At 48.1% G+C, this 115,343-nt stretch carries 94 protein-coding genes and 1 rRNA gene (1 of these 95 running past the window's edge); 52 read left to right on the top strand and 43 right to left on the bottom strand.

Translation table 11 applies throughout. The features are described 5' to 3' along the window. From argS to MHM94_RS07340, 3 genes are all read left to right on the top strand, one after another. Positions 1-1,222 carry the 3' portion of an arginine--tRNA ligase gene (gene argS / locus MHM94_RS07350; protein ID WP_235419371.1) on the top strand. The gene continues 521 nt to the left of window position 1, outside the view, so only the last 1,222 of its 1,743 coding nucleotides appear in the window; its start codon lies off the left edge, out of view; its stop codon occupies positions 1,220-1,222. Positions 1,223-1,411: 189 nt separating this feature from the next. Beyond that, positions 1,412-2,050 (top strand): pyridoxamine 5'-phosphate oxidase, encoded by a 639-nt coding sequence (gene pdxH / locus MHM94_RS07345; RefSeq protein WP_022944344.1) that lies wholly within the window; start codon positions 1,412-1,414, stop codon positions 2,048-2,050. After that, positions 2,051-2,818 (top strand): TatD family hydrolase, encoded by a 768-nt coding sequence (locus tag MHM94_RS07340; RefSeq protein ID WP_235419372.1) that lies wholly within the window; start codon positions 2,051-2,053, stop codon positions 2,816-2,818. On the opposite strand, the gene MHM94_RS07335 is transcribed toward MHM94_RS07340, so the two are convergent. Beyond that, complete coding sequence (locus MHM94_RS07335; RefSeq protein WP_138509918.1) at positions 2,785-3,408, bottom strand: AhpA/YtjB family protein; 624 nt, start codon at positions 3,406-3,408, stop codon at positions 2,785-2,787. The genes MHM94_RS07340 and MHM94_RS07335 overlap by 34 nt on opposite strands. A gap of 93 nt (positions 3,409-3,501) precedes the next feature. Between MHM94_RS07335 and serB the strand changes: the two genes are divergently transcribed. Continuing rightward, on the top strand, positions 3,502-4,521 hold the full coding sequence (gene serB, locus MHM94_RS07330; protein WP_235419373.1) for a phosphoserine phosphatase SerB: 1,020 nt from the start codon (positions 3,502-3,504) through the stop codon (positions 4,519-4,521). Here serB and MHM94_RS07325 read toward each other — a convergent pair. Further along, entirely contained in the window at positions 4,518-6,986 is a 2,469-nt protein-coding gene (locus tag MHM94_RS07325; protein WP_235419374.1) for a PilZ domain-containing protein, read from the bottom strand. The two genes, serB and MHM94_RS07325, sit on opposite strands and share 4 nt — an antisense overlap. A gap of 103 nt (positions 6,987-7,089) precedes the next feature. Between MHM94_RS07325 and radA the strand changes: the two genes are divergently transcribed. The 3 genes from radA (at position 7,090) to yghU (ending at position 10,404) form a co-directional block, all read left to right on the top strand. Then, positions 7,090-8,460, top strand: a complete 1,371-nt coding sequence (radA, locus tag MHM94_RS07320; protein WP_026111063.1) for a DNA repair protein RadA — start codon at positions 7,090-7,092, stop codon at positions 8,458-8,460. A 48-nt stretch (positions 8,461-8,508) separates the two neighbouring features. Then, positions 8,509-9,426, top strand: a complete 918-nt coding sequence (locus tag MHM94_RS07315; protein ID WP_152440366.1) for a hypothetical protein — start codon at positions 8,509-8,511, stop codon at positions 9,424-9,426. A gap of 135 nt (positions 9,427-9,561) precedes the next feature. After that, positions 9,562-10,404, top strand: coding sequence for a glutathione-dependent disulfide-bond oxidoreductase (yghU, locus tag MHM94_RS07310; protein ID WP_235419376.1), 843 nt, complete (start codon positions 9,562-9,564; stop codon positions 10,402-10,404). A 35-nt stretch (positions 10,405-10,439) separates the two neighbouring features. On the opposite strand, the gene MHM94_RS18425 is transcribed toward yghU, so the two are convergent. The 7 genes from MHM94_RS18425 to MHM94_RS07280 all read right to left on the bottom strand — a co-directional run bounded on the left by MHM94_RS18425 (position 10,440) and on the right by MHM94_RS07280 (position 16,351). Further along, entirely contained in the window at positions 10,440-10,565 is a 126-nt protein-coding gene (locus MHM94_RS18425; RefSeq protein WP_022944597.1) for a hypothetical protein, read from the bottom strand. 78 nt (positions 10,566-10,643) lie between these two features. Further along, a complete protein-coding gene (serA, locus tag MHM94_RS07305) occupies positions 10,644-11,873 on the bottom strand; it encodes a phosphoglycerate dehydrogenase (protein ID WP_045980488.1) in 1,230 nt (409 codons plus the stop codon). Positions 11,874-11,886: 13 nt separating this feature from the next. Beyond that, on the bottom strand, positions 11,887-12,540 hold the full coding sequence (rpiA, locus tag MHM94_RS07300) for a ribose-5-phosphate isomerase RpiA (protein WP_022944595.1): 654 nt from the start codon (positions 12,538-12,540) through the stop codon (positions 11,887-11,889). Positions 12,541-12,586: 46 nt separating this feature from the next. Further along, positions 12,587-13,198 carry a 5-formyltetrahydrofolate cyclo-ligase gene (locus MHM94_RS07295; RefSeq protein ID WP_268838159.1) on the bottom strand — a complete coding sequence of 204 codons (612 nt, stop codon included), beginning with the start codon at positions 13,196-13,198 and terminating at the stop codon, positions 12,587-12,589. Between the two features lie 3 nt (positions 13,199-13,201). Continuing rightward, the gene (locus tag MHM94_RS07290) at positions 13,202-13,753 is read right to left on the bottom strand and encodes a hypothetical protein (RefSeq protein WP_130148455.1); all 552 of its coding nucleotides are present in this window, start codon (positions 13,751-13,753) and stop codon (positions 13,202-13,204) included. Positions 13,754-13,873: 120 nt separating this feature from the next. Next, positions 13,874-15,412 carry a carboxypeptidase gene (locus MHM94_RS07285; RefSeq protein ID WP_138588445.1) on the bottom strand — a complete coding sequence of 513 codons (1,539 nt, stop codon included), beginning with the start codon at positions 15,410-15,412 and terminating at the stop codon, positions 13,874-13,876. Between the two features lie 60 nt (positions 15,413-15,472). Next, on the bottom strand, positions 15,473-16,351 hold the full coding sequence (locus MHM94_RS07280; RefSeq protein ID WP_235419378.1) for an SDR family oxidoreductase: 879 nt from the start codon (positions 16,349-16,351) through the stop codon (positions 15,473-15,475). A gap of 134 nt (positions 16,352-16,485) precedes the next feature. On the opposite strand from MHM94_RS07280, the gene MHM94_RS07275 reads away from it, so the two are divergent. The 4 genes from MHM94_RS07275 (at position 16,486) to mrcB (ending at position 21,985) form a co-directional block, all read left to right on the top strand. Then, positions 16,486-17,727 carry a response regulator gene (locus tag MHM94_RS07275; protein WP_045980492.1) on the top strand — a complete coding sequence of 414 codons (1,242 nt, stop codon included), beginning with the start codon at positions 16,486-16,488 and terminating at the stop codon, positions 17,725-17,727. A 181-nt stretch (positions 17,728-17,908) separates the two neighbouring features. After that, the gene (locus MHM94_RS07270) at positions 17,909-18,247 is read left to right on the top strand and encodes a P-II family nitrogen regulator (RefSeq protein WP_022944590.1); all 339 of its coding nucleotides are present in this window, start codon (positions 17,909-17,911) and stop codon (positions 18,245-18,247) included. 11 nt (positions 18,248-18,258) lie between these two features. Then, entirely contained in the window at positions 18,259-19,488 is a 1,230-nt protein-coding gene (locus MHM94_RS07265) for an ammonium transporter (RefSeq protein ID WP_022944589.1), read from the top strand. 286 nt (positions 19,489-19,774) lie between these two features. Further along, entirely contained in the window at positions 19,775-21,985 is a 2,211-nt protein-coding gene (mrcB, locus tag MHM94_RS07260; RefSeq protein ID WP_235419380.1) for a penicillin-binding protein 1B, read from the top strand. An 86-nt stretch (positions 21,986-22,071) separates the two neighbouring features. Here the strand turns inward: mrcB and hemL are convergent, their stop codons facing one another. The 4 genes from hemL to MHM94_RS07240 all read right to left on the bottom strand — a co-directional run bounded on the left by hemL (position 22,072) and on the right by MHM94_RS07240 (position 26,767). After that, positions 22,072-23,352 (bottom strand): glutamate-1-semialdehyde 2,1-aminomutase, encoded by a 1,281-nt coding sequence (gene hemL, locus MHM94_RS07255; RefSeq protein ID WP_151173116.1) that lies wholly within the window; start codon positions 23,350-23,352, stop codon positions 22,072-22,074. A 142-nt stretch (positions 23,353-23,494) separates the two neighbouring features. Then, on the bottom strand, positions 23,495-24,511 hold the full coding sequence (locus MHM94_RS07250; protein ID WP_053910567.1) for an aspartate carbamoyltransferase: 1,017 nt from the start codon (positions 24,509-24,511) through the stop codon (positions 23,495-23,497). 126 nt (positions 24,512-24,637) lie between these two features. After that, positions 24,638-25,072, bottom strand: a complete 435-nt coding sequence (locus MHM94_RS07245; RefSeq protein WP_022944584.1) for a CopD family protein — start codon at positions 25,070-25,072, stop codon at positions 24,638-24,640. Between the two features lie 12 nt (positions 25,073-25,084). Next, positions 25,085-26,767, bottom strand: a complete 1,683-nt coding sequence (locus MHM94_RS07240) for a chloride channel protein (RefSeq protein WP_045980496.1) — start codon at positions 26,765-26,767, stop codon at positions 25,085-25,087. 217 nt (positions 26,768-26,984) lie between these two features. On the opposite strand from MHM94_RS07240, the gene erpA reads away from it, so the two are divergent. Then, positions 26,985-27,323, top strand: coding sequence for an iron-sulfur cluster insertion protein ErpA (erpA, locus tag MHM94_RS07235; RefSeq protein WP_022944582.1), 339 nt, complete (start codon positions 26,985-26,987; stop codon positions 27,321-27,323). A gap of 63 nt (positions 27,324-27,386) precedes the next feature. On the opposite strand, the gene MHM94_RS07230 is transcribed toward erpA, so the two are convergent. Then, positions 27,387-27,569: a hypothetical protein gene (locus MHM94_RS07230; RefSeq protein WP_081604397.1), complete on the bottom strand. Its 183-nt coding sequence runs from the start codon at positions 27,567-27,569 to the stop codon at positions 27,387-27,389. A 303-nt stretch (positions 27,570-27,872) separates the two neighbouring features. Here MHM94_RS07230 and MHM94_RS07225 point away from each other — a divergent pair, with 303 nt between their 5' ends. Continuing rightward, the gene (locus MHM94_RS07225) at positions 27,873-28,115 is read left to right on the top strand and encodes a helix-turn-helix transcriptional regulator (RefSeq protein WP_022944581.1); all 243 of its coding nucleotides are present in this window, start codon (positions 27,873-27,875) and stop codon (positions 28,113-28,115) included. 57 nt (positions 28,116-28,172) lie between these two features. On the opposite strand, the gene MHM94_RS07220 is transcribed toward MHM94_RS07225, so the two are convergent. From MHM94_RS07220 to MHM94_RS07205, 4 genes are all read right to left on the bottom strand, one after another. Then, positions 28,173-29,579 (bottom strand): MFS transporter, encoded by a 1,407-nt coding sequence (locus MHM94_RS07220; RefSeq protein ID WP_235419381.1) that lies wholly within the window; start codon positions 29,577-29,579, stop codon positions 28,173-28,175. A 62-nt stretch (positions 29,580-29,641) separates the two neighbouring features. Further along, entirely contained in the window at positions 29,642-30,277 is a 636-nt protein-coding gene (locus MHM94_RS07215) for a peptidylprolyl isomerase (protein WP_022944579.1), read from the bottom strand. After that, positions 30,274-30,849 carry a YajG family lipoprotein gene (locus MHM94_RS07210; RefSeq protein ID WP_235419382.1) on the bottom strand — a complete coding sequence of 192 codons (576 nt, stop codon included), beginning with the start codon at positions 30,847-30,849 and terminating at the stop codon, positions 30,274-30,276. The genes MHM94_RS07215 and MHM94_RS07210 overlap by 4 nt, the downstream gene beginning before the upstream one ends. An 8-nt stretch (positions 30,850-30,857) precedes the next feature. Next, positions 30,858-31,982, bottom strand: coding sequence for a methyltransferase (locus MHM94_RS07205; RefSeq protein WP_235419383.1), 1,125 nt, complete (start codon positions 31,980-31,982; stop codon positions 30,858-30,860). A gap of 59 nt (positions 31,983-32,041) precedes the next feature. Between MHM94_RS07205 and MHM94_RS07200 the strand changes: the two genes are divergently transcribed. From MHM94_RS07200 to nqrM, 11 genes are all read left to right on the top strand, one after another. After that, on the top strand, positions 32,042-32,653 hold the full coding sequence (locus tag MHM94_RS07200; protein WP_235419385.1) for an alpha-ketoglutarate-dependent dioxygenase AlkB: 612 nt from the start codon (positions 32,042-32,044) through the stop codon (positions 32,651-32,653). A gap of 35 nt (positions 32,654-32,688) precedes the next feature. Next, positions 32,689-33,000 carry a BolA family protein gene (locus MHM94_RS07195; protein WP_130148443.1) on the top strand — a complete coding sequence of 104 codons (312 nt, stop codon included), beginning with the start codon at positions 32,689-32,691 and terminating at the stop codon, positions 32,998-33,000. 80 nt (positions 33,001-33,080) lie between these two features. Continuing rightward, positions 33,081-34,271 (top strand): enoyl-ACP reductase FabV, encoded by a 1,191-nt coding sequence (fabV, locus tag MHM94_RS07190; protein ID WP_235419386.1) that lies wholly within the window; start codon positions 33,081-33,083, stop codon positions 34,269-34,271. Between the two features lie 409 nt (positions 34,272-34,680). Further along, positions 34,681-36,024 (top strand): Na(+)-translocating NADH-quinone reductase subunit A, encoded by a 1,344-nt coding sequence (locus MHM94_RS07185; RefSeq protein WP_045980538.1) that lies wholly within the window; start codon positions 34,681-34,683, stop codon positions 36,022-36,024. Between the two features lies 1 nt (position 36,025). Further along, positions 36,026-37,228 (top strand): NADH:ubiquinone reductase (Na(+)-transporting) subunit B, encoded by a 1,203-nt coding sequence (locus tag MHM94_RS07180; RefSeq protein WP_022944572.1) that lies wholly within the window; start codon positions 36,026-36,028, stop codon positions 37,226-37,228. Continuing rightward, entirely contained in the window at positions 37,218-37,985 is a 768-nt protein-coding gene (locus MHM94_RS07175; protein ID WP_022944571.1) for a Na(+)-translocating NADH-quinone reductase subunit C, read from the top strand. Before MHM94_RS07180 ends, MHM94_RS07175 begins: the two co-directional genes overlap by 11 nt. Then, positions 37,985-38,614, top strand: a complete 630-nt coding sequence (locus tag MHM94_RS07170) for an NADH:ubiquinone reductase (Na(+)-transporting) subunit D (RefSeq protein WP_022944570.1) — start codon at positions 37,985-37,987, stop codon at positions 38,612-38,614. The genes MHM94_RS07175 and MHM94_RS07170 overlap by 1 nt, the downstream gene beginning before the upstream one ends. A 10-nt stretch (positions 38,615-38,624) precedes the next feature. Then, a complete protein-coding gene (nqrE, locus tag MHM94_RS07165) occupies positions 38,625-39,233 on the top strand; it encodes an NADH:ubiquinone reductase (Na(+)-transporting) subunit E (protein WP_022944569.1) in 609 nt (202 codons plus the stop codon). Positions 39,234-39,250: 17 nt separating this feature from the next. Then, positions 39,251-40,477, top strand: coding sequence for an NADH:ubiquinone reductase (Na(+)-transporting) subunit F (gene nqrF / locus MHM94_RS07160; RefSeq protein ID WP_045980502.1), 1,227 nt, complete (start codon positions 39,251-39,253; stop codon positions 40,475-40,477). Between the two features lie 95 nt (positions 40,478-40,572). Next, on the top strand, positions 40,573-41,604 hold the full coding sequence (locus tag MHM94_RS07155; RefSeq protein WP_235419387.1) for an FAD:protein FMN transferase: 1,032 nt from the start codon (positions 40,573-40,575) through the stop codon (positions 41,602-41,604). Between the two features lie 75 nt (positions 41,605-41,679). Next, the gene (gene nqrM / locus MHM94_RS07150) at positions 41,680-41,892 is read left to right on the top strand and encodes a (Na+)-NQR maturation NqrM (protein WP_022944566.1); all 213 of its coding nucleotides are present in this window, start codon (positions 41,680-41,682) and stop codon (positions 41,890-41,892) included. Positions 41,893-41,978: 86 nt separating this feature from the next. On the opposite strand, the gene MHM94_RS07145 is transcribed toward nqrM, so the two are convergent. From MHM94_RS07145 to MHM94_RS07085, 13 genes are all read right to left on the bottom strand, one after another. Next, the gene (locus MHM94_RS07145; protein ID WP_235419388.1) at positions 41,979-44,654 is read right to left on the bottom strand and encodes a TonB-dependent receptor; all 2,676 of its coding nucleotides are present in this window, start codon (positions 44,652-44,654) and stop codon (positions 41,979-41,981) included. Positions 44,655-44,727: 73 nt separating this feature from the next. After that, complete coding sequence (locus MHM94_RS07140) at positions 44,728-45,774, bottom strand: FecR domain-containing protein (protein WP_235419389.1); 1,047 nt, start codon at positions 45,772-45,774, stop codon at positions 44,728-44,730. A gap of 2 nt (positions 45,775-45,776) precedes the next feature. Further along, the gene (locus MHM94_RS07135) at positions 45,777-46,343 is read right to left on the bottom strand and encodes an RNA polymerase sigma factor (RefSeq protein ID WP_022944563.1); all 567 of its coding nucleotides are present in this window, start codon (positions 46,341-46,343) and stop codon (positions 45,777-45,779) included. Between the two features lie 69 nt (positions 46,344-46,412). Beyond that, positions 46,413-49,160, bottom strand: a complete 2,748-nt coding sequence (locus MHM94_RS07130) for a family 20 glycosylhydrolase (protein ID WP_235419391.1) — start codon at positions 49,158-49,160, stop codon at positions 46,413-46,415. A gap of 143 nt (positions 49,161-49,303) precedes the next feature. Next, complete coding sequence (locus tag MHM94_RS07125; RefSeq protein WP_235419392.1) at positions 49,304-51,589, bottom strand: family 20 glycosylhydrolase; 2,286 nt, start codon at positions 51,587-51,589, stop codon at positions 49,304-49,306. Between the two features lie 83 nt (positions 51,590-51,672). Next, positions 51,673-54,189, bottom strand: coding sequence for a TonB-dependent receptor (locus tag MHM94_RS07120; protein ID WP_235419393.1), 2,517 nt, complete (start codon positions 54,187-54,189; stop codon positions 51,673-51,675). 286 nt (positions 54,190-54,475) lie between these two features. Continuing rightward, positions 54,476-56,989, bottom strand: a complete 2,514-nt coding sequence (locus MHM94_RS07115; protein WP_235419394.1) for a hypothetical protein — start codon at positions 56,987-56,989, stop codon at positions 54,476-54,478. A 78-nt stretch (positions 56,990-57,067) separates the two neighbouring features. Next, the gene (locus MHM94_RS07110; protein WP_235419396.1) at positions 57,068-58,225 is read right to left on the bottom strand and encodes a glutathionylspermidine synthase family protein; all 1,158 of its coding nucleotides are present in this window, start codon (positions 58,223-58,225) and stop codon (positions 57,068-57,070) included. Beyond that, positions 58,226-58,813: a DUF1190 domain-containing protein gene (locus tag MHM94_RS07105; protein ID WP_022945795.1), complete on the bottom strand. Its 588-nt coding sequence runs from the start codon at positions 58,811-58,813 to the stop codon at positions 58,226-58,228. Between the two features lie 10 nt (positions 58,814-58,823). Then, positions 58,824-59,228: a DUF350 domain-containing protein gene (locus tag MHM94_RS07100; protein WP_235419397.1), complete on the bottom strand. Its 405-nt coding sequence runs from the start codon at positions 59,226-59,228 to the stop codon at positions 58,824-58,826. A gap of 25 nt (positions 59,229-59,253) precedes the next feature. Continuing rightward, on the bottom strand, positions 59,254-59,619 hold the full coding sequence (locus tag MHM94_RS07095; protein WP_022945793.1) for a PilZ domain-containing protein: 366 nt from the start codon (positions 59,617-59,619) through the stop codon (positions 59,254-59,256). Positions 59,620-59,833: 214 nt separating this feature from the next. Beyond that, entirely contained in the window at positions 59,834-61,507 is a 1,674-nt protein-coding gene (gene ettA, locus MHM94_RS07090; RefSeq protein ID WP_022945792.1) for an energy-dependent translational throttle protein EttA, read from the bottom strand. Between the two features lie 81 nt (positions 61,508-61,588). Beyond that, positions 61,589-62,476, bottom strand: coding sequence for a DMT family transporter (locus MHM94_RS07085; protein ID WP_235419399.1), 888 nt, complete (start codon positions 62,474-62,476; stop codon positions 61,589-61,591). A gap of 146 nt (positions 62,477-62,622) precedes the next feature. On the opposite strand from MHM94_RS07085, the gene metA reads away from it, so the two are divergent. Genes metA through metH form a run of 3 tightly spaced genes read left to right on the top strand, consistent with a single transcriptional unit; the run spans position 62,623 to position 67,252 of the window. Continuing rightward, a complete protein-coding gene (gene metA, locus MHM94_RS07080; RefSeq protein WP_022945790.1) occupies positions 62,623-63,570 on the top strand; it encodes a homoserine O-succinyltransferase in 948 nt (315 codons plus the stop codon). Then, on the top strand, positions 63,560-64,615 hold the full coding sequence (locus tag MHM94_RS07075; RefSeq protein WP_235419400.1) for a homocysteine S-methyltransferase family protein: 1,056 nt from the start codon (positions 63,560-63,562) through the stop codon (positions 64,613-64,615). The genes metA and MHM94_RS07075 overlap by 11 nt, the downstream gene beginning before the upstream one ends. 12 nt (positions 64,616-64,627) lie before the next feature. Beyond that, entirely contained in the window at positions 64,628-67,252 is a 2,625-nt protein-coding gene (metH, locus tag MHM94_RS07070; RefSeq protein ID WP_235419401.1) for a methionine synthase, read from the top strand. A gap of 50 nt (positions 67,253-67,302) precedes the next feature. Here metH and MHM94_RS07065 read toward each other — a convergent pair whose 3' ends face one another. Together MHM94_RS07065 and MHM94_RS07060 are read right to left on the bottom strand one after the other, a co-directional pair. Beyond that, a complete protein-coding gene (locus MHM94_RS07065; RefSeq protein ID WP_235419403.1) occupies positions 67,303-67,866 on the bottom strand; it encodes a hypothetical protein in 564 nt (187 codons plus the stop codon). Between the two features lie 4 nt (positions 67,867-67,870). Further along, positions 67,871-68,791 (bottom strand): hypothetical protein, encoded by a 921-nt coding sequence (locus tag MHM94_RS07060; RefSeq protein WP_130148415.1) that lies wholly within the window; start codon positions 68,789-68,791, stop codon positions 67,871-67,873. Between the two features lie 209 nt (positions 68,792-69,000). Here MHM94_RS07060 and MHM94_RS07055 point away from each other — a divergent pair, with 209 nt between their 5' ends. The 4 genes from MHM94_RS07055 (at position 69,001) to MHM94_RS07040 (ending at position 74,695) form a co-directional block, all read left to right on the top strand. Beyond that, entirely contained in the window at positions 69,001-70,290 is a 1,290-nt protein-coding gene (locus MHM94_RS07055) for a class I SAM-dependent methyltransferase (protein ID WP_235419404.1), read from the top strand. A gap of 38 nt (positions 70,291-70,328) precedes the next feature. After that, complete coding sequence (hrpB, locus tag MHM94_RS07050) at positions 70,329-72,746, top strand: ATP-dependent helicase HrpB (protein ID WP_235419406.1); 2,418 nt, start codon at positions 70,329-70,331, stop codon at positions 72,744-72,746. A gap of 148 nt (positions 72,747-72,894) precedes the next feature. Then, the gene (locus MHM94_RS07045) at positions 72,895-73,710 is read left to right on the top strand and encodes an ABC transporter ATP-binding protein (RefSeq protein ID WP_171041812.1); all 816 of its coding nucleotides are present in this window, start codon (positions 72,895-72,897) and stop codon (positions 73,708-73,710) included. Continuing rightward, positions 73,700-74,695, top strand: a complete 996-nt coding sequence (locus MHM94_RS07040) for an iron ABC transporter permease (RefSeq protein WP_235419408.1) — start codon at positions 73,700-73,702, stop codon at positions 74,693-74,695. The genes MHM94_RS07045 and MHM94_RS07040 overlap by 11 nt, the downstream gene beginning before the upstream one ends. Before the next feature lie 50 nt (positions 74,696-74,745). Here the strand turns inward: MHM94_RS07040 and MHM94_RS07035 are convergent, their stop codons facing one another. From MHM94_RS07035 to MHM94_RS07015, 5 genes are read right to left on the bottom strand one after another with little or no spacing between them, the layout of a single operon-like run. After that, positions 74,746-82,215 (bottom strand): Ig-like domain-containing protein, encoded by a 7,470-nt coding sequence (locus MHM94_RS07035; protein WP_235419410.1) that lies wholly within the window; start codon positions 82,213-82,215, stop codon positions 74,746-74,748. Further along, on the bottom strand, positions 82,202-83,062 hold the full coding sequence (locus MHM94_RS07030; protein ID WP_235419411.1) for a sulfotransferase: 861 nt from the start codon (positions 83,060-83,062) through the stop codon (positions 82,202-82,204). The genes MHM94_RS07035 and MHM94_RS07030 overlap by 14 nt, the downstream gene beginning before the upstream one ends. 59 nt (positions 83,063-83,121) lie before the next feature. After that, complete coding sequence (locus MHM94_RS07025; RefSeq protein WP_151173095.1) at positions 83,122-83,718, bottom strand: tail fiber protein; 597 nt, start codon at positions 83,716-83,718, stop codon at positions 83,122-83,124. Between the two features lie 11 nt (positions 83,719-83,729). Continuing rightward, a complete protein-coding gene (locus tag MHM94_RS07020) occupies positions 83,730-84,683 on the bottom strand; it encodes a formyltransferase family protein (RefSeq protein ID WP_235419413.1) in 954 nt (317 codons plus the stop codon). Next, positions 84,676-85,944, bottom strand: coding sequence for a hypothetical protein (locus MHM94_RS07015; RefSeq protein ID WP_235419415.1), 1,269 nt, complete (start codon positions 85,942-85,944; stop codon positions 84,676-84,678). Before MHM94_RS07015 ends, MHM94_RS07020 begins: the two co-directional genes overlap by 8 nt. A gap of 242 nt (positions 85,945-86,186) precedes the next feature. Here MHM94_RS07015 and cobO point away from each other — a divergent pair, with 242 nt between their 5' ends. Both cobO and MHM94_RS07005 read left to right on the top strand, forming a co-directional pair. Next, entirely contained in the window at positions 86,187-86,783 is a 597-nt protein-coding gene (gene cobO, locus MHM94_RS07010) for a cob(I)yrinic acid a,c-diamide adenosyltransferase (RefSeq protein ID WP_053910531.1), read from the top strand. Beyond that, positions 86,783-87,640: a cobalamin-binding protein gene (locus tag MHM94_RS07005; RefSeq protein WP_130144766.1), complete on the top strand. Its 858-nt coding sequence runs from the start codon at positions 86,783-86,785 to the stop codon at positions 87,638-87,640. Before cobO ends, MHM94_RS07005 begins: the two co-directional genes overlap by 1 nt. On the opposite strand, the gene MHM94_RS07000 is transcribed toward MHM94_RS07005, so the two are convergent. Further along, entirely contained in the window at positions 87,637-88,158 is a 522-nt protein-coding gene (locus MHM94_RS07000; protein WP_235419417.1) for a GNAT family N-acetyltransferase, read from the bottom strand. The genes MHM94_RS07005 and MHM94_RS07000 overlap by 4 nt on opposite strands. Before the next feature lie 198 nt (positions 88,159-88,356). Between MHM94_RS07000 and MHM94_RS06995 the strand changes: the two genes are divergently transcribed. The 13 genes from MHM94_RS06995 (at position 88,357) to MHM94_RS06935 (ending at position 104,077) form a co-directional block, all read left to right on the top strand. Further along, a complete protein-coding gene (locus tag MHM94_RS06995; protein WP_235419419.1) occupies positions 88,357-89,058 on the top strand; it encodes a hypothetical protein in 702 nt (233 codons plus the stop codon). Then, entirely contained in the window at positions 89,058-90,467 is a 1,410-nt protein-coding gene (locus MHM94_RS06990; RefSeq protein ID WP_235419421.1) for a DNA polymerase Y family protein, read from the top strand. Before MHM94_RS06995 ends, MHM94_RS06990 begins: the two co-directional genes overlap by 1 nt. Then, positions 90,467-93,553 carry an error-prone DNA polymerase gene (locus MHM94_RS06985; RefSeq protein ID WP_235419422.1) on the top strand — a complete coding sequence of 1,029 codons (3,087 nt, stop codon included), beginning with the start codon at positions 90,467-90,469 and terminating at the stop codon, positions 93,551-93,553. Before MHM94_RS06990 ends, MHM94_RS06985 begins: the two co-directional genes overlap by 1 nt. 193 nt (positions 93,554-93,746) lie before the next feature. Next, positions 93,747-95,003, top strand: coding sequence for a serine hydroxymethyltransferase (gene glyA / locus MHM94_RS06980; protein ID WP_022945772.1), 1,257 nt, complete (start codon positions 93,747-93,749; stop codon positions 95,001-95,003). Between the two features lie 92 nt (positions 95,004-95,095). Next, entirely contained in the window at positions 95,096-95,545 is a 450-nt protein-coding gene (gene nrdR, locus MHM94_RS06975; protein WP_026111229.1) for a transcriptional regulator NrdR, read from the top strand. A 1-nt stretch (position 95,546) separates the two neighbouring features. Next, complete coding sequence (gene ribD, locus MHM94_RS06970; RefSeq protein ID WP_235419424.1) at positions 95,547-96,680, top strand: bifunctional diaminohydroxyphosphoribosylaminopyrimidine deaminase/5-amino-6-(5-phosphoribosylamino)uracil reductase RibD; 1,134 nt, start codon at positions 95,547-95,549, stop codon at positions 96,678-96,680. A 2-nt stretch (positions 96,681-96,682) separates the two neighbouring features. Then, positions 96,683-97,339 carry a riboflavin synthase gene (locus MHM94_RS06965; protein WP_235419425.1) on the top strand — a complete coding sequence of 219 codons (657 nt, stop codon included), beginning with the start codon at positions 96,683-96,685 and terminating at the stop codon, positions 97,337-97,339. A 17-nt stretch (positions 97,340-97,356) separates the two neighbouring features. Further along, on the top strand, positions 97,357-98,463 hold the full coding sequence (gene ribBA / locus MHM94_RS06960; protein ID WP_138509829.1) for a bifunctional 3,4-dihydroxy-2-butanone-4-phosphate synthase/GTP cyclohydrolase II: 1,107 nt from the start codon (positions 97,357-97,359) through the stop codon (positions 98,461-98,463). A 99-nt stretch (positions 98,464-98,562) separates the two neighbouring features. Further along, a complete protein-coding gene (gene ribE, locus MHM94_RS06955; RefSeq protein ID WP_022943553.1) occupies positions 98,563-99,027 on the top strand; it encodes a 6,7-dimethyl-8-ribityllumazine synthase in 465 nt (154 codons plus the stop codon). 9 nt (positions 99,028-99,036) lie between these two features. Next, on the top strand, positions 99,037-99,450 hold the full coding sequence (gene nusB, locus MHM94_RS06950; RefSeq protein WP_022943552.1) for a transcription antitermination factor NusB: 414 nt from the start codon (positions 99,037-99,039) through the stop codon (positions 99,448-99,450). Positions 99,451-99,494: 44 nt separating this feature from the next. Next, positions 99,495-100,469 carry a thiamine-phosphate kinase gene (thiL, locus tag MHM94_RS06945; RefSeq protein WP_022943551.1) on the top strand — a complete coding sequence of 325 codons (975 nt, stop codon included), beginning with the start codon at positions 99,495-99,497 and terminating at the stop codon, positions 100,467-100,469. After that, positions 100,466-100,954 carry a phosphatidylglycerophosphatase A gene (locus MHM94_RS06940; protein ID WP_022943550.1) on the top strand — a complete coding sequence of 163 codons (489 nt, stop codon included), beginning with the start codon at positions 100,466-100,468 and terminating at the stop codon, positions 100,952-100,954. Before thiL ends, MHM94_RS06940 begins: the two co-directional genes overlap by 4 nt. Positions 100,955-101,005: 51 nt before the next feature. Next, positions 101,006-104,077: a diguanylate cyclase gene (locus tag MHM94_RS06935; RefSeq protein ID WP_235419442.1), complete on the top strand. Its 3,072-nt coding sequence runs from the start codon at positions 101,006-101,008 to the stop codon at positions 104,075-104,077. Between the two features lie 69 nt (positions 104,078-104,146). Here MHM94_RS06935 and dxs read toward each other — a convergent pair whose 3' ends face one another. The 3 genes from dxs to MHM94_RS06920 form a co-directional block, all read right to left on the bottom strand. Further along, positions 104,147-106,009: a 1-deoxy-D-xylulose-5-phosphate synthase gene (dxs, locus tag MHM94_RS06930; RefSeq protein WP_022943548.1), complete on the bottom strand. Its 1,863-nt coding sequence runs from the start codon at positions 106,007-106,009 to the stop codon at positions 104,147-104,149. Positions 106,010-106,077: 68 nt separating this feature from the next. Further along, positions 106,078-106,965, bottom strand: a complete 888-nt coding sequence (gene ispA / locus MHM94_RS06925; protein ID WP_045980528.1) for a (2E,6E)-farnesyl diphosphate synthase — start codon at positions 106,963-106,965, stop codon at positions 106,078-106,080. An 8-nt stretch (positions 106,966-106,973) separates the two neighbouring features. Continuing rightward, positions 106,974-107,213 (bottom strand): exodeoxyribonuclease VII small subunit, encoded by a 240-nt coding sequence (locus MHM94_RS06920; protein ID WP_022943546.1) that lies wholly within the window; start codon positions 107,211-107,213, stop codon positions 106,974-106,976. Positions 107,214-107,476: 263 nt separating this feature from the next. On the opposite strand from MHM94_RS06920, the gene pomA reads away from it, so the two are divergent. From pomA to MHM94_RS06900, 4 genes are all read left to right on the top strand, one after another. Further along, a complete protein-coding gene (gene pomA / locus MHM94_RS06915; RefSeq protein ID WP_022943545.1) occupies positions 107,477-108,238 on the top strand; it encodes a flagellar motor protein PomA in 762 nt (253 codons plus the stop codon). Between the two features lie 2 nt (positions 108,239-108,240). Next, complete coding sequence (locus MHM94_RS06910; RefSeq protein ID WP_026110915.1) at positions 108,241-109,167, top strand: flagellar motor protein MotB; 927 nt, start codon at positions 108,241-108,243, stop codon at positions 109,165-109,167. Between the two features lie 178 nt (positions 109,168-109,345). Beyond that, the gene (locus MHM94_RS06905; protein ID WP_045980529.1) at positions 109,346-109,843 is read left to right on the top strand and encodes a hypothetical protein; all 498 of its coding nucleotides are present in this window, start codon (positions 109,346-109,348) and stop codon (positions 109,841-109,843) included. 52 nt (positions 109,844-109,895) lie between these two features. Then, positions 109,896-111,830, top strand: a complete 1,935-nt coding sequence (locus tag MHM94_RS06900) for a DNA topoisomerase III (protein WP_235419427.1) — start codon at positions 109,896-109,898, stop codon at positions 111,828-111,830. Here MHM94_RS06900 and MHM94_RS06895 read toward each other — a convergent pair. Beyond that, positions 111,827-113,146, bottom strand: coding sequence for an amidohydrolase (locus MHM94_RS06895; protein ID WP_235419428.1), 1,320 nt, complete (start codon positions 113,144-113,146; stop codon positions 111,827-111,829). The two genes, MHM94_RS06900 and MHM94_RS06895, sit on opposite strands and share 4 nt — an antisense overlap. Positions 113,147-113,222: 76 nt before the next feature. On the opposite strand from MHM94_RS06895, the gene MHM94_RS06890 reads away from it, so the two are divergent. Further along, the gene (locus MHM94_RS06890; RefSeq protein WP_235419429.1) at positions 113,223-114,080 is read left to right on the top strand and encodes a tetratricopeptide repeat protein; all 858 of its coding nucleotides are present in this window, start codon (positions 113,223-113,225) and stop codon (positions 114,078-114,080) included. Positions 114,081-114,746: 666 nt separating this feature from the next. After that, positions 114,747-115,343, top strand: a 16S ribosomal RNA gene (locus MHM94_RS06885); the annotation flags it as partial.

Below are 115,343 nucleotides of genomic sequence, written 5' to 3'. Positions count from 1 at the left end.
GGAAGACATGCTTAATGAGGGCGTTGATCTAGAGTCCGTAGCGCTTGCTGATTTAGAGACATTCTATCGTGACGCCAAAAAGCGTTTCGACGATGAAGCCGGTTTTGCTGATAAGGCGCGCGAGTATGTTGTACGCCTACAACAAGGCGATGCGCACTGTAATAAGCTGTGGCAACTTTTCATTGATACTTCGGTCAAGCACTCCGAAGAAGTATACAAAAAGCTGAATGTCACCCTGACTCGCGATGATATTAAAGCGGAAAGTGCCTACAACAGTGAGTTGCAGCGCATGATTGAGGTGCTTAAAGAAAAAGGACTGGCGCAGGAAGACCAGGGTGCGCAAGTGGTCTTTTTAGATGAATTAGCCAACAAAGACGGTGAGCCATCGGTGTTCATCGTGCAGAAATCCGGCGGTGGCTTTTTATATTCAACCACAGACCTTGCCGCCTGTGATTATCGCTCTAATGATTTGCAAGCCGATCGTATCTTGATTTTCGTTGATGCTCGTCAAAGCCTGCACTTTAGCCAAGTTGAGCTGACAGCACGCAAGGCCGGCTTTTTACGCGAACAAACCAGCTATGAATTCTGTCCTTTTGGCACCATGATGGGCGAGGATGGTAAACCGTTTAAGACCCGTACTGGCGGTACCGTTAAACTTGCCGATTTACTCGATGAAGCGGTGACTCGCGCCAAAGCAAAGCTCGCCGATAGCGACTCTCCTCATAGTGCGCAAGAGCAAGAAGAAATCGCCCGAAAAGTGGGAATCGGCGCGGTAAAATACGCCGACCTATCGAAAAACCGTACCAGTGACTACATCTTTAACTGGGATACCATGTTGAGCTTTGAGGGAGCCACAGCGCCTTATCTGCAATATGCCTATACGCGAGTGAAAAGTATTTTCCGTAAAGCTGGCATTGATAGCACCACTCATCAGGCTCCGGTTGTGATTGCTGCGCCACAAGAAAAAGCGCTGGCTATCAAGCTGATGCAATTTGAAGAAGTGCTGGACCAAATGATCAGCGATGCCACACCACACGTATTATGTGGGTACTTGTATGAGCTGGCGAGCTTGTATATGAGCTTCTATGAAGCTTGTCCGGTACTTAAAGAGGGCGTCAGCGACGCAGATAAAAATAGCCGCTTGGTGCTGTGTTCATTGGTAGCAAAAACCTTGCACAAAGGGTTAGACCTGCTTGGCATTGAGGTGATGGAGCAAATGTAATCAGCTCAATGTTTGCTGATATCCCTCTAATCGACCGAACCGCGCGCTTTATCCAAAGTCGGCTGGTGGAGAGGTCGATTACACCATCCCCCAATAGGCTTTGCTTTGGAACAAGCTGAGTGGCTGGGTAAGGTGACATAGCTTGATTGATTGTCGGGTATTCTTGGCGCTTAGTGAGAAGGAATGAATATGAAATTGGAAGATATTCGTCGTGAGTATTTGCAAGGTGGATTAGATGAAACCATGCTCGATGCGACGCCAGTAGCACAGTTTGAAAAGTGGTTACAACAAGCCATTGATGCGCAAATCCCCGATCCGACGGCCATGGTCGTTGCCACCGTTGACGAGCAGGGTCAGCCTTCGCAGCGTATTGTGTTGCTTAAGCATGTCGATGAGCAAGGGTTTGTATTCTTCACCAACACCGGCTCACGCAAGGCGCAGGAACTTGCCCAGAATAATAAAATTAGTCTGCACTTCCCGTGGCACATGTTTGAGCGTCAAGTCATTGTTTACGGCGAGGCCAAACCGTTGCCAACATCGCGAGTGGCAAAATATTTCTTATCGCGGCCAAAAGAAAGCCAGTTAGCGGCATGGGCTTCTAGCCAAAGTCGGCCGGTGTCATCACGTCAGGCGCTTATGGAAAAGTTTGCGCAAATGAAAAGTAAGTTTGCTAAAGGTGAAATCCCGTTGCCTGATTTTTGGGGAGGATACTGTGTCGAGCCGACTAAGGTTGAGTTTTGGCAAGGAGGAGCGCATCGCCTTCATGATCGCTTTATGTATCGTCGTCAGCCAGATGGGAGCTGGCGTGTAGAGCGTCTAAACCCTTAAATGCGTTTTATCGATTCTCATTGCCACCTCGATTTTAGCGAGTTTAATGGCCAGCGAGAGGCGATAATAGCGAATGCCCAAGCATTGGGCGTGGAGCAGTTTATTGTGCCTGGCATTAGCTTGGCACAATCCCAGCAGTTGCTCGACTTCAGCCAGCACCATGGGCCCATTCATATCGGTGCTGGTTTACATCCCTACTTTCTATCGCAACACGCGAGTGAACATATAGTCGGCCTAGGCGAACTGGCAACAGCGCATAAGCACCGTTGGTGCGCCATCGGAGAGTGCGGCCTTGATCGCAGTATTGGAGAAATGGACAAGCAAGTGGCGCTCTTTGAAGCGCAGATTGCCTTAGCGAATGAACTGGCGTTGCCACTCATTGTTCATCACCGTCAGAGCCATGACTTAATCGCCGCGAGTTTTAAGCGTTGTCAGCCGCGTTATGGCGGCGTGATCCATGCGTTTTCTGGATCCGAACAAGTGGCTAAATACTATATCAAGTTAGGCTTTAAATTGGGTGTGGGCGGAACCATTACCTATGCTCGATCGGTCAAGACCCAGCAAGCACTGCGTAGTGTCGCAATAGAGCATCTGCTATTGGAAAGTGATGCACCGAGTATGCCGCTTTGCGGATACCAAGGGCAAATCAATACGCCAGAGCGTATTCCTCAAGTGTTTATAGCCCTAGCACGGCTATTGCAATGCCAAGACCTCAGCGCCTTGAGTGAGCAGCTCTATTTTAACTGCTTAGCTTTTTTACGAAAGTAACGCTTTAACTGCCAACGTTTTAATCCTCGTCCAAGCTGCCAAGTGAATACGCAGGTGATCAATAGCATAAGAAGTACTTGGCGACCGACCTCATGAAAATATCGGTGACTGTCATCAATGGCGACTTGGGGCAGGTAATTAACGCGAGCAAAACCGATGGGTTTATTGCTTTGCAATGAGGTGATGGGGATGACAATAGGTTGACTCAATTTACTCACCCCCGGGGTTGCTTGTGTGACCCCAAACTCACGTTGGTAGGGACTAAACGCCTCACTGAGCGCCATCGCAGTGCCGTGAGCATCATAAATGGCTGCACTTTGGATACTCGAGTCTGTACTCAATTGATTGGCCAAATCTCCCAAACGAGGCTTGTTGCTCTGCTCCAAAGGCTCCGCTGCGGTCAAGGCTAACTGCTCGGTGAGGCTTTTGGCATATTGATAGCTTTGCTGGTAGAGCATTTGGTGGCCTTGAAAGCTGGTATTAAAGGCCATCCAAGTCAGTAATACAAAGCAAAAAGCGGCAAACACCAAGCGCAGTAGCCGTTGCCACTGCGATGTTCGAACCGGATTTTTCACTTGTTTATTTTTCATATCATGGGTGTACTTACTGACTTTCATCGCTAAGGGTGATTAAATTAAGCATCCGTTGTCATCAGCTAACGTGTTCACCTATTTGGAGTTTTAATGTCGCACCAAAGCATGCTCTTGTCTACTTTAGCACAGCAAGACGATTTGTCTTTACAGCAAACCCTAAGTTTAAATACTTGGTATTCCTTTGACGATTCGCCTTTAGTGGCAAGTCAGCAGAGCGAACAGCCACTGGCTTATGTCAGTGTATTTGGTTTTCAACTGGGCATGCACGTTGCTCAACTGGCACAGCATCTGCGTGACTGGCAATGTCAGGTGCAGGCGGTGGTCCGGTATCACGCCGATGACGATTTACCTCCAGGGTTTGCGTTCGCGATTGCTAACCCCCAGGCTGAGCTTAACTCTCAGCTCAAGCAATATGCAGCTGAAAACGCAGTGCAGTGCGCGCTGCTGAGCAACCCGCCACGTTTACATGCACCTGGCTTATTAGTGATGGATATGGACTCGACGGCGATCACCATCGAATGTATTGATGAAATTGCGCGCTTAGCAGGGGTGTACGACGAGGTCGCTGCGGTCACCGCACAAGCGATGGGTGGGCAGTTGGAATTTAGTGACAGCCTGCGTCAGCGCGTCGCGAAACTAGCGGGCGTTGAGTTGTCTTTGCTTGCAGAGCTCAAAGAGCAGCTTCCCTTGATGCCAGGGATCGACCACCTATGCGCAACGCTAAAACGCCATAATTGGCATTTGGCCATCGCCTCGGGAGGATTTATTCCATTTGCTGAGCAGGTACAAAAACAACTCAAACTAGATCGTATTCATGCCAATCAATTAGCAGACGATGGCCACGTGCTAACCGGAGTGGTCAATGGGGATATTGTTGATGCGCAAGAAAAAGCACGCTTTTTATTAGCTTACCGCGATGAGTTGGGCGTGGGCGCAGAGCAAACGGTGGCCATCGGTGATGGTGCCAATGACCTGCTGATGATGCACGCAGCTGGGCTAGGTGTTGCTGTTCACGGTAAGCCTAAAGTGGTGGCGCAGGCTCCCACCGCCATCAATGCTGGCAGTTTGGCGCAGATACTGTATCTACTCAGTATTCCCGAGTTCAACTAACCTAAACGCTGTAGCCACAGGTTGCGGCGTTCAAGCATTTTTTGGTAATCCTGAACCTCTATATCACAGAGCTTTGGCACTAACTCATCAATAGCGAGGGCATCAATTACGCCCTCAACACGCCATAGCGCTTGCTCTAACTCCTTGGCTTTATGCAACGCATAGTGACTGATGTATTTTAGCTCACTGATCAGGTATTTCGTGTCTGGGCGGCCAGTTTTCGATAAATGCAGGCGAAACGCAAACAACAAGCCCGATTTAAGCGCCTTGTTCACAAAGGGCAGCAGTGAGCTGTAGTCCTCTTCGGTGCTAATACAGCGGCTGGTGACTGCACTACTGAGGTCGTCTTTTTTAAGGTTTAAGCGAATAAACAGGTCGAAAGTTTTGGGCTTATCTTGGCGGTTTCCATCGCGTAGGGTATCACTGAGCTGTTGGAACTCCTTGATACTCAGTAAGGGTTTTAAGTTTATTTGCGTAGAGAATTCACCAAACTGACGCCAAATATGGTGAATCGCGCTTTGATAACGTCCTTCACCTATTGCACCAAGCTCCAGGTGTGCTTCTTCTTTGGTAATATACAGCGGTGTTTGCGCTAGATTCTTGACCACAATATTGCGCAAGGCTTTGGATAGCCCCGGCACTTTCGGCTCTTCCTCACACACTTGCAGTTTGTCTTTGTTGTTCTCTACTAGTTGCGAGAAAAACTGTACGCCAACATGGGGTTGCTTACTTTTTTGGTAGGCTTTTAAGTTTAAAATGGTGCCGGTCTTACTGACAGCCATCACCTCGTAAGGCAGTTGAGTGAGCTCAAATTTTTTCGTTATTTCTTGCAGTTGCGGTAAGCGCAGATAAATAACATCGCCTTTTTTGGTCTCAGGCGCTGGTTGGCTCAGCTCTATTTGCATTCCTAGTACACTGAAATCACGAGATTGTGCTGACATCGGCGCTGCCAAACCACTTTCAACGGTCACTTCTGTTTGGTACAGATACCGCTTGTGAGCCCGTAAGTTAGCATACTCCAAGGCAACGACTTCAAGCTCTGGCTCTGCCACTTTACGATGGCCAAATACTTTGAGCTGGTTGACTAAGCTTTTATCGAGGCGGTAGCGGCGCTTGTGTGCGGTTAAATTAGCAGAGCTCACCTCCGATAAGGTACACAGGTACTTAAGACCCTTTAAATAGCTTTGCACGCGAGCGCTCGGAGGCTTATTAAGTTTAGCAATCGCCTCGCCGGCACTGTCGGGGAGCGAGAGTGGAATATGGGAGTCTTCGCTTTGCACGGGAACCAATTGCAACTTAAATACCCGCCAAGACGGCTTCCTACTGGCATAGGAAAAAAATAACGAGCGTAACTTAGGGTAGGTGGCCAGTTCGATATCGGTGGCGCTGTAAAAGAAGACCTTGCCATTTTGGGTGTGACTAAAGCTGTAAAGTAGGGTTGATTTGACTTGCCCCTTGCGTGCCAAAATGCTGCTTATGCGCTGCGTATTAAGAATACTCGGCAGCACAGAGCGGCGCTCTTCATCACTGAAATAATAGTGAATGTAGGCATTATTCTCGGTGGTAAGCAGCAGTTTAGGGGTGAGCTTTTTATCGTTTACGCAAATGAAACTGAACAGCGAACTGACCCTTGGCAAGTAATACTGCTCATAACCTTTGGTTAAAACCGCATCGAGGGTGTTATCAAGGTTGACCTTGTAGCGGCGTTTATTACCGTTAATAAAGCGCGCCAGAAACTCATCGAACCCAGGGGTTGTCTCGCTACCAGTGCGCTTCATGCGGGCGTAATAAAAGTCGATGGTGCTCGCAGGATCTATGCCGACAATTTCATATTCTAAGCCGTTTTTGAGGCCCAGTTCGAAATCTTCCTCTAGACCGGTAAAGCGAACCTGCACTTTTTGACCGCGCTCAAGCATGGCATGACTAGGCAATTTAAGCTTACATCCCCCCAAAGAAATATCGCTGCTTTTACCCTCTATGGTTTTGTCATTCACCATAACACTGACTTTGATGGTGTAATTCATGCGCTCTTGCTGACGAAAATCATAGGAGGCGAAGTGGATGACACGGGCACTTTTTTCAGTATTTTCCGGTTGTGGTGTTGCACCTTGGCGTAATTGGCGCTGATTGTTCACCTCTTCCATCACCATTTCATAGACAGCCATGGTGTAGTCGCCGAAGCGAGCGACGCCTTTTTCAAAGGTTGCGATGGCTTGAGCATCCATAAAATGCTGCTGACTCTTGTATGAGTAGCTTTGCACTTCACCGGAAGCCGTGCCGCGTAAATCAATGGTGCGACTGCACGGCTGACGAAGACGATTAAACTCCATCTTTATAATAAATTGGTCGCCCTTAGGTAGTTGTGCCGTTTTAGCGGCAAAATCGCGGCTAAAGCTCGCCTGCCCGAGGCTTTGCTTGAGTTCGTCAACTAAGGGTTGGTGTTTTAAAAGGGTGTCTTCAGCCATGCATTAAACCATTACCCAGTCGGCAAAAACCGTTATACTGGGTGTCAAATTATTGTTTATTCGTTATTTAAACGATTTATCCAGCAAAAATTATGCCCGTAATATGGTAAAAAAGAAAACAGCTTTTGTATGTAATGAGTGTGGTGCTGAGTTTGCGCGTTGGCAAGGCCAATGTAGCGAGTGCAAAGCATGGAACACAGTAACCGAATTTCGCGTGCCCTCGGTTAAATCGGCGCCACGCAATAGTGCTGCGAGCGGCTATGCCGGCATGGTTGAGGCCAAAATTCAAACTCTGGATGAGGTTAATCTTGAAAGCTTGCCGCGCTTCTCCACCGGGTTTGTTGAGTTTGACCGCGTGTTAGGGGGCGGTGTGGTGCCGGGGAGTGCCATTCTTATCGGTGGTGAGCCCGGAGCCGGTAAAAGTACTATTTTGCTGCAAACCATGTGTGGTCTCGCAGAAAATATGAAAACCCTGTATGTCACCGGGGAGGAGTCTTTGCAGCAAGTGGCTATGCGGGCAAAGCGTTTGGGGTTGCCCACCAATAAGCTACAAACCTTAGCTGAAACCAATGTCGAAACCATTTGTCAGCTGGCGCTAAGAGAAAAGCCCGGGATCATGGTTATTGATTCCATTCAAGTCATGCATATGGCCGATGTGCAATCGGCACCAGGTAGTGTTTCCCAGGTAAGAGAAAGTGCGGCGTACCTCACCCGTTTTGCTAAACAAAATCAAATAGCCATGATCATGGTGGGCCATGTGACCAAAGACGGCTCCTTAGCCGGCCCCAAAGTATTAGAACACTGCATTGATTGTTCTATTTTACTTGAAGGTAGCAGTGATAGTCGGTTTCGCACTTTGCGAGGTCACAAAAACCGCTTTGGCGCGGTAAACGAGCTTGGGGTGTTCGCCATGACTGGGCAAGGGTTGCGCGAGGTAAAAAACCCCTCGGCTATTTTCTTGAACCGCTCACAAGAGCAAACACCGGGCTCATTAGTGATGGTGGTATGGGAAGGTACCAGACCGCTGCTGGTGGAAGTGCAGGCGCTAGTCGATTATTCGCAGCTTGCAAACCCTCGTCGCGTCACGGTGGGCTTGGAACAAAATCGCCTCGCGATGTTATTGGCGGTGTTACACCGCCATGGCGGTTTACAAGTGGCCGATCAGGATGTGTTTGTTAACGTCGTCGGTGGTGTCAAGGTCACGGAAACCAGTGCTGATTTGGCTTTGATTGTGGCTTTGGTGTCCAGTTTTAAGAATTATAGCTTGGCCCGTGAGCTCGTGGTATTTGGTGAAGTTGGCCTGGGTGGGGAGATTCGTCCAGTGCCCAGTGGTCAAGAACGACTGCGTGAAGCCGCGAAACATGGCTTTAAACGTGCTATTGTACCCATTGACAATAAACCGAAAGAGGCAATCGAGGGCATGGAAGTCACAGCAGTCGCAAGCTTAAGCGATGCACTCGATGCGTTATTTTAAAGTAATGTCCAAACTAGGAGGGAGCTGGACACTCCCAAGGAAGTCAACATGAAAAAACTACTCATTGTCGGTGCCGTGGGTGCCATCGCCATTGGCGGTTACAGCTATGCCAATTATTATGTGTCGAAAGAAGCGCGCAAGGGCATTGATCAGCAGCTAATGCAAATTCAAACGCAAACAGGCCTTGATATCCGCTACGACGAGATTTCTGCCAATGTATTGGACAATGCGTTGGCGTTGGCCGACATTTCTGTCAATGACCACCTCGGCGAGCAAATTGCTCAGATTGAGCGTGTTGAAATGACCGGCTATGAGCCGAATAAGGTTTCTGAATATGCTCGTGTCGAAATCAAAGACTTAACTTTCTCAGGCGCCGCAGTGCAAGGCATGGATGAGCTTAAAGGCGAGAATATCAATGTCTTGAGTGAGTTTACTTATGATGAAAAAAGTGGTGATGCGGATATTTTTACCAAGCTCAATGCAGGTAAATTGGCCGATGTTGAGTTTAGCTTTGCCATGACCAATTCACAGGCGTTAATGGCAGTGTCGCAGCAACTTAATGAGATGCAACAGCAATCACAACAAGAGCAGGGGAACTTACAGCAACAGCTGGCGCTACAAAGCCAGATGATGAGTGCTGTGACCGAGTTGGTGCCAAAGAAAGTGAGCTTTAAATTAGCCAACAACGGTAAGCTCAAGGCTCTTCTTGAGCGCCTAATTGGCGAGCAAGGTATGACCTATGAGCAATTCCAACAAAATGCCCAGCAACAATTGAGCATGTCACCGGCGCCGGTGGTATTGCGAGAAGCGGCACTGAATTTTATCGAGGGCACGGAGCAGTTTGAAGTCTCTATGCAGGTTCCCGAAAATACCTCGGTGGCAGAGATTAATCAGCAAATGATGACACTAATGGGTAAGCCGGAAGAGTTGGCTAACTACTTTAGCTTGCATGCTGTAGGTAAATAATGATGACCCATAGCGCGCACGGATGTGGGCGGTAAAATTCAAAAAGGCACCTGAAGGTGCCTTTTTTGCTCTTGTAATTATATTATCCACCCTCGGGTCTATACTCAAAACGTTTTTACATCATCAGGAGCGACAATGAGTAAATCGACCTACACTCCACCAAAAGTTTGGCAGTTCGATAGCGAAAGTGGCGGCAAATGGGCAAGCCTAAATAAACCCACAGCAGGGGCCACGTTCGAGCAGCATTTGCCAAGCGGGCAGCATCCCTTTCAGCTGTACTCTATGGCTACTCCTAATGGCCAAAAGGCCACGATTATGTTTGAAGAGTTGCTGGAGCAGGGAATTAAAGACGCCGAATACGATGCTTTTTTAATCGATATTGGCGAAGGCGACCAGTTTGGTTCTGACTTTGTTGCCATTAACCCGAACTCAAAAATCCCGGCGTTACTGGACACTTCAAGCACCCCCGCCACACCGGTTTTTGAATCGGGAGCAATACTGCTTTATTTAGCACAGAAATTTGCCACGCTTATCCCTTCAGAGCCTTATGCAAAGGCGCAGTGTATGAATTGGCTATTTTGGCAGATGGGCAGCGCGCCTTATCTAGGTGGCGGTTTTGGTCACTTTTATGCTTATGCGCCAGAGCCGATGGAATATCCCATCAATCGCTTTACCATGGAAACTAAGCGCCAGTTGGATGTGTTAGATAAGCACTTGGCGCAAAACGAGTATATGGCCGGTGAGCAATACTCTATTGCGGATATTGCTATTTGGCCTTGGTATGGGGCCTTGGTGTTAGGGCGGTTATACGATGCCGCTGAGTTTCTCAGTGTACACGAGTATAAGCATGTGTTGGCGTGGGCCAAGAGAATTGACGCTCGGCCTGCAGTAAAGCGGGGCCAACGAGTTAATCGCGTATGGGGTGAGCCGAGCGAGCAACTCAAAGAGCGCCATGCCAGTAGCGACTTTGATACCTAAACCAACAGCCGCTTGGATTGGCAAGAGTCTGGGTATTACGCTAGAAGCTCGCCTACTTTAATGCCCAAGGCAAAAATACCCACGGCCACTAAAAAGGCAATGAGGGTGATATGGCCGCGACGTTCTTTCGCTTTGTCTTTGTTATTATTGTTAGAGTCCATAAGGTGATCCCTATTGGTTGTTGTTGATCAAAAAAGCACAGCCGAAGCTGTGCTTTTCAGTCTACCTATACAAACCATTTAGTGCAAAATTCGCGCACGTATGGTGCCGTCCACGGCGCTGAGCTCTTTCAATGCCACTTCGGAGTGGTCGCTATCCACATCAATAACGACATAACCTATGTTGTCATCAGTTTGAAGGTACTGCGCGGCAATATTAATACCATGCTGTGCAAACGCTTGGTTAATTTGTGTCAGCACACCAGGGCGGTTTTGGTGAATGTGCAACAGGCGACTGCGATTTGCTAGTTCTGGCAGGGCGACTTCAGGGAAATTGACGGCTGTCATTGTTGAGCCGTTGTCCGAGTATTTAGCGAGCTTACCGGCCACTTCCACACCAATACTTTCTTGCGCCTCTTGCGTGGAGCCGCCAACATGGGGGGTTAAAATAACGTTGTCGAATTGGCGCAGTGGCGAGACAAATTCTTCATCGTTTGATTTCGGTTCAACAGGGAACACATCAATGGCCGCGCCGGATAGGCTGCGCTCTTCAAGTGCCTCGGCAAGGGCATCAATATCGACAACGGTGCCGCGTGAGGCGTTAATCAAGATGCTGCCTTTTTTCATGACCGCCAACTCAGCGGTGCCGATGAGGTTCTTTGTTTGTGGGGTTTCCGGCACGTGTAAACTGACTACATCCGACTGCTGCAGTAGTTTAGTGAGATTTTCTACTTGCTGGGCATTGCCTAAGGATAACTTATCTTCGATATCGTAATAACGCACTTGCATGCCAATGTTCTCAGCCATAATGCCCAACTGAGTACCGATGTGGCCATAGCCTATGATACCTAATGTTTTGCCTCGAGCCTCAAAAGAGCCTTCTGCTGATTTCAGCCACTGGCCTCGGTGAGCCATCGCATTGCGTTTAGGAATACCGCGCAGTAACAATAAAATCTCACCCAGCACCAATTCGGCGACCGAGCGAGTATTGGAAAATGGTGCGTTGAAGACCGCAATCCCCCGGCGCTTCGCGGCGTCGAGGTCAACTTGGTTAGTACCAATACAGAAGCAACCGACAGCGACCAGCTTTTGCGCCGCATCTAAGACCTTTTCTGTGAGTTGCGTACGTGAGCGCAAGCCAACGAAGTGCACGTCGCTAATGCGCTCTACAAGTTCACTTTCAGGTAGCGAGGTTTTAACGTAATCGATATTGCTGTAACCGTTGCGTTTTAGCGTTTCCACCGCACTTTGGTGTACGCCCTCTAGCAAGAGAATCTTAATTTTGTCTTTTGCTAACGATACCTTACTCATGTTCCTCATTCCTCTAACGTGTAGTAGGCCCCTGCGCAGTACCAACGACAACAGCATCGGCACCACGATGGGCAAATAGGCCGTTGGTTACAACACCGACGACTTGGTTTAATGTCTGCTCAAGCGACTTGGCATCAACAATATGTAAATTATGCACGTCCAAAATGACATTGCCGTTATCGGTGGTGACACCTTGGCGATAAACCGGGTCGCCCCCGAGTTTAACAATTTCACGGGCGACATAGCTGCGCGCCATCGGGATCACTTCCACTGGCAGTGGGAACTCACCCAAGGTATCGACGATTTTGCTCTCATCAACGATACACACAAAGCGCTTGGCCACCGCCGCGACAATCTTCTCACGAGTCAATGCCGCACCGCCGCCTTTGATCATTTCATTGTTGGCGTTGATCTCATCGGCGCCATCAACATAAATATCGAGGCTACTGACATCATTGAGCTCAAATACCTCTATTCCCAACGCTTTTAACCGTTGTGTTGAGGCTTCAGAGCTGGAAACGGCGCCACGAATCGTGTCTTTTATCGACGCCAGTGCATCAATAAAGTGATTCACAGTAGAACCGGTGCCAACACCAACAATCGTGTCGCTTTTTACATAGTCTAGCGCTGCCCAAGCAGCCGCTTTTTTCATTTCATCTTGAGTCATGGTGTGCTCATTAAAGAGTTAATTGCAAAGGGTTTCGGTTAGTGTATCACTGTGCACCGGGGCGATAAATTGTCTTCGGTGTCACAATATAATCAAGTGGCACATCCCAACTCGCGATCGGTAGTTGCGCCACTTTTTGGCATTGATGGGCAATGCCTATGAGCAGAGGGCGCTGACTTCGATCGGCGGGGATTTGTGCTAATGTGCGGTCATAATATCCGCCACCCATACCCAACCGATTGCCTTGACTATCAAATGCAACCAGTGGCGTGAGAATATAATCTAACTGCGCAACCGGACACACATGACTGCAATTCAACTTGGGTTCCAAGATACCATAGCGGTTTGTGCTCATGGGTGAATTTTCTTCATACCTCTGGAAGAGCAAATGAGTCTTTGAAAAGGGGTGAATAATGGGCAGATTTGGCACTGCTTGTTTAGCCCATAAGTCTTCAAATATGGGAGATAGGCTGGGTTCTCCATCGTTCGCCAAGTACCCGCCTACTTGGGTCCCTTGAGTCACTTTTGCTACTTGAAAAAAATTAATAATGAGGTCATCGGCGGCACGTTTTTGTTCAGAAGTGGATAAGCTTTTTCTCATTTCCCGCATCTTCTTGCGGATGTCAATACGTTGCTGATTAAACTGATTCGCACTCATAGCTTAAAAAGTTAGTAATTCGGGGTAGATGAAAGCCAACGCGAGCACACCAAGCAGAAGCACAATCAGCGCGATTAAGGTAAATAAAGGCCAACGTTTGCGACTTGGCTGAGGCGCCAGCTCGAGCTCCTCGTCGAGGCTGAGATCAACGGCAAAATCATCATTCACTTCATTGCTAGAATTTTGCTGCAGCTGATCATTGAGGCGGTTATCCATATCATCAAGGCGTTCCTCAAGGCGAATAAGGCTACTGGTAATATAATCAAGCGCCGCCAAAATTTGCTCGTCTCTAGCCGCGGCCGATGCCGTATTCGCGGTCTCATTGGCCGTACTTTGCATGCTTTGCAATCGTGTACGAATGCCTAGCGAAGCTAACACCTTAGCTTGTTTTAATGCTTTGGCTTTATCACTGGGAGCAAAGATACTACGCCCAGTAAAAAACGCTTGCGCCTGCTTGGGTGACAGTTTGAGTTTCTGCTGCAACGCATGTGCGACTTCGGTTTGCTCAAGGCCCTCATCGAGGCTGGCGAATACTAACCTATATTGTTCACTCATAGATATCCTGCTGTGCTGATACAGCTACAACGATTGTGTAGTTGTGAGTATAAATCCTTTTTTTTAAAAAGAAAAAGCCCACCATTGGGTGGGCTTTAATCGATACAGTGAGTACTCGGCTTAATATTTAGCCGCTGCTCCTTGTTCTGGCAGAGCGTTCAAAATAAACTCGCGCAAATCGTTGTTTGAGCTTTCTAGATCAGCTCGACGTAAATACATCATATGGCCACTGCGGTAACCTTTAAAGCTCAAGCGCTCTTTCATTTTACCGCTTGGGTCTAGCTGCCACATCGTGTACTTGGCATCAAAATAGTTGGTCGCACCATCGTAGTAGCCTGATTGGATTAGCACATTGAGGTAGGGGTTTTGTGCCATCGCCAAGCGTAGGTTTTCACCAGTGTTGTTATTGCTACGATCCCAAGGGTGCACCGAGCCAAACATGTTGTATTTCACATCGGTTTTGTAATTTAGCTCTTCACTAAGGTAGTAGTTGATAGCCGGTGTGAACGAGTGCAACCAAGAAGTCAGTTCCGCCCAGTAATCTGGACGCTCGCCAGTATCACGCTTATCAATACCTAAATAACGAGAGTCCAAACGTCCTACTGTTTGCCCGCGCTCACGCAATAGCTCTTTCCAAAAAGACATGGTGGGCACATCGAGGTTGTTGCGCTCAATATAGGTTTCAGAGACGCCTGCATAGCGGGCCATTTGTGCAACGATGCGACGTTTTTCATCGTCAGAGATAAAGCCCCCTTTGGCCAGCGCTGGGATCAGCTCATTGACAGTGAAAGTTTCTACTTCGCTTAAAAACGGCTCGAGGTCCATGTTTTGGTACTGCTCATCTAGCGCCTTATGATACCACGCTGTGGCAGCGAAGTAGGGCAGGCGATTAGCGGCTTCCACCGGGCCTTCGCGTTTGATACCGATCTCAGTGGGCGATACCAGCACCACACCGTTGAGGTACATCCATTGACTGTTTTGTAACTCTAACGCCAAACCGGACACCCGGGTGGTGCCATAGCTTTCACCAATTAGGAATTTGGGCGAGCGCCAGCGATTATGACGGTGTACAAAGGTATTGAGCCACTCAGCTAAATATTGAATATCGGCGTTAACGCCAAAGAACATGTCCTTTTGCTTGTCGCGGCTAGGCATTTTGCCATCAGCGTCCGGCAATACACGAGAGTACCCGGTATTGACTGGGTTCACATAGACAATATCCGCTACATCTAGCACCGAGTAGGGGTTTTCTTTAACACCGTAGGGTTGGACTGGGTAACCCTCGTCATCAATTTTTAATACCTTGGGACCGGTATAAGCTAGGTGCATCCAAACCGACGCCGAGCCAGGCCCACCATTGAATGAAATAAGCAGCGGACGCTGGGTGTCATCATCAACACCATCACGCTTATAGTATGTGTAGTGCAGTGTGGCCACAGCATGGCCTTGGTCGTCCCACACCGGCTGTGTGCCCGTCTCGGCGGTGTACGATAAGCGATCGCCATTGATGCGCGCTTTGTGCTCGGTAATAACTTTACTATCGATATCAATTTGGCGGCTGTGCTGCGAGGCGTCGTGCTGATCGACCTCGGCAACAGCCAGTGGCGAAAGTGCCACTGCAAGAGTTAGGCTCAATGCCTTTAATTGTGTTGCGAACATGATTCACCCTTAGTTCCTGTAGTTTTCTCCATTAAAGGAGTTCAAAGTGACAAGTACAAGTTAATGCGACAAGTGGGGAGCAATCACTGTGGCGATACGAGCACGAAAATCACTATCAATGGCCAGCCCCATCGGCGCCAGTCGAGTATCACGCAATTGACAATCCTTGGGCCGTGGTGCAGCGCTGCTATCCACACTGGCAGCACTGAGACTGTTGGGGTCAATATGTAATAGCGGTGCCATGGCTCGGGCTATTGCCAGCTTAGTGAGCTTTTCGCTGGCACTGATATGGAATATACCGCTTAGATCGTTGTTCATCATATGCAGCGCATTACTGAGCACATCAGCAATATCGTTAACATCCGTTGGCAAGCGCTGCGCCTCATCATCAAACTGCCGTTGTCCGGCTTTTAGTTGTGCCGCAATGGTGGTCACAGCCGATTCTTTTAAGTGAGAAACTTCACCGTAAAGTACCGGGATACGAACGATGGCTGCATCGGGGGAGTTTGCTTGTAATAGTGTTTCACTGCGCGCTTTGGATTCACCATAGAGGTTCAGTGGGTTGACGGCAGCGCCTTCTTCATAGGGCGGGTGCTGACCATCAAATACGTAATCAGTACTAATAAAGATGAGTCGGCATTGGTACTCGGTGCATAACTGGGCGATATGTTCGGTAACCTCGCAGTTCAGTTGTATGCTGCGTTGCGGGTCGGTATCAAATTGGTCTGGGTTGCGCTCAGCGGCTGCATGAATAAACAGCTCGGGGCGATGCTTTGAAAAAAGCGCGGACAATGCCTCGGCATCGGTCAAGTCGACTTTAACAAGTGGTGGCTGAGCACGGGAAAAACCTAACCCAATCACTTGGTGATGTGGCGCAAGACGCTGATAAAGCGCACGGCCGAGTAACCCGGTTGCGCCGGATAGCATGATAGTAGACATAATAAAAACGCAGGTCATCTATTGGTGGAACTCACCCTAGCGACACAAGTTTATAAAGTCAAAGATGTCCTTTAATGCCAAAGTGTGGTTAAATTTGGTCCGCTTAATGAAAGATATTCACCTTGGAGTTGGCGATGGCCCGAGTATTGATTGTTGAAGATAGTAAAGTTGTGCAGCAAGTATTGCGCCATTTGCTAACGCAAAAATTTGCCCGTGAATTTATTAAGCACGTTGATTTTGCTTGGAATTATGAGCAAGCCCAAGAGCTACTTGAGCAGCACACATATGATTTGGCATTGGTTGACATGACCTTGCCAGACTGTGCCAGTGGCGATGCTGCACGCCTTACGATTGAACATAATGTCGCTTCAGTCATTCTAACCTCGAGTATGGATGAGTCTCAGCGCCAACAGATGCTGGAACTCGGCGTGGTTGATTATGTTATTAAAGATAACCGTGACTCCTACCTTTATGCCGTGCGTCTATTAACGCAGCTACTGCGTAATAAAGGTCTACCAGTGCTGGTGGCTGATGATTCGCAATTGAGTCGACAAGTACTTAAGCAGTTACTACAACGCCAGCTTTATCATGTTATTGAGGCTGAAGACGGTGAACAAGCGCTGGCGATATTGCGTGAGGACACCAGTATCAAGCTGCTGCTATGTGATTATGCTATGCCGAAAATGGACGGCTTCGAATTAGTACGAGCGGTACGTAACCACCGAGGCCGTGATGACTTGGCCATTATTGGTATTTCTGGGGCGGGCAACAATGGTTTATCGGCTAAGTTTATCAAATACGGCGCCAATGACTTTTTGACCAAGCCGTTCATGAATGAAGAATTTCATTGTCGCGTGCTGCAAACGGTAGAGCAGCTGCATTTAATCGAACAAATTAAAGCCACGGCAGAGCGTGATTACCTCACCGGCATGTTTAATCGTCGCTATTTACAAGAGCATGGTCGGCGCTTATTTGCAAAAGATAAACACGCTGTCACGGTGGCGCTTATCGACGCCGATAACTTCAAACAGATCAACGACCAGTATGGTCATCAAGCCGGAGACAGCGCGCTTCGACAGCTTGCCCAGCGACTACAGCAGCACCTTGATGAGCACATTGTTGCGCGTTTTGGTGGCGAAGAGTTCGCCGTGTTGGCACATTGTCACGACAGTGCACAATTGCAGCAGCAGCTGGAAAATGTAAATGATTCGCTGCGCGATGAGCCAATTGAACTAGCCGATAGCACGCATACACTGAGTGTCAGTATTGGCTTAGCAGCGATGAATCATCATGACTTTGATGCCTGCTTAAGTGCTGCTGATAAAGCCCTTTATCGCGCCAAGGCGCAAGGTAAATGTCAGCTGGTGTGTGAATAACATCATCGCTGTGATGAGTTAACGCACAACTTTGGCCAGAGCGACTGATAAACGCACCACAATGGTGCGTTTTTTTATGCTCTGATAAGTTAATGCGCTGTTAAATAAAGGGAATTTAAACTGGCATAAAGGTTGGATTGGTCCTTAGACAATAATAATGAATATTGCCTAAGGGGGCCGTATGAAAATGATCAGCGCCATCATCAAGCCGTTCAAACTTGATGAAGTACGCGAAGCCTTGGCGGAGCTGGGTATAGAGGGGATGACTGTGGTTGATGTTAAAGGCTTTGGCCGGCAACGCGGACACACCGAACTCTATCGCGGAGCCGAATACCAGGTGGACTTTATTCCCAAAATTAAAATCGAAATCGCAACCTTAAGCGACAACGTCGACAGAGTGGTTGAACTCATCACCCAGGTGGCCTCCACTGGCAAAATTGGCGACGGTAAGATTTTCGTTTATGACCTTGACCAAATTGTGCGCATCCGTACGGGTGAGCTCGACGAAGAAGCGATTTAAGGGGAGCCATCATGGAAAATACGGTCGTAGAATTACAGTTTTCACTCAATACCTTTTACTTTTTAATCTCCGGGGTGCTGGTGATGTGGATGGCAGCAGGCTTTGCTATGCTCGAAGCAGGGCTCGTGCGCTCTAAAAACACCACCGAGATTTTAACGAAAAACATCGCTTTGTATGCTATCGCTTGCACCATGTACTTGCTGATTGGGTATAACATCATGTACGTGGATAACGCTGAGGGCGGCTTTATACCTAGCTTTGGAGCCTTGATAGGCACCCAAGCCAGTGATGCCGATCATGCGCTAGAGTCTGACTTTTTCTTCCAAGTTGTCTTTGTTGCCACCGCCATGTCGATTGTCTCTGGCGCAGTTGCAGAGCGTATGAAGCTGTGGGCGTTCTTAATCTTCTGTGTTGCTCTCACTGGCGTGCTATACCCACTTGAAGGCTACTGGACATGGGGTGGAGGCTTTTTATCGGAAATGGGCTTTATTGATTTTGCCGGCTCAGGCATTGTGCACGGCGCGGGTGCATCAGCAGCGTTGGCCGGTGTGTTACTGCTCGGTGCGCGCCGAGGCAAGTACGGTAAAAACGGTGAAATTTACCCCATTCCTGGTTCTAACTTGCCACTGGCAACACTGGGCACCTTTATTTTGTGGATGGGCTGGTTTGGTTTCAATGGCGGTTCCCAGTTATTTATTAGCGATGCTGAGAATGCCACCGCAGTGGGTAAAATCATGCTCAACACCAACGCAGCCGCAGCAGCCGGTGCCGTGGCTTCCTTACTTGTGTGCAAAACTTATTGGGGTAAAGCCGATTTAACGATGGTGTTAAATGGTGCTCTTGCTGGGCTAGTGGTGATCACCGCCGAGCCGGCGTCCCCTTCACCCTTGTTGGCTATTTTGCTTGGCGCGATAGGGGGCATTGCCGTTGTCTTTAGCATTGTCGCTTTGGATAAGGCGCGTATTGATGACCCGGTGGGTGCTATCTCGGTGCATGGGGTGTGCGGTGCTATTGGCTTAATGTTAGTTCCCTTGTCTAATGCTGACGCCAGCTATGCTACGCAGTTAATTGGTTTATTGTGTATCTTTGGCTTCATGTTCGTAGCGTCGTTTATTGTTTGGGCGATTTTGAAGAAAACCATCGGCATCCGTGTCGGCGAGGAAGAAGAGCTCAACGGTATGGACCAGCACGATTGCGGTATTGATGCTTATCCGGAGTTCGTGTCTGTACGTTCCAGTTAAGCTCACCCATTCCCATAGAACGCCAGCCCCTAGCTGGCGTTTTTTATGCTTATTTGCTGCTGCATAAGTCAGTCACAGTTAAGTTTTACCACGCTAGAGTTCACTCGCACCCTGCTTGGCATGCTCGTGGGCGGTTAATTTCAATCACGAGTATGCTAAGCTTCTCAACAATTTCACCCTAGCTAGCATTTGCACATACATGGCGTCGAAAAAATCCCCCAGCAAAAAGAAGTCCAATTCCAAAAAAGCAGCCTCTAAGCAGCCATCATCAACCTTTAAGCGGGTTATGAAGCGGTTATTTTCCATTGCCTGGAAGCTGGCTTTAGTCACATTTATTAGTGTGGCTTTGTACATGATTTATCTCGATGCCAAGGTAACCAGGCAGTTTGAGGGCAATAAGTGGCAGTTACCTGCGCAGGTGTACGCGCGGGCAATGAACTTTTATCCTGGGCAATACCTATCTCTTGAGGAAGTAGAGTGGGAGCTGCAACGCCTAAACTACACGCAAGTGACTAAGCTTGCTCATACTGGGCAATATGAACAAAGTCGAACTCGATTACGCATTTATCGTCGTGCTTTTGAGTTTGCCGATGGCGCAGAGCAAGCACATATTATTGAGCTGCGTTTCAAAGGTGACCGCTTAGCCAGCGTACAAAATAATATTGGCCAACGCTTAGAGCGTGCGCGACTGGAGCCGGTGCAAATTGCTCGTATCGGCAATGACAAAACCCAAGACCGTGAATTTTTGCCCCTAGATAAGTTCCCACCATTATTAAAAGAGACCTTGCTGGTGGTGGAGGATCAGGACTTTTATCAGCATCACGGTGTCTCGCTTTGGTCAATTATGCGCGCTTTGTATGCCAATATTCGAGCTGGGCGCACGGTACAAGGCGGCAGTACGTTAACACAGCAGCTTGCGAAGAACTTTTATTTATCGCGAGAGCGCACTTTAGTCCGCAAGATCAACGAGGCGTTAATCGCGCTGATCTTGGATTATCGCTATTCCAAAGATGCCATACTAGAGGCCTACCTTAATGAGGTTTACCTAGGTCAGTCATACACTAAAGGCGTGCATGGTATGGGGCTGGCATCGGAGTTTTACTTTTCCAAGCCCGTTGATGAGCTGGAGTTTGACCAAATTGCGCTACTGGTCGCTTTGGTGAAGGGGCCGTCGTACTATAATCCGCGACGTTATGAAGAGCGCGCCATGGAGCGACGCGACTTAGTACTGCGGTTAATGGCCGAAAATGGTTTGCTAACAACCAACGAATATCGTCGGGCCCTAAAACGGCCTCTGGATATCGTGGCGATGCGCCGTGATATCAATAAAACCTACCCAGGCTATTTAGAGCTGGTTAATCGTGAGCTCAAAGAGTTACTTCCCAATAAAGCCACATTGGATGCTGGAGTGCGGGTATTTACGTACCTTGATTTACAAAAGCAAGAAGCGATGGAAGCGTCAATTGAAAAGTCGCTCCCCTATTTAGAACGACGTCCGAAAACACAGCAGCTGGAAGCGGCGATGCTGTCAGTTAATCGTGAAGTAGGGGGCGTATCTGCCTTGGTTGCTGGACGCGATGTCCGTTATTCCGGTTTTAACCGGGTACTGGATACTAAGCGGAATATCGGCTCTTTGGTGAAACCTGCGGTGTATTTAACAGCCTTGCAGTTACCACAATATAACTTAGGGACTTTGTTGGATGACAGACCACTGGAGGTGACTGACGAGCAGGGTGAGGTTTGGCAACCTGACAACTTCGATCATCAACACCGAGGGATGTTGCCTTTATACCGTGCCTTTAGCCAAAGTATTAATATTCCAGCGGTCAATTTGGGGCTAGACGTGGGTGTCGACAAGGTTGCCAATACTTTACAGGGGTTGGGTGTGCAGTCGCGTATCAATCAATATCCATCGCTGCTGTTGGGGGCATTGGAGCTGTCGAGCTTTGAAGTGGCGCAAATGTACACCACATTGGCGAATGATGGCGCTTATGGCCAGCTAAGTAGTATTTCGGCATTGACTGATAACAGTGGCCGGGTGCTGTATCGCCATCAGTTTGCCCCGCAGCAACGTTTTGCTAAAGATGCGATGTACATGACCAAATATGGTATGAAACGGGTGACTAAAGATGGCACGGGTAAGCGTTTAAATAAACACTTCCCAACGATTCAATTGGCTGGCAAAACAGGCACCAGTAACAACTTACGTGATAGCTGGTACGCTGGGTTTGACCAAAGTACCGTCACTGTTGCTTGGGTGGGCCGAGATGACAACCAAAGTACCGGATTAACCGGTTCGGTGGGGGCATTGGAACTCTATATTCGTTATCTGCGTCAGCTCAACCCTCAATCTATCGCTGATACTCGTCCTGAAGGTATTCGTTGGGCTTTCGTTAACGAGGCCACCGGTGAGCAAGCGCCTCCTGGTTGTGGCAAGGTTATCCAGCTCCCGGTGCGCGAGCGCGAGTTTAATCCACGCCCTCCGTGTCGCCAGTAACGGCCGTTAATAGATATGCATTAAAAAGCCGCCTCAAGGGCGGCTTTTTGTCAGCTAATGAGCCATGGGTTTATGGCTTCACCGCCTTATAGCTTTGCAAATGCACGCTCAGCGGCGGCAATCGTTGCTGCTATTTGCTCATCGCCATGAGCGGCGCATACAAACCCAGCCTCAAACGCTGATGGAGCGAGGTACACCCCCTCTTCTAGCATTAGGTGGAAAAAGCGCTTAAAACGTTCAAGGTCACATTCGGTAGCTTGCTGGTAGCTGCTTACCTGCTCGGCGTCGGTAAAGAAAAAGCCAAACATACCGCCTGCATAGTTAGTTGTTAGGGCGATCCCTGCTTTGTCAGCGGCCGCTTGGAAACCGCTACACAGCGCTTTACTCTTCGCTTCCAGCTGCTCATGTAAACCTGGCTCGCTGAGCAGCTGCAAGGCTTTTAAGCCAGCTGCCATGGCGATGGGGTTCCCAGAGAGAGTACCGGCTTGATAAACAGGCCCAACTGGCGCGATATAGTCCATGATTGCTTGTTTACCGCCAAAAGCGCCCACCGGCATGCCGCCGCCGATCACTTTACCTAAACAGGTCAGGTCAGGGGTAATGTTGTAATAAGCTTGAGCACCGCCTAGTGCAACGCGAAAGCCGGTCATTACTTCATCGAAGATCAGCACACTGCCGTGTTCATCGCAAATTTCACGCAGGCCCTCTAAAAAGCCAGGTTGTGGTGGAATGCAATTCATATTGCCAGCCACCGGCTCGATAATAATACAGGCGATGTCTTGTGGATACTCGGCAAAAATAGCCTTCACTTCGTCAAGGTTATTGAACGACACAGTGAGGGTGTGTTTGGCAAAATCTTCTGGGATCCCTGGCGAGTTTGGCACACCCATGGTTAATGCCCCAGAGCCTGCTTTAACCAGCAGAGAGTCGGCGTGGCCGTGATAGCAGCCTTCAAACTTTAGAATTTTATCGCGACCGGTGTAACCACGCGCCAAACGAATCGCGCTCATGGTGGCTTCTGTACCAGAGTTAACCATGCGCACCGAATCAATGGAAGGCACTAATTCTTTTACCTTCTCAGCCATATCAATTTCGGCTTCGGTAGGTGCGCCATAGCTCAAGCCGCGCTCTACCGCTTGATGTACTGCTTGTTTAATTTCAGGGTGGTTGTGGCCTAAAATCATCGGTCCCCAAGAGCCCACGTAGTCGATGTATTTTTTGCCATCGGCATCATAGGTGTATGCACCTTCGGCATGAGTGATAAACAATGGCGTACCACCTACACCATTGAAAGCACGTACGGGAGAATTAACGCCACCGGGAATAGAGGCTTGGGCGCGGGAATATAAGTCTTGGCTTTTGCTCATAATGCTTCCTATAAATTCGGGTCAGTTGACCTTTTAAGTGTGTAGCAGCTCACTTGGCATATTTACGAATCTGAGCCTGTGTAAGTTTAACTGCGTATCCAGGCGGGGCAGGGCCCCTTAGCGATATGCATACACGTCGGTTTTAGTCTTCACGTTTACGGCTGAACCACGGTACTGTGGTTTCATACTTTTCTACTTGGTTCTCGACCCCAAGGGTTAATGCAAATAACGCCATACGAATTAACACACCATTTTGAACTTGGCGGAAAATCGCTAAATTATCATTGGCATTTAAATCATTATCTAATTCATTGGCATCGCTGCGACTATCACGTGGCAACGGGTGCATCAGCACTGAACTGGGCTTGCAATGGGCGTTGTAGATGGACTGGGAAATACGAAAACCACCACGGTATTTATTGGCTTCTTCTTGGCTTGGAAAGCGCTCTTCTTGAATGCGAGTTTGGTAGACGATATCAGCGGCCAGATTACCTTCCATTTTATCGGCGAGGACAATGTGGTGGCCGGCATCGCTGACGCTGTCTAGAATGGTTTGTGGCATTTGCAAGCCATCCGGGGCAACCATGGTAAAGCGCACGTCTTTATAATGACATAGCAACTTGGATAACGAATGCACGGTACGACCATATTTTAGGTCGCCGACTAGAGCGATATGCATGCCATCAATTTTTTGGCCAAAGCGGTTTAACTCGCGGTCGATGGTTAACAAGTCGAGTAGTGCTTGAGTGGGATGCTCGTTGGGGCCATCACCGCCATTAAGTACAGGGACACTACAGCCGGTGGCAAACTCGGCCACGGAGCCGGCATCGGGGTGGCGCATAGCGACAGCATCGGCATAAGCAGAAATGACGCGTGCGGTATCGTAGAGGGATTCCCCTTTGGCTAAAGCGGAGCTTTGCATGCCTGTTGTCTCGCGCACTAATCCGCCTAGCAAGTTAAAGGCGGTGCCAAAGCTGACCCGTGTACGGGTGCTAGGCTCAAAAAATAGATTCGCAAGAATCGCCCCTTCGAGCACTTTTGTGCGTTTTTGTTTTTTGGCATAAGGTTCCATCCGTTTAGCCACTGCAAATATATGCTCGATACTTTCTCTATCAAGTTGATTTACAGACAGAATGTTTTCACCTAAGAAGCGTAGCATGGAGGTCTTCCCAAACAATAAAGTGAGACAGTATGAGGGTACGTTGGGGCTAACACCGCCATCGAGTGTAAGCCGCAAGTACGCCACCGCGTTTGGAGGCGCACTATAGCAGATTTTTTCTAATTTTTAGAGTGCCGGCTTTAATACTGCCAAAAAGATAATTGCCAGCAGTACTAACACGGGAAGTTCATTGAAAATTCGATAAAAACGGTCACTACGGGTGTTTTTGTCGTGTTTAAAATCACTTAATAGCTTGAAACAGTAGCCATGATAGGCGTACAAAATAAGCACTAAAGTGAGTTTGTAGTGCAGCCACATGCTAGCGCGAAACCACTCGCGGCCATACTCGACGATCATCAGTACCCCAAACACCGCAGTTAAAATCGCAAACGGGGTAACGAACAGGAGTAACCGGCGCTCCATAACTTTTAGCATAGAGCTGCATGATTTCTCTTCGTTGAGCGCGTGATAAACAAACAAGCGTGGTAAATAAAAAATACCAGCGAACCAGGCAACCATGAAAAATAGGTGTAGAGCTTTATATACCAAAATCAGTGACATTGTACTTCCCAGTTAGAGTAAGGCATTACGAATAGTGAGAATGTGGCGGATTTGATCCCAGCGCATAATTCCCAGAATTTCTTTGTGATCGTGCATATCATACACATACACGGCGCCGCTGCGCTTGTCTTTGAGCACATCGAAGGCATCCGATAGGGTGGCCTGTGAGCTCACCCCTTCGAGCGTAACGTAGCGGATATTGATATTTTCCTCAGACATTAAATTAAGATCATATTCCGCGAGCCGGTAACCATTTTCTTCATCATAAACAATCAGCGGCGTTTGTCCGTCGAGATTATCCAAAGACTCTTTGATTTGCTCTTTGTCCTCGGCGTATAGCAGCTTAAAGTCCTCATTCATCTCTGCCATGATACCGACTTTTTGTAGTGCCTCCGTGGCTGGAGATACTTGGTAGGTCAGCCCCTGAAAGTCGAGTTGCTGTAGGAAAATAGAGCGGTTGCCAAACACTTGTAAGGCGGTGACGTAAGCGGTCACAATCACTAACATTGCTGGAACAATAATTTGCGGACTGGAAGTGAGCTCCATCACCGCTGTCAGCGACGCCAGTGGCGCATGCAGAGTCGCGGCAAGTAATCCGGCCATGCCTAATACGCCATAAGTGCCAGCAACGTCGGTGCCCGGGGCAACAAGGTGGGCGAAAAATGACATTAAGGTGCCCATAATAACTCCCAAACCAATAACCGGGCCAATCAGGCCGCCTGGTATACCTAAGCCGATGGCAAACAATGTCGCCAGTAGTTTAGCGATTAATATGGTCAGCAGCAGTTGTACATTATCCGGTGAATGAGTAGCGATAGTAATGGCGCTCATTCCCGAGCCCATTGCTTGCGGCACCAGGTAACCGATGCCACCGGCAATAATGCCAGCAATAATCAATCGTGGCAGCATTGATAAGGGTTTAAAGGTGCGAATAATGAGCATCAGGTTTTTGTTAAAGGCATAGGCGATGGCGCCTAAGGTCATGCCGCAAATGACTAAGTAGGGATAATGCCAAAAGCTCAGTGGAGTAACGCTGATGAGCGCTAACTCTATGTCATCACCAAAAACAAACTGAGTGGCTAAAGCCCCGGTAACCGCAGCGAGCATAATAGGAACAAAGATATGCACTTTGTATTCACGTAGCACCACTTCCATAACGAAAATTACCGCTGCCAAAGGGGTGTTAAAGGAGGCTGCAATCCCTGCGGCTACGCCACAACCGCTGAGTGTCCGCATGGCGTTATAGGGCAGGTGGAGCTGGTTAGCAAGCATGCTTGCGCCTGTTGCGCCCATATGAACGGAGGGGCCTTCACGACCTACCGAAAAACCACTAATCAATGCTAGAGCACCGCCAAAGAACTGGTTAACTGTGTTATAAAAAGGCATTTGTCCGTAGTGCATTTTCATACGGTGAATAACAAAGGGAATACCAAGGCGGTAGTGCTTAAAGCCAGTAAGGTAGGCAAACAGTGCGATAATACAGGCTGCGCCAACAGGCAGTAAAAACCGTTCTAATGCCGATAAAGTGGTAAAGTCATCAAAATTCTCTAGAAAGATGTTTTGTACTAACACAATAGTCAAACGAAATAGAATAATTAATCCCGCTGCAATCAAACCTGCGGCAATACCGAGAAGGCAAAGCTGGATTGAGGTTTTAGGGCGAGCAAGGCGTCGTCTTAGCGCCTCTAGTTGCATACCTATTCCTTTGTTCTTAATGACTATGGAGTGCGCTTAAGTCTACCAAAGGTTTATATATAAATCCTTGTTTAACGTCACACTTTGTCAGAGCAATAATTGCAGGCTGCACTGGTGTCGCACTTAAGTCATGTTATGATGCTTTCGCGCGGCAATACTTGATTAACTTAGTCGGGTATTAGATAATTCGCAGTAAATGAGCAGTGAGAGAAATAGTATGTCCGAGCAATTACCAATTAAATTCAGTGATGCCGCTGCTGCGCGTGTAAAGCAGCTTATTGAAGAGGAAGAGAATCCTTCATTGATGCTGCGCGTTTATGTCACTGGTGGCGGCTGTTCAGGCTTTCAGTATGGCTTCACGTTTGCGGAGCAAGCCAATCCAGGCGACATGCAGATAGAAAAAAATGGTGTCACCTTAGTGGTCGACCCAATGAGTATTCAGTACCTAGTTGACGGTGAAGTCGATTATACCGAAGGGCTTGAGGGGTCACGCTTTTTTGTGAATAACCCGAATGCCACTACAACCTGTGGCTGTGGTGCTAGTTTTAGCGTGTAAGTATTAGGTTGAATCAGAAATTGAAAAAAATGCCGCATTCGCGGCATTTTTTGTGGTTGAACGTTATTCTAGTGGAGTATTGGTAACAAATAGCATCAAGGTGAAGAAACCTAAAACTAAGGTGGAGAAAGCAACAATATACACAAACCCTTTACGACCTTGTTTTAGCGGTATTCGGTTGTAATGGAGAAAAAGCCACCACAATAAACACAAAAGAATTGGCAAGATAAAGAGCAATCTGAGCATTTTTTCCCCTAAATTCCATATTTTCCTTCATATTAGCTTATAAGTACCTAACGCAAAAGGTAAAAATAAACTATCGATTTTATGAGTGAAATTAATTAATATCTTGTTAAACTCTAGTGCGTGATTCATTGCGAAAATTGCAGTGAAAATTCTCGCGCCGGAATTAGGTAAATTTTTGTATATAAACTATACCTAAAATAGGACATGTGGTTTAATACCGCGTGAATGAGACGGGCAAATTTCATTCAATCCTATTTATCAACCGTGATATGTATAGCAATTCATCTAGTAGGAGATGTAATTATGATGGGTAAAACCGTTTCTTCCGAAGAAAACGGAAGACTGACAAAGTGGCTGAAAGACAAACGCCATGAAAAAGGCCACACTATGCGCAGCTTGGCTCAAGTTTTGGGCACGCCGCACTCTTTTATCGGTAAAATAGAAAACCAAGAACGTCGTTTAGATGTTATTGAGTTCATGCGTTATTGCGACGCCCTTGAAGTTGACCCTTATGAAGGTCTATCACTACTTCAAGAACAAGCGTAATACCGATAAACCAGAGCCCAGGAAGGGCTCTAGGTTCTTCTTCCTATACCCTACCAATTATTCTTTAACCTTCGCTGAACGTGCATGATACTGTTGTTCAAGCTGGTATAACCGTTTTCTGATTAGATATAAAAATAGTAGTGATGGCAGCACCATAAGTGCAGTCAGTATAAAGAACGTGGACCAGTCGCCGTGAAGCCAATCATCAACCACCACACCACTGTATCCAGAGAGCAAAGTGCGCCCCAGGTTGCCCAATGAAGCCAGCAGCGCGTAGTGCGTAGCGCTGAAAGCGCGATCGCACAGCATGGAAATAAACGCAACCATAGCAACCAGTGACCAAGCTTGAGTAAAACCGTCTAAAATGATGGCTAACGCATATAAATGCAGCTTAGGGCCAGCAACGGCTATCCAAGAAAACATTAAATTCGATGCGGCCATTGCCACGCCACTGATAAATAGCCCTTTTACAATACCAAAGCGGGCATTGAATAAACTCCCTAGGAACGCGAAAATAATCGTTAGTACCGCCGTACCGAGTTTCGAAAAGGTGGCAATATCGGAATTGCTAAAGCCCACTTCTTTGTAGAAAACGATGGACATTCGCGCTAAAAATGCCTCACCAATTTTGAATAAGAAAATAAACGCTAGCAGAGCAATAGCGGTTTTCACGCCATTTTTAGCAAAAAAGCTGCGTAGCGGCTCGATGATGGTGACTCCTAACCAAGCCAAGGTTTTTTTCAATACTAACGGAAGAGCGTTAGAATGTTGTTGTAACTTTTGCTGATACTGATGTTCCAACTGTTCATGAATATGCTCACGGTTTGACAGTGGTTCGTTAGCAACAAACACATAGGTAATGAGAGCGGCAACTATCAGCGCCAATGCGAGGTAGACATCTGGCCAATCAATGCCGGGGATATCAGCGGCGAAAAAAGGCATGGCACCGAGTAGAGCATAACCTGTCCACCAACCACAGGTTGCCATTGCCGCCGCTGCCGACATCTTTTCACTTTCATTTTCATCCAAAATATCAATACGATAAGCATCAATTGCAATATCTTGAGTGGCAGAAGCAGTGGCAATTACCAGGGCAAGCAGCGCCACTAGATACAGCTGTGCGCCTATATCAACAAAAGCCATAGCCAGCGTGCCCAGCAATATCACGCACTGACAGCAAAGCAACCAGCTTCGGCGTTGCCCAAGCCAGGCAGTCACATAAGGAATTTTGACCCGATCAACCAAAGGTGACCACAGGAAGTTAATAGAGTAGGCACCAAACACCATGCCAAATAAGCCAATCATACTGCGGCTTAAGCCCTCATCTTTAAGCCACGCACTCATCACCGAGCCGATCAACACCCAAGGAAAGCCGCTGCTGATGCCAAAAATAAAAATAGTGAGTAAGCGGCGATCACGAAAGTAATTGAAAAAAGTCTGAAGTGATACGGGGTTATGGCTCATGATGACGGCTTACTTGAGATTTTGGGAGGATACGGGCGGTGACAACCGCCCACAGCTGAAAACTAATAAGGTTGCGCTTCGAGTACTTTAATATTGAAAATGATAACCGGTTGTTTAGGAACGTAGGAATAGCCTATTTTCTCTTGGTAGTCGGTCTCGACACGCATGATTTTATCTAAAGTTTCAAACCCCTCTACGACGGAGCCAAACACCGCAAAACCCCAATCACTGCCTGGATTTAGGTGGTCATTATTATCCATGTTGAAGAAAAACTGACGCGTTGCAGAATGCGGCTTGCGGTCTTGGTAAGCCATGGCAATGGTATACATATCGTTTTCCAGGCCGCTGCCGCTTTCATTAAAAATAGGGTCATTCTCATGCAGACCGTCATAATTCTTGTCGTAGCCACCCCCTTGGATGACAAAGTCGCGGTCGTTTTCTTCATCGCGTTCAACCCGATGAAACACCGATCCTTTATAACTGCCGTCTTGTACGTATGTCAGGAAATTATTAACCGTAATTGGTGCTCGTGAGCGGTCCAGCTCAACAACAATCTTTCCTTCACTGGTGGCGAATTCTACTCGTGGGAAGAGGTTGTCCTTTTGCACAAATTGACCTTGTACAGCCGCGAGTGTGGGCAGGCTGATAAAGAAAGTAAGGAATACGGCGGTAAGTGTGCCAAGAAAACGAGTGTTCATGGTGCTCCCTTTTGCATGTAATTGTTCAGTTCAGGGTCGTTCATTATACGAATTACCAGTTGCTCAATCTGCTTATTAAGCTGCGCTTCTACTTTGGCTTGATCATAACCAAATGGGCCGCTGAACTGGCTTTGGCCATTATACATTTTATTGAATTGACTACCATTACGCTGCACGAACACTTGTAGGGCAATCTTCGCAGTACTGTTATGATCGACGGTGTTTTGTTCAACATGAGCGTGTAAATCATGAATAGCAATACGGATATGGGTGGCTCCCATGGCGCTGACCTGAGCCCCATTGCGTTGTAAACCTTGTTCAAACACCCGTGTGAGTTTGCTATCAAGCCCTTGAGTGAGCTGCTGTTGTGAATGCTCGCCATCGCTCACTATCACAGTGGCTTTATTGGCGCGCTGGTCATTCACTTGCAGTGATACTGTTTGATTAAATTGATGATATTGACCGCCTTGGTATTGTGGGTCAAGAATAGCCTCGGCTGCGCGGTTAGCGCACCCGCTCACAGTAACCAGTGCAGCGCTCAAGAGAAAAAGACGAATAACTGTGTTGCTCATGATCCTACCTATTTTTTTGCACTTAACACGACGAACTTTTTATTCGAACCCAGCAGCTTATGACCACCGAATAAACGGTTAAGTTTCTCATGGTATTGTAAATGTCGGTTGCCTACGATACGAAGCTCGCCGCCGGGGCGCAATACTTTTTTCGCGTCATTAAACATTTGCCAAGCAATGTGGTCGGTAATCGCGTTTTGTTGATGAAACGGCGGGTTACATAAGATCAGGTCTTGGCTGGCAGCGGCAAACCCTGTTAAACAATCTGACTGCACAAATTGGCAACGGTGCAAATCATGTTCGTGGTTTTGTTCAACATTAAGTCGTGCTGAGGCCACTGCCATGCATGATTCATCAACGAAAGTGAGGTGTGCTTGTGGGCATTGAGCCAAAGTAAGCAGACCAATGACGCCATTGCCACAACCCAAATCTACAATGCGCAGTGCTTTTTTGGACTGCGGTAGGTAGTTGCTGAAAAAGCGAGCGCCAATATCCAATGAATCGCGAGAAAATACATTAGCGTGATTATGCAGGGTGTAAGGAGTGCCTTCGAACGACCAACTCTTAGGAAAAGGGCTTTGTTGCGCTTTATTGTGCATAGAGGCGGTGATAAGCCGCGCTTTTTTCACCGCCAAGGTGGTGCTTGCTGGGCCTATGTAGCGCGATACGAGATTGATTGTTGAGGTATGAACAGCTTTAGTTTTGCCCCCTAAGATCACCGGCGTGTTTGGGCTTAATGTCTGTGATAACTGGGCCAGTTGATGTTGCAGGTAGCCACTGTTTTTAGGAATTCTGCCGATGACTAAATCATAGTCGTCCAGTTTATCCATGCTGCTAAGTGCAGTGAAATTACTTTCATCTAAGGCATTTTGCGCCAGGTTATAATGCCAAGCTTGGTGGGCCACGTACGAGTCACTGAGCGCACTAATATCAAATTGATGCAAAGCGCAGGCGAGGGCACCAAAGTCGTCATTTAATATAAGCAGCTTTTTTGCACTGGGATAATGCTCTTTGACATAATCAATTAAGTACTCGTCGGCGGCATCCCACGCCTGTAGGCTACGGTTTTTTTGCTCCAGAGGAAAGCGGTGTAGGGTGTAGTGGGTGCCACCGAGTAGGGCGGATGTTATCATAACGGTCAATGTGTAACGGATAGTAGCGCTAGTTTACCACGATGGATGGGAATTCGAAGGTGTTTAACACTGATACCGGCAACCTGTTGCCCGATGAGCTACCAGCAGACATGTTTCACTATCAGCTGCAGGCGCTGAGTGCTGATAAGGCCACCCAGCTCTATCATTATTTGCGTGATAATTTGGCTTGGCAACAGCCAAGCATACACGTTTTCGGTAAATGGCACCCTATACCTCGTTTACAGGCCTATATCGGCGATCCAGACAGCGCGTATGAATACTCAAAGCAAGTGTTTTCGCCTATGCCCTGGCCTGAGCCATTGGCGCGCATGCGGGAGCGCCTTAATAATCAGCTAGGGTGCAAATTTAATGCGGTACTGGTTAATTATTATCGCAACGGTCTCGATAGTATGGGGTGGCATGCTGACGATGAACCTGAGCTTGGAGCGCAGCCGACCATTGCATCGTTATCCTTAGGAGCGCTGCGTAAGTTCAAATTACGCCATAAGCACTCGCGGGTGGTGACAGATGTGCCTTTGCGTCACGGTAGTTTGCTGATCATGAAAGGCCAAAGCCAGCAACACTTCGAGCACAGTCTACCGAAGCAGCGTAAAGTGACCCAAGGGCGCATTAACTTAACGTTTCGCCACATTGACGCTTCTTTGTTATAGTAATGCTCCAGTTTACGCTGACGAGTCAGTAATTTATGTCTATGCAAACTCAGATAGAGCAAAAACTCGCTGCTGCCATTGCGTGCAAGCATTTACATGTGGAAAACGAAAGCCATATGCACGCCCGAGGTGAAGATTCTCATTTCAAAGTCACTGTGGTCAGTGAGCAATTCAGCGGCCAACGCTTATTACAGCGCCACCGCGCGATTAATGAGGTGTTGGCCGATGAGTTGCGCGAACACATTCATGCCCTTGCGATTCATGCTTACACACCTGAAGAGTTCAGTGAGCGACAGGGGCAAGCTCCGCAGTCTCCTAATTGTTTAGGTGGCTCCAAATTCGATTAAGTAAAGTCATCAGACCTGTGTAATGGGCTTTAGTCGTTACACTAGCGCTAAATTTTTCGGCAACGATATGGAATTTTATCATGGTCATTAAGCCTAAAATTCGTGGTTTTATCTGCACTAACGCTCATCCTGCGGGCTGTGCAGCGCACGTACAACAACAAATAGATTACGTAAAACGCCAAGGTGATTTAGGGCAGGGCCCTAAAAACGTCCTGGTCATTGGCTCGTCAACCGGCTATGGCTTGGCTTCACGTATTGTTTCAGCCTTTGGTCATGGCGCCAAAACATTGGGCGTGTTTTTCGAAAAGCCAGGTACAGAAAAGAAAACAGGTTCTGCGGGATGGTACAACACCGCTGCTTTTCAAAATGCAGCCGATGAAGCGGGCTTGTGGGCAAAAAATATCAATGGTGATGCCTTTTCTGATGAAATCAAAGAAAAGACGATTGATGTTATTAAAAATGAATTAGGCAAAATTGATTTAGTTATCTATTCCCTTGCTTCGCCGCGTCGTACCGATCCAAAAACCGGTGAAACCTTCTCTTCCACACTCAAGCCTATCGGTGAAGGCGTGACCACCAAGAACCTCAATACTTCAAAGCGTATTATTGATGAGGTGAGCGTTGAGGCTGCCAGTGATGAAGAAATTGCCAATACCGTGAAAGTCATGGGTGGTGAAGATTGGCAGCTGTGGATTGATGCTTTAAATGAAGCGGACGTGCTTGCCGATAACTTTAAAACCACCGCTTACACCTACATTGGTAAAGAGCTGACCTGGCCGATTTACGGTCACGCCACAATAGGCAAAGCCAAAGAAGACTTGGACCGTGCCGTTCAGGAAATTAAAGCATCTACCGCTGATATCTCCGGTGAGGCTTATGTGAGCTCTCTTAATGCAGTGGTCACGCAAGCCAGCTCGGCAATACCGATTATGCCTTTGTATATCTCTGCGCTGTTCAAAGTGATGAAAGAAGATGGCACCTATGAGGGGACTATCGAGCAAATTACCGCGTTGTTTAAAGAGAACTTGTACGGCAAAACGCCGCGCTTTGACGAAGGCGGTCATTTATTCCAGAACTACAAAGAGCTTGAAGACGATGTGCAGCAACGAGTGCAGCATATTTGGGATCAGGTGGATACCGACAGTATTGACGAGCTAACCGATTATGTTGGTTATCATCGTGAGTTTTTACACCTGTTCGGTTTTGATTTAGACGGTGTTGACTACGAAAGTGATGTTAACCCTGAGGTTGAAATCAACAATCTCGTTTAAGTATCGCTGTTTTACATAGAAAGCCAGTCAATAGACTGGCTTTTTTGTGTTTTTACAATCTCAGGCTGTGAAATTAAGACTTTGGTCTATATTGAAGTTTATTCACTAATTTTAGCTCGGATTGCTTAGATAATTTTTACTTTTTAACTCGCATAGTCGCCGTGATTGATGTTAAAATTCGGCAGATATGTGACAAGTTCACTGCGTTGCTTTGCTCACTAACCGAAATGGGTGCTCTTTTATACCGTTTGTATTAATCGTGTGGACGACTTTTGCTTGCACAAGTGCGTAAGTGCGCACCGAGCAATAAGCGAACCGCCTTTTACGCGGCCATCACTCAACTCGGCCAACTTAGCAGCGTGGTTGGTAAGATTTTAAGTTTCTTTCCGTTAATGTAATGCAAGTGCGTATGATCAACATAAAAAAAGGTCTGGATCTACCGATAGAGGGCGCACCTCAGCAAGTTATTCACGACGGTCAACCCGTCAAACGAGTAGCCGTGCTAGGTGAAGAATATATCGGCATGCGTCCTACCATGCGAGTTCGTGTGGATGACCAAGTGAAAAAAGGCCAAGTTCTTTTTGAGGACAAAAAGAATCCTGGCGTTATCTACACTGCACCGGCCGCCGGGGTAGTTAAAGAAATCAATCGTGGTGCAAAACGTGTGCTGCAATCTGTTGTGATCGAAATCGATGGCAACGAGCAGGAAACCTTTGCAAAGTTCGACCAGGGTGAGCTCGCTAACCTTGACCGCCAAAAGGTGGTTGACCAGTTAGTTAACTCAGGTCAATGGACTGCGCTTCGCACCCGCCCATTCAGCAAAGTACCCGCTGTTGATGCCAAACCTAGCTCTATCTTTGTAACAGCGATGGACACTAATCCGCTTGCAGCTGATCCAGCTGTAATTATTGCTGAGAATGCGGAAGCATTTGAAGCTGGTTTAGCGGTTGTCTCTCGTCTTACAGAAGGCAAAGTGTTTGTGTGTAAACAAGCCGGTGCTCAAGTGCCTAGCTCTTCTGTGGCTTCTGTAGAAGTTCATGAGTTTGGTGGTAAGCACCCTGCAGGTCTTGTTGGTACTCACATTCATCACCTAGATGCAGTGTCTGCATCGAAGCAGGTATGGCACTTGGGCTACCAAGATGTGATCGCTTACGGTCATCTTTTCCTAAGTGGTGAAATTTACACTCCGCGTGTGATTTCTTTAGCCGGCCCACGTGTTAAGAACCCACGTTTGGTGAAAACACAGATCGGTGCTGCTTTGGATGAGTTAGTGTCTGGTGAACTGGAAGACGGTGACAACCGTATCATTTCAGGCTCAGTACTTTCTGGTACCAATGCAACGGGTCCACATGCGTTCCTTGGCCGTTATCACACGCAAGTGTCGGTGCTGCTAGAGGGTCGTGAGAAAGAGTTGTTCGGCTGGATCGCTCCAGGCAGCAACAAGTTCTCTGTAACGCGTACCTTCTTAGGCCACTTAGCGCCAAGCCGTTTGTTCAACATGACCACGTCAACCGGTGGTTCAAAACGTGCGATGGTACCAATCGGTAACTATGAGCGCGTGATGCCGCTTGATATTTTGCCTACCTTATTACTGCGCGATTTAATCTCGCGTGACCTAGATGGGGCAATTTCACTCGGCGCGTTGGAGCTAGACGAAGAAGATTTAGCGTTGTGTACCTTCGTTTGTCCAGGTAAATACGAATACGGTTCTATCCTTCGTGACTGCCTGACAACAATCGAGAAGGAAGGCTAAAATGGGCTTGAAGAAATTTTTAGAAGATATCGAACCGCATTTTGAAGCGGGTGGTAAGCATGAAAAGTGGTACGCACTGTATGAAGCAGTTGCGACTATTTTTTATACCCCTGGCTATGTCAACAAAGGCGGTACTCACGTTCGCGATAACATCGACCTAAAACGTATTATGATTTTAGTGTGGATGGCAACGTTCCCTGCCATGTTCTTTGGCATGTTTAACATTGGCCACCAAGCGGCAGAAGCGTTAGCAAACGGTTTTGCATTGGGTGATTCTTGGCAAGTAGGATTGTTCCAACTGTTAGGCGGTGAGCTCACTGCTGATTCAGGCTGGGGCGCGAAAATGTTCTACGGTGCCTGTTTCTTCCTGCCAATTTATGCCGTTACCTTCGGTGTCGGTGGCTTCTGGGAAGTGCTATTCGCGTCAATACGTAAGCACGAAGTAAACGAAGGTTTCTTCGTTACCTCTGTGTTATTTGCATTGATTCTGCCTGCAACCATTCCCCTTTGGCAAGTTGCCCTAGGTATTACCTTCGGTGTGGTTATCGCCAAAGAGGTATTCGGTGGTACAGGTCGTAACTTCTTGAACCCTGCGCTTGCTGGCCGTGCGTTCCTGTTCTTCGCCTATCCGGCGCAGATTTCAGGTGACACAGTGTGGACAGCCGTTGATGGTTTCTCTGGCGCGACTTACCTAGGCCAAGCGGCAACAGGTGCGCTTGATTATGCCAACATGGAGCTATGGTGGAATGCGTTTTACGGTTTCATTCAAGGTTCTATGGGTGAAACATCAACCCTAGCAATCTTATTAGGTGGTTTGTTCCTAATCTATGTGCGTATTGCTTCTTGGCGAATCGTGCTAGGTACCTTCTTGGGTATGGTAGTCACTGCAACGCTGCTGAACTTTATCGGTTCAGACACCAACACCGCGTTTGCAATGCCTTGGCACTGGCACTTAGTCCTTGGTGGCTTTGCGTTTGGTATGTTCTTTATGGCAACCGACCCGGTATCAGCGTCATTTACCGATAGAGGTAAGTGGGCCTATGGTGCACTGATTGGTTTTATGGTGGTGATGATCCGCGTGGTTAACCCGGCATACCCTGAAGGCATGATGCTCGCTATCTTGTTTGCAAACCTATTTGCACCGCTATTCGACCACTTCGTAGCGCAGTCAAACATCAAGAGGAGATTGGCACGTGTCCAGTAATAACGAATCAATCGGTAAAACGCTCGGTGTAGTTGTTTCGCTATGTTTGGTGTGTGCGGTTATCGTATCGTTCGCATCGGTGCAATTGCGCCCGCTGCAGCAAGAAAATAAATTAAAGGATATTCAAAGCAATATTCTTTCAGCCGCTGGATTTAATGATGTCAAAGACGTGCAAGCTACGTATGACGAAAACATTGAAACCATCGTTGTTGATGTTAATAACGGCCAACAAGTTGAGTTTGACTCTGAGCAAGCTCGCAGCGAGTGGATCAAATCTTACGACTTCGAAAAGAGTAAGTTTGACGCCGATATGAGCATTAAGTTGCCAAAAGAGCAAGACAAAGCGGGCATTCAACGTCGTACTACGGAAGCACCGGTTTACATTAACCGTGCCGATGACGGCTCAGTGAAGTCAATCATTCTACCAATCCAAGGTTATGGCCTTTGGGGTGTTATGTATGGCTTCTTAGCTCTTGAAAGTGATGGCGAAACTGTTAAAAACATCATCTTCTACAAGCACAACGAAACCCCAGGTCTAGGTGGTGAAATCCAAAACCCAGCTTGGACGGCTCAGTGGCAAGGCAAAGAGCTGCCGGTAGACTTAGTGAAAAGCGGTGCTGACAACGAGCACGAAGTAGACGGTCTCTCTGGCGCAACCCTGACCTCAAACGGTGTTGATAACACGGTTGATTATTGGACAGGTGAAAACGGCTTTGGTCCTTTCCTTGCGAAAGTACGTGAAGGAGCGTTGAAATAATGGCTGATACTAAAGAAATGAAGTCGGTTCTATTTGGACCAGTCTTCGCAAATAACCCTATCGCTCTGCAAGTACTCGGTATTTGTTCGGCGCTAGCAGTAACATCAAGCTTGAAAAATGCATTGATCATGTCAATTGCATTGACCCTAGTAACGGGCTTCTCAAGTTTGTTTATCTCTATGATTCGTAACCAGATCCCATCAAGTGTGCGGATCATCGTACAGATGACCATCATTGCCTCATTGGTAATCGTGGTGGACCAGGTACTGCAAGCCTTCTCGTATGCAACAGCGAAAGAACTGTCGGTATTCGTTGGTTTGATTATCACCAACTGTATCGTAATGGGTCGTGCTGAAGCGTACGCGATGAAGTCACCGCCGTTTATGTCTTTCCTAGACGGTATTGGTAATGGCTTAGGCTACTCAGTAGTACTACTGACTGTTGGTTTCATTCGTGAGCTATTCGGTAAAGGGTCGCTGTTCGACGTAGAAATCATCCCATTAGTACAAGACGGTGGCTGGTATCAGCCTATGGGTCTATTGATCCTGCCGCCTAGTGCATTCTTCATCATCGGTCTATTCATTTGGGTGCTACGCACTTATAAGAAAGACCAAGTAGAAGCGAAATAAGGGGCGAGTCGTGGAACAATATCTTAACTTATTTGTTAAAGCGGTTTTCATTGAAAACCTGGCGCTTGCCTTCTTCTTGGGGATGTGTACTTTCCTTGCGGTATCAAAGAAAGTAAAAACCTCAATTGGTCTAGGTGTAGCGGTTATCTTCGTACTGGGTATTGCCGTACCGGTGAATAACTTGGTTTATCACGCGGTATTAGCGCCGGGCGCACTGGAGTGGTTGGGTTTCCCTGACGCCGATTTAAGCTTCTTGCGCTTTTTGACGTTCATCGGTGTTATTGCTGCCCTAGTACAAATCCTAGAAATGGCATTGGATAAGTTCTTCCCACCGCTTTATAACGCGTTGGGCATCTTCCTACCATTGATCACGGTAAACTGTGCGATTTTCGGTGCGGTATCGTTCATGGTAGAGCGTAATTACAACTTCGGTGAGTCAGTGGTCTTCGGCCTGGGTTCTGGTGTAGGTTGGGCGCTGGCAATCACGTTGCTAGCGGGTATTCGCGAGAAGATGAAGTACTCAGACGTTCCTGATGGTTTACGTGGTTTAGGTATCACCTTTATCACAGTAGGCCTGATGGGTCTGGGCTTTATGTCATTCTCTGGTATTTCACTATAAGGTAGCGAGGAGAAATCATGCTTGAGGTATATTTAGGCGTAGGTGTATTCGTCGCTATCGTGGTTATGCTGGTTTTGGTCATCATTGCGGCCAAGTCAAAGCTAGTACCCACAGGTGACGTCACCATCGGGATCAATGGTGATCCTGACAAAGCAATTACAACATCACCAGGTAGCAAGCTACTGGGTGCCCTAGCAGATGCAGGTATTTTCGTATCGTCTGCATGTGGTGGCGGTGGCTCATGTGGCCAGTGTCGTGTTGATGTTAAAGAGGGCGGTGGTGATATCCTGCCGACCGAACTTGACCACATCTCTAAAGGTGAGGCACGTCAGGGCTGTCGTCTTGCGTGTCAGGTTGCTGTTAAAAGCGACATGGAGATTGAGCTAGAAGAGTCTATCTTCGGGATCAAGAAGTGGGATTGTGAAGTTATCTCTAACGATAACAAAGCAACCTTCATCAAAGAGCTTAAGCTTAAGATCCCAGACGGTGAGGTTGTACCTTTCCGCGCCGGTGGTTACATTCAAATTGAAGCACCTGCTCACCACGTTAAATACAAGGACTTTGATATTCCTGAAGAGTATCGTCCTGATTGGGAGCGTTTCGGCTTCTTTGACCTAGAGTCAAAAGTAGACGAAGAAACTATTCGTGCTTACTCAATGGCGAACTACCCAGAAGAGTTTGGCATCATCATGTTGAACGTGCGTATTGCTACGCCGCCGCCAAACAACCTAAGCCTACCTTGCGGTAAGATGTCATCGTACATCTGGTCGCTTAAAGAAGGCGATAAGGTGACAATTTCTGGTCCATTTGGTGAATTCTTCGCTAAAGAAACTGACGCAGAGATGGTCTTTGTCGGTGGTGGTGCAGGTATGGCACCGATGCGTTCACACATCTTCGACCAGCTGAAGCGTTTGAACTCAGATCGTAAGATGAGCTTCTGGTACGGTGCACGCTCTAAGCGTGAGATGTTCTACGTTGAAGACTTTGACGGTCTAGCTGCAGAAAACGATAACTTCGTGTGGCACGTAGCGCTTTCTGATCCTCAGCCAGAGGACAACTGGGAAGGCTATACTGGCTTTATCCACAACGTATTGTACGATAACTATCTTAAGGACCATGAAGCGCCTGAAGACTGTGAGTACTACATGTGTGGGCCACCGATGATGAACGCAGCCGTAATCAACATGCTAAAAGACTTAGGTGTTGAAGACGAAAATATCCTATTGGATGACTTCGGCGGCTAAACGAATGTCACGCATTCGTCATTGATTTATAAAAGGCTTCCTAACCCAGTTAGGAAGCCTTTTTTCGTTTACTGTTCACCAACTTGAGGCTAGCAATGTTACGCAGCGTAAAAGCCGTATTTGGCTTGTTATTCATCCTTTCTTTATTTGCCTTATCGGGGTGTGATAACGCCCCAGAATCTGATCAACAAGAGGTGTTGTTGCAAGGGAAAACCATGGGTACCACTTTTAATATTAAGGTGTTTGTGCCACAGCAACAGTTACCTCAACTTAATTTATACGCTGATGTTACTGAGGAGCTTAAAAAAGTGAATCAGTCGATGTCGACGTACATTGAAGACTCCGAGATTAATCAATTTAATCGCTTGCCTGCAGGTGACGTGATGCCCATCAGCAGCGATTTTCGCGCTGTGGTGAGCGAATCTATTCGCCTTGGTCAATCAACCAAGGCGCTAGATGTAACCATGGGGCCGCTTATTGATCTCTGGGGGTTCGGCCCCGATAAGCGACCCACACAGCGTCCAGAGCAAGCTGAGCTCGATGCCATGCTGGCGAATATTGGCGTTGATAAACTGGTCTTGAGCGAGCAAGGCTTGGCTAAAACCGTGGATGGTTTAGAGCTGAGCTTTTCCGCTACCGCAAAAGGCTATGGTATTGATAAAGTTGCTGAATTATTGCAAAGCCATGGACTCACCAATTACATGGTAGAGATTGGCGGTGAAATGCGTATCTCAGGGCATAAGCCCGATAACAAGCCGTGGCGCATTGCTATTGAGCAGCCCGATGCACCGCCGGGGCAGCGCAAAATTCACCGTGTAGTTGAGCCAAGTAGTATGGGCGTTGCCACTTCAGGAGATTATCGTATTTTCTATGAAATGGATGGCGAAACCTATACCCATTTAATTGACCCGCAAACGGGCATGCCAATTAAACATGATTTGGTTTCGGTAACGGTATTGCACCCTAGCGCCATGACTGCTGATGGCCTAGCAACGGCACTGACCGTTATGGGCACAGAGCAGGCCAAAGCCTATGCTGAGCAGCATAATTTACCGGTGTACCTGATCAGCAAGACTGACAGTGGTTTGCAAACCCATGCAAGCACAGCTTTTAAGCCATATTTGTAGTTAGTTTTTGCTCGGCGTATAATAGCGGGTAAGGCGTTTTGCGCCTTAACTTGTCAACTTAAAGGGGCACAGACAATGCAACTATTTCTTCTTACATTTGGCCTACTCGTCTTAGTCGTCGCGGCGATGGCCGTTGGCGTTATTGTACAACGTAAAGCCATGGCCAGTAGTTGCGGAGGTCTTGGCTCTGTCGGCATCGACAAAGCCTGTGACTGTGACGACCCGTGTGACAAACGTAAAAAACGTATGGCCAAAGAGCAAGCCTGGAAAGAGAACCAAATTATCTAAACGAGTGTTCTTTTATAATGGCCAAAAAGCGAGCTTATTAGCTCGCTTTTTTGTTGCTCTAGCAGCCTCAAGTGTCGTGGCTCACCTCAAAACTCATAACTCATAGACAGTGTGATTGTGCGGCCAAAAATGGGTCTGGCGTAAAATAGCGCTTCTTGATGGCTTAAATCATCGCGGGGATTGCCCTCGGTAAGGCCTAGCGTGTTGGTTAGGTTTTTAATCTCTAATTGCACCTTTAGGTGCTCATTCAGAGCGACTTCTGAAAACAGATCCCAAGTATGATAAGCAGGCAGAGCAAAACGGTTGGCGACATCAGAATAGCGCTCGCCGATGTACGAAAAGGTCAGTGAAGTGGTGATAGGCCCTTGACTATACTGAGGGGTTAGTCGCAGTTGTAACTCTGGCGTTCGGGTAATTTGATTGCCGTTAAATTGGCTTTGCGGCAAAGATGTAGGAATGCCGTAAAAGCCTGCATCCTGCCACACCCCAATCGCTTTTAACTGCCAGCTCCCGCTGTAGCGGTATTCATATTCAAATTCGACCCCGGTTGTTTGCGTATTGATTAAAATAGCGTGCTGCGGGTTCGTTGCACCGCGATACACGGTGAATGGCAGTGGATCAAAATGAGTAGTAAATAACGCGCCACTGAAGAGTGAGTGGGCTGTTTGGTATCGCAAACCTACCTCACTGAGCGTTAGACGAATAGGTTCGCCGTAATCAACTTCGCCGCGCTGATGAGCATTGCCAGCCCACCCTAGGGCATTGCCGAAATTAATCAGCCGAGGCATTTCAAATGCATTAGCATAACGGGCAAACACAGCCATATGCTCCGCAGCCTGATAGTTCACCCCCACACTGATGGCATTGTCACTAAAGTGCTGACGCAAAGAGGTGCTGGGTGCGTAATGCGAGTAAAAAAGTTGGCCGTTATCAGCTTGAGAGCGCTGGCCTTGGGCGCTGGTGCTGTCAAGTGTTAGGTGTTCGTGGCGTATCGCCGCATCAAGGCGTAGCTGCTCGGTGATGCGCCAGTCGATATTGGTGTATAAGGAGTGTGATTGTGACACTCCATGACCTTTTAAATAAACCGGCCCCGCATGCGATAAAAAGCCACTGTCGGTGAATTTATCTACAACCTGGTTATGCTCATCAATAAGCACTATATCTAGGCGCTGAGGCTGGTGTTGCACATCAGTTAGCAGCTCTCCAAGCCACTGATCTAAGGGTAGGGCGCCATAATCGCTATGGGCATAGAGATGACCCAGCGTCACAGCCCAGTCCGTGTCTTGGTAACTAAGGCTGAGGTGATTGATTAATTGCGTTTGTTGGTAGCGTGAGTACAGTGGAAAGGTTGCAGTAACAAGGCCATTGTTATTAAGCGTTGAAGGGTCGGCGATTAGGCTGCCATCGCTGACCCGTTGATAGGCCAAGCTTAAGGTGTCATCTGCGGCGTTGTCCTTGAACTGACTGACATCGGCCAAGGTTAAACGCTGCTCGGCATTATTAATCGTTTGGTTGCCTAAATTCATTAAGGTGTACAGGCTATTATTGAGCTTCGCATAGCGAGTGCGGTTGTCGATGGCTAGGTGTGTTGATAGCGGTGCATTAAACAGCACAGTGTAGCTGTTCATACGCGTTTGCTGGGCATCCTCTAAATCATGGGTTGTTGTCCCTTCGGGGGTATAAAAGTTCAGTAATTGCATATCCTTACTGAGTAGGGTGCCGTAGTCATGAGGCAGGCTCGATAAGGCCTCAATCCCTTGGTGATTTTGCATCACCAAGGGAGCGTAAAAACTGGTATTGTCTTGCAAGTGTTTGTAAATAACATCGAGCTCAAAGGCATCGGTCCGCAAACTCAGGCGGGCACTTAACTGCCCGCCTAAGTCACTGATAAACCCCGGTTCGCGAATGCCATCAGAGAAGCGGTAAAAGCCGCCCACAGTATAAAATAGTTGCTCGTTGATGGGGCCACTGGCAACCCCATCCAGACGCGAGTAGTCATAATTTAGACCCTGGCTGAGTTTGAGCAGTTGCAACGGCGTGTGTGAGCCGCGTCGGCCAATATAGTTAACCATTGCCGCCGGCCCATTCAGGGTGAAGATCCCACTACTGCCACCGCGCACCGCCTCGATTCGTTGATGGGTTAAGTCTGGACGTAAAAAAAAGTCACTCCATATGCCGTCGTAGGTCATGGGCAGACCATCTTCCATCAAGCTAATAAAGCGGAACCCTTCGCCGCCCCTGAGCCCTCGTGGCGAAACATTGTTATTGGTTTCGCCGCCTGAGTCCTCGACCCAAAATCCGGTGACGTTTTTGAGCACTTCAGCACTGGAGTAGGGCGTGCGTTGCCTCAGTTCTAAATTAGATAACTGGGTAATGGCGATGGATGAATTGAGTATATTGCGGCGCTGACCGCTGACGCCGGTGACAATAATGCGCTCAAAATCGCCCTCGGGTGTTGCTTCACTTGCCGCAGTAATAACAATACGGCGCTCGCTCACATCCAAGGCATAGTCATAGTGCGTGTCACGGAGACTGAGGTTTAAAACATGCTCTAGGCTGTATCGTCCATTAAGGGCCGCTAGGGGGGGCGATTGCTCAATTGCTGCAGCATTAAGCTGCCAGTTGCTCTGCGCAGCAATATCGAGCAAGCGCTGCTGTAGTGTCGCTTCAGGCAGCGCAAACGGATGTTCGCTTTGGGCATAAGTACAGCTACTAAATAATATTAACCATGGCAGAGCGATGGTTAATAACCTTAATAACATGGCGGGTTCAGCTTTATTTTTATTGTTTGAATTTTGTACCACACTTTGGCTGTGGTCACTATGCCACTTTTAGCTAATTCGCCACCAAGGTCACTTTATCACCGCTGCGCAATACCTTAATGGGGTAAAGCTGTTGCAGGCTCGTTAGCCACGCTTCGATTTCAGTCGTTAAAAAAGTGCCTGTATACACTAAGTGCTTTAACTTTTCGTCGCTGATTGTGATGTCCATTTGGCTATAGCGGGCGACATCATGGAGTACATCACCTAAGCGAGCATTATGATAAATTAAGTGACCTTGTTGCCAAGCCATTTGGGTGCCTTTTCCCTGTGCCTGGCTGCGAGTAATATTACCATCAGTGGCCACTTCTGCGGCTTGCCCTGCCGTTAATTCAATGGCGTTTTGTTGCGCCACGGCAACTCGCCCTTCTAATACATCAACACGCACTGAGTCAGGGTTGGCGCGGACGTTAAAAATAGTGCCTAACGCCTCTACCTGGCTTTGCTGATAGCGTACGATAAATGGTCGCGTCGGGTCCTTGCTGACATTGAAAAGCGCTTCCCCTTGATATAGCAATAACTCTCTCGTGCTATCGCTATAACGCACGGCGAGCTGGGTGTTGGCACCTAAGGTGACCTGCGAATTATCATCCAAGGTCACGGTTTTATGCTCGCTCACCGGGGTGTGGAAAAATTCGCTGTATACCTTACTACTGGGTATGGCGGGACTGTTAACGAGTTGTCGTGGCGCCGATGAGCTGGGCGGCCACAGCATCAGGGTGCTCACAAGCAAAAAGGACGCCGCTAAGGCTGCGTACCAAAGCGTCGCTGGCTTTTTTGGCTTGCGCTTGGTTGCGGGCTCGGTGTCAAGGTGAGCAAGCTGACTGTCAACAAACGCCGGATCGAGTTGTGCCGACAATGCCCACAGTTTACTTACCTTAGTAAAGGTTTCACGGTGGCGGGCACTTTGGGCAAGCCATAGGGTAAGCGCCTCAGGGTATTGGCTGTCGTTGTCATGATCCAGTTGCTGCTCATGGAGCGTCAGTAGCCACTGGGTGGCTTGTTGCTCGATGACAGTTTCATCATCACCGGGAAGGGTCATATCAATATCCTTTCTGCTCATGCTTAAAGCTCATGCTCAAGTTGTTGGTAGCAATGACGAACTGCACGTAGAACGTATTTTCTCACCATACTGGTCGATATTTGCAGGGTCAACGCGATCTCCTCATAGCTTTGCCCGCGCATTTTATATAACAAAAAGGCCAAGCGGCACTTGTCTGGAAGGCTCGCGAGGGCTTTTTCCATTTCTTTGAGTAATTCGTGATTATGATGGTTTTGCTCCGGCCCCGTTGGCGCACACAGCTTAGGTAATTCATCACTGTCACTAACATAGTGATCAAAGGGGCTGCGAGCCTTACGCCTTAGCTTATCAATGGCCAAGTTAGTGGCTATTTTATATAGGTAAGCGGCTATATAGCTGCTTACCTTCTCTTGCTCTAGGCCCAGCAGCTTAACAAAAGCTTCTTGGGCAATGTCTTCGGCTTCACGCTTATCCAGCCCCTTGGCCATAATGTGGCGAATGAGTTTGCGTTGCTGCTTTAAAAACAGCTGCTCTACTTGCTGGCGTCTATCTGATTCATAATTGCTTTCGCTGTTCGCCGCTTTGCGCTTAAACGATAATAAAGATGGCATGGGTACGCATCCTGCTATTCCTTTTATTTAGCGTACGGCGAGCCTTAAGTGCAGGCCCGCCGTCTTGATTTACTCAGACAACGTGGCCACTCGACTCACTCGTCCAGAGTCACTTACAGTGCGTAATTGTACTGACGCCGAGGTGGTAAGTGGAACTGGCTGTTGGTAGTGATGCCAGGTCGCACCTTGATCTAAGGAGTACTCGGTATTCATCCCTGCAAAGCGAGTATTAACCACCAGCTGACCGTTTTCGATGGCGCCACCGGGTAAGGGGATGCGGTAGTTTACGCCAGGCTGATGGGGTATTTGACCATGAATGTCGACCACTTGGTAATAGTCTAATAGTGGTAGAGCGTGCTGCCCCAAGGTGTTCGCAAAAGTGTCCCAGGCCTGCTCTGTTGCTAAGCCTTCAGCGGGCATGGTTTGTACCCAAGCGCGCTCGGCGGCTCCGAGTAACTTCGGAAAGGTCATGTAATCAAGGATCTCAGGGGATTTTTGATTTTCACCAAAAAGTTGCGCCTGAATGCCATCAATGTTTTGCTTACCCGTGGCGCTCAATGGCAGCCAATTTTCTCCCCAGGGGACCGGGTTGCCGAGCTTATCAGACTCGGCATTGGCATAGATATTAAAAGGGCGATAAGTAAAGGTTTTTTTGGTATCCGTATAGCCCGCCCAATGATAACCCACCTCGTCCGGGTGCTTATTGTAGGCTAAATCGAGATACATATTCGTGGCATGCGCGAGCACCACTTTATAACCTTGATTGGCAAATTTATAGGCTTGATGCTCATTGCCCCAGCCCCAAACGTTATTCCAGAACACCGGGTATATGTCGCCATAATCGACGTTGCCGGTGCCGTTATGAGAAAGCACATCGCCCCAGGTAGCCATATCAAAGCCATGGCTATTAATGATGTCTTTCCAGCGCGTGAAAAAGTAGTCAAATAGTTCGGCGTCGGTTTTCCCTGCTGTTGCTGGGTTCGCCTGCACGGCCGGGGATTTGGCCCACCATTCATTTGCGCCTAAATGCGGCAGCTCATCGCCACCGCCGTGTAAGCGCGTGCGCTTGGCATCGGGCACCGCATCGTACATAGCGCGAGTCTCTCTGACTACATGGTTGAGAAAAGTAAAGGTGCCCTCTAGCGCTGGGTTGACAAAATTGTCGGTGTAAAACTGCGGAGTGTAGTACTGAGACTCATCGAGTGGGTCAATCAATCGGTATTGATTGGCGGCAACCGGGTCGGTGTCTTTGTATTTGTTATATCTGTATTCCATGGCTTTGATGGCGGCGCGGGCATGGGCGGGGAAGTCATACTCAATAATGACATCAATATGGCGGTCTGCCGCGTATTGTAGAATCTCTTGAAACTCTGCAACGCTATAATAACCCCAGCCTTTACCAAGGAAGTTTTGCTGAGCGATTTCAAACCCTTGGAACTGTGGCTCGGTGCCTAAGTTAGCCGCGACTTTATCGGCTGGTTTGTTGTCGATGCCGTCACCGGGCGCAAATTCATTGGCTGCGCCCATAAAGGTATGCAACATCGTGGTTTCTTCAAGGTCGTGTCCGCGTTTGGCACCAAACTCAGTGAGCTCGGGCAGCCCAGGTATTTCTAAGCGCCATCCCTCGTCATTAGCAACATTAATCTCAAACTTATTGAGTTTATAAAACGCCATTAAATCCAATAGTTTAAAAACAGTTTCAAGTGATTGAAAGTTACGCGAGACATCGAGCATCATGCCTCGATAAGCAAAGCGAGGGGCATCTAAAATGGTGCTTGCTGGCAGCACTGCATTATCAGCCAAGGTATTTGAATTAACAGCGTTTTTATATACGGATGTAGGAATTAATTGGCGCAAAGTTTGGATAGCGTAAAACACCCCTTGAGCATCGCGACCGGTGATAGTAATACCGGAAAATGCATCTATCTCAAGGCGATAACCGCCGGCATCCGGTTGGCCATCGTTGTTGGTATCGAGCTGAGCATCTAGTTGCAAAGTGATGTGGTTCGGGCCATTTTGCGCAGCGCCATTAATGGCAAAAGAACCACTGAGAATGTCGCCGAGCGCCGTTTGTAAATAGGCCGCTTCCGTGGCCAAAGAGGAGGGCGCCGAGATACCGGTTAATTGGCTCATTAGGGTGAGAAACTCATCGTTTTTATGCTCGACGGAATAAGGCTGTGGCACTAATTGATGCTGCAAGGCTAAGGGAGTGAGCGCTGTGGTGTTCTCTGTAAATCGCAGTGCCGTGGTTTGCACTGGCATAGTGTCATTGCTGGCTTGAGTGGTTTGTTTCGGATCGCTGGGATCCATGGTGACATCCACCAGCACAGCCTGAGGCGTTTGTCCGTCATAACTGATATGAAAGCCAGAAGGCGAGTCGTTTTTAAGCATTTGCCAGTACTGAGCGATTATCTCTATCTCTCGCGACTGCCCTGGTTGTATGGGCTCAAAGCCAGGTTGCGGCTTTAACACAAAGTAATCGCCGCTTTTAGCGACATCGGCATTATCCAAACTGAGGTTTTGCGCTGCTATATGCTGACGCGCATAATCGCCATTAGCATCACCGCTTGGTAACACACTGGCTGGGGGGCGCACTGAGCTGAAATATAGTGCCCATCCAGACTCTAAAAGTGGCGCCGTGCCGTTATTAGTGATGGTTAAACTGCCAAGAAAGATATTCTCGCCAATACCGTGATCGACCACTTGCCAGTGTAAATCGAGGTTATCAGGATGGGGCTGAGCAACGGCTAACTGGCTCGCGCTCAATAAGCTCAAGCCTGCCAATGCGAGTGTGAATGTAGATAGTTTTGCAACCATGAGGGCTCCTAAGACGTTGTTATTGTGTAGTGAGAGCGAGTACCGCAAGTGGCTCTAGTGCTATAAACGTCTTAGCGTTAAGGTTTGGGAATAAAAAATAGCAATAAGCCCTAAATACGTATTTAGTACTAGGGCTTAAAAGGTTAATACACCGCTATTTCATCAATGTATAAAGGCAATTTGGGGATTTGTATATCCTGAGATTGCTTACTATTGATGGCACTCACTTTGAGGTAGCGTACACGCGTGGCCGCAAAAGAGAGAATCGACATGGGCCCGGGAGGTTGCTGAATGTGGGCCAGCGGTTGCCAGTTTTTGTTATCGTTAGAACCCCATATCTTGATGCTTGTTGGCGGATGCAGTTGTCGATGACGACCGCTGTTATAGCCTATTTCTACGCGCTCGACTAAGGTTGAGCTGTCTAAATCGATGACCGCTTCAAGGTCGCTATCATAAAAAATGGCGTAGTCATTGACGCTGTAAAATTGATCATAGGCAAACTGACCATCTTGCAGCTTAGTGGCAGAGCCTTCTGCTGGCGGATAGCTAAAGCTTATTTCTTTCCCCAGTGCGAGGTGCGGCGCTAAGGTAAGCTGTGCGTCTCCTACTAGTTGCCCGAGCGGCTTTGCAAAACTGCGCGCGCGCACGCGCGTGCGCTCGCTGATAATAATAGGTTGCTGATAACGTAACGAGGTGAGTGTCGGCTCGCTGCCATCGAGGGTGTAGTAAATCTCAGTGCCTTCGATATCAGTGCGCATGGATACCTGTAGTTGCTCGCCTTTTATAGTGCTGCTGATGGTGGGTTTGTAGGCGCTGGTGGCGGCATTTATATGCATTTTTTGGTAGCGCTGCATTAGTTTGGGTAAGCGCTGTTGGCTATATTCAGACCACGATTTATGTGCTTTTGCAGACCATAAGGTTTCGGCCAACGCACTTAAGCGCGGAAAAACCATATACTCGGCGTGGCGCGGCGTTTTTATATACTCCGTCCATAAAGCACCTTGCGCACCAATGATGAGCTCTTGCTGCTCGGGGCTCAGTTGGCTGGGCTGGGGCTCATATTGATAAACGTTTTTGAGTGTGGAAAGGCCATGAATGGCCTTGGGCTCATCGAGGTTACGCGATTGATAAGCGTCAAAGTATATATACTGATAGGGGCTCATTACCACTTGATGACCCAGTTTTGCTGCGGCTATCCCTCCTTGCGTCCCGCGCCAAGACATCACCACAGCCCCCTCTGCGACACCCCCTTCTAAAATTTCGTCCCAGCCAATCACTGTTTTGCCCTGCGCTTGAACAATATTCGCGACGCGCTTTATAAAGTAGCTTTGTACTTGCTCAGGCGTGCTGAGCTGGTGTTCACGCATGAGCTGCTTTACAAAGGGGCTGGCGAGCCATTGCTTTTTAATGACTTCATCGCCGCCAATGTGAATATATTGGCTAGGGAAAAGCTCGGCCACCTCTTTATACACTGTTCTTAAAAATGCAAATACATCCTCTCGAGGGCACAGTACGTCCTCAAAAATACCAAATTGGGGTTGTACTTTGACCGGCTGTTGATGGCAAGAAAGCTCCGGGTAAGCGGCCAGCAAGGCACTGGTGTGCCCGGGAATATCAATCTCTGGTATTACCTCAATATGGCGGGCCTGTGCATAGGCTATCACTTCTTTTATCTGAGCTTGGGTGTAAAAGCCAGAAACGGGTTGCTGATCAAACAGTGGTTGATAGTCGTAGGTATGACCCACCACAGTATGAGGGCGGGTGGCGCCAATTTCAGTTAATTTCGGATAGGCATCAATGGCTATGCGCCAGCCTTGGTCATCGGTTAAATGCCATTGAAAGACATTAAATTTATGCATAGCTAACCAATCGATGTAGCGCTTTACAAATTCGACATCGAAGAAATGGCGGCTTACATCTAAGTGCATACCACGGTATTTAAAGCGCGGCTTATCGTTAATGGTCACTTGGGGGACTGCCCAACTGGCTTGGTTTATAGGCATGCGCGATTCTATCTCTGCAGGGAGTAATTGCCGCAATGATTGCACCGCCCAAAATAGTCCCGTTGGCGTTCGCGCACTTATTTTTATGCTTTGTGCACTCACTGCTAGCTGGTATTGCTCCTCGGCAAGCGCACTATCCACAAGATGCAGCGTGATGACGTTTCCTTTGCTACGCGTTTGCTTGGTTACAGGAAGTAAATAGCCTGTGGGCGGGCGTAAAAACTCTGCCAAATACTCAGCGACTGGCTTAGCATCGGGGTGATTAAAGCTTATTTCGGTCTCCTGAGTGAGCTCAAACTGGCCTTGTGCATAGGCAATATGATGGGGTTTTGGGGTGATCTCGGCATACGCCTGTTGGCAGCTAAAAAACAACGCGAATGCCACCAAGGTGCTGGATAAGTAGTAAGAAAGGGTACTGTCATTCATAGTCAATTCCTGAGAAAAGCCCGCAATAGCGGGCTTGGGTGTACTAATTGGCACTGGGCAAAGCGCTAATTAGTAGGGGAACATTAAAAGTTAAGCGTTAATGAGGCACTCACTGTGCGCCCCAGAATAGGCCTGGCGTAGTAATAGTCATAGCCCGCTTGAACATCGTTTACGGCACGTGGATTGCCCTCGGTTAGACCTAGCTCGTCGGTGAGGTTTGTGGCTTTAACATGCAACGCAGCGGTGTCGTTAAAGCGGTAGTTAACGCCTATATCCACGGTGGTATAGTCGGGAAGAACAAACTTATTTTCGCCATCGGAATAACGCTCACCTAAGTGGTGGATGGTTAAGTACACGTCGCCATCGTCAAAATAATAGGTTGGGGTGAGTCGTAGTTGCACCTTCGGAGTGCGCTTAACCTGTTTACCCTGCCAATGTGCAAAGGCGCCCGTGAAGCCCTCCATTTTTGGATCTTGTACCACCCCGGTTAAGGTCAGCTGTACATCATCCAAGGCTTGCCATACGGCCTCGAATTCGACGCCATCGGTAATAGTGTCAATTACTTGATTAGCGACTTGGCCATCACTGCCGGTAAAGTTACGTTCAACTAAGTCATTAAACTTGGTGCGGAATAAGGTAACAGAAGCGCCCAAGTCCGCACCCGAGTAGCGGGCCCCAAGCTCGCCAAAAGTCAGGTTTACACTGTCGTTAAAGTCTGCCTCGCTTTGGGCATGAATATTCTGACCAAAGCTCATTAAGCGTGGCATTTCAAAGGCATCTGCATAACGACCAAAGGTCGATACACTCTCAGAGAGGCGGTAATTAAAGCCCAGGGTCCAGGCTGTCTCGGTTTCACTGCGGGTTTTCGAGAAGAATTGCTGCGAAGGTGTATCAACGTAGTTATTAGCTAGGTTGTTGTCGGTATCGTTGCCATTGTCGTCAAATGCACCGTCTACCGGCTTTGCAAACTCGGTGCCCGACGCAGTACTATCAAGCTCTAGCCACTCGAGGCGAAGGCCGCCGTCTATACGCAGATTATCCGTTACCTGAAACTGCTCATTGATAAAGAAAGAATGCGAGGTACTGGTGCCAAAAGCGGTCGCTTGACCCCATCCGGGTGCATACCCTGTAGAGCCTCTATCGGTGAGTTGACCTATCACCTGCTGGTTATTGTCTACGGCAACGATATCGAGCAACCGGGCGTTGTCTTTTACCTCTGTAAGGAACTGTGATTGCCACTGATCAACCGGCAGTGCATCGGCATCAACATAAGCAAATAGCCAACCCATAGTCACTGTATGTTGGTCGCCTTCATAGGTAAAGCTCAGTTTATTTACGAACTGCTCGGCTTGGTATTGTGAGTACAAAGGGTAGCTTGTGGTGACCAAACCATTACCATTGAGGTTACTGACATCTGTCAGTAGCTCACCGTTATCCACGTAACGATATCGCGCTGCAACAGCGCCCTCATCGGCGAATTGTGTCAACATTGCGGTGACATCTTGCTGGTCTAGGCGCTCGTTGGCATTGATAAGCGTTGAGTTATCAAAGTTCAGCAGGATATACATGTCATTCTCAAAGCGAGAGTAACGCCCGGCGGTGTCGAGTAGCCAGCGATCGTTGAGCTCCCAATCCAGGTTATATCCTAAAGTAGAAAACTTAGTATGTTGTCCATCTTTGAGGTCTCGGGTTTGATAGCTGCCATCTTGTTGCAAGTACTGTAACAGCCGCTGGCCATTACCTATTAAGGTGCCATGTTGCGGGTCGACACCGGGGATGCCCTCGGGATCATCTTGGTTTTGCAGGGGGATCGGCACGAAGAAAGTGGTGTGATCGTTTAAATGCTTGGCAGATAAAGTTAACTGACCTTTATCAAACTCTCGAACTAAACTCATGCGCAGCTGGCCGCCATGGTCTGCCGTAAATTCGGTATCTCTGACTCCGTTTGAGCGTCGATAAAAACCGCCCAACGACATTTTCCAATCATCGCTAATAGGGGTGCCGTAAAAGAACTCACTGCGGTACATGCCATAGTCGGCGGTGGTTAAGCGAATGGTGGCTTCTTCAACGCTATCGGGTTTGCGGGTAATAAAGTTCACCAAGGCAGCCGGACCATTGGTGGTTAGCAAGCCCGAGGTGCCACCGCGAACCGCTTCCATATGCTCGATTGTAATGTCTTGGCGCTGATAAAAATCGACCCAGACGCCGTCGTAGACCACCGGTAGCCCATCTTCTTCCACGCCTATATAGCGAAATCCTTCGCCGCCGCGAAGACCCCGTGGAGCGACGTTATTGTTGGTTTCACCACCAGAGTCTTCAACCCAAAACCCGGGAACGGTTTCCAGTAAGTCAGCCGTGCCGAGCGGCGCTTCGCGGGCGAGATCTTCGGCGCTCAAGGTGGTGATAGACACCGATGACTCAAGCTTGGTTTGCCCACGCCCGCCACTCCCTGTGACCACTATGCGCTCAAGGTCGAGCAACTGCTTTTTATCGGATTGTTGTTGTGATTCTGTAGCGGCGAACGCTTGGCTACTGAAAAGTACACTGCTTATAGCAAGCGCAATAAGGTGTTTTTTATACTGAAGTATATGCTGGTTCATTTTGGCCCCTTCGTTTTTATTATGAGCAAAACCAATGGTTTTTGGCTTTGTAAATCTATTAACGAACGAGGGCGGCGTTTTAGGAATGCGATTTACGCAGTTATCTCGATTAGTACGTGAAAGCGAAGGTCGGCTATGCTGATAAATGAGTCATTCGCTGCGCTTTAAATCGTCTGGAGAGGAGCTAAAAAACAGAGTAACGAATTGCTTGAAAGTCTATGTGGCGCTTACTAATGACTGAGCAATAGGGCTATTCGATGCTGGTGAATAGCCCTATTATTTTCACTTATTGCTGACAATCAAAATAGCCAATATATGTGTCTGGCAATGCAGCTTTAAGTGATTCCATGTCTGAGCATGATATATCATTAAAATATAAATCAAGGTTATCTAGGTGCACTAGACCCATTAAAGGTTCAACTGTGCTGAGGTTAGTTCTGCTAACATCTAAGGATTCTACATTTTCCTTTATATGCTTAAGTGCATTGAAATCGGCAATACTTGAATTACCAATATCTATTCCAACAACAGAGTTTGGCAGTGCGTTAAATACCTGAACCAAAGGCAGTGCGTTATTTGAATCTGAAAAGTCAACATGTGTTAGCTGGGTAAGTTTGGTAAGCTTGTCTAAACCGCTTAAAGAGCGGGCGAAAGTACTTGCATTAAGATGTCTTAGATTTTCAAACTGCTCTAAACCATCTAAGCTTTGCACTTCATAGTTACCATGACAATTTAAGCCAATAAATTTATTGCTATCAAGCAAATTCGGGTAATTCTGTTTGTGGTTGGCAATACATTGATATAACCCGGGATCTGAAAAAGCATCCATGTTTACTTCTTTTTCAAGACATGAGCTAGAGCGCTCTATACTGTTTATATTGTATTGCTGTTCTAAGATTTCTAATTCAGAGCACTTGAGGTTTTCACTCTCGCTTAAGTTTAGTTTTTCTAATGCACTTAATTCACTTACAGCATCAAGAAAATAAACTAACTGTGGAAGTCGAGTAAGGTGCAGTGTTTTCAACTTGGTAAGAGAAGTTAAAAATGATACGTCGTTTATATACTTGCTATTATAAATAACTAAGTTTTCTAGGTTTACCAAGCCGTCGAGTGCAGTAACATCTGCTAGCTCATAGTTATCTTGAACTGTGAAGCTCTGCAATTGCTCTAAATTATAAAGTGGAGGTATAACCTCAAGGCCTGTTCTACTTAGTTGTAAGCTTTGCAAGCTAACTAATTGGTTCAAAGCACCTGTATTTTCTAAATCAATATCAGATAAACTGAGCTCTTCAAGGTTGCTTAATTCCTTTAGAATTACTAAGTCAAATGACATTGACGAATTCCCACTTATATTGAGCTTACGCAAGTGTGTTAGTGACTCAATATAGTCGAAGTAACTTAGGCTGTATAAATTACGCAGTGTAAGCGTGGTTAAGTTCAAGCCCTCAATAGCACTAATATCATTAAGGTCACCGTTACTATCCAACGTCAGCGTCTTTAGGTTCGAGAACTCACGAATAAAGCCAATCGAGGATGTGTTTGTTTTAATCAGGGCAAGCTCTTCCAACGCGGTTAGCTGCTTGAACGAGCGTGCGCCATCAAAGCGATAGCCGCTAATCGTTAATGATGTAAGGTTATTTAGTGCAGCGATTGTTTCGATATCATCTGAGGCTAGTTGCTGCCCGTAGTTGCTTTCAATATGTAATGACTGTAACTCGGTTAGGTGAGAGAGAGCGCTAAAGCTATCTATAGCCTTACCTTCTAGCCTTAGAGTAGTTAACTTGGGCGTATGGAACAACGCCGATACATCGGTAATATAATGGTTGTTCAGTTTCAGAGTTTTAAGCTCAGGCATGTGCTGAAGGAAGCTTAGGCTTGTTAAGCCGTAAGTATCATAACTTAGGGCACCTAAAGACAGCACCTCAAGAGATGTAAAATACTTAAGCTCACTCAAGTTGGCTACCCTTATTCCAGACACATCAAGCGCTATCATGGATTCTTTGTTGAGTTGACTTAAGTCTAGCGAAGCATTGTAGCACCCTGATGTGCACCCTAAAGTGAGGCTTTTTACAGCTGAAAGGTTAACTGAGCTTAGTGACGGCTCTATTGCTGCTAAGGAGTCGAGTGATAATGAGGTAAGTTGGTTTAAAGGTACAAGATTCGCGATATTGCTAATAGGGTTGCCATTGAAGTTCACCTTTTCTAGCGCTGTCAGCGCTTGCAAATCTGGGATAGTTGTTAAGCCAGCATTAGTCAGCGTTAATGCGCTAAGCTCAGAGAGCTGCTCTAGACCAGCGATATTATTAATTGTATAGCCATCACATGAGACTGAGGTAAAAGCGGTATCAACGTTGTTATCTTCTAAGCACTGCATTAAAGCATTATCAGCGATCATTTCTGTCTGTAATGGCGCATATGCTTGTGCATTTACATCCACTTGTTGAGTGGTTGTGCTTCCTTCATCATCGGTAACGGTGATACTAAATGTGTAGGTTTGCGTCTGTGCAATATTAGGAATTTGGACACTAAGGGTTGCTGTATTGGTGGTCTCTAATTGCAGCGTATTGCCCGCAATTTGTTGCCATTCAATGTTGGCAATTTCACCATCGTCTGAGAGCGTCGCCTCAATTTCCAACATATCACGTTCTTTTACATCCACTTTTGTGACAAGGTCGATGATAGGGGCCTGGTTTTGGGGAGCCGGTGGTGTGGGAGTGTCAGGCTGTTTATCGTCGCTGCCGCCGCAGCCAAATAGGGTAAGCGCTGCAGCCGCAGCAAAAATTCCCTTTCGAGAGTACATAAGATATGTCCTTTATTAATCTGGTATTCATAAAATCGGCACCGATTGTACCGACATATGAAATAAAGTGAAGAGTAATTACCCTAAAATAGTATGAGGGACGAACCGAGAAGTATCTTTGGTGATGGGGCCGTCATCTTCGCGAATGGTGAGGCCGCAACTTTGGTGTCCGACGACCCAAGAGCCGATCAAGGTGTGATTACCGGCAAACATGGGTAAGGGTGCTAACGCTTGAGTAATAAAGCCTTCGCTACCGTAACTACCGCTTTGGTGCACACGGCCCTTGTCTGGATGCACCCAAGTGATGTTCTCGCCTTCGCGGCTAAACAGGGGTTTATTCACAAAGCCTTGCTCCAGCCCATCGCCTTCTTCACCGCTAAAGTAGGCGGCTAGGAGATTCGGGTGGCCGGGAAACATTTGCCACAGCAGCGGTAATATGGCTTTATTCGATAACACAGCCTTCCAAGGCGGCTCGACAAACAGGGTGTCGGTGCTGAGCACATGGGGAGCAAAGTCGTCATGCAGCAACTCTTCCCATGGGTAAAGTTTAAAGAGTTGCGCGATAGGAGCATGTTCTAGGTCAGTGAGCTGGCCGTGCTCATCAACGCCAATATCTTCAATAGCCATGCGCGCCGTGGGTATGCCTGCTTGATAGGCACAGTCCTGTAAATAACTGACGGTGCCTTTATCTTCAATGGAGTCGCGACTGTGGACAAAGTGCAGCAATTCGCGGTTAGAGAAGAAGTTAAAACGCTCAATGAGCGCCTCTTGAATACTATTGAATTGATCACTTTGCCGTGGCAATTTGCCTCTATCTACTTGCTGTTCCAGCCACAGCCATTGGAAAAAACCCGCTTCATAGATGGAGGTGGGGGTATCGGCGTTGTACTCCAGTAATTTGGCAGGGCCGTTGCCGTGGTAACTAAAGTCCATACGGCCATATAGGCTAGGCTCTTTGTTGTGCCAACTGGTGGCGATAAAGTCCCAATACTGCTCGGGCAAAGCGAACTTGCGCAGCCAATACTCGTCATGTACAACTTTGTCGACCAATTCCAAGCACATTTGCTCCAGTTCATTGGTCGGTTTCTCTAAGTCGTTCTCAATTTGCTCTAGAGTGAATTGGTAATAAGCGCTTTCATCCCAGTACTTTTCACCATCAATGCGGCAAAAATCAAAGCCGAAATAATCGGCCTGAGCGGCTAAATCCGGCCGCTCAGCAATAGGGTGGCGAAACATCTACCCACCAAAGCTACGTGATGAAGCACGGCGGCCAAAGCCTCCTCGGCTGCGAGTAACGCGCTTGGGCTTAGAAGCGTATTTAACTTTAGACTTTTTCACCATAGTGGTGCCACGATTGTTGACTGAGCCAATGTAATCATTGTTGGCATTGCGGAAGCTGAAAAAGTCATCGCGTGAGCGATAAAGGGGCTTCGCACCTGAGTAGTAATTTCCCCCTAAAAACGCGTATTTTTTGCGTTTTTTCTTCTTCTTCATAAGGTCTAAACCTTCATCCACCGCCTCAGCCACGGCGGCGATCATAAAGCCTGCCATAATGGGTCGCCAAATACTACCTTCTTGCTCACAGCGCTCAAACCCGAAGTCATTTTCACAGAGGTTTTCATTGGCGTACTTTGGCGCTTCAATATCGTGATTAGCCAAGGCCTGTTGGTATTGTGCTTGGCATACATCGCGTTCGACGCCAAAGTCGGTGCAATCATCTACATCGGTAAATAATAGTGCTGGTTCTTCAGGGTCGGTGCAGCCACTGAGTCCGGCACTGGCACCGAGCATAAGTGTCAGTTTAAGTTTGTTAGTACGTTTCATTGCCGCCTCCTTAGTAGGTAATACAGGCAGCGTTGAGAATACCGGTGGCCAGTGAAGCAACCCCTAAAAATGCCCCTGCGCTCATATGGCCCTCGGCAATTTTTTCAGACAACTTCGGCATGTATAAGCGCACTAAGAAGAAGGTCACTAATTGCATGATGCCAGCGATAACGCCCCAGATGGCAAAGTCTAGCAGCGAGACCGAATTCACCGCTGCACTGGCAACCGGAAGGGTAAAGCCAATGAACGCGCCACTAAACGCGGTGGCAGCGGCGGCATTGTTTTCCTTCATCAAGGTCCATTCGCAATGCGGGGTGATAAGGGTGTAGATGAATAGAAAGGCTAGGATAAGTAGGTAGCCTAAGCCAAAGTACATGATAAAAGGGACAAAGCCCTGGATGGATTCCATGATCATTATTGTGCTCTCACTGCAATCGTTATTATTGTTCGGGCGCAGCAAGCTGCGCTAACTCCCTGTGCAGTAGCTTATCATCACCCACGTTAAGTTCAATAAGGCGTTTTAAATGAGTGGCACTGTCAATATCCATTTTTACACAATGTAAGCCAATGTGTTGCGGCTCAATGTGAGCCACTTCAGCAAGCATATCAATATCAACATCACTGCCAGATAGGTGGAAAATAAGCTCTACGCTTTGACCTAACTGTGGGTTGAAGTCATCAGGATGGCTTACCAAAGCGCCATTTAAGGAAAGATCAAGTAAATGACAGCCATGATGCTGGTTATTAAATACCACTAGGGCGGGGCGTTGAAAAATAACACGAGTGAAGTTTCTGCGATTTTCCATAACAGTTCCTGTATTGGCGCGTCTCCCTCCAGTGTAGTAGCCAGCCTTGAGGTTGTCCTTGGCTGTGAGTGACTTTTTTCGCTATTTCAATAAGCTAAAAATATCACGATGGTCATCAAGTAGTGGCGCGTTAGCACAATCACAGTGCCATACATAGATGGATGCCAAGGGCACAAAAAAGCCCCATCGAGATGGGGGCTTTTTATGTGGTTAATTAACCAATCTTTTTATACTTAATGCGCTTCGGTTGTGCAGCCTCGGCACCTAAGGTTTTCTTCAGCCACTGTTCGTATTCGGTGTAGTTACCATCGAAGAAGTTAATTTGGCCTTCGTCGCGATAATCAAGAATATGAGTGGCGATACGGTCTAAGAACCAGCGGTCGTGCGAGATCACCATGACACAGCCAGGGAACTCGAGAATTGCATTCTCTAACGCCCGCAAAGTTTCAACGTCTAAGTCGTTGGTTGGCTCATCGAGAAGTAATACGTTGCCGCCTGCTTTTAGTAGTTTGGCTAAGTGCAAACGGTTGCGCTCACCGCCGGAAAGGTCTTTGACGTATTTTTGCTGATCATTACCTTTAAAGTTAAAGCGTCCCACATAGGCACGGCTTGGGAACTCAAAGTTGCCCACTTTCAACACATCTTGACCGTCTGCGATTTCATCAAATACGGTTTTACTCTCGTCCATGTTGCCACGGAATTGGTCAACGGTGGCGAGTTCAACGGTTTCACCTAGGGTGATTTCACCACTATCAGGCTTTTCCTCGCCGCTGAGCATTTTGAATAAGGTCGATTTACCAGCACCGTTGGCACCAATAATGCCGACAATCGCTCCCTTAGGAACGCTAAAATCAAGGTTATCAATAAGCACACGGTCGCCAAAGCTTTTGTTTAAGCCCTGTACATCAATGACCTGATCACCTAAGCGCGGGCCAGGAGGAATAAACAGCTCATTGGTTTCGTTACGCTTTTGATAATCGCCTTGTTGTAGTTCAGCAAATTGCGCCATACGCGCTTTTGATTTTGCTTGGCGACCTTTCGGGTTTGAACGTACCCACTCAAGCTCCTGAGCGATGGATTTTTGTCTTGCTTTCTCTGCTTTTTGCTCTTGTTGCAGACGTGCGTCTTTTTGCTCAAGCCAAGAAGAGTAGTTGCCTTCCCACGGAATACCTTCGCCACGGTCCAATTCGAGGATCCAGCCGGCCACGTTATCAAGGAAATAACGATCGTGGGTTACCGCCACTACAGTGCCTTCATAATCATGTAGGAAGCGCTCTAACCAAGCGACAGATTCGGCATCTAAGTGGTTGGTAGGCTCATCGAGAATAAGCATATCCGGCTTTTCAAGCAATAAACGGCAGATTGCTACACGGCGACGCTCACCCCCTGATAAATGCTCAATCTTGGCATCCCAAGCTGGCAGTCGTAATGCATCTGCCGCGCGCTCTAGGGCGTTATCAAGGTTGTGGCCATCGTGGGCTTGAATAATGGCTTCAAGTTCACCTTGCTCTTTGGCAAGCGCATCGAAATCGGCATCTTCCATGGCGTACTCAGCGTATACTTGGTCAAGGCGATCAAGGGCATTTTTAACTTCACTGACCGCTTCTTCTACGACTTCACGCACCGTTTTGCTTTCATCAAGCTCAGGCTCCTGAGGAAGGTAACCAATTTTAATGCCAGGTTGAGGGTGTGCCTCACCCTCAAAATCTTTATCCACGCCGGCCATAATGCGTAGTAAGGTCGATTTACCTGCGCCATTTAGGCCAAGTACACCAATTTTTGCGCCAGGGAAAAAGTGCAGAGAGATGTCTTTTAAGATGGTGCGTTTAGGTGGCACCACCTTTGACACGCGACTCATCGAGAAAATAAACTTATCAGGTAAAACCATGAAAGGAGCCTTTACAATGTGACTAATTTAAACTGCCGTTATTGTAGAGTCTCTATGGTGAAAGCGTCAACGAATGGCCCGTTAATTTGCCAATAATATGGCCACTCCAGCCAGCGCCAATAAACCGCCCACTATCATACGCCAAGTCACCGGCTCGCGTTTAAAAAAGCCAATCGTCATGACCATCAGCGGGGCAGTGGCAAAAATAGTTTGTGCAATAGCCGGGTCGGTATGCTGCACCGCCGCCAATTGCAGCCACAAGCCAACGAAGGTGCCGAAAAAAACAGCCACCAGCAGCCAGCGTTTGTTATCAATACCGTGCAGTCGAATGGCTTGGTATAGGTCGCTGCGTTTTATAATCATTACCAGTAAAGCCACGCTCAATGTGCCGGCAAGGAGGCGAATAAGGGCGGCCCATAGGCTACTCATCGACTCAGTATTCATAGCCCCTTTTGACATCACCATGCCACTGGCTTGGCACAAAGCCGCAAGTAATGCGAAAGCCACGCCTTGAAAGTAAAACTTCTTATCAACTGGGGGCAAGTGGCGTTGGGGTAATACCGCGAGGATCACCCCCACCGAAGTGATGGCGATGCCCAACCAGGCCAGTAGCGGTAAGTACACACCCAACAGCACAATATTAAGTATGCCAGTTAAGGCTGGCGCGAGAGACTCGATTATTAAGGTTCGTGCTGGGCCAATACTGCGCAGGGCGCCAAAGTAGGCGCTATCGCCAATGGCAATACCGATAACCCCACCGGCGATAAGCCAGCCCCATGAGGTGAGCTGCACAGGCATGGCGCCATCGCCAAGTAGCGCCATGGCAATTACCATCATTAAAGAAGCGAGTAAGCCTTTACTTACATTTAGTTGCAGCGGTGAAAGGTGATGACTGAAGCCTTTGTACAATAAGGTAGAAAAGGCCCAAACCACGGCTGCACTGATTGCTGCAATTTCACCTATACCCATCATCGACTCTTTGTTAGTTAATCGCGGGCATTATTGCAGTTAACTCATTCACTGCAACTTTATTTTGGACGTCTAAACATCTAGAGGTTGAAATTTCCAGTGTGGCGTTCATAATAGCCTCTTATCTTTTAATTCGGAGTACCGCCATGCCCATTACGGTTCAAGACGCTTTGCCAGCCATTATGGAACTGCGCCAAGAAAATGTATTCGTGATGCCGAAAAGTCGCGCTCGGACTCAAGAAATCCGGCCCATGCGCTTGGCTATTTTGAACCTGATGCCGAATAAGGTGGAAACCGAAGTGCAATTTATTCGTTTGCTGGCGAATACGCCATTGCAGGTCAATGTTGACTTACTGCGTTTAGATACGCATCGCTCTAGCGCCAACTCAGAGCAGCATCTGGATATGTTTTATCAGTATTTCTCAGATGTTAAAGACAATAATTACGATGCTTTGATTGTTACCGGCGCGCCCTTGGCTCACTTAGAATATGATGAAGTAGGGTATTGGTCGGAGCTACAAGCGTTCTTTGATTGGGCGGAGCACCATGTGACCTCGACGCTATTTAGTTGTTGGGCGGCGCACGCTGGGCTTTTCCATCATCATGGACTTAAGCGTCAATTGCAGAAAAATAAGTTGTGTGGGGTGTTTGAGCATCAGTGTTATTTTGACCATGCGGCGTTAACCCGGGGCTTTGACGATCGCTTCTTAGTCCCGCATTCGCGTTATGGCCATATTGATATTGCTGCGATAAACGCCTGTAAAGAATTAGTCGTGGTAGCAGGCTCGCCGAAGGTAGGTGCTTACTTACTTAAAAACCAGAGTGGTTCTCAGGTGTATATCACAGGACACCCTGAGTATGATGCCGATACCCTGAAAAAAGAGTATTTACGTGATTGCGATAAAGGCGCTGACGCACCGATGCCAGAAAACTACTTCCCTCATGGCGACCCAGCGCAAGAGCCCTCGAAAACCTGGCAAAGTCATGCCTTTTTGTTATTTTCGAATTGGCTTAATTACTACGTTTACCAAACCACTCCCTATGATATTAATCTGGTTAGCCAGGATGTAAGGACTAACAACTATGCCGAATAAACGTGATGCATTAACACTGGCCCTCAACGAGCGCATTTTAATTTTAGATGGCGCCATGGGTACGATGATCCAACAGCATAAGCTCGAAGAGCATGATTATCGTGGTGAGCGGTTTCAAGATTGGCATGTGTTGGTCAAGGGCAACAACGATTTATTGAGCCTCACTCAACCTCATCTAATAGCACAAATTCACCGTGAATATTTGGCAGCGGGCGCCGATATTATTGAGACCAATACCTTTAACGCCACGACCATTTCCATGGAAGATTATGACATGGCGAGCCTAAGCCGTGAGATTAACCTCGAATCGGCCCGGCTGGCACGCGCGGTGGCCGATGAGTTTACCGCTCGCGAGCCACACAAACCGCGCTACGTGGCCGGCGTACTGGGGCCAACATCAAAAACCTGCTCGATTTCGCCGGATGTCAATGATCCGGGCTATCGCAATATCACCTTCGATAAGCTGGTGGCCGCGTATATCGAATCGACCCTGGCGCTGATAGAAGGTGGTGCCGATCTGATTTTAATTGAAACCATTTTCGATACCCTCAATGCCAAAGCCGCTTCCTTTGCGGTAGAAGAAGCGTTCGAACAGGCTGGAGTGACTCTGCCGGTAATGATCTCCGGCACCATCACCGATGCTTCGGGTCGAACCTTGTCAGGGCAAACCACCGAGGCGTTTTATAATTCCATTCGCCATATTAAACCGCTCTCCATTGGCTTGAACTGTGCGCTAGGGCCAGACTTGTTGCGTCAGTATGTGGAAGAGTTGGCCAGTATTTGTGAAACCTACACCTCGGTGCACCCCAATGCAGGGCTGCCGAATGAATTTGGCGAATATGATTTAGAAGCCGAGGAAATGGCACAAGAAATCATCGACTGGGGGGAGCAAGGGTTTATCAATATTGTCGGTGGCTGTTGTGGCACCACGCCCGAGCACATTAAAGCCTTTAGTGATGGGCTAAAAAACACCGCTCCACGTACTTTGCCTGAGCTGCCTGTGCGCATGCGATTAAGTGGCCTTGAAGCCTGTAATCTCAATTAAGGGGCCAATAACATGAATAATACTGCAACTTTTACCAATGTCGGCGAGCGCACCAATGTGACCGGCTCGGCGCGCTTTAAACGGCTGATCCTCGAGGAAGATTACGAAACCGCGTTAGAGGTGGCGCGTGAGCAAGTTGAAAATGGCGCGCAGATTATCGATATCAACATGGATGAAGCCATGTTGGACTCTAAAGCGGCCATGGTCATCTTTTTGAACCTTATCGCTTCAGAGCCCGATATTTCGAAAGTGCCCATTATGGTGGACTCGTCGAAATGGGAAGTGATCGAGGCGGGACTAAAATGCATTCAAGGCAAGGCGATAGTGAACTCTATTTCCCTCAAGGAGGGGGAGCAGCCGTTTCGTCACCAAGCCAAGGTATTAAAGCGCTTCGGCGCCGCCGTGGTGGTGATGGCCTTTGATGAAACCGGCCAAGCAGAAACCGCTGAGCGGAAGTTTGCTATTTGCGCGCGCTCTTATCGCATCCTGGTCGATGAGTTGGGCTTCCCACCAGAAGATATTATTTTTGACCCCAATATCTTTGCCGTGGCCACCGGCATAGAAGAGCATGACAACTATGCCGTGGAGTTTATCGAAGGAACTCGCCGCATCAAGGAGAACCTTCCCCACTGCAAGGTATCCGGTGGTGTGTCTAATGTCTCTTTCTCGTTTCGAGGCAACAATCCGGTGCGCGAGGCTATTCACTCTGTGTTCTTGTATCACGCCATTCAAGCCGGAATGGATATGGGCATCGTCAATGCTGGTCAACTAGCGGTGTATGACGATATTCCCACTGAGCTGAGAGACGCCGTTGAGGATGTGATTTTAAATAAAGATGCCGGCGCCGGAGAGCGGTTGGTGGAATTAGCACCTAAGTATTCGGGCATGGCGCAAGCGGAGAAGGTTGAGGATTTACAGTGGCGCAGTTGGCCGGTGGCAAAGCGCTTGGAACATGCCCTGGTTAAAGGCATTACAGATTATATTGATGAGGACACCGAGCAGTGCCGACAACAGTTTGCTAAACCCATCGAGGTCATTGAAGGGCCGTTAATGGACGGCATGAATGTGGTGGGTGATCTGTTTGGGGCCGGGAAAATGTTTTTGCCGCAGGTGGTGAAATCGGCGCGGGTAATGAAGCGCGCGGTGGCCTATTTAGACCCTTATATTGAAGCCGAGAAACAAGAGGGTGAAACCAACGGTAAAATTGTCATGGCCACGGTAAAAGGGGATGTTCATGATATTGGTAAGAATATTGTTGGCGTGGTTTTACAGTGTAATAACTACGAGGTGATCGATTTAGGGGTGATGGTGCCCGCTGAAAAAATCTTACAAACCGCGATAGACGAAAATGCCGATATTATAGGCCTGTCCGGGCTTATCACTCCCTCGTTAGATGAAATGGTGCATGTCGCCAAAGAAATGAAACGCCGCGATTTTATCATTCCGTTGCTGATTGGTGGCGCGACGACGTCAAAGGCGCATACCGCCGTAAAAATTGAGCCCCAATATGATAACGGTGTGGTTTATGTTAATAACGCCAGCCGTGCGGTGGGCGTGGCGTCTAGTTTGCTAAGTAAAACCGCGAAAAGTGAGTTTTTGAGTAAAACTAAAGCAGAGTACGAGCGTGTGCGAGAGCAACAAGCACGCAAGAAACCCCGCTCTAAGCCCATAGGTTTGCAACAAGCTCGCGCCAATCATGCCCAGCTGGATTGGCAAAACTACACTCCGCCTGTACCTAAACAACTAGGAGTCCAAGAATTTCACTCGGTGTCAGTGAGCACCTTACGGCAATATATCGATTGGACGCCATTTTTTATGACCTGGTCTTTGGCCGGCAAATACCCGCGTATCATGAATGACGAGGTGGTGGGAGAGCAAGCGCGCTCATTGTTTGCCGACGCTAATGCAATGTTGGATGAGTTTGCGCGCCAAGGCAGCATTCAACCAAAAGGGGTGATTGGCTTATTCCCAGCAAACCGCGTGGGCGATGACATAGAAATATACCGCGACGAGCAGCGTGACGAAGTGATTTTACGTTCGTGTCAGTTACGCCAGCAAACGCACAAAAAGGGCTTTGCTAACTATTGTTTAGCCGACTATATCGCGCCTAAAGGTGTTGCCGACTACTTTGGCGCCTTTGCCGTGACTGGCGGGTTAGAAGAAGATGGCTTAGCCCAGGCCTTTGATGATCAAGGTGATGATTATAATAAAATCATGGTCAAAGCGGTGGCTGACCGCCTTGCAGAGGCCTTCGCTGAATACCTGCATGAGCAAGTGCGTAAAGTGTACTGGGGCTATGCCGCAGACGAGGCGTTAAACAATGATCAGCTCATTCGTGAGAACTATCAGGGTATTCGCCCTGCGCCGGGCTATCCAGCGTGCCCAGAACACACTGAAAAGGCTAAGATTTGGCAATTACTGAGCGTTGAAGAGCGCATCGGCATGAAACTAACGAGCTCCTATGCGATGTGGCCAGGTGCCGCCGTCTCGGGTTGGTATTTCTCACACCCTGATTCGAAATACTTTGCCGTGGCAGGGATTCAGCAAGACCAAGTTGAGGACTATGCCAACCGCCAAGGAATGACGCTAGAGGAAGCCGAAAAGTGGCTAGGCCCGAATTTGGGGTATGAAAATTAACCACAGGTTTTACTTTTTTGCGCCAAGTGGAACATGAGCTGGCTGCTCAATTACTTTGTATGATGCTGAGCAGCCAAAAGCGTTGCCAACTTCTGCTTTACTTGTTGCGCGTTGGTATCGGATGGTTGCTGAGATAGCCAGTCAACGAGTTCGTTGCGTACGGGGAAACCTTCTTTTATACAATGACTCTCATTTGCCACCCAGACATCGGCTGAGCCAATCGTGCCCCGGCCGTAGGCGCTGCATAGGGTGTAACCCTGAGCACTAATATGTTGTTCAATGAGATAGGTGTAGATTGGCGTGGCAATTAACATCAATACCAAGGTCACGCCGCACAGCTTAAACCAACCGCTGAGTAACCTATCACTTACTTGGGTATGAGTTGCTCGTAACCACAGTAAGTAGGTTAATACGGCAAAAACGGGGGTGGCCAATACCAAAGAAGGAGAAAAACTGCGCTCCCGAAAAGCCAGAACATGCTCCCCTAGGGCTGTACTTACTTGGCTCACTTCACTGAACGTTGCATAAGGGAGCAGTAAAGTAAGTACACAGAATAAAGCAAAAAAGCAGAATAGCTTTACTCTGTCCATCGTTGTACTTTGCACGTCTTCCATTGTGCTATCTATATCCGCCAGAGTAAGGAAGCCCAAATAAACGGTGCATAAACCCGATGGGGTCTTGTTCGTACCACCGCTGCGCCCGGTCTATTTCTCTCCGTGCTTGCTGAAAGCTTTGTTTTAAATCGTTTTCAACCGCTCTTAGACTAGCCGCTATTTTTTCTGCTATTGCATCAGTATCAATGAATGTATAGGCCAAACCAGCCAGAGCTGCGCCAACCACAACAACGGCAATCATAGGGCCAACGGCGACGGTTGCAGCCGTTCCCACAACGGCAGTTACCGCTCCCCAGGCAATGCCTGATGATGCTGCTGCGATGGCAACATCAACAGATAAACCACCAATAAAATCGTGCCATGTTTTGCTATCATCAATCAGTTGCTCCAAGGCATGAAACCCTGCAGAGATAAGAATCGTCAACACAAACCCTTGCTTAATAGAGCTTTGCGCTCCCAGCTTACCGATGCCGAAAGATACTAGCTTAGGATTGTTGGCTAAGTATCGGGTTCCCGTCAGGTGTCTTCTCAGGCCTGAGTAGCCTTTGAAAATAATGTAGTTTTTCCCAGAATATGACTTCACTTTGAATTTATCAAAGACTGAACCGCTACGCTGCATCTCTAGCGCAATCGCTGTCAAGGCGGCCACATCCAGCCCTAACGGGACGAGCCCTGAACCATTTTTAACCCAATCGCGATGCGCTCGCCAAAGCTCAGGTACAATATTGGCGCGTTCCATAATTGATTCGAACCAGGCGGCGATTCGCTCATTAGAATGACCTTGGGTGCGTTTTACGTTCACAGCGTAATCAAAAAATTCCCTGTCATTAAGATGGATAAAGTTATGCTGGTTGGACTTTAATAGATGAGCGAGTTGCTGATCTCGCTGCTTGTTTCTTAATTCTTCTCTTGCATTGATGAGCATTGAGGCCTCCATGCTATGTTCCTTTTATCGCTATTCTCATACAAGGCTGCGGAACAGTCAATCGCCAAGCTCATGTCTTATATGAAATTTTATTGAATTGTCAGCTTGTTGCAAAGCCCTCATTAGCTGAGCACAGTGTAATGCGCTGTAATGACACACCAAGAGGGGATTTGCTAACAATAGTGAATGTTTCCCTTTGAGCCTGACTTATGACCCTCAAGCAGTTACAACAGCTAGTCGCAACCATTATTGCAGCGCCAGTGGACGCTGGTGTTGTTAAGCAACCTATTCATGCTTTGGTTAACGCGTTAGAGCAAGAAAGTGGTGTTTCGTCGCAAGCAGATATGAATACATCGCACGGAACATATACCGAGCATGGGGTGGCGATTTCTCCGGTACAAGCTGCACGCTGCTCCTTGGAGCCACTGCGCACCCAAGTGTTTATGCAAGGGGTTGCGGCGGCTATTAACGATAAAGTCCACGGTGATAAAGTAGTCCACATCCTCTATGCGGGCACCGGCCCTTTTGCCACCTTATTATTGCCCTACCTCGCATGCCACCCCGAATTACCGGTGCGGGTAACATTGTTGGATATTCACCAGGAGAATATTGAGGCGGTCAAAAAATTGGTTGCACGCTGGCATATTGGGCATTTAATCAACGAATATGTGGTTGCTGATGCGACCTGCTGGCAACCTGGCGCGCAAAGTCGATTCGATATCGTTATTTCTGAAACGATGACAGCACTGCTTCGTCGTGAGCCCCAGGTATGGATATTTAAAAACCTCGTGCGTTATCTGCAAGCACAGGGAGTGTTAATTCCTCAAGTGGTTTCTTTGCGAGCTTGGCTAGAGCGCGCTAAAGAGCGGGTTTTGATTGATGAGTACTTTCGCCTCGATAAAGCGGCAGCACAGCGCTTAGCGCGTGATGATATTACCGATATACGTGGTGAGCTTGTTATTCCAGCGCAGCATCAAAGTGACGACCATTTTACGCTGACCACGGATATCCAAGTTTATAATCACTGCGTTTTAAGCGAAGGGCAATCGAGCTTAACCGTGCCATTTTCAGTACCGCCGCAGGCAACTTGCCTTTTTGCGGGCGCACACGTTCCTTTTCACTATGCCAACCCCAGGCAGGCCGATTTCATATTCGATTTTCCACACGATAAACGCCTAGCCGCACACACCTTACCCAGCATTAATGACTGTGCAGATCTCGGACTCATTTATATAAAGCGCGCGTTTGCGCAGTGTTTATGGGCAAAGCAAAACCAACAACCTAGATCACTTTCACCGTGTGATTGGCAAGGTGAGCTGTTTTTAACGCAGGCGTTAGGTATCCCCTTAGATATATGGTTTGCACACTTATTTAATGCCCCTGATCTGGCTAGTTTTGAATCTCGGCTACTACAGTGCTGCCCCGCATTACTATGCCCACAGCAAGTTATGGAAATGAACCGACAGTTGCTTGCTAAGCTGCACAGGCAAAATGAATAACGTACAATAGCGGCAAAGAGTATGAATACCTTGGGATTATGGCCTTACCAATAGAGCAAAGTTACCCGCAACTTGTTGAGCAATTACATCGTGTGCCTATGTGCCTACTGCAAGCACCACCTGGAGCAGGGAAGTCAACGTGGTTGCCCTTGCAGTTGCTTCGTGAAGGCCATTTTCGCCGCATTATCATGCTTGAGCCCCGGCGCTTAGCTGCGCGCAACATAGCGCGCTTTTTGGCTGCGCAGCAACAAGAAGCGGTAGGACAAAGCGTGGGCTTAAGATTGCGCCAAGAGACCAAGGTAAGCGCTGAGACGCGCCTAGAAATTGTCACTGAAGGGGTATTAACGCGCATGTTGCAGCAAGACCCCGAGCTCAGTGGTGTCGACTTAGTTATTTTTGATGAATTTCATGAACGCTCCATGGCGGCTGATACGGCATTAGCTTTTGCGTTAGAAAGCCAGATGTTGCGTGATGATTTAAAGATCTTATTGATGTCCGCCACCCTCGATGGCGAGCGCTACCAACGCTTTTTTGATTGCCCACTCATTAGTTCAGCAGGTCGCAGCTACCCAATAGAGGAAATCTACCGCCCCTTAGCGCAGCCAACGCAGTGGCTTGAAGCTATTGCGCCCACCGTAATCACAGCGCTGCAAGAGCAAAGCGGTAGCGCCTTGGTGTTTTTGCCAGGACAAAAAGAAATAAACTATGTCGCCGCGCAGCTCAGCGGGTTGCCCAGCGATATTGAAGTCCACACCTTATACGGCGAGCAAGACAAAGCCGCCCAGCAACGAGCGATAGCACCCGCGGCGCAAGGTCAGCGCAAGGTGGTATTAACCACCAATGTGGCCGAGACCAGCCTGACTATTGAGGGCATTCGCATTGTTATCGACAGCGGTAAACGTCGCGCCGCGCAGTTCAATCTAAAAACCGGTGTGAGTGAGCTGAAAACCGTGAATATCTCACGCTCCTCGGCGCTGCAACGGGCTGGGCGAGCGGGGCGTATAGAACCTGGAGTGGTCTATCGTTTAGGCAGTAAAGAGCAATTAGAGCGACGGGCGCAACATGATGCACCGGAAATATTAACCAGTGATATTAGTCCTTTAATGCTAGAGGCGAAGCTGTGGGGGGCCGATATCGAGCAATTACAGCTGCTTGACCCGCCTTCTGCGGCGCAGCAGCACCAAGCCTGCGAACTGTTACAGATGTTAGAGCTGATTGCTGATGGCAAACTCACCGCAAAGGCAAGAGAAATACATGCTATGGGCAGCGATTTACGTTTTGCCCATTTGCTGTACCAAGCTCAGCAACGTGAATCTCAGCATCCTGGTTTTGTGCACCTGGCGGTGTATTTTGTCGCCTTGATGGAGGCTCGGGTGCGTATTGATGCTGAGCTTGCTACCGCTATCAGTGCGCAACTGCATCGTCCTCACCCAGCATTTACGCAACAACTGAAGTACTGGCGCCAGCGTTTATCCTTGCCGGCGAACAAAGACTTACCTATGCACTTGCTGCCAGTGGTCGTGGCGTTGGCCTATCCTGACCGTCTAGCCAAACGGCGTGGCTCGGGTATGTTGCTCAGTAATGGTGCGGGGGTGAGTGCGTATCCGCAGTTGTGGTTGGATGAGCAGTATGTGGCCATCGCCGATGTTGGTGGCAAAGATGGCCAGCATATTTTTAGCGCCACCGCTTTTTCCCCTGCCATGCTGCAAACCCATTTGCCACATTTGTTTAGTGAGCGTCAAGTGTGCGAATTTGATATCAAATCAGGGCGTTTCATTAATGAGCAGCGCCAGCAATTGGGTGCAATCGTTATTGCCACTAAGCCCAGTGGCAAAAAAATCGATGCCCAAATGAAAGTACAGGCATGGCTGGAGTTAATACAACAGCGGGGCTGGGAGCTGTTTCAGCATCCACAGTCGCAGCAACTACGAGTGCGTATGTTACTGGCTAGTCAATTGCTTGGTGGCGAGTTTACTCTCGCCGATGAGGCGCAGCTATTGCGCCAAGCAGAGCAATGGCTGGCACCGTTTTTAGAGCATGTGGGGTCATTATCGCAATTACAGCAGTTTGACTATCGGAGTGCTTTGCTCAGCCTGTTAGATTATGCGAGCCAACAGCGCCTGGAGCAGCTCTTACCAAAGTCAATGACACTGCCTTCGGGTGCCAGTCATCGCATTCATTATCAACTAGATGGTCCGGCCAAACTCAGCGTCCGTATGCAGGAGGTTTATGGTTGGCAGTCAAGCCCGGAGTTGGCGCAAGGCAAGCTGCCGCTGCAACTCGAATTACTCTCGCCGGCGCGGCGACCGTTGCAAATAACCCAAGATCTTGCGCATTTCTGGCAAAGTAGTTACCGCGAAGTGCAAAAAGAGATGAAGGGTCGCTATCCAAAGCATTTTTGGCCCGATGATCCGAGTACCGCGCAGGCCACCAATAAAGTGAAAAGTAGAATGTGACGCGGTTTGTTGTCTATGTGCGTTTAGTTGCCCTAGTAGGTTGTGCGTACTATCACGCCATGTTGCCATAGCTTCACAGACGTCTGGATAGACAAAATTTACTTTGCGCGATAATGCTTTCATAATAGCTCTTTTCTGACCTAGCTAAGTGAGTACCGTGTTGCAACGCCCGTTATTACAGGTTAAAAATTTATCGCATCAGCTTGGCGAACATCGGGTACTTGAACGCCTTAGTTTCTCGCTTGAGCAAGGGGAGTTTGTGGGCCTGTTGGGACCTAACGGGGCTGGGAAATCCTCACTGCTGCGCTGCATTTATCGTTATTACCGCACTTCGGCTGAGGCTATTGCCCTTAATGGCGAGTGCTTACAGGCTCTGCCACAGCGCACATTGGCACAAAACGTAGCCGTGGTGCTGCAACAGCCAGAAAGCGATATGTCACTCACTGTTTATGAGGTGGTGACTCTTGGCTTATTGCCCCAAGGGGGCATGTGGCGTGCATTAACGCAGGAGCAAAAGCAGCGAGTCCATCAGGCTTTGATGGATGTAGGGCTGTGTAACTTGCAGCATAAACCCTTAGCCCAGTTATCGGGAGGAGAGCAGCAGCGCGCTCATATTGCTCGGGCCTTAGTGCAGCAGCCGCAGTTGCTGATCATGGATGAGCCCACCAGCCATTTAGATATTAAATATCAAATAGAATTGATGGAGCTGGTGCGTTCGTTAAAGCTAACGGTGTTGGCGTCATTTCATGACCTTAACTTGGCCTGTGCGCTGTGTGACCGATTGTTGATTCTTAAGCACGGTCAACTGGTCGCGGATGGTGCGCCAAAAAAGGTGGTGACCGAGCAACTGCTCAGTGATGTTTTTGGCGTTTGCGCAAAAGTCAGTGGTCATCCGCAGCAGCCCGATAAGTGGCCGCTGGTACAATATTTTTACGGCTATCAAAGGCATCAGCATGACGGTTAAATATGTTTTATCTCTGATTGCAGTACTTTTGGTTTTTGTGCTTAGTGGGTTGTTTGCACTTAAGCAAGGTGCCGTGAGTCTAAGTTGGCCGCAACTGTTAGCTGTACTCAGTGGCGAGGACAGTGATTCGCTGTGGCAGCAAATTATTTGGCAATTGCGCAGCCCTCGTGTTGGCATTGCCTTTCTAGCGGGTGGTGGGTTGGCGTTGGCGGGGGGGATTTTACAAACGGTCACACGCAACCCGTTAGCGGATCCTTACTTGTTTGGTATCTCCTCGGGGGCAGCTCTGGGCGTGGTCGTGACCATGGTGCTTTTTGGGGTTAGTGCCCCTGTGCTGCTGAGCCTCAGTGCCTTTGCAGGCGCCATGCTGGCCGTGGTGTTGTTGCTGATTGTGGCCTACAGTGTTCGCTATATGCAAAACTCCATTTTGGTGCTGGCAGGGGTGGCCTTATCTTTTGGTTTCAGTGCACTGACCAGCTTGTTGCTGTATTTTGGCGAGCCGCAGGCTGTGAGCGCGGTGGTCTTTTGGACTTTGGGCAGCTTTTCTGGTGCCTCCATGGCCATGTTGCTACCGGTGGGTTTGCTTATGGGCGTCAGCCTAGTAATCGTATGGCTGTTACGGGCGCCGTTAAATGCCTTGCTGCTCGGGGATGAGAGTGCCCATACCTTAGGTATTAATGTGCCGCGACTACGCTTAGCTATGCTGCTATTAAGTGCGCTGATCACTGCAGTGCTTGTGAGTGTATGCGGCGGTATAGGCTTTGTCGGGCTGATGATCCCCCATTTGGTGCGAATATTGGCCCCTCATGCAGGTAGTTATTTATATCCCGCGAGCTTTTTTAGCGGCGGGCTATTTATGGTGTGGGTAGATTTGGCCGCACGCACAGTGTTAGATAATCAAGAACTGCCAGTTGGGGTGATCACCTCAGCTATCGGAAGCATATTCTTTTTACTGTTATTATTTTCCCGTTATCGCACACAATAAAAAAGCCCCGCTCTGCGGGGCTTTTATGCATTAACTTAATGACGTTGCGGTTATTTCAGTTGCTTGGCTTGTCGGCGAATAGCCACTAACGCAAGGAACATAACTAGCCATGCTAGAGTACCGCTACTTTGCTTACGCTTTGGCGGCTGTGAGTTGTCTACCTCAGCAGCAACCTCGATATTAAGCTCGCCTTGTGCGGTGGCTCCGAGTTCATCGCTTAGGGTGTAGCGAACTAACGCATTACCGCTAAAGCCATCAGCGGCGCTAAAGCGTAATGAGAAGTCACTGTTAATTACTACCTCCCCATGTTCGCTGCTTACTTGGGTTACTGTTAACGCTTGTCCTTCTGGGTCGCTATCATTGGCGAGTACATCCACTGTAACCGTACCTTGGTAGGCAACCGATGCGCTATCAGCAACTGCAACCGGCGCTTGGTTAGCGACAATGTTAATACTTACCTCGGCACTGTGGCTATTGCCAGCAGCGTCGCGAATACTGTAAATCAAACGGTCGTTACCAATGAACTGGCTAGGTGTTTGGTATTGAATTTTGCCATCAATAATACTGGCATCACCCAGCTCCGCCTCGACGCCAGTAAGCATGATTTCATCACTCTCGGCATCAGTATCATTACTTAGCACATCAAGCATCGGCATGGCGTTCTCTGCTACCGTGTACACATCATCGTTTGCAATCGGTGGCTGGTTGGCGTCAAGAGCTATAGCCACCACACCAGGGTCAACAATGCTGCCATTGATGATGCCATCAGCATCATTGGCGCCGCCATCTGTCAATGTTAATTGTACGCACCAGTGCCCGGCTGTCAGCCCGGGTTGCCAAAGCTCACTACCTGGTGCTGGGCAGTAACCTTTACTACCTAACGCTGAAGCAATAGCATCATCGCCTTGGGTATCCAGATCTTGCCATTGGTCATTGATATACTTGCGATAGAGTGCATTTTGCGGCAGTGGCTGACGCTGCGGAAGCACAAAATCAACGGCAGCACCAGGTACCGGTAGGGCACTGACTACAACACCGTAAAGTGTGCCAACATGACGTGTGTCTTCATCACTTGCGACCTGCTCTGGCATCAGCTCAGCCCCTGCATTCGCAGCATCAGCAAATATACTGGTTTGCAGACAGTTGCCATATTCAGTCTCGACGATAAAGTTATCTTCTTGCGCTGGTGTTGCTGCAAGTAAGTGACATACGCCGATGGCGTCTAAATAATCAGCAACGCCGTCACCGTCACTATCACGGTAACCTTCACTAGCATCAGGGATCAGATCGCCGTCACTATCATTATCGCTCAAAGGCGGTAGCGTACTGCGCACATCTAACTGCAGTTTGACACTTTGACTGGCCGCTGGAGTGCCGCTATCAGTGACTTCGAGACTGACATTATAGATACCCGGAGTGAGATCACTGGCCTCGATAATAGCGCGTTCACTACTCGTTTGGTTCAAAGGTAGTGTCGGGTTTATTTGCCACTGATAAGTATGAGAGTCATTGATATTCGCATCGCTTACTTGGGCAACAAGCTCAATATCCTGGTCGGCAACAAATAACGTCATCGCTTGCGCGTTTTGCTGTGCTGTTACCTTCACTTGTGGGGCAAGGTTACGCTGTGTAATCGTTACTTGGTGCTGCCACGTTGGGCCTCTATTGATACTTTCGTCCAGTGTTATGGTGATGGTTTCATCCTCTTCATCAAGGGCATCAGCGAATACATCAAAGTCGATGGTTGCTTGCTCAGAGGTGAAGCGTAGTTCTGCATTGGTAAGTGAATGGTCATCACTGCTGCTACTGCCACTGACGGTAAAAGGCACTATAAGTGGGTAGCTTGGCGCAGGACCGTTTAAGTAAGCGGTAATGCTATGACTGCGCCCCTCAGTGATAATACTTTGTGCACTCAAGCTTACCTGTGGGTTGACCTCCACACGCTGTGATTGCAAGGCACTGCGACCTTGATCATCTGTAGCTTGCCAGTAAATTTTATGCACGCCTGGTTTGAAATACACCGGATTGTCTAGGATTCTAACCGCAATGGCTTTACCCGTTGCATCGACAGCAGTGGCAACACCAAGATTTACTTTCGTGTACAAGCCTGTGGCATCAACACTGACATCCGCAGGCAGTGAGAGTAGTGGGATATCGTCGGCCATAGGGCCATCAAGGGAGAATCTGACCGTTGCTGTATCCGCTAAACCTTGCTCGTCGGCGATGCGATAGCGCAGTGTCGTGGTTTCATTAAGACCACCAGGAGGCGTATATAGCAGCGCGCCATTGTCGATAGTGACATCACCTAATTCTGCGCTAGCTGTTGTTATGCGTAAGGTATCACCTTGATCTGGATCGCTGTCATTGCTAAGTACCTCAAGAATGTATGTGCCGCTGTCATTGCGCGTAAGGCTCACAGTATCATCATTGGCTATTGGTTTGTCATTGACTCCGGTGACAGTAATTTCAATAGCGACAGGTTCACTTTGTAAATCACCGTCACTTGCTATCAAAGTTGCACTATCAGTGCCTTGAAAGTCAGTATTCGGTGTGTAAGTGAGGCTTAAGCCATTGACGAGTAGCTCACCCTGCACAGGCGCTGAAACGACTGTAATAGTGACTTGTTCTGCCTGTTCATCGTCTACTTCTAGGGTCACCGTTTTTGACGTATCTTCTTCAACACTGAACGTGCGAGTGATAATACGAGGGGCCTGATTAGCCTCAGTGACTTCGATAGCAAACGCCGGGAGTTGCGTACTCAAGTCGCCGTCACTGACGGTAATTTGAATATTGCTAACGGTGCCAACATCGCTCTCACTGGGTGTACCTTGCAGTTGCCCTGTTGCGGTATCGAAGGTTGTCCAGCTGGGCTGATTGACGATCGAAAAGGTGAGGGCATCATCATCGGGATCTGATGCAGTTGGGGTGAAGCTATAGTTCTGCTCAATCGCAACCTTTGTATCAGGAGTGCCGCTAATCGTAGGTGCTTGATTTGCTGCCGTTACCGAAATAGAAAATGCGGGCAGAGAATCTGTGGCTGAGCCATCCGAGACAGAAATAATGATATTTGAGTAATCACCAATATCAGCATCGGTTGGCGTCCCCTGTAGCTGACCATTATTGGAGTTAAAGCTGGCCCAGGCTGGTAAATTAGAGATGCTAAATGTTAGTGGATCGTTGTCTGCATCAGTTGCACTCGGCGTAAATGAATAGTTACTACCTACGTTTGCATTAGCAGCAGGTGTGCCAGAAATAACAGGAGAGCCATTGGGTGGGCTGTTTCTTGTAATAGTGGCTACATCAACGTATGTGGAGATATTGCCCGCAGCATCAAGTGCAGCTACCACAAAGTTATTATCGCCCAGTGTCAGCGGTGCCGACAGCGACCACGCATTCCCAGATACTGCAGATGAAGCCAGTACACTGGTTGAATCAGCAGTACCATCATCATTAGCATCAGCGTAAAGCGCGACATTGACACCGTTCTCGCTATGCGTACCAGCTACTGCTAATTGTGTGCTGGTGGTGCTCTCAGGTGCGCTTGGGGTGGTTACAGTTGGGCTTACTGGAGCTGTGGTATCTATCACCAACGCTTTATTAGCGCCTAGGCTGCCCGTTGCGCCAGGAGTCGCTAAGGTTAAGCTCGCGTTATTTCCGGCGCTATCACTCACCTGAGCCCCGTTAAGTGCCAACGCAGAAGTTGTTGTGTAATCAAGGTCGGCACTGGTATCACCAGCTTGCACCGTATAGGTGAACATCAAGGTATTTGTGCCGGAGCCAGAACTGTAAGCAATCGTTCTATCTGTGGCACCGGTTTCCAGTGTTAGACTAGGTACTCCGCCAGTGACATTAATGGCTTCGCTAAAGGTGACTCCGATATTAATTACTTCGCCAGCGCCGTAAGCGCCATCACTTGTTGTTGCACTGACTGAGGTAACGGTCGGGGCTATGCTATCTACTAATACTCCAGATAAAGCGCCAACGTTATTCAAAGTCACGTCTAAGGCATTACCTGCATTGTCATTGATAGTTCCCCCAGCTAGGGTAAGTGCGGTTAAGCCAATACCGTTAGTATCTTCAAGGCCGGCTGCTAGGGCGGCAGTTCTAAAGTTCAACGCAGCTGTTCCTGAGCCGGATAGGTAACTTGCAGCGACAGTAGAGCCACCGATATCGATAGTTAAGCTTGGCGTCCCGCCAGCTGTATTGACGGTTAAGTTTTCATTACTATTTAGAGTGAAGTCTAAAGTATCACCTGTTTTATATGTGCCATCAGCAGGAACAGATATGCTGGAGATTTGTGGTGCAACTACATCTACATTATGTGTTTCGCCGGAATTAAACGCAGGTACATAGCCATTGTTATTATTGCCGTTGCCAGAGTCATCAACGATGTCGGTATTGGCATTTAAATCGAGACGGATGCTGCCGGTACCAGCGATGTTGTTGACGGTGATGTTGACGCTCGAGCCACTGGATGCAGACACTGAAGCTATGTCACCACTTGCGGTCCCAGACACCGTCGTGAGTGTGAAATCATCGGTGCTGATATTATTGGCATTTTTACTGAAAGTGATGGTGTAGGTGATACTACTATCATTTGCAGCGGGAGTTCCCGCAAGGGCAATACTTGTCACACTTGGAGGAACATTATCTGCAGCGGTCAACTGAGCACTGTCGGCTGCGGTCAATGCGCCAGATGACGCTCGCAAGTTGAACGATTCAGCAGCGGTCCCGGAGAGGGTATAATTCAGGGCTAAATTGGTAAAGGTTGCCATCCCTGAAGAGGGGGTAACTGTTACGGTCGCGCCATTGCCATCGTTGTCACCTGTGGCTGTCATGGTCACACTGCCAGCGCCATTAACCTCAGCTAATAGTATATCGGTGCTGTAGCCAGTGTCGACAACGCCTGCAGCATCTACCGCTGATACTTGTGGCACGGTCGTGAAGCTAGTGTTCTGTCCAGCTGGAATGGCTGTTGGCGCTGGTTCTGTATCAAAGCGCAAACGTGTGGCAACCACATCAGAGGTAATGCTATTAGCGTCGACACTGACAAAATCTGCACCTGTCGCCTCATCATCAGCGGTTAACGTGAAGCTTTGCTGGTCGGCAGTGGCGGTGTAAATCAAGCTACTAAAGCTTGCAACCCCTTGGGTTGCGCTCACACTGGCATTGCTGAGTGAGCCTGCTGAGGCCTCAGTCAAGGTCACTATTTCGGTAAAGTCTTTATCGGTATTACCAAAATCATCTACGGCTCTTACTTCTGGGGTGGTTGAGAGTACGTTGCCAGAGATACTGCCCGAAGGTTGGGTTCTAAAATAAAGCCCTGTGGCGGTGATATCTAATACCGAGCCGGTACCATTATCTACCAGGGTAGTGGTGCCCATTGTTGTCCCGGAAGACTCAATAACATTGCTTGAGCCATTAACGCTTAGTCTAAAAGTGCGTTTATCCACCATGTTGGTGTTTACATGGTAGTAGGCATTGATTACATAATCCTCTTGGGTGCCATCGACAATGCTGATGTTTAACCCTGAGAAGGTCAACGTACCGGCAATATAATTACCGACGATGTTATTGGCATCAGGGCCGTGGAGGCGCCAAGTGGTACTGCTACGCTCGTACTCTGTGGCTGTACCATTAACCTGTACTTGAATGCTTGATATATTCATTGGTAGGTTATCGCCACCGCCATCAACAAGCGTAAAATCCAACACATCTACGGCTGTTGCCGGGCTGTTCGAGGTTGTCGGCCTCAACACCGGCTCACTGACACCCGCAGCAGGGATGAGATCGCCGTTATTCAGCGGCGCTTGCACAGTGACGCTGACATCTTGGTTTGTTGAGGTACCGCCATCACCATCACTGACGGTAACGCGCACTGTGCGCGTACCTGTAGTTGGGTTGGCGGTATCGATATTTTCAAAACTGATCTGTTGTAACAGGGTTTGTACTCGCGCCGCTGTGGCGTCAGTGTTGAGGTTGACGACAAAGTCGTTCCCCACAGCAATATTATTCAATAAGGTACCAATTGTGGTACCAGACACGGACACATTACTCCCTGCTGTGGTGCCCGCTAGGGCTACCGTGCCTGAGGTATCTACAGAAAGTAAATCCTCAGCGCTATCTTTTCCTGAAACGATCGTAACCGTTAAAGCGCCACCGTTGAAGTTAGCGCTGTCGCCATCGGTTATGATCGCTGCTGTGCCTTGGTCAAGGAGTGTTTGCGCACCAGGGAACAGGCTGACACTATCGCCATTGAGGTTGCCAATTGACGGGGGAGTGTTGGCAGGTGCTAAATTAGCGAGCACAAGATTATCGATTCTGACACACTCGAGATCTCCACCCGCATTGTTTACGATGGTGAGCTTGGACACGCCATTCCAATTTAGGCTTTGTGTTCCGCCAATACCATTAGCTAGAGAGCCTGTTGTTGCTTGGTCGCCATTATCCGAGTAGATTTTGAAGTTTTGGTTAACGCCAGAACAGTTAAACATGTCAATCGAGGTGACGTTAAAGGTTTCACCACCAGAGAAGTAAATCTCCCCTTTAGTTTCACTGGTATTACCCCCAAACTCTGGGGAGAAATAGGCATCATGAGATGAGTACACAGCTCCAGTGTAAATTGAGGATGCCCCGCCATCGGTACTTAATTGTATGGTATAACCCGATACTGTATATGACTTACTCGCAGCATACCCGGAGGGGAAACCCGACATATTGATAGTTCCGCTATAGGCTAATACATCGGAAAAGTCGGCAAGTGCAATAGCGCTAAAAGGAGTCGCTGTATTTATATCACCATGCTTGATTTCTAACTCCCAGTTACCGCCTTGATCAACATTTCCTGTGTTGTCAATCGACGCGGCGACATCGGCATGGGTGTATGTAGCGATAAGTTGAATAAACTCTGTACCAAGCTCTCCTTTACCAAGGTTACAATTGTAAAAGTGAATATCAGCGTCCGAGCTAAGTTTGTCCCCTAGTTGCTTTAAGTCATCGAGGTAGTTGTGTAATTGTGCCGCTCCTACCTGCTGCTTGCCGACATGAATAAGTCCTTCTGAGCCATGGCTTACCCAATGAATCGCGTTGAGGTTATGATAGCTTTCTAGTTTTCTATTAAGTTGCGCAAAAACAGGACTGCTATCATCGATTTCAATAATATCAACGCCCGGCTTGAGTGCCTTATAAAAGGTTGACTTATCTTTAAGCGTTGCGTCAATCACCATGATTTCATGGATATTCTGTCCACTTACAAGGTTAGGCTCTGCCAAGGTTGAGTTGTTAGTCTGTGCAGATGGGGCGCCCTGGGTCATTACCAACTCTGAGCTTTCAAATTGCTTTGCTTTTAGTGGCAAATGGGTTGCTGTTGCGCTGCTTGTCTGCAAAGTAACTGACTGTGATGTGCTGCGCATTGTCTCATTGCGTATATAGCCGCTATAGGCGCCCGCCAAAGAGGGAAGAGCACTTAAGCCCAAGGGCACAAGCATTCCTGCTAGTTTGTTGGCTTTAAATTGAATCATGGTTGTCTCCTTGGCTCGGTGTGGCGCAGATCAAGCTGGCTTGTGTGCCAGTTGTATCCTGCCAAAAGGCCATCTCGCTGTACTTCTTAAATAATTCTGGTGGTAAAATGCTGCGTCTTGGGGTGAACTGCACTTGCTTTTTCACGGTATGGAGGCCTTTCACGCCGATGTTGGCATCGAACTCTCCCTCGTCATATTCCACCTGATTAAAGTCATGGTCGAATGTGGGCAGAGCAAGAAATTGATAAACAAGCTCCATGGAGCGAGCCGGGTGCTGAGTGAGTAAATCGTAATCCAGCAGTAATAAACGCTCTGAAAACTCGCCGTAGTAAGCTTCTTTAAGAGCCGTCCACGCGCTGCCTAATGCACCTTGATGGTGGGCCAGAGATTCACAGCGGGTATAGACTGTTTGTCGGCTCTGAGGTGAGTACATACGGCTATAGTCGAAGGGGTTTTTACGGTAAATACACTCGAAACTATCCATCACCCAAGCCGGGTTGCGAACACAACAAATTACTTTGAAATCACCAAATAGTTCTACCAGTTGGTGCATACGCGCAGTCCAAATACGGTTAGTATCAAAGATAACGTCTTTATCTCTGTGCTCACTGTAATAACTGTTGGCTAAGCTTAGGCAAAGGTCACGGCGCTTAGACTCATTAAAAAACGGGGAAAATTCACTCCCAGCGCCTATTTGCTCTAAGCAGCTGCCCATAAGGGGAGCAATAGGGCTGCTCATGGCGGCATGAAATTGCGGGTTTTGCCTGAGTAAACCAGCTAATAAAGTAGAACCTGAGCGGGGCAGCCCTGAGATAAAGTGATACTGCGGCATGATAAATCCTGTCATTATAAATCAAGGCAATATTAGCTTAATATTGCCTGAATAGTCCTTGTTTTCTGTCAAGTTTAGTTCCTAGATGGGAAAATACCTACTTCAGCGATAGAGTAATTCACTCCCAAGGTAGGTTGCAGAATATTAAAGCTTCGATCGCCACCAGGGCTCATTACAGTAGCCGTGCCGTTTAAAGACACACCCGCTAAGCTAACGTTACTGCCGCTATTCGCGGGAGCATAGATTTTTTCAGGCTGGTCCGCAGGAGAGCTACCGGGCAGAGCGGTTGCTAATATAAAGCCGTCCTGCGGTGATGCAGAAGTGCCCTCTACAGTGGTCGCAGCTAGGGTGCCCGTTACCCCAGACAGTGATGCTGTGGCACTATGCGATGGTAGCTCTACAGGAGTAAGAGTATGGGTTTCCGCGCCCCTGGTATCGCCCATTTTCCAGTTAAACTGGCTTCCTGGGTGATTGCCTTCGCCCACAGCCGTACGCCCACGTAAATCTGGTAAACCATAGGTGGTACGGCCGTCACCACCGTAGTTAGTGCCGAGTAAAGAAAATAACGCGGTGTTTGAACTGATAGACAGGAGCTGCCCAGCACACAGTGCCCAGCCGCGAGGGGCAAAATTAAAGCCAAAAGGTTGAATTTGTCCTAAAAATGCTTCCATTGTGGTATTCCTTATGCTTGCTGTTGTAAGAATTCTGAGTTGTTTAGACGCTCACCGGCATCTAAGTGGATAAGGTGCGCAAGACGTTCGCCACTGAGGACGCCAAGCTCGCAGGCGAGAATATCCAAACGCACACAGCCACTTTGACTGCTTACCACAAGTCCATGCTCTTGAGATATCATCACCACAGTGCCAGGAGCGACACCGTAATTTGGGTAATCGACAGCCGTGGCTTGAATAACTTCAATATGCATTCCTTTAGCTTTGCATAGCACACGACCAAAATGACCATTGCTTGCTCGCGTAAGCGCATCAATTTGACCCGCACCAAACTGGCTAAAATCAAGGTCAATATGAGGTGGAGGGAGCGCTAATGCCGACACTGAGTTGACATGCTGCTGCTGGCTATTTCCGAGCTCATTAAGAAGAGCATCTAATGAATGTAACGCTAAATATGCGAATCGTTGGGTTAGGCTGGCATAGGTGTCTTCAGCGGAAATCATCGCGGGCTCTTGCAGTACTACTTGACCACTATCAAGCTGTTCACTCATATGGTGCCAAGTCAGTGCGCTGTGTGTTTCTTGATTACGTATTTGCCAATAGATTGGGTCGCGTCCAGCGTACTCTGGAAGTTTGGAGGCGTGGCAGTTGATGATGCCACGGGGATAATGGCTCAACACGGAAGAAGGTAAGCGATAGCGAAAGCCCATAACCAGCGCTAAGTCTGCCGTAAAATGCGAAAGATGGCTGGGGACCAGGTGGAGCTTTTCTTTACACACAGCTTCAAAAGCAATGTTGTTAGTTGCTAGGGTATTTAACAATAACAAAAGTGCTTCTTTGCCTTGCTGATATTGACTCGGATCTGGGGTTATCACGCCTACCAGTTGCTCCGTTTGCTGTAGTTTCTCAATACAAGGCCAAGCGAACAAGGAGCTGGCGTAGATGACAATGCGTGGCTTAGTCATGGTGATGTACCTTAGTCACTAGGAATCCAGGTAAGCCATTGAGGCAATAATAAAATTTGAGTTCATCGCCTGATTGCGCCACGGTATCATCGGGATGACGGTCTTGAGGTTCAAAGTTAATACAAACAGATAAGTCAGGCAGTGGGTGAGTGATCCCAGATTCATACAAATTCAGTGTTTCTCCAGCGAATAGGGAGATATCGGTGTATAAACTAAGGGTTTGTTTATCGGCCTTTTCAGGCAGATGAGGAATGCGCAGCGTTGCTCCTTCAATGAGTTGTTGCTGCTCATTAATCTGTTGGGGGGCCATCGCTTTTAAACTGTCAGCGGTTAGGCTCATGATTTGCCCCAGCTCGGTGCGCTCACTGGCAACCTCGGCTTGCAATTGGTGCTGTTCTTGTGGCGTTAAACCGTGCTGCTGCCACTGCTCTACATATTCCCGTTGAGCCACATTAAGCATGGCATGAATATCTATTCGTTCGGGGATAAGGTAGCCAGTGTGGCTCAGCTGCTTGGCAAAATGGCGAGCAATCGCTAGGTGACCCTCGCGGCTAAAGCCATGCTGCATTGCCTCAACCACCACAAGATCAAATAACATAGGCGCGTTGTACTGGCAGGCATCGCCGCAATATAGCTGGTGCACGTATTCTTGTAGCCCTAACTGGGCAAGTAGGTGATGCAGAGCCTTGATAGCGCCGGGTTGTATATCGATAAAAGTGACGCGCAATCGACGACCATCAATCCCCTGGCTTTGGTAATAACTCAATAAGGGCACTAATAGAGGAGCAAAAGGACCGCAAGCAGGGTAAGCGATATGCAGTTGTCCTTGCTCGTCATCTAAAAGCGCGGTTACCGCTTTATCTATGGCACGCAAATAGCGACTAACACGCAGCGTATCTTTGATAGTATGAATACAATAGTTAGGTGCCATCACCAGTCCATGCTGATGGATAAACTGCTGTCGGCGTTCATTGGCGGTAAGTTCCGCTTGGTCGTATAAAGCACTAAAGTGTGTAAATAACGAGTTTAACTGCTTACTAACAGCATCTCGGTCAAAACTATGTGGAGTGATAATTTGGCGTGCTGTATCGACGACTAAGGCGTTAAGTGCATCACTCTCTAGGTGGATGGGTGACGTTGTAAGTTGTTGCTTGAGTAAACTTTTTTGTTGTTGGTGTGCAAATAGCCCAGCTACACTGCCATCCATAGCGGAGTCATCGCTACAGCTAGGTGTATGTGGTTGATGTGCAAAAGCGTGCATGACCGAAGTCCCTGTTTTATTACCCTACCACTAGCGTATACTGAGCATGAGTGATTACTCGTTTTTGTAATACAGTGATATATTTCACCTGCTTTTGGCTCAAAAAGGTGTAAACAAGAAGCTGTGTTATAGGTCATAAGCGCCGACGAATAGAGTAACAGACTGAGTATATCGCTCTCTTAGAGGCTGTGTTCAGTAACCCGTACTTGACCATAAAGGTTAATGCAATCATGGAGTTGTAAATGGCGGATAAAAACGAACAACATAAAAAACGTCAGCAAAAAGTGAAAAGTGAAGTGGATGCACGTATTGCCGAAGCGCAAACCGAACAGGGAGTGTTACAAGTGATCACTGGCAACGGGAAGGGGAAGTCAACATCTGGCTTTGGTACCGTTGCCCGTTGTGTTGGTCATGGCCAAAAAGCGGCGGTGGTACAATTTATTAAAGGCTTGTGGGAGTGCGGTGAGCGCAACTTATTAGCTCAGGTAGGGGTGCCTTTTGCGGTGATGGAAACAGGCTTTACGTGGGAGACGCAAAACCGTGAAGCGGATACCCAGGCAGCACAGCAAACTTGGCAGCAAGCTAAGGTTTATTTACAAGATAGCAGCATCGACTTGGTGTTGCTCGACGAGCTTACCTATATGATCACCTATGATTATTTAGATCTTGATGAGGTGCTCGCTGCACTACAAAACCGCCCACCCATGCAATCAGTGATTATTACTGGGCGAGGTGCTCATCGACGTTTAACTGAACTGGCCGATACCGTCAGTGAGGTTCGTAATGTAAAACATGCCTTTGAGGCCGGCATTAAAGCGCGTGCGGGGTTTGATTACTAATGCGTATCTTGATGTTGCTATGGATGCTGTGTGCCAGCCTTAATACTTATGGTCACAGTGAGCAGCGCATTATTGCTCTTGCTCCTCATATTGTGGAAAACCTTTATGCCATTGGCGCCGGCGAACACATCGTCGCGACCGTTGAGCACGCAGACTACCCGCAGGCGGCTCAGGATATCCCCCGTATTGGTGGTTATTATGGTATTCAAATTGAAAAGGTATTGGCACTACAACCAACCTTAGTGGTGGTGTGGCAAAGTGGTAACAAAGCCAAAGACATCGAAGCATTGAAGCGCCTAGGTGTGCCGCTGCTAGTCAGTCAAGTGGAAGGGCCATTAGATATCGCCAAAGAGATCCGTGCGATTGGCGAACTTACCGGCCACGCAATAGAAGCAGAGCAAGTTGCTGCTCAATTTGAGCAGCGCTATCAACGCTTAAAAGAGCAATACCAAAGTGCTTCACAACAGCGTAAAAAGGTGTTTTATCAGTTGTGGCCAAAACCCATGATGACGGTGAATAATAATACGCTGATCGGTAAAGCAATCGAGCTGTGTGGTGGTGACAATGTATTTGCCGATAGTCGCGCTGATTATCCGCAAATCAGTGTTGAAAATGTATTATTAAGTGCACCGGATGTCATTGTTATGGCCGATGAAAAAGGGGCTGATAACAGCGCCATTAATTGGCAGCAATGGACCACGATTCCGGCCGTGAAACATAATCATATCAATAGCATTAATGCTGATTTACTGCACCGTTATAGCTTGCGCCTGCTCGATGGCATCGAGCAGCTCTGTACGGTGGTGAATAACAGTGAACAGCAAGCACATAGTCGCCAACGCGACGCAGTACATTAGGTGTGAACCTTTATCGCGAGCTGATAAATGCACATATACTGGGTGTCCTTAGCGATACCCAGTTGATTGGCTATTTTCATCTTTAACACCGCCCCTGCGCGCTGCGCAATGTTGATGCTGGCGAGGCTATCTTCCAAGCAGTGAAAGTGTACGAAGTGCACATCTTCTCGCGCCCTCAAGTAGGGAATGATGTAAGCCAAGATACTGTCTATGACTCTGTGTCCCCGCGCTATATTCGCTAACCAGTAACCTAATTCACAGACTTGGGTATGAGGGTCTATATGCTTGATAGCGAATACCCCAGCAAATTCACTATGAAAGTAAATAGCGAACCATTTGGCGCCTGGCAACGGGCTGTTAAGGCGCTGCGTAATGTAGTGTTTGGCACTGGCATTATCAACGATATTGCGCTCCCACGGCATTGAGCGCGATAGATGTTCGCGGCTCTGCTCTACCGCATGGTAGAGCGCTGCTGCATCACTGCCACGCAGTAAGTCTAGAGTGATAGCAGAACTCACTACTATTGCTGTCGAGCTGTTGCCAATCATGGAGAGCATGACCCTTCGTGTAAATAGCTACTATGCCATTTCTCGCTTAGAAACTGAACTAAAAACTCCGTTATTACAAGCTGTTATAAATACTTCTTGAAAACAACTTGGGGAGCAGTTTTTAAATCGTATATACTGTATAAATAAACAGTATTTTGGGTGGTGGTTATGAATTCAACATTAGCCTCAATGCAGCATCAAGGGTTAATTTTCAATGCAAAAGCACAGAGCGAACAGACAGGGTCGTGCCCGTTAACATACACACTAACAGGGTTTTCTGAGCTTGATGCTTTATTGCAAGGCGGTTGGCCTGATGCTGGGGTGATCAGTGTTTTTAGCCAGCCGGCAATCGGTGAATTTAGGTTACTGCAAGCACTACTAAGCGCGCAGCAATCGGGTTTAATTATCCTTATTAACCCCCCGGCAGAACCTTGTGCCCATTGGCTTGCCCAGTTGCAGATAGCCAGCGAGCGCGTCGTTATTTTACGACCAAAAAGTGACAGTGAGGCGCTGTGGGCGGCAGAGCAATGTGCTCGTAGCAGCAGTTGTGCCTTAATATGGTTATGGCAGGAAGGCCTATCCTTTACCCAAGTTCGGCGTTTTAACTTAGCCTGTCAGCAATCGCAAGCGGTGCTGGTCTTGCTCAGTTATAGCACCCAGCCTTGCTCACTGCCGGTACAGCTGAGTGTGCATATCTTGCCCACTGACAGTGGTTTAACCGTGCGCTTATTGCGCCAACAAGGGCGTTTTGCCAGTGGCGAAGTACACCTAAGGCGCACTCAGCTATGGCCTTTTTTACATTACAGCGACCTTCATCAGGTTTTCAAGGGAGGCGATAATGAGCCGTTACAGCATGTTGAGGTAGGCTGATGTTCTTAGCTGTGCACTTTTGTGATTTGCAATTGCAATGTCGGGCACTGACTGAGCCGGCTATTTTAGTGTGCAAAGATAAGGTGGTGCAAAGTAACCCGCCAGCGCAACAGGCCGGCATTAAGCCGGGGATGGGGCTCGCTAGTGCGGCGGCCCTGTGCAATACATTGGCTGTGTTTGCCTATGATGAACAGCTTGAGCGCCAGCTATTACAACAAATAGCGCAGCATTGTTACCAGCGTACTGGCGATATTATTCTATGTGGGAGTGACTGCTTAATTTTTGCGACCCACAGTATGCGGATGCTCTATCCTGATATTGAGCAGCTATTTAAGGCGCTGCAAGGGGTATTTAGGCAGTGGTTGCAACACTATCGCTATGGTTGTGCACCGAGTATTGAAGCGGCGGAAGTGTTAGCGCGTGCGGGCACTGAGATGATCACTGACAGCCCCGCTACGGCACAGCACCGCTTGGAACAGTTGCCAGTGAGTGCGTTGCGTATAAGTAGCCAATACCACCATCAATTGGCGCGCTTAGGCTTGAATACGATTGGGCAGCTATTAGCGCTGCCTAAGGCCGAGCTACGCCAACGCTTTCCCTATGAATTATTGGACTACATAACCCGTTTGCAGGGGCAGCTAGGGCATGTGCGTTTACCAAAAAAAGGGCGCTACTATCGCTTTTACCAACCTAGTCAGTACTTTCAGCGCTTGCAAGAGCTGAATTTTGAAATAGACGAGAGCGCGCGTTTACTCCCGGTGATGACCACCCTATGTGAGCATTTATGTGCTTATTTACGGCAAATGCAATTGCACACCCAGAAGCTGCAGTTTAGCTTTTATTTTCGCGAATTACCCACACAGCTGTTTGCGGTTCATAGTGTGGCACCACAAGGGCAGTTAGTACCTTGGTTAACTTTAGTTCAAGTTAAGCTTGAGACCCTTAGCTTGGATGCTCCCGTTATTGCCGTGCAATTAACCTGTGAGCAATTCAGTGATGCCTTAGGTGAAAGCCAAAACTTATTTGATAAGCGCCAGCAAGGGCTGGCAAAACAGCAGTTGCTAGGGGTATTACACGCGCGCTTAGGGGCGCAACATTGTTATCACTTGCATTGCACTAATGCGCATATCCCTGAGTATACGCAAGTGAAGGAAAGCCCTTTACACAGCTATAGCATCTCCAGCTCCAGTAAAAAAACAGCCCCTCTGCGCCCTAATTTTTTACTGGAACCACAAGTGCTTAGCGAGCAGGTTTGTTTATTACGCGGCCCAGAGCGGATACAAAGCCATTGGTGGCAACAGCAATTAATTGAACGTGACTATTACATTGGTGAAAATGCCCAAGGGCAATTATGTTGGTTGTTCAAAGACAAGCATCAGGGTTGGTTTGTACAGGGGTACTTCGCCTAATGAATGCTGTGCAATACAGTGAGCTCTTTTGTCAGAGTAACTTTAGTTTTCTCAGTGGTGCTTCGCACCCCGAAGAGCTGGTGGCGCAAGCATGTGAGCTGGGGTATCAGGCTTTGGCTTTGTGTGATGAATGCTCTGTTGCCGCAGTGGTGCGGGCGCATAGTTATATTAAAGAGCGGCAACTGCCGCTGCGTTTAATCGTGGGCAGCTCTTTTCATTATCAACACTTACATTTTATTGCCCTGTGCCCCACTAAAAAAGCCTACAGCCAACTATGTCGGGTGATCACTAACGCCCGTCGGCGCACTGCCAAAGGTCATTATCAGCTTAGTGAGTGGGATTTGAAAACTCTGCAAGGCTGTATACTTATTTGGCTGCCCCAAGGCCAGGGGCAGGTGTTGAGTGAACATGACCTGCACTGGGGAAAGTGGCTTAAGCGCCACTATAACAACCACCTTTACATTGGCGTACAGCGTCATCTAAGCAGCTTTGAACCCGAGTATTTGACTTATATCGAGGCCTTAGCGCAACACCATCAGCTAACGACTGTAGCCGTTGGTGGGGCACTAATGCATAGCGCCGAACGTTTGCCGTTGCAGCATGTGCTCAGCGCCATTGCCGCCGGGAAATCGGTCCCCGAGCTAGGCGCGGCCTTACTCACCAACGCGGAGCGCGCACTGCGACCAAAAGCTAAGTTAGCCAAGCTGTTTTCGCCAGCGCAACTCGCAGCAACAGTGCATATTAGCCAAGCCTGTACTTTCAATCTCGATGAGCTCAGCTATCAATACCCACATGAGCTAGTACCTAAGGGGTTAAGTGCCAGTGAGCACTTGCGTGCCTTGGTATCCGAAGGCGCGAACAAACGCTTTGGCGGGCCCCCACCGGCACACCTGCAAGCGCAAATAGATAAAGAACTCAAGCTGATTAGCGAGCAGCAATATGAGCCCTTTTTTTTAACTATCTACGATATTGTTTGCTTTGCCAAAAGTCGCGATATTCTTTATCAAGGGCGAGGTTCGGCGGCCAATTCCGTGGTGTGCTATTGCTTGGAAATCACGGCGGTAGATCCCCGACAAATTGATGTCTTATTTGAACGCTTTATTTCCAAGGAGCGCAATGAGCCCCCGGATATTGACGTCGACTTCGAACACCAGCGCCGAGAAGAAGTGTTTCAATATATTTACCGCAAATATGGGCGGCAGCGAGCTGCTTTAGCTGCAACGGTGATCACCTATCGTTTGAAAAGTGCCATTCGTGATGTTGGCAAGGCGTTAGGGTTTAGTGAAACACAACTGGATTACTATATTAAGCAGCTTAATCACCGCCATGGCAGCGAGCAATGGCAGGCGCAACTGATAAAGCTTGGCCTTGACCCGGATGTGGCCATTAACCAACATTTTTTCCGCTTAGTAGATGAAATTCGCGGCTTTCCTCGGCATTTATCCCAGCATGTGGGTGGCTTTGTGATCTCGCAAGGTCCGCTGCATGAGCTAGTGCCAGTGGAAAATGCGGCAATGGCCGAGCGCACCGTGATTCAGTGGGATAAGGATGACCTTGAAAGCCTCGCCTTATTGAAAGTCGATGTACTTGCCTTGGGTATGCTCAGTGCTATTCACCGCTGCTTCAAGTTACTGGCGCAACATTACCAACACCGTATCAGCATTGCTGATATTACCCGCCTCGGCGATGATCCTCAGGTGTTCGCGATGTTACAACGCGCCGATACCGTCGGGGTATTCCAAATTGAATCGCGCGCACAAATGAGTATGTTGCCAAGGCTTAAACCACGGTGTTACTACGACTTAGTGATTCAAATTGCCATTGTGCGCCCTGGGCCCATTCAGGGGGATATGGTACACCCGTTTCTAAAGCGCCGCGATGGCACAGAGACCATCGCTTACCCCTCTAAAGAAGTTGAGCAAGTCCTTAAGCGCACCTTAGGGGTGCCGATATTTCAAGAGCAGGTGATTAAAATTGCCATGGTCGCTGCAGGCTTCAGTGGCGGTGAAGCCGACCAGCTACGTCGGGCCATGGCTAAATGGAAACGTGATGGCGAGCTGACTCAGTTTAAACGTAAACTCATCACTGGCATGTTAGCGCGCGGGTACGAGCAGCAATTTGCTGAGCGTATCTATCAACAAATTTGTGGTTTTGGCGAATATGGCTTTCCCGAGTCGCATTCGGCGAGCTTTGCGGTGCTGGCCTATGTCTCTGCTTACTTAAAATATTATTACCCGAGTGCGTTTTTCTGCGCCTTAGCAAACAGCTTACCCATGGGCTTTTATTCATTAGACCAGCTCATGCAGGACGCGCGACGTCACCAGGTTACGGTGTTGCCCGTTGATATCAACACCTCAGTGTGGGAGCACCAGCTGGTACGCCAAGGGCAAAGTTTCGCGATACGCTTAGGGCTGTGTTGCGTTAAAGGGTTTCGTCAGCAAAGTGCGCAACAGCTTGTTAAACAACGGCCAATAGCCGGATACCACAGCGTCAGTGAGCTATATCAAAGCGGCTTGCGCGAGGTAGAATTAGAAGCGTTAGCGAGCAGCAATGCACTCGCGAGCATAGCGCAAGACCGCTTTAATAGCCGCTGGCAGATTATCGACAAACAACAGCGGTTACCGCTCTTTGGTGAACAGAGCGATGCATTGCCATTAGCACCGCCAAGTAAGTTACAGGATACCCTAGAAGATTATGCCAGTATGGGGGTCAATATGGGCGCGCACCCCCTGTGTTATTTACGCGCCGAAGGGGGATTACAGCACGCAAAAACCGCCCAGCAATTGCGTCTTTGTCGCAGTGGCGCCAGTGTCACTATTGCTGGCTTGGTCACTGGACGGCAATCACCAGGCAGTGCCGCCGGGGTGACATTTCTAACTTTGGAAGATGAAACCGGCAACACCAATGTCGTGGTGTGGCAGGCAACGGCGAAGGCCCAGCAACAAGCCTTTCTAACCGCACGTTTATTGGAAGTAAAAGGGGTAATAGAAAACCACCAAGGGGTGATCCATGTGATTGCTGGGCGGCTTATTGATCATAGTGACAAGTTACCGGCACTGATACTGAAAAGTCGATTTTTTCATTAGCAATAAAAATAAAATAGTGATTTTTTATTTATTTTTATTATGTTTTGGATTTAAAAATATCATTCTTTTAGGGCTGTGAAAAAAATTCAATCCTTGTTTAAATAAGCTCACACATCCTTGATAGGCAAATGCGCGGTTTGCGCGTACAATAACACCTTTCAAATCGACAATTACGTTGCACCTAGGAGACAGCATGTTAGAACGTAGCATGAACATTGCAGACTTTGATCCAGAACTTGCCAAAGCGATGGGCGATGAGGTTTCTCGTCAAGAAGAGCATATTGAGCTTATTGCCTCGGAAAACTACTGTAGTCCACGCGTACTTGAAGCGCAGGGCTCACAGCTTACCAATAAATATGCCGAAGGCTATCCGGGCAAACGCTACTACGGTGGTTGTGAGCACGTCGACGTTGTTGAGCAACTGGCGATTGACCGTGCTAACGAGCTGTTTGGCACTGAGTATGCAAACGTGCAACCGCATGCCGGTTCGCAAGCTAACGCCGCAGTGTTTCAAGCGCTACTTCAGCCACACGACACTGTACTAGGCATGAGCTTAGCTCATGGCGGTCACTTAACTCATGGTGCACATGTAAACTTCTCAGGCAAAACCTACAATGCCATTCAATATGGTTTGAATGAGCAAACCGGCGAGATCGATTACGATCAAGTTGAAGCCCTTGCCCTTGAGCACAAGCCAAAGATGATCATTGGTGGTTTCTCAGCTTATTCTGGTATCGTTGATTGGCAGCGTTTCCGCGAGATTGCCGATAAAGTCGGTGCTTACTTATTTGTAGATATGGCACACGTAGCTGGCCTTATCGCTGCCGGTGTGTACCCAAGCCCAGTGCCTTACGCACATGTGATCACCACCACCACGCACAAAACGCTAGCGGGCCCACGCGGCGGTTTAATCATCTCTAATTGTGGTGATGAAGATATTTATAAGAAGCTTAACAGCGCGGTTTTCCCAGGCGGTCAAGGTGGCCCACTGTGTCATGTTATTGCAGCCAAAGCGGTGGCTTTCAAAGAAGCGCTACAGCCAGAATTTAAAGCATACCAGCAACAGGTTGTGGCTAACGCACAAGCAATGGTATCAGTGTTACAAGAGCGCGGTTATAAAGTGGTATCAGGAAAAACGGACAACCACCTATTCCTGCTTGATTTAATCGATAAAGACATTACCGGTAAAGATGCTGATGCAGCACTCGGTAACGCCAATATCACGGTGAATAAGAACTCAGTACCGAATGACCCACGTTCACCGTTTGTCACTTCTGGTTTACGTCTTGGTTCACCAGCGATTACTCGCCGTGGCTTCAAAGAAGCAGAAGCGAAAGAACTTGCTGGCTGGATCTGCGATGTACTTGATAACATCGAAAGCACTGATGTTCAGGCAAAAGTGAAAGAGCAAGTGAAAGCAATCTGTGCTAAGTTTCCAGTGTATGCCTAAGCTGCACTAAATAGCCATTAGGCAAACATTTGTGTATGATAAAGGCCGCAAAAATAGCGGCCTTTTTGTTTTCTACAGGAACCCCAGTCACTATGCATTGTCCTTTTTGCAGCGCCAAAGATACCAAGGTTATCGACTCCCGGTTAGTGGGCGGCGGCCATCAGGTTCGACGCCGTCGCGAATGCATTGATTGCCATGAACGTTTCACTACTTTTGAAGGCGCCGAGTTGGTAATGCCGCGCGTGATTAAACGGGACGGCTCACGTGAACCATTCAACGAAGATAAGCTCCTTAACGGCTTACATCGTGCCTTAGAAAGGCGGCCGGTGAAAACCGAGCAGGTTGATGAGGTGGTGCATCAAATCAAATCGCAAATTCGAGCTACCGGTGAGCGAGAGGTCAGCTCTTTGCTTATTGGCGAATGTATTATGGAAGCGCTGAAAGGGCTGGATAAAGTGGCCTATGTGCGCTTTGCATCGGTGTACCGCTCGTTTGAAGATATCCGTGAATTTGGCGAAGAAATCGCCCGTCTAGGGGATTAATATGAGCTTCAGTGCACAAGATGAGCACTTTATGCGCCGCGCTATTGCCTTAGCCTGGCAGGGGCGTTTTACCACCACCCCCAATCCGAATGTGGGCTGCGTGTTGGTTAAAGATGATAAGGTGATTGGCGAAGGCTTTCACATTCAGGCGGGGACGCCGCACGCAGAAATTCATGCCTTAAATGCCGCTGCAGAAAATGCCGAGGGAGCCACCGCATATGTGACCTTAGAGCCGTGCAGCCATACCGGCCGCACCGGCCCTTGTGCTGGCGCCTTGATAGCCGCCAAAGTTGCTAAAGTAGTGTGTGCTATGCAAGACCCTAATCCGCAAGTCAGTGGCCGGGGCATGGCGATGCTTGAGGCCGCTGGCATCGACGTTGAGTATGGTTTGCTCGGTGCCCAAGCCGAAGCGCTTAATACGGGCTTTTTAAAACGTATGCGTACTCAGCGCCCGTTTGTCACCTGCAAACTAGCAGCCAGCATTGATGGCAAAACAGCGCTCGCCAATGGCCAAAGTAAATGGATTACTTGCAGTGACGCCCGTGCTGATGTGCATAGCTTGCGAGCGCAACATTGCGCCATTGTCTCGGGTGCCGATACGGTGATAAGCGACAATGCGCAATTAAATGTGCGCCTAAACGAACAGCAACTTGCCGATTACCCGCTGGCGCAAGTGCGTCAACCGGTGCGGGTGATTATCGACAGTCGCTATCGGCTCACACCCGATTTAGCGTTAATGCAGACGCCCGGTAAGATTATTATCGTGCGCTCACGCACAGCTCCTGCGCTTGATAAAGTGCAGCAATGGCCCAACAATGTAACCGAGTTGCATGTCGCCGGGGATAACGATGGCCATGTAGATTTAGCCGCGTTACTCACGCAACTGGCTGCAGATGATATTAATTCGCTGTGGCTTGAAGGAGGCGCGACCCTAGCGGGAGCCTTTGCGAAGCAGCGGCTTATTGACCGCTATGTGGTTTATTTAGCCCCTAAACTTATGGGCCAAGGTGCCAAAGGGCTGGTGAACATAGGTCCATTTGCCGATATGAACGACATTGAACAGATGCAATTTATCGATATGCGCCCCATAGGCGAAGATGTGCGCCTTACCCTAGATAAAAGAGCAGTGGAATAGCCATGTTTACAGGCATTATAGAAGCAACCGGAACCTTAAGTTCACTCACTTTTGTTGATGGCGATTTAAAAGTGCGCGTCAGCAGCGATAGTCTCAACATGGACGATGTGGCCTTGGGTGACAGCATTGCCACGAACGGCGTTTGCCTTACGGTGACACAAAAATTCAGTGATGGGTTCAGTGCCGACGTATCGCGCGAAACCTTATCACTCACACGCTTTGCGCATTACCAGCAAGGCCAACGTGTTAATCTTGAAAAGGCGCTGCAGCCATTATCAAGGTTAGGGGGTCATTTGGTTTCTGGGCACGTAGACGGCATTGCCGAAGTGGTTGATGTGCGTAGCAACGCCCGCGCTATTGAGTATTGGCTGCAAACCGACGCCGAACTGATGAAGTATATTCCCTATAAAGGTTCAGTGTGTATTGATGGTGCCAGTTTGACCGTCAACGAGGTTCACGGTAGTCGCTTTAAGCTGACCATTGTGCCGCACACTTTAGAGCAAACCACGATTGCAGATTTTCAAGTGGGCACCCAGGTTAACCTTGAGGTTGACCAAATAGCTCGCTATTTAGAGCGCCTAATTAATGGCGCCAAGGCTGAGCAGCCTCAATCCTCAGTTTCCGAGAGCTTGCTGGCGCAAGCTGGATTTATAAAATAAACGATAATGGGCAAGATATGAGTTTAAACACCGCAGCGGAGATCATCGACGACATTAAAAATGGCAAGATGGTTATCCTCATGGATGATGAAGATCGTGAAAACGAAGGCGATCTCATTATCGCCGCCGAACACATCAGCGCCGATGCCATTAATTTCATGGCCACCTATGGCCGAGGCCTTATTTGCTTGACGCTTACCCAGGCGCGTTGTGAACAATTAGCACTGCCTTTAATGGTCAGTAATAATGGCGCGCAATTCTCAACCAACTTTACCTTATCCATTGAAGCGGCAAAAGGGGTGACCACCGGTATTTCGGCCGCAGATCGTGCCCGCACGGTACAAGCCGCTGTTGCCAAAGGAGCAGTGCCAGAAGACATCGTCCAGCCGGGGCATATTTTCCCCATTATGGCACAGCCTGGCGGCGTACTGACACGTGCAGGGCATACTGAGGCTGGCTGCGATTTAGCACGCCTTGCGGGCCTTGAGCCGTCCTCGGTTATCGTCGAAATCCTGAACCCCGATGGCACCATGGCGCGTCGTCCGCAACTCGAAGTCTTTGCTAAAGAGCATGGCATAAAAATGGGCACTATTGCCGATTTAATCGAGTACCGTAATCTTAACGAAACCACCATCGAGCAAGTGGCGAAGTGTAAACTACCAACACAGTACGGTGAGTTTGATCTAGTTACCTACAAAGACACCATCGATGGTCAGCTGCACTATGCGATGATCAAAGGTGATATCAGCGACCCAACCTTAGTGCGGGTGCATTTACAAAGCACCTTTAACGATATTTTACTTTCCGATCGAGGCGCGGACCGCAGTTGGACATTGTCTAACGCCATGGCCTATATCGCTGAACATGATGGTGTGTTGGTTATCCTTGGTAAGCAAGAGCGCAGTGAAGATATCGAAGCTATGGTTAAGGCCTTTGCTTTGGAAGATGCTGGCGAAAGTGCCAACCACCGTAAAATCCAGGGAACATCGCGCACCGTGGGCATCGGCTCGCAAATCTTAGCGGATTTAGGCATCACCAAAATGCGCTTAATGAGCATGCCGAAGAAGTATCATGCGCTGTCAGGTTTCCACCTTGAGGTGGTTGACTACGTACAGCCAGAATAAGCAGCTATTTTTTTTCAATTATGCTATGATGCGCGGCAATTTTGCGATATCCGCATTTCGCCGGCATCACGCCTTGGCAGAATCAATTAAGGTTTACAGATGAAAATTATTGAAGGTAACAAGTTTGCACCGGGCAAAAAATTTGCCATCGTGATTTCGCGTTTTAACGACTACATTGGTCGCAGTTTATTGGACGGCGCAGTCGATGAGCTAAAGCGTACAGGTAACGTCAGCGATGATGATATTACCGTGGTGTATGTGCCGGGTGCGGTTGAGTTACCTCTTGCTGCCAAGCGCATTGCCGCCAAAGGTGAGTTCGATGCTATCATCGCCTTGGGCGTGATTATTCGTGGCGGCACTCCGCACTTTGATTTAGTTGCCGGTGAGTCGAATAAAGGCTTGGCGCAGGTATCGCTTGAGTATGATGTACCGGTTGCTTTTGGCGTATTAACGACTGAAAGCATAGAGCAGGCCATTGAGCGTGCCGGTACAAAAATGGGTAACAAAGGCGGCGAAGCTGCATTAGGTGCCCTAGAAATGGTTAATGTTTTAGACAAAATTTAAGGGTTCACAGTGAAACCAGCAGCGAGACGCAAAGCGCGCATATTGGCCTTACAGGCCGTTTACTCTTGGCAAATGAGCGGTAACGCTATTGCTGATATCGAACAAAACATGTTAATCGAGAATGACGTGACTAAGGTCGATGTAGAGTATTTTAAAGACCTAGCGCGCGGTGTTGCCGTTAACTCAAAACAACTAGACGAAGTCTTAGCTCCGCATTTGACGCGTCCGTACGAAGAAATTGATATGGTAGAAAAAGCCATTTTACGACTTTGTGCGTATGAGCTTAAATTCCGAGATGACGTGCCATACAAAGTGGCCATCAATGAAGGCATTGAGCTGGCGAAAATGTTTGGTGCCGATGACAGTCATAAATTCGTTAATGGTGTGCTTGATAAAGCCATTAAGCAGCTACGTAATAGCTAAGCACCTTTAACAAGGAGAGCCGGCTGAGGCCGGCTTTTTTGTGTATGCAAGAATTTGAATTAATAAACCGATACTTTAAAGGCCGAGGGATCACACGCCGGGATGTGAATCTTGGCATAGGTGATGACTGCGCCTTGGTGAGTATTCCGGAAAACAGCCAATTAGCCATTACCACTGACACCATGGTGGCTGGTGTGCACTTTTTTGAAGATATGTCACCGCGCGCTTTGGGGCACCGGGCTATCGCCGTTAACCTCAGTGACCTTGCTGCAATGGGCGCCGAGCCTGCGTGGGTTTCTGTGGCGCTTACCTTACCGAAAGCCGAAGTAGAATGGTTAGAAGAGTTCACCGCAGGCATGCATGAAATAGCAGAATATTTCAACGTGCAAATCATTGGTGGTGATACTACGCAAGGCCCACTTACTGTTACCGTATGTGCCAAAGGCACGGTGCCTACCGGCAAAGCGTTAACACGCGGCGGTGCTAAACCCGGCGATTGGATTTATGTTACCGGACCGTTGGGTGATGCGGGCCTGGCTATCGAAGCGCGCAAACAACACTTAGATATTGCCCCTGAATGGCTGAAGAAGCTGACCACTAAATTGGAGTATCCGACGCCCCGGGTGGCAGCAGGACAGGTCTTACGTGGCTACGCCAGCTCTGCCATTGATATCTCCGATGGGCTCTTGGCTGATTTACAACATATTTTAGATATGTCTTTGGTCAGTGCCACCATTCATGCCGATAAAATTCCAACGTCAGAAGCCTTTCGTCAGAGCATTGAAGGCGAGGCGAAATGGCCTTATGTGCTTGGCTATGGCGATGACTACGAGTTGCTTTACACGGTACCCGAGAACCACAAAGCGATGCTGGACAATCGTTTGAGTCAGTATGGCATCGAGGCTGTGTGCATTGGCCAAATTCGTGGTGGCGAGGGGAAGGTCGAGGTACTTAACGGTGAAGATAAACTCGATGTCGCCCAAGTGGGCTTTGAACATTTTATACAGGGTGACGCGTGATCACTACAAGCTTATTTAATCTACGTCGTGGTCATCAGTTTTTAGGCCTAGGTTTTGGCTTAGGTTTAAGTCCCAAAGCCCCAGGTACCGTGGGTACCTTTGCGGCAATTCCTTTTATTTTTATGACCTGGGGTATGCCACTGTGGGTGCAGGCAGCAATGGCGCTCATGCTATGCACTGTGGGTGTGTGGGCCTGTGGTAAAACCGCAGATGACTTGGGTGTGCATGACCATCCGGCTATTGTTTGGGACGAAGTGGCAGGGTTTTATATTACCATGATAGGAGCGGCTATTAATTGGCAGACCTTAGTGGTGGGCTTTGCCCTGTTTCGGTTTTTCGATATTGCCAAGCCTGGACCAATCCGTATGCTTGATAAACGTCTGCATGGTGGGCTTGGGATTATGGCAGATGATATTCTCGCCGGCATATGCTCGCTAATTTGCCTCCAAGCGTTAATTAAAGTAGGTTATTTGCCAGGAATATAAGATTTGAGTCTGGGTGTGACATTGCAGCGGTTTTTTCAGTCACTAGTATTGGTGTGGGCAGTTTTTGCTTCGCACTTGGCGTCGGCATCAATCACGGATTATGTGGTTAAGCAATGGAATACCCGAAATGGTCTGCCTTCACAATCTCTCAAAAGTGTCACCCAAGATAACAAGGGCTATATTTGGGTAGGCACTCAATTTGGTTTAAGTCGCTTTGATGGCGATCACTTCACTAACTTTACGCAGCAAAATAGCAACTTCCTCAATAGTAATGCAATTAATAAGTTATTGATTGATAAAGAAGGATTATTGTGGATAGGCACCAAGCGCGGCATTTCCGTGCTTGACCCTGACTCAATGAACTACTTTGAGTTTGGTATTGGCGGCCCGGTGCGCGATATATTGCAAGATGATAAAGGCAATATTTGGGTGGCAGCCAACGAACTGTTTTATATCGAGCGTAATCAGGTCGCTTTTCATTTGCCTGAGAGTGAGCGTCGACGCAGCGGCCGTATTCAGGGACGCTTGACTGCCATCAACCAAATTTCGGTCAGTAAAATGGCACTGGCACCGCAAGGCGTGTGGTTAGTCAGTGAAAACTACTTACTGCGCTTAACCAACATGTCGTCGTCGTCATCGCGCTTGCGTTTAAAAATAACTGCGCGGGTGACCCTGCCTGATCGTTTAGCACAAACCATTATCCACGACTTAGCCTGGCTAGAAGGCACTCTGTACCTGGCCTCTGAATTAGGAGCTTACTTTTTAGACATAGATGATGAGCTACGGCCATTTACTTTACCCAACGCCAGTAATGCGGCGGTGTATAAGTTTATGAGTGACTCCGATGGCGCATTGTGGATCTCAACCTATGGGCGATTACTGTATCGCGACAATTCTAAAGAGTGGCAATGGGTTGAGCCGGCAGCACTGGATCAAAGCATCTGGTTTTCCGATATTTACCGCGATGAACAAAACAATATTTGGCTGGCGAGCTTCAGCGAGGGCCTTTGGCTTGCCCATGCGGGCCGGGTTGAGCGCCATAATGCACTCTCGAGTATGACCGAAGCGGTGATGGCCATTACCTTATCACCGAGTGGTCAGCTATGGGTGGCTAATCGCAGTGGTGTTGGTTATTTCGATCAAGATAATAATTTTATTAATCGCGTGCCTCGGGCTAAATTACGCCGCAGTGCGGTGCATGATTTGCATTTTGTTGGTGAGCGGTTGTATATCGCCACGGATCGCGGTGTGTTGTACTTCGAAGATGAGCAGCTATATAACATCGATGCGCGAGAATTACGGCAAAACCCGGTGTTTGCTATCAGTGAGTCAAGTGCTGGCGGACTGTGGTTTGGTACTGGCCGGGGTATGTATCGCATGGGATATCGAGGCTTAACACCCTTTACCTACAATGCTGTACTCGATAGTAAGTTTATTACTTACGTGCTGGATAAAGGCAAATATGGCTTAATTGGTACCAGCCAAGGCGGTTACTTATTCTCAGATAAAGGCATTGAGCGCATCGGCGACTCTACAGCGCTGGAAAGCGCTTATGTCACCAGTATTTTAGAAATTGATGATGTTGGGACGTTAGTTGGTTCGTTAAATGACGGCTTATTCTATCGCAGTACCCAAGGGCGCTGGCACCAGCTTGATGTATCCAATGGCTTACCCTATGGCTCCATTTTTAGCCTGCATCATGATAAAGCCCTGCAGCGGGTGTGGGTCAGCACCATGAAAGGCGTCTACCGCATGCCGGTGGAGCAATTCTCGGATGAAATTGGAAACTTACAAGTAGAGCAGGTGATTTCCTCGTATGATCGCCAGCTCGATGGTAAAGCCAGTCAATGTTGTGCTGGTTTAGGCCATGACGCGGTGGCTGACAGTGGTGACTCTATTTGGTATCCGAGTTTGCAAGGGGTGGTGGAAATCCCTAAAAATGTGCAGCTCTTTGGCCAAGACCAATTAGCGCCCCAAGTGGAGAGTATTGCCACCCCCAGACGTACTTTATATACCGGTGGCTTGGGTGTTAACCCTGAGCTCGATACCGATGAGCGCGACTTAACGATTAATTATACAGCGATTGATTTTTACGCCCCGGCTGAGGTGGAGTTTCGTTACCAATTAAGTGGCTTGGATACCGACTGGCGCTATGCTAAAAATCGTCGTGAAGCCATTTATACTAACTTACCTCCTGGCCCATTTACTTTTAAGCTTGAAGCCAAGCGCACCAGTGACAGTTGGGAAGAAGCCACAAGCACACACTATGCGTTTCAGGTACCGAAACGCTTCGATGAAACGGTGTATTTCCGGTTGCTGATTGTTTCCGGGTTATTTTTTATTATCTATTTATTGCTGTGGGTGTTTAGAGCCCAGGAACGCCGCAAGCAAGCAGCCTTGGAGAGTTTGGTGGAAGAGCGCACTATGGAGCTGCGTGATGCCAATGATAAGCTTAACCAGGTGAACTCTCAGCTGAAGTTAGTGAGTCACTCTGACGAGCTGACAGGACTGCGTAGCCGACGTTTCTTATTCGATCAGCTGCCTAAAGATATTGAACATTACCAGCGTAATTCGTCTTCATTACAAGAGCAGGGCAGGGCTTTAGTACTGTTGATAGTGAATATCGACAAATTCTCACGTATTAATGATGCCTACGGACCGCTGAGCGGCGATAGTTGCTTACAACAAATGGCGACTCTATTGAATTCCTGCACGCAGGGCTCTGACTATGTGGCCCGTTGGAGCGGCGATGAGTTCTTGTTGTTGCTGCGCGATTTCGAGCTTGATCAGGTCAATCAGTTTGCGCGTCAGTTATGCAAATCCATCGCAGAGAAAAGTTTTCAACTACCCAATGGTAAAAAGATTAATCTTAGCGCATCGCTGGGCTGGTCTTGTTATCCGATGCCCTTGCTCGGCGGCCAAGTGATCGGCTGGGAAACATCGGTGAACTTAGCGGATATCGCCCTTCATCAGGTGAAAAAGCGCGGCGGCGATGGCTGTGCGCATATTGAGTTTGATGATCAGTTGGATGCCTTTGAGTTTGAGCAAAGTGAAAACTTAGATGCGCAAATAGCCACCTTACAAAGCACCGGCTTAGCCGACATTAAAATTTGGATGCGTTAAGAAAGTGAATAAATAAAAAAGGAGCCTTTGGCTCCTTTTTTATTACCGAATATCCAACTCGCTAGCTTGTTAATCTAACCACGTACTTATCTGGCGAGTGATACCGTCGCCGTCAAGGCCAAGCTCAGCATGCATTTCTTGCTGCGTACCATGCTTAATAAATACATCCGGTAGGCCAAGGTGCAAAACTGGCTTAAGCTGCTTGCTTTGCGCTAAGTACTCGCTTACTGCTGAGCCTGCACCACCGGCGATAACATTATCCTCCAAGGTGACAAGCGCATTATGCTCACTTGCCAACTTATCAATCAGCTGGTGATCGAGAGGTTTCACAAAACGCATATCAACTAGGGTGGCATTGAGCTGCTCTGCTGCTTGTTGGGCATTCTCCAGCAAGGTACCAAACGACAGTATTGCGACTTTTTCGCCGCTCTTAACAACACGTCCCTTGCCAATGGGTAATTGTTGCATTTCGCTATCAAGCTCACCGTCGCCGGCACTGCCACGCGGGTAACGCACAGCGGCGGGTTTATTAAGCTGATGCCCGGTATAGAGCATATTACGGCATTCATTGGCGTTAGCCGGCGCCATAATGACCATATTAGGAATACAGCGTAAATAACTTAAGTCATACGTGCCCTGATGAGTTTCCCCGTCGGCGCCAACCACGCCAGCGCGATCAATGGCAAAGAGCACAGGCAATTCCTGTAGCGCTACATCATGAATAAGTTGATCGTAGGCTCGTTGTAAGAAGGTTGAATAAATTGCTACTACGGGATTTAGGCCTTCACACGCAAACCCTGCACCGAGTGTGACCGCATGCTGCTCTGCAATGGCAACATCAAAATACTGTTGTGGATACTCTTTAGAGAAGCGCACCATGCCCGAGCCTTCGCGCATTGCCGGAGTGATGGCCATCAGTTTGTCATCAACGCTGGCCATATCACACAACCAATCGCCGAACACTTTTGAAAAGGTCGGTGCACCCGGCTTAGATTTGGGTAATTTAGTCACGGTCGGATCAAACTTGGGCACCGCATGGTAACCAATAGGATCGGCTTCGGCAGGCTTATAACCCTTGCCCTTTTGGGTTTTTATATGCAGTAGCTGAGGGCCCTTGAGGTTGCGCATATTGCGCAGGGTGTCGACCAGCATGTTGACATCATGGCCATCGATTGGGCCGATATAATTAAAGCCAAGCTCTTCGAAGAAGGTGCCCGGTATAACCATGCCTTTAAGGTGCTCTTCCATACGGCTAGCCAGTTCTTTCACTGGCGGTAACCCTGATAAGAGCTTTTTGCTGCCCTCACGAATATTGGCGTAAAAGCTACCAGAGAGAATACGCGCAAAATGATTATTTAACGCGCCGACATTTTCTGAAATAGACATCTCGTTGTCATTTAAAATGACTAACATGTCGGAATTAATATCGCCAGCGTGGTTCATCGCCTCAAAGGCCATGCCCGCAGTGATAGCACCATCGCCGATGACGGCAACTGTTTTACGGCCTTGGCCTTCTTTTTGTGCAGCAATAGCCATACCTAGCGCGGCGGAGATGGAGGTACTCGAATGACCGACACTAAAGGTGTCGTACTCGCTCTCACCGCGATAAGGGAACGGATGTAATCCATCTTTTTGGCGAATAGTGTGCATTTGCTCACGGCGGCCGGTGATCAGTTTGTGCGGATAGGCTTGGTGGCCTACATCCCAAATCAGGCGATCAAACGGGGTGTTATACACATAGTGCAGCGCAACAGTCAGTTCAACCGTGCCGAGCCCGGAGGCAAAGTGACCGCTACTTTGCGATACGGAGTTTAGTAAGTAGTCCCGCAGTTCGTGGCTAAACGCGCCTAACCGCTCTTGCGGTAGCTCGCGAAGTTGTTCAGGCTTGCTGACCTGTTGTAATAAGGGATACTTGCTACTATCCAAATTCATGCGTCGTTTTATCCTTTACTGCGATGGCTGAAGTATATCAAACCAGCCCTTCGCATCAGTAGTCATTTTTAATGATCTCTGGCGATGATATAGCCTGCGAGTTGCTCGAGAACACGGGTGTCATATGGGAGCGGGCACACCGCATCAATAGCTTGTTGATACAAATGCTGCATCTTATCTTTGGCACCATCAAGGCCCATAAGCGCAGGATAAGTAGATTTATTTGCAGCCACATCAGAGCCTTGCGGCTTTCCTAGCGTGGCGGTATCTCCTTCAACATCCAAAATATCATCTTGCACTTGAAAAGCCAGGCCGATGGCACGGCCGTAATCGTCTAATGCAGCACGTGTGCTGTTTTCTACGTTCGGGGAGCACAAATAGCCCAGCTTAATGGCGCAGCTTAGTAATGCCCCGGTTTTTAGACGATGAATATGCTCAAGTTCACTTAAGGAAATCGCTTTATCGGTGGCCGCGATATCGAGCGCTTGGCCGCCTACCATACCCAATAGTCCTGAAGCTTGGCTTAAACTTCGTATCAGTGCTAACTGTTGGCTAGCGCCGATATCAAAATCAGTGCTACTGAGCAGCTCAAAGGCAATGGTTTGCAAGGTATCGCCAGCTAAAATAGCGTGGGCCTCGTCAAATGCGATATGGCAGGTGGGTCGACCGCGCCGTAATTCATCATCGTCCATGGCCGGTAAATCATCATGCACCAGAGAGTAACTATGAATACACTCAATGGCTGCAGCGGCTTTGTGAAGATCGTCTTGATGTGCTGCAAGCATATTACCTACAGCATAGACTAAAAATGGTCGCAAGCGCTTGCCACCATTTTCAATACAGTACTGCGTTGCCGCCAATAACTGAGGCTGTGTTTGTTGCTGTGTTTGAAAATAACGCTGTAGGGTGTGTAGCACATCCTGTTGTGCCTGTGCTAAGGCATGTTTTAAATTCACAGGGGCGACTACTCTTGATCATCCATTGGGGTGAGCTCAGCATTTAGGTCGTTGCTCATTAACATGCTTACTTTCTGCTGGGCGTTATCAAGCTTTTGAGCCGATGCATTTGCCAGACCAATACCGCGTTCAAATTGCTTTAAAGATTGCTCTAAAGACAATTCTCCTTGCTCCATATCAGTTACAATTTGCCCTAATTCATTAATGGCTTCTTCAAAGCTTAGGTTTTCTGGTTTTTTTTGGGCCATGGCCTTGTCACTCACTACACCTAATAAGAGCGCCAATTTTAGGGGGAATCGTGGACTAGGTCAAAGATGGATGCGATTTTCACGGCAAAGCTGTGTAGGCATGCTAGTTTTAATATTGTCGCTTCGCGATTTTAAAAAAATGATTCAAGTAATTCAGCAAGTTGCCGATATCTCAAGAGTAATTATAATAACGTCTGATATTCCCTGGCCATATATAGGGCTTTAGTGGGAAGGCGCTGAATAGAAAAGTGGGTGGAGGACATGTGGATTTAGCAACCATAATAGGTATTCTCGGCGCGATTGGTTTCGTTGTCATGTCTATGGTGCTTGGTGGTGATGTGGGCATGTTCTATAACACTCCTTCGGTGCTAATTGTATTTGGTGGTTCTCTTTTTATTGTGCTTGCTAACTACACCATGGGGCAATTTTTCACCATAGGGAAAGTAGCCGGCAAGGCCTTCATGTTTAAGATTGAATCGCCCGATGAGCTTATTGAGAAGGCTGTAGAGCTGGCAGACTCTGCTCGTAAAGGGGGCTTTTTAGCGCTAGAAGAGGCAGAGATTAACAACAAGTTTATGCGCAAAGGCATTGATATGTTGGTTGATGGCCATGACGCCGATGTGGTTCGTGCTACTTTGCAAAAAGATATTTTGTTAACCACCGCTCGCCATGAGCAAGGCGCTGGCCTGTTTAAGGCCTTGGGTGATATAGCCCCGGCAATGGGTATGATCGGGACCTTGATCGGGTTGGTGGCGATGCTCTCTAACATGGATGACCCCAAAGCGATTGGCCCCGCGATGGCGGTGGCGCTACTAACCACATTGTACGGTGCGTTTCTCGCCAATGTGATAGCAATTCCTATCCAATCCAAGTTAGAACTGCGCAAAGACGAAGAAGAGCTCAATCAACGGCTGATCTTAGACGCTATCTTAGGTATTCAAGACGGACAAAACCCCAAAGTTATTGAAGGCATTCTGAAAAACTATCTGGCAGAGTCCAAGCGCCAAGTTGATACCGAGGAGTAAGTATGTCGGATGAAAAACCCTGCAAATGCCCCCCTCCCGGATTACCGGCTTGGATGGGCACGTTCGCAGACTTGATGTCGCTACTGATGTGCTTCTTTGTATTGCTATTGGCGTTCTCCGAGATGGATGTGCTCAAGTTTAAGCAAATTGCTGGTTCCATGAAGTTTGCTTTTGGTGTGCAAAATAAACTGGAAGTAAAAGACATACCTAAAGGAACCAGTGTCATTGCCATGGAATTTAAACCGGGGCGCCCAGACCCCACGCCCATCGAGACAATTCAACAGCAGACTGTTGAAATGACACAGCAAATGCTGGAGTTCCAAGCTGGGGAAGAAGACTCTGCAGGCGGTCGTAAAGAGCAGCGTGGCGACCAACGCGGCGGGGAGTCTGCCAGTACCGCCGATGAGCAGTCGCAACAGCAAGCCATCGCCGCAGCAGACCAAGAGCGTACCAATGAGCTGGTGAAGAAAATTGCACAACAGCTAGAACAGCAAATTATTGACGGCGCCATAGAACTGGAATCTTTAGGGCAGCAAATAATTATTCGCATTCGTGAAAACGGCTCTTTTCCCTCCGGCAGTGCTTTCTTACAGCCAAAATTTAAGCCTATTATTCAAGATATTGCTGAATTACTAAAAGATGTACCCGGGGAAATCACTGTCTCGGGACACACCGATGACTTCCAAGTCTCTAATGAGCTCTATACCAACAACTGGGACCTGAGTGCGATGCGCGCAGTCGCGGTTGCCAGTGAAATGCAAAAGGTTGATGACTTTGATAAAAGTAGAATGGTCGTGGTGGGGCGCGCAGACACGCGGCCGTTAGTGCCCAATGAAACTGATGAAGATCGTAAGCGTAATCGCCGCGTCGAAATTTCAATCATGCAGGGTAAAGCAAAAGAATCTGACCCCATTGAAGTTGTGCAGTAACTATTGGCTTTGTGCCAAAAATACGGTAATTTAGCAACTGAATTAAAGCTGAATAGACAGGGAGCACAGGATGTTGGATTTGCATAAGTTTGCCAGTATACCCGGAAATGGTAGCGGCACTGATGATAAAAGCGGAGACGATAACAAAGACACCGAACAGTCGTTAGGCTAAGTACTTATGCCTAGTTGGCTAGAGGAAACGTTAATCTTTCTAAACAATAGTTGGGCAGCATTTTTGCTGCCCGCTATTGTTTTCTATGTCCTTACTCGTGAGTACAAGGCCTTGCGGTTTGTCCTTCTAACCGCCGCTTTCTTTCTTTACGGAACACTGATACACGATTTTTTGCTCGATTGGGATAAAGACATGATCTGGCGTTATGTCATATGGGCAAGCAACGATATTACCTGGATGGCGATTATTGCTTACTGGGGCATTCGTGGCAAAGTGCATATGTGGCAAAGCATTGCTGGTCAGCTTATTGTCGTTGCCGCGCCTTTTTTACAGCTTTGGCGTGTCGCTGATCGCCATTTATGGGATCTAACATTTAATAGCTCGTACCTTTACAAAACCCTAATACCAATCATAAACAGCGTCACTTTAATATTGTGCTATTTACCGATACTGTTTTGGTTGCAGGCAAGAAGAAACAAAACAGCCGCGCGCACTCTTTCCTAGCTCGTAATTATACTCTACACTGTAATAACTGTATAAATAGCCAGTTGTTGTCATGAAGCTTTATATTGCCGAAAAACCCTCTCTTGGCCGTGCCATAGCCGCAGCCTTGCCCAAACCTCAGCAAAAAAAAGAAGGCTATATAGAGGTCGGCAATGGCGATTGTGTCACCTGGTGTATCGGTCACTTGCTTGAGCAGGCTGAGCCCGATGACTACGACCCCGCTTTTAAAAAGTGGCAATTAGCGCACTTGCCTATTGTTCCGAAGCAGTGGCAGCTAAAAGCGAAAAGCAAAACTCGTAAACAACTCACTTTAGTTAAGAAGCTGATAAAACAAGCTCACACCTTAGTGCATGCCGGCGACCCCGATAGAGAAGGGCAGTTGCTGGTTGATGAAGTGATTAATCAGGTATCTTTGTCGCAACATAAAAAGCAAGCGGTTGAGCGTTTACTGATCAGTGATTTGAACTTGCCTGCAGTGAAAAAAGCCCTGAACCAGCTGCAGCCCAATACCCGGTTTGTGCCTTTGAGTATTTCAGCACTCGCCCGCTCGCGCGCCGACTGGTTGTTTGGCATGAACCTAACACGAGCTTATACCTTGGCGGGACAAAAAAGCGGTTATCGAGGGGTGCTCTCAGTGGGAAGGGTACAAACCCCGGTGCTGGGTCTGGTGGTCGCCAGAGATAAAGAAATAGCCGAGTTCGTTAGTAAGCCGTTTTATGAAGTGCACGCGCAAGTGACTACAGCACAAGGCGAATCATTTTGGCTGAAGTGGCAACCAAGCGAAGCGTGTCGGGCCTATCAAGATGAACAGGGCCGAGTATTGCTGCGTAAGCTTGCAGAAAATGTAGTCGGCCGGATTATCGGCCAACCGGCAAGTGTGACCGACTTAAGCAAAGAGCAAAAGCAAGAGCAAGCTCCTCTGCCTTATAACCTATCGGCACTGCAAATAGATGCAGCGAAGCGCTTTTCTCTCTCCGCGAAGGCGGTATTAGATTGTTGTCAAAGCTTGTATGAGAAGCATAAATTAATTACTTACCCGCGCTCAGATAACCGCTATTTGCCTAAGGAGCATTTTGCTGACGCCAGCAATATTATTAACGCAGTGCTTAATAATGGCGTTTTCACCGCCCAGCAGCTCACAGCTGTAGATAGCAATAAAAAGAGCCGTTGCTTTAACGATAGCAAAGTGGCAGCGCACCATGCCATCGTACCTACAGCCAAGCACACCGCAGCGCAGTTGAATGATAATGAGCGCAAAGTGTATGAACTGATCTGTCGCCAATACCTCATTCAATTTATGCCTGCATATCGCTATTACCAAAGTGATGTCGAGGTGACCATAGCCGGAGGCAAGTTTACAACAAAAGCCCGAGAAGACATTGATCTGGGTTTTAAAGAGCTCATGGGCAAAAAGGCGAAGCAAGATGAGCAATGTTTACCACCATTGACCTTAGGGCAATTGCTACAGTGTGATGATGCACGTATTGACGATAAGCAGACCACACCCCCGGCACACTTTAGTGATGCCACTCTATTAAGCGCAATGACATCCATTGGCCGTTACGTCAAGGACACACAACTACGTAAAGTGCTGCGCGATACCGATGGCTTAGGCACTGAGGCAACCAGAGCAAGCATCATCGAATTGCTTTTCTCACGTGGTTTTCTTACTCGTAAAGGAAAATCCATTTGTGCTAGCGAAGCGGGAAGCGCTCTGATCAGTGCGTTGCCCGAGCAATTAGCAACGCCGGATATGACGGCGCACTGGGAAATGGCATTAGCAAAAATTGCCGAGCAAGAGCTCAAATATCAAGACTTCATGCAGCCATTAACCACACAGTTGAGCGACTTGGTCAATCAAGCAAAGAACTGTGATGCTGGTGTATTTAGCAATATTAAAGGGCCCGCCAAGCGAGCCTTGAGAGGTGGTAAACGAAAGCGCGCCCGCAGTTACAAAGCTAAGGGCGCGTCTAAAGCGCAAGCTTAAGGTGTATTGAATAGCTTGAGCGCCGCATGAGTCATCGCTTTGACACCCGTTGGAATGGCCTTTTTATAATCAGGCGCAAACTTACTAGAGTGCAGCGATGGCAGTTGCGCCCCAGATTGTTGAGCGGCGTTATATGTTTCTGGGTTTACTCCGCCGAGCCAAAACAGGGTAATAGGCAAGTTGTCGTCGGTGCGTCCGTACAAGCCAAAATCTTCCCCGGCCATGACTGGCTTGGTTAATTCTACATTATTCTCACCGATAGCGTTTTTAATGGCGTCTGTGACTAAGGTGGTTTGCGTGGGATCGTTATAAGTAGAAGGAATTGATTCTTGTTCATGGACAATGACTTCAGGGTAAAGGGCCTGCTCTAACCCCGCACTAGCAGCAATACCTGCGCTTATGCGTTTAATGGCAGCAATTTGTTGATTACGTACCTGCGGGTTATAGCTGCGTAGCGTGAGTTGCAGAGTCACTTCGTTAGAGATGACATTATGTTTACTGCCGCCATGAATAGACCCGACAGTCACAACGGAAGGTTCTAAAGGTGAGAGCTCACGGCTGGTGATCGTTTGTAGCGCCAACACCAAACGTGAGGCAATGACCACAGGGTCGATGGTGGTGTGCGGGTAGGCACCATGCCCACCTTTACCTTTCACAATGATGTCCACCGAGTCTACACTGGCCATGGTATATTCCGGCTTTAAGGCAACCTTGCCCGCAGGCACACTGGCACTGACATGCAAGGCTAAAACATGATCTGGTTTAGCGAAGCGACTAAACAAGCCCTCATTGAGCATTGCTTTGGCACCCGCGCCGATTTCCTCAGCAGGTTGAGCTACCATCATCAGCGTACCTTGCCATTGATCTTTATGGGCCATGAGGTGTTCAGCAGTGCCAATGAAACTGCTCATATGAATATCGTGACCACAGCCATGCATCACTCCAACTTTGGAGCCATCATCTTTTGTCACCGTCACTTTAGATGCGTAGCTCACATCGGTTTGTTCGACGATTGGCAAACCGTCGGTGTCGGTGCGGATCATAACGGTCGGCCCAGAGCCATTTTTATACAGACCAACGACACCGTAGCCACCCACTTCTTTGGTCACATCAAACCCTAAAGTTTGCAGTTTACTGGCCAGCTTTTCACCGGTTTGCTGTTCGTGTAAAGACAGCTCTGGTGATTGGTGTAAATCAAGATAGAAGGCTTCAAGCTCAGGGAGTCTATCTTTAACATCTATACTGTGTGCTGCTGTTGATGTGCATGCAAGTAGTAAAGCAGCACTGAGAGCGGTGAAAGAAGTAGGCAATTGCATGGGTGATCCTTGCTCTTGTAATTGTTATGTTAGTCACCATATCAAAGCGTAATTATAGTGAGATGGCAACATAAGCATGACGAATCAAATTCAATTGACGGCAGAGAATATCCAGCAAGTATTAGGCGACACTTCGCAAGAAAAGTTGGTGGCGTTGAGCTTTTACTCTGCCCAAAGCCCGGAATGTCAGGAACAGGCCAGTATTTTACAAGGCATAGCGCAGCAATATCAGCAGCATCTTGTCGTGGCAACTTTAGATTGTGACACACAGCAAGCATTGGCGGGTCAATTAGCGCAGCAAATTGGCTTACAAGCGCTGCCTACTTTGGTGTTATTAAAAGAGGGAGCACCCGTCGATATGCTCCCAGGGCCACAAAGCGAGGCGCAAATTAAAGAAGCACTGCAAAAGCACTTACCACAACCACAAGATATGTTGCTGCAACAAGCCAAAGATGCATTGATGGTCCAAAATCATAACGAGGCCTTTAAACTGGCAAAACAGGCGTATGATATAGACAGCAATAATAGTCGTATCAAACTGGTGCTGGCTGATATTTGCATCCAAATACATAAGCTTGATGATGCCAAAGCGTTATTGGAAACCATAGGCTTAGTCGAGCAAGATGCATATTATAACAATATTAAAGCTAAGCTAGAGCTTGCTGAACAAGCGCAAGACTCACCAGAGATCCAAACTTTGCAACAGACCGTTGATAACGAGCCTGAAAACCTTGAGGCAAAAGTAAATTTGGCTGTGGCACTCAATGAAGCGGGTAAAAAAGAAGACGCGTTAGCGACACTGTTTAAAGTGCTTAACAAAGATCTTAATTTTGGCGATGCGAAGAAGTCCTACCTTGATATCATTGCTAGCCTACCTGAGGGCGACGCCCTAGCAGCTCAATACCGCCGTAAACTATATAGTATCTTGTATTAAGAAATGCATACGTTGCAATCGAGATAAAAGAGTGCACGCTAAGTGCACTTTTTTATAAGCCTTACCTTGATCTTTAGTGTAGTTGTTCAATACTTATAGGCCGCCTTAAGGAAAGAGCACAAAAAACAGCCTAATCGATGTTCGTTTACCTTTAGTTTGTTGGTATTTTGAACGTTTGAGCTTGGGTTAACGTTTTTTTGCGGTTTTTAGTAAAAAAGGGGTTGCGTTGATTTTGTTTCTCCCTATAATGCGCTCCCACTGACACGGCAGACAGCAACGGATAACGAGCTAAACGCGGTGTTAGAGAGTCAAATAAAACTTAGTTTAAAGCGAATTAAAAAACTTAAAATTAAGTGTTGACACAAAATCAGGAAAGCGTAGAATGCGCAGCCCTGAACGGGAGCAAAGCTTCCGAGGCGAAAGCCTAAAACGTTCTTTAAAAATATGAAGCAATCATCTGTGTGGGCACTCGTACAGATTGAGTTCTAACAGCCGATTCTAGTTCGCTAGATGACGCAAACAAATTTAGAGTCTCAATTGAACTGAGTGACCAACAGAATAAATTTAATTTATTCAGCACAGTCAATTCGATATCGATAGATATCAAAATCAGTATTCATTGAGCATGATTCTTCGCCTTTCATTAGGTAGAGAATAAAAAACTTTTAATTGAAGAGTTTGATCATGGCTCAGATTGAACGCTGGCGGCAGGCCTAACACATGCAAGTCGAGCGGAAACGAAGAGGTGCTTGCACCTCTGGCGTCGAGCGGCGGACGGGTGAGTAATGCTTGGGAACATGCCTTGAGGTGGGGGACAACCGTTGGAAACGACGGCTAATACCGCATAATCTCTACGGAGCAAAGGGGGCTTCGGCTCTCGCCTTTAGATTGGCCCAAGTGGGATTAGCTAGTTGGTGAGGTAATGGCTCACCAAGGCGACGATCCCTAGCTGGTTTGAGAGGATGATCAGCCACACTGGGACTGAGACACGGCCCAGACTCCTACGGGAGGCAGCAGTGGGGAATATTGCACAATGGGCGCAAGCCTGATGCAGCCATGCCGCGTGTGTGAAGAAGGCCTTCGGGTTGTAAAGCACTTTCAGCAAGGAGGAAAGGGTGTAAGTTAATACCTTACATCTGTGACGTTACTTGCAGAAGAAGCACCGGCTAACTCCGTGCCAGCAGCCGCGGTAATACGGAGGGTGCGAGCGTTAATCGGAATTACTGGGCGTAAAGCGTACGCAGGCGGTTTGTTAAGCGAGAT

This window comes from Pseudoalteromonas sp. CNAT2-18.1 (genome assembly GCF_022347865.1).
GTDB classification, from domain to species: domain Bacteria; phylum Pseudomonadota; class Gammaproteobacteria; order Enterobacterales; family Alteromonadaceae; genus Pseudoalteromonas; species Pseudoalteromonas ruthenica.
The sequence above is the reverse complement of the archived record's forward strand: the minus strand, read 5'-3'. Positions and strand labels throughout refer to the sequence as shown.

Bases quoted from the DNA above. Each gene is read 5' to 3' on its own strand.
- pdxH (WP_022944344.1), top strand. From the start codon at position 1,412: ATGAAATTGGAAGATATTCGTCGTGAGTATTTGCAAGGTGGATTAGAT.
- MHM94_RS07340 (WP_235419372.1), top strand. From the start codon at position 2,051: ATGCGTTTTATCGATTCTCATTGCCACCTCGATTTTAGCGAGTTTAAT.
- MHM94_RS07335 (WP_138509918.1), bottom strand. From the start codon at position 3,408: ATGAAAAATAAACAAGTGAAAAATCCGGTTCGAACATCGCAGTGGCAA.
- serB (WP_235419373.1), top strand. From the start codon at position 3,502: ATGTCGCACCAAAGCATGCTCTTGTCTACTTTAGCACAGCAAGACGAT.
- MHM94_RS07325 (WP_235419374.1), bottom strand. From the start codon at position 6,986: ATGGCTGAAGACACCCTTTTAAAACACCAACCCTTAGTTGACGAACTC.
- radA (WP_026111063.1), top strand. From the start codon at position 7,090: ATGGTAAAAAAGAAAACAGCTTTTGTATGTAATGAGTGTGGTGCTGAG.
- MHM94_RS07315 (WP_152440366.1), top strand. From the start codon at position 8,509: ATGAAAAAACTACTCATTGTCGGTGCCGTGGGTGCCATCGCCATTGGC.
- yghU (WP_235419376.1), top strand. From the start codon at position 9,562: ATGAGTAAATCGACCTACACTCCACCAAAAGTTTGGCAGTTCGATAGC.
- MHM94_RS18425 (WP_022944597.1), bottom strand. From the start codon at position 10,565: ATGGACTCTAACAATAATAACAAAGACAAAGCGAAAGAACGTCGCGGC.
- serA (WP_045980488.1), bottom strand. From the start codon at position 11,873: ATGAGTAAGGTATCGTTAGCAAAAGACAAAATTAAGATTCTCTTGCTA.
- rpiA (WP_022944595.1), bottom strand. From the start codon at position 12,540: ATGACTCAAGATGAAATGAAAAAAGCGGCTGCTTGGGCAGCGCTAGAC.
- MHM94_RS07295 (WP_268838159.1), bottom strand. From the start codon at position 13,198: ATGAGTGCGAATCAGTTTAATCAGCAACGTATTGACATCCGCAAGAAG.
- MHM94_RS07290 (WP_130148455.1), bottom strand. From the start codon at position 13,753: ATGAGTGAACAATATAGGTTAGTATTCGCCAGCCTCGATGAGGGCCTT.
- MHM94_RS07285 (WP_138588445.1), bottom strand. From the start codon at position 15,412: ATGTTCGCAACACAATTAAAGGCATTGAGCCTAACTCTTGCAGTGGCA.
- MHM94_RS07280 (WP_235419378.1), bottom strand. From the start codon at position 16,351: ATGTCTACTATCATGCTATCCGGCGCAACCGGGTTACTCGGCCGTGCG.
- MHM94_RS07275 (WP_045980492.1), top strand. From the start codon at position 16,486: ATGGCCCGAGTATTGATTGTTGAAGATAGTAAAGTTGTGCAGCAAGTA.
- MHM94_RS07270 (WP_022944590.1), top strand. From the start codon at position 17,909: ATGAAAATGATCAGCGCCATCATCAAGCCGTTCAAACTTGATGAAGTA.
- MHM94_RS07265 (WP_022944589.1), top strand. From the start codon at position 18,259: ATGGAAAATACGGTCGTAGAATTACAGTTTTCACTCAATACCTTTTAC.
- mrcB (WP_235419380.1), top strand. From the start codon at position 19,775: ATGAAGCGGTTATTTTCCATTGCCTGGAAGCTGGCTTTAGTCACATTT.
- hemL (WP_151173116.1), bottom strand. From the start codon at position 23,352: ATGAGCAAAAGCCAAGACTTATATTCCCGCGCCCAAGCCTCTATTCCC.
- MHM94_RS07250 (WP_053910567.1), bottom strand. From the start codon at position 24,511: ATGCTACGCTTCTTAGGTGAAAACATTCTGTCTGTAAATCAACTTGAT.
- MHM94_RS07245 (WP_022944584.1), bottom strand. From the start codon at position 25,072: ATGTCACTGATTTTGGTATATAAAGCTCTACACCTATTTTTCATGGTT.
- MHM94_RS07240 (WP_045980496.1), bottom strand. From the start codon at position 26,767: ATGCAACTAGAGGCGCTAAGACGACGCCTTGCTCGCCCTAAAACCTCA.
- erpA (WP_022944582.1), top strand. From the start codon at position 26,985: ATGTCCGAGCAATTACCAATTAAATTCAGTGATGCCGCTGCTGCGCGT.
- MHM94_RS07230 (WP_081604397.1), bottom strand. From the start codon at position 27,569: ATGCTCAGATTGCTCTTTATCTTGCCAATTCTTTTGTGTTTATTGTGG.
- MHM94_RS07225 (WP_022944581.1), top strand. From the start codon at position 27,873: ATGATGGGTAAAACCGTTTCTTCCGAAGAAAACGGAAGACTGACAAAG.
- MHM94_RS07220 (WP_235419381.1), bottom strand. From the start codon at position 29,579: ATGAGCCATAACCCCGTATCACTTCAGACTTTTTTCAATTACTTTCGT.
- MHM94_RS07215 (WP_022944579.1), bottom strand. From the start codon at position 30,277: ATGAACACTCGTTTTCTTGGCACACTTACCGCCGTATTCCTTACTTTC.
- MHM94_RS07210 (WP_235419382.1), bottom strand. From the start codon at position 30,849: ATGAGCAACACAGTTATTCGTCTTTTTCTCTTGAGCGCTGCACTGGTT.
- MHM94_RS07205 (WP_235419383.1), bottom strand. From the start codon at position 31,982: ATGATAACATCCGCCCTACTCGGTGGCACCCACTACACCCTACACCGC.
- MHM94_RS07195 (WP_130148443.1), top strand. From the start codon at position 32,689: ATGTCTATGCAAACTCAGATAGAGCAAAAACTCGCTGCTGCCATTGCG.
- fabV (WP_235419386.1), top strand. From the start codon at position 33,081: ATGGTCATTAAGCCTAAAATTCGTGGTTTTATCTGCACTAACGCTCAT.
- MHM94_RS07185 (WP_045980538.1), top strand. From the start codon at position 34,681: ATGATCAACATAAAAAAAGGTCTGGATCTACCGATAGAGGGCGCACCT.
- MHM94_RS07180 (WP_022944572.1), top strand. From the start codon at position 36,026: ATGGGCTTGAAGAAATTTTTAGAAGATATCGAACCGCATTTTGAAGCG.
- MHM94_RS07170 (WP_022944570.1), top strand. From the start codon at position 37,985: ATGGCTGATACTAAAGAAATGAAGTCGGTTCTATTTGGACCAGTCTTC.
- nqrF (WP_045980502.1), top strand. From the start codon at position 39,251: ATGCTTGAGGTATATTTAGGCGTAGGTGTATTCGTCGCTATCGTGGTT.
- MHM94_RS07155 (WP_235419387.1), top strand. From the start codon at position 40,573: ATGTTACGCAGCGTAAAAGCCGTATTTGGCTTGTTATTCATCCTTTCT.
- nqrM (WP_022944566.1), top strand. From the start codon at position 41,680: ATGCAACTATTTCTTCTTACATTTGGCCTACTCGTCTTAGTCGTCGCG.
- MHM94_RS07145 (WP_235419388.1), bottom strand. From the start codon at position 44,654: ATGTTATTAAGGTTATTAACCATCGCTCTGCCATGGTTAATATTATTT.
- MHM94_RS07140 (WP_235419389.1), bottom strand. From the start codon at position 45,774: ATGAGCAGAAAGGATATTGATATGACCCTTCCCGGTGATGATGAAACT.
- MHM94_RS07135 (WP_022944563.1), bottom strand. From the start codon at position 46,343: ATGCCATCTTTATTATCGTTTAAGCGCAAAGCGGCGAACAGCGAAAGC.
- MHM94_RS07130 (WP_235419391.1), bottom strand. From the start codon at position 49,160: ATGGTTGCAAAACTATCTACATTCACACTCGCATTGGCAGGCTTGAGC.
- MHM94_RS07125 (WP_235419392.1), bottom strand. From the start codon at position 51,589: ATGAATGACAGTACCCTTTCTTACTACTTATCCAGCACCTTGGTGGCA.
- MHM94_RS07120 (WP_235419393.1), bottom strand. From the start codon at position 54,189: ATGAACCAGCATATACTTCAGTATAAAAAACACCTTATTGCGCTTGCT.
- MHM94_RS07115 (WP_235419394.1), bottom strand. From the start codon at position 56,989: ATGTACTCTCGAAAGGGAATTTTTGCTGCGGCTGCAGCGCTTACCCTA.
- MHM94_RS07110 (WP_235419396.1), bottom strand. From the start codon at position 58,225: ATGTTTCGCCACCCTATTGCTGAGCGGCCGGATTTAGCCGCTCAGGCC.
- MHM94_RS07105 (WP_022945795.1), bottom strand. From the start codon at position 58,813: ATGAAACGTACTAACAAACTTAAACTGACACTTATGCTCGGTGCCAGT.
- MHM94_RS07100 (WP_235419397.1), bottom strand. From the start codon at position 59,228: ATGATCATGGAATCCATCCAGGGCTTTGTCCCTTTTATCATGTACTTT.
- MHM94_RS07095 (WP_022945793.1), bottom strand. From the start codon at position 59,619: ATGGAAAATCGCAGAAACTTCACTCGTGTTATTTTTCAACGCCCCGCC.
- ettA (WP_022945792.1), bottom strand. From the start codon at position 61,507: ATGGTTTTACCTGATAAGTTTATTTTCTCGATGAGTCGCGTGTCAAAG.
- MHM94_RS07085 (WP_235419399.1), bottom strand. From the start codon at position 62,476: ATGGGTATAGGTGAAATTGCAGCAATCAGTGCAGCCGTGGTTTGGGCC.
- metA (WP_022945790.1), top strand. From the start codon at position 62,623: ATGCCCATTACGGTTCAAGACGCTTTGCCAGCCATTATGGAACTGCGC.
- MHM94_RS07075 (WP_235419400.1), top strand. From the start codon at position 63,560: ATGCCGAATAAACGTGATGCATTAACACTGGCCCTCAACGAGCGCATT.
- metH (WP_235419401.1), top strand. From the start codon at position 64,628: ATGAATAATACTGCAACTTTTACCAATGTCGGCGAGCGCACCAATGTG.
- MHM94_RS07065 (WP_235419403.1), bottom strand. From the start codon at position 67,866: ATGGAAGACGTGCAAAGTACAACGATGGACAGAGTAAAGCTATTCTGC.
- MHM94_RS07060 (WP_130148415.1), bottom strand. From the start codon at position 68,791: ATGCTCATCAATGCAAGAGAAGAATTAAGAAACAAGCAGCGAGATCAG.
- MHM94_RS07055 (WP_235419404.1), top strand. From the start codon at position 69,001: ATGACCCTCAAGCAGTTACAACAGCTAGTCGCAACCATTATTGCAGCG.
- hrpB (WP_235419406.1), top strand. From the start codon at position 70,329: ATGGCCTTACCAATAGAGCAAAGTTACCCGCAACTTGTTGAGCAATTA.
- MHM94_RS07040 (WP_235419408.1), top strand. From the start codon at position 73,700: ATGACGGTTAAATATGTTTTATCTCTGATTGCAGTACTTTTGGTTTTT.
- MHM94_RS07035 (WP_235419410.1), bottom strand. From the start codon at position 82,215: ATGATTCAATTTAAAGCCAACAAACTAGCAGGAATGCTTGTGCCCTTG.
- MHM94_RS07030 (WP_235419411.1), bottom strand. From the start codon at position 83,062: ATGACAGGATTTATCATGCCGCAGTATCACTTTATCTCAGGGCTGCCC.
- MHM94_RS07025 (WP_151173095.1), bottom strand. From the start codon at position 83,718: ATGGAAGCATTTTTAGGACAAATTCAACCTTTTGGCTTTAATTTTGCC.
- MHM94_RS07020 (WP_235419413.1), bottom strand. From the start codon at position 84,683: ATGACTAAGCCACGCATTGTCATCTACGCCAGCTCCTTGTTCGCTTGG.
- MHM94_RS07015 (WP_235419415.1), bottom strand. From the start codon at position 85,944: ATGCACGCTTTTGCACATCAACCACATACACCTAGCTGTAGCGATGAC.
- cobO (WP_053910531.1), top strand. From the start codon at position 86,187: ATGGCGGATAAAAACGAACAACATAAAAAACGTCAGCAAAAAGTGAAA.
- MHM94_RS07005 (WP_130144766.1), top strand. From the start codon at position 86,783: ATGCGTATCTTGATGTTGCTATGGATGCTGTGTGCCAGCCTTAATACT.
- MHM94_RS06995 (WP_235419419.1), top strand. From the start codon at position 88,357: ATGAATTCAACATTAGCCTCAATGCAGCATCAAGGGTTAATTTTCAAT.
- MHM94_RS06990 (WP_235419421.1), top strand. From the start codon at position 89,058: ATGTTCTTAGCTGTGCACTTTTGTGATTTGCAATTGCAATGTCGGGCA.
- MHM94_RS06985 (WP_235419422.1), top strand. From the start codon at position 90,467: ATGAATGCTGTGCAATACAGTGAGCTCTTTTGTCAGAGTAACTTTAGT.
- glyA (WP_022945772.1), top strand. From the start codon at position 93,747: ATGTTAGAACGTAGCATGAACATTGCAGACTTTGATCCAGAACTTGCC.
- nrdR (WP_026111229.1), top strand. From the start codon at position 95,096: ATGCATTGTCCTTTTTGCAGCGCCAAAGATACCAAGGTTATCGACTCC.
- ribD (WP_235419424.1), top strand. From the start codon at position 95,547: ATGAGCTTCAGTGCACAAGATGAGCACTTTATGCGCCGCGCTATTGCC.
- MHM94_RS06965 (WP_235419425.1), top strand. From the start codon at position 96,683: ATGTTTACAGGCATTATAGAAGCAACCGGAACCTTAAGTTCACTCACT.
- ribBA (WP_138509829.1), top strand. From the start codon at position 97,357: ATGAGTTTAAACACCGCAGCGGAGATCATCGACGACATTAAAAATGGC.
- ribE (WP_022943553.1), top strand. From the start codon at position 98,563: ATGAAAATTATTGAAGGTAACAAGTTTGCACCGGGCAAAAAATTTGCC.
- thiL (WP_022943551.1), top strand. From the start codon at position 99,495: ATGCAAGAATTTGAATTAATAAACCGATACTTTAAAGGCCGAGGGATC.
- dxs (WP_022943548.1), bottom strand. From the start codon at position 106,009: ATGAATTTGGATAGTAGCAAGTATCCCTTATTACAACAGGTCAGCAAG.
- MHM94_RS06920 (WP_022943546.1), bottom strand. From the start codon at position 107,213: ATGGCCCAAAAAAAACCAGAAAACCTAAGCTTTGAAGAAGCCATTAAT.
- MHM94_RS06910 (WP_026110915.1), top strand. From the start codon at position 108,241: ATGTCGGATGAAAAACCCTGCAAATGCCCCCCTCCCGGATTACCGGCT.
- MHM94_RS06905 (WP_045980529.1), top strand. From the start codon at position 109,346: ATGCCTAGTTGGCTAGAGGAAACGTTAATCTTTCTAAACAATAGTTGG.
- MHM94_RS06900 (WP_235419427.1), top strand. From the start codon at position 109,896: ATGAAGCTTTATATTGCCGAAAAACCCTCTCTTGGCCGTGCCATAGCC.
- MHM94_RS06895 (WP_235419428.1), bottom strand. From the start codon at position 113,146: ATGCAATTGCCTACTTCTTTCACCGCTCTCAGTGCTGCTTTACTACTT.
- MHM94_RS06890 (WP_235419429.1), top strand. From the start codon at position 113,223: ATGACGAATCAAATTCAATTGACGGCAGAGAATATCCAGCAAGTATTA.